General features: G+C 71.0%; 107 protein-coding genes (1 of these 107 only partly in view). 54 read left to right on the top strand and 53 right to left on the bottom strand.

Annotation, left to right across the window (positions count from 1 at the left end; genetic code table 11):
- The 4 genes from ABT004_RS00535 to ABT004_RS00520 form a co-directional block, all read right to left on the bottom strand.
- Window positions 1–73, bottom strand: partial view of a GntR family transcriptional regulator gene (locus ABT004_RS00535; protein WP_451187042.1) — the 5' end (the start) only. 728 nt of this gene lie to the left of the window's left edge; only the first 73 of its 801 coding nucleotides appear in the window; the start codon lies at window positions 71–73; the stop codon falls past the left edge of the window.
- 53 nt (window positions 74–126) lie between these two features.
- Complete coding sequence (locus ABT004_RS00530; RefSeq protein WP_351330365.1) at window positions 127–966, bottom strand: sulfite exporter TauE/SafE family protein; 840 nt, start codon at window positions 964–966, stop codon at window positions 127–129.
- Entirely contained in the window at window positions 963–2,402 is a 1,440-nt protein-coding gene (locus tag ABT004_RS00525) for an MBL fold metallo-hydrolase (RefSeq protein ID WP_351330363.1), read from the bottom strand. Before ABT004_RS00525 ends, ABT004_RS00530 begins: the two co-directional genes overlap by 4 nt.
- Window positions 2,403–2,472: 70 nt before the next feature.
- On the bottom strand, window positions 2,473–3,675 hold the full coding sequence (locus tag ABT004_RS00520; protein WP_351330361.1) for an NAD(P)/FAD-dependent oxidoreductase: 1,203 nt from the start codon (window positions 3,673–3,675) through the stop codon (window positions 2,473–2,475).
- Between the two features lie 251 nt (window positions 3,676–3,926).
- Between ABT004_RS00520 and ABT004_RS00515 the strand changes: the two genes are divergently transcribed.
- Together ABT004_RS00515 and ABT004_RS00510 are read left to right on the top strand one after the other, a co-directional pair.
- The gene (locus ABT004_RS00515; RefSeq protein WP_351330359.1) at window positions 3,927–4,313 is read left to right on the top strand and encodes a VOC family protein; all 387 of its coding nucleotides are present in this window, start codon (window positions 3,927–3,929) and stop codon (window positions 4,311–4,313) included.
- 138 nt (window positions 4,314–4,451) lie between these two features.
- Entirely contained in the window at window positions 4,452–5,831 is a 1,380-nt protein-coding gene (locus tag ABT004_RS00510) for a C1 family peptidase (RefSeq protein ID WP_351330357.1), read from the top strand.
- 25 nt (window positions 5,832–5,856) lie between these two features.
- Here the strand turns inward: ABT004_RS00510 and ABT004_RS00505 are convergent, their stop codons facing one another.
- Window positions 5,857–6,543 (bottom strand): hypothetical protein, encoded by a 687-nt coding sequence (locus ABT004_RS00505; protein ID WP_351330356.1) that lies wholly within the window; start codon window positions 6,541–6,543, stop codon window positions 5,857–5,859.
- Between the two features lie 98 nt (window positions 6,544–6,641).
- Between ABT004_RS00505 and ABT004_RS00500 the strand changes: the two genes are divergently transcribed.
- Window positions 6,642–7,181 carry a flavin reductase gene (locus ABT004_RS00500; protein WP_351330355.1) on the top strand — a complete coding sequence of 180 codons (540 nt, stop codon included), beginning with the start codon at window positions 6,642–6,644 and terminating at the stop codon, window positions 7,179–7,181.
- 25 nt (window positions 7,182–7,206) lie between these two features.
- On the opposite strand, the gene ABT004_RS00495 is transcribed toward ABT004_RS00500, so the two are convergent.
- Window positions 7,207–8,241: an AraC-like ligand-binding domain-containing protein gene (locus tag ABT004_RS00495; RefSeq protein ID WP_351330354.1), complete on the bottom strand. Its 1,035-nt coding sequence runs from the start codon at window positions 8,239–8,241 to the stop codon at window positions 7,207–7,209.
- Window positions 8,242–8,396: 155 nt separating this feature from the next.
- Here ABT004_RS00495 and ABT004_RS00490 point away from each other — a divergent pair, with 155 nt between their 5' ends.
- The 6 genes from ABT004_RS00490 (at window position 8,397) to ABT004_RS00465 (ending at window position 14,452) form a co-directional block, all read left to right on the top strand.
- Window positions 8,397–9,869: an APC family permease gene (locus tag ABT004_RS00490; RefSeq protein ID WP_351330353.1), complete on the top strand. Its 1,473-nt coding sequence runs from the start codon at window positions 8,397–8,399 to the stop codon at window positions 9,867–9,869.
- A complete protein-coding gene (locus tag ABT004_RS00485; protein WP_351330352.1) occupies window positions 9,866–10,495 on the top strand; it encodes a response regulator transcription factor in 630 nt (209 codons plus the stop codon). The genes ABT004_RS00490 and ABT004_RS00485 overlap by 4 nt, the downstream gene beginning before the upstream one ends.
- A gap of 9 nt (window positions 10,496–10,504) precedes the next feature.
- Window positions 10,505–12,007, top strand: coding sequence for a PAS domain-containing sensor histidine kinase (locus tag ABT004_RS00480; RefSeq protein WP_351330351.1), 1,503 nt, complete (start codon window positions 10,505–10,507; stop codon window positions 12,005–12,007).
- 125 nt (window positions 12,008–12,132) lie between these two features.
- Window positions 12,133–13,278, top strand: coding sequence for an acyl-CoA dehydrogenase family protein (locus tag ABT004_RS00475; RefSeq protein ID WP_351330349.1), 1,146 nt, complete (start codon window positions 12,133–12,135; stop codon window positions 13,276–13,278).
- A 56-nt stretch (window positions 13,279–13,334) separates the two neighbouring features.
- Window positions 13,335–13,697 carry a hypothetical protein gene (locus ABT004_RS00470; protein WP_351330348.1) on the top strand — a complete coding sequence of 121 codons (363 nt, stop codon included), beginning with the start codon at window positions 13,335–13,337 and terminating at the stop codon, window positions 13,695–13,697.
- The gene (locus ABT004_RS00465) at window positions 13,694–14,452 is read left to right on the top strand and encodes an SDR family NAD(P)-dependent oxidoreductase (protein WP_351330347.1); all 759 of its coding nucleotides are present in this window, start codon (window positions 13,694–13,696) and stop codon (window positions 14,450–14,452) included. Before ABT004_RS00470 ends, ABT004_RS00465 begins: the two co-directional genes overlap by 4 nt.
- A gap of 157 nt (window positions 14,453–14,609) precedes the next feature.
- Here ABT004_RS00465 and ABT004_RS00460 read toward each other — a convergent pair whose 3' ends face one another.
- Window positions 14,610–16,094, bottom strand: coding sequence for an aldehyde dehydrogenase (locus tag ABT004_RS00460; RefSeq protein ID WP_351330345.1), 1,485 nt, complete (start codon window positions 16,092–16,094; stop codon window positions 14,610–14,612).
- Between the two features lie 199 nt (window positions 16,095–16,293).
- On the opposite strand from ABT004_RS00460, the gene ABT004_RS00455 reads away from it, so the two are divergent.
- Window positions 16,294–18,237 (top strand): primary-amine oxidase, encoded by a 1,944-nt coding sequence (locus tag ABT004_RS00455; RefSeq protein WP_351330343.1) that lies wholly within the window; start codon window positions 16,294–16,296, stop codon window positions 18,235–18,237.
- 27 nt (window positions 18,238–18,264) lie between these two features.
- Here ABT004_RS00455 and ABT004_RS00450 read toward each other — a convergent pair whose 3' ends face one another.
- The 4 genes from ABT004_RS00450 to ABT004_RS00435 form a co-directional block, all read right to left on the bottom strand.
- Window positions 18,265–19,401: an NAD(P)/FAD-dependent oxidoreductase gene (locus ABT004_RS00450; protein WP_351330341.1), complete on the bottom strand. Its 1,137-nt coding sequence runs from the start codon at window positions 19,399–19,401 to the stop codon at window positions 18,265–18,267.
- A gap of 27 nt (window positions 19,402–19,428) precedes the next feature.
- A complete protein-coding gene (locus tag ABT004_RS00445) occupies window positions 19,429–19,626 on the bottom strand; it encodes a hypothetical protein (protein ID WP_351330339.1) in 198 nt (65 codons plus the stop codon).
- 104 nt (window positions 19,627–19,730) lie between these two features.
- Entirely contained in the window at window positions 19,731–20,507 is a 777-nt protein-coding gene (locus tag ABT004_RS00440) for a FadR/GntR family transcriptional regulator (protein WP_351330337.1), read from the bottom strand.
- Window positions 20,504–21,934 (bottom strand): amidase, encoded by a 1,431-nt coding sequence (locus tag ABT004_RS00435; protein ID WP_351330335.1) that lies wholly within the window; start codon window positions 21,932–21,934, stop codon window positions 20,504–20,506. The genes ABT004_RS00440 and ABT004_RS00435 overlap by 4 nt, the downstream gene beginning before the upstream one ends.
- Before the next feature lie 122 nt (window positions 21,935–22,056).
- Between ABT004_RS00435 and ABT004_RS00430 the strand changes: the two genes are divergently transcribed.
- From ABT004_RS00430 to ABT004_RS00400, 7 genes are read left to right on the top strand one after another with little or no spacing between them, the layout of a single operon-like run.
- Window positions 22,057–23,607, top strand: a complete 1,551-nt coding sequence (locus ABT004_RS00430; protein WP_351330334.1) for an ABC transporter substrate-binding protein — start codon at window positions 22,057–22,059, stop codon at window positions 23,605–23,607.
- Window positions 23,608–23,623: 16 nt separating this feature from the next.
- Window positions 23,624–24,571, top strand: coding sequence for an ABC transporter permease (locus tag ABT004_RS00425; protein WP_351330332.1), 948 nt, complete (start codon window positions 23,624–23,626; stop codon window positions 24,569–24,571).
- Entirely contained in the window at window positions 24,571–25,446 is an 876-nt protein-coding gene (locus tag ABT004_RS00420) for an ABC transporter permease (protein WP_351330330.1), read from the top strand. Before ABT004_RS00425 ends, ABT004_RS00420 begins: the two co-directional genes overlap by 1 nt.
- Window positions 25,443–26,483, top strand: a complete 1,041-nt coding sequence (locus ABT004_RS00415; RefSeq protein ID WP_351330328.1) for an ABC transporter ATP-binding protein — start codon at window positions 25,443–25,445, stop codon at window positions 26,481–26,483. The genes ABT004_RS00420 and ABT004_RS00415 overlap by 4 nt, the downstream gene beginning before the upstream one ends.
- Complete coding sequence (locus ABT004_RS00410) at window positions 26,476–27,324, top strand: ATP-binding cassette domain-containing protein (RefSeq protein ID WP_351330326.1); 849 nt, start codon at window positions 26,476–26,478, stop codon at window positions 27,322–27,324. The genes ABT004_RS00415 and ABT004_RS00410 overlap by 8 nt, the downstream gene beginning before the upstream one ends.
- Window positions 27,321–28,814: an aldehyde dehydrogenase family protein gene (locus ABT004_RS00405; RefSeq protein ID WP_351330324.1), complete on the top strand. Its 1,494-nt coding sequence runs from the start codon at window positions 27,321–27,323 to the stop codon at window positions 28,812–28,814. Before ABT004_RS00410 ends, ABT004_RS00405 begins: the two co-directional genes overlap by 4 nt.
- Window positions 28,815–28,818: 4 nt before the next feature.
- Complete coding sequence (locus ABT004_RS00400; RefSeq protein ID WP_351330322.1) at window positions 28,819–29,631, top strand: SDR family NAD(P)-dependent oxidoreductase; 813 nt, start codon at window positions 28,819–28,821, stop codon at window positions 29,629–29,631.
- An 8-nt stretch (window positions 29,632–29,639) separates the two neighbouring features.
- Here ABT004_RS00400 and ABT004_RS00395 read toward each other — a convergent pair whose 3' ends face one another.
- The 3 genes from ABT004_RS00395 to ABT004_RS00385 form a co-directional block, all read right to left on the bottom strand.
- Window positions 29,640–30,371 (bottom strand): class I SAM-dependent methyltransferase, encoded by a 732-nt coding sequence (locus ABT004_RS00395; RefSeq protein ID WP_351330320.1) that lies wholly within the window; start codon window positions 30,369–30,371, stop codon window positions 29,640–29,642.
- A 91-nt stretch (window positions 30,372–30,462) separates the two neighbouring features.
- A complete protein-coding gene (locus tag ABT004_RS00390; protein WP_351330318.1) occupies window positions 30,463–31,437 on the bottom strand; it encodes an ornithine cyclodeaminase family protein in 975 nt (324 codons plus the stop codon).
- 53 nt (window positions 31,438–31,490) lie between these two features.
- Window positions 31,491–32,249 carry a GbsR/MarR family transcriptional regulator gene (locus tag ABT004_RS00385; RefSeq protein WP_351330316.1) on the bottom strand — a complete coding sequence of 253 codons (759 nt, stop codon included), beginning with the start codon at window positions 32,247–32,249 and terminating at the stop codon, window positions 31,491–31,493.
- A 250-nt stretch (window positions 32,250–32,499) separates the two neighbouring features.
- Between ABT004_RS00385 and ABT004_RS00380 the strand changes: the two genes are divergently transcribed.
- On the top strand, window positions 32,500–33,171 hold the full coding sequence (locus ABT004_RS00380; RefSeq protein ID WP_351330314.1) for a DUF4097 family beta strand repeat-containing protein: 672 nt from the start codon (window positions 32,500–32,502) through the stop codon (window positions 33,169–33,171).
- Window positions 33,172–33,218: 47 nt separating this feature from the next.
- Window positions 33,219–34,037 carry an alpha/beta fold hydrolase gene (locus tag ABT004_RS00375; RefSeq protein WP_351330312.1) on the top strand — a complete coding sequence of 273 codons (819 nt, stop codon included), beginning with the start codon at window positions 33,219–33,221 and terminating at the stop codon, window positions 34,035–34,037.
- 41 nt (window positions 34,038–34,078) lie between these two features.
- Here the strand turns inward: ABT004_RS00375 and ABT004_RS00370 are convergent, their stop codons facing one another.
- From ABT004_RS00370 to ABT004_RS00330, 9 genes are all read right to left on the bottom strand, one after another.
- Entirely contained in the window at window positions 34,079–34,975 is an 897-nt protein-coding gene (locus ABT004_RS00370; RefSeq protein ID WP_351330310.1) for a hypothetical protein, read from the bottom strand.
- 89 nt (window positions 34,976–35,064) lie between these two features.
- Window positions 35,065–37,305, bottom strand: a complete 2,241-nt coding sequence (locus ABT004_RS00365) for a glycoside hydrolase family 3 N-terminal domain-containing protein (RefSeq protein ID WP_351330308.1) — start codon at window positions 37,303–37,305, stop codon at window positions 35,065–35,067.
- Between the two features lie 6 nt (window positions 37,306–37,311).
- Window positions 37,312–39,240, bottom strand: a complete 1,929-nt coding sequence (locus ABT004_RS00360; protein ID WP_351330306.1) for a cellulase family glycosylhydrolase — start codon at window positions 39,238–39,240, stop codon at window positions 37,312–37,314.
- Window positions 39,241–39,366: 126 nt separating this feature from the next.
- On the bottom strand, window positions 39,367–40,389 hold the full coding sequence (locus tag ABT004_RS00355; protein WP_451187698.1) for a LacI family DNA-binding transcriptional regulator: 1,023 nt from the start codon (window positions 40,387–40,389) through the stop codon (window positions 39,367–39,369).
- Between the two features lie 5 nt (window positions 40,390–40,394).
- Window positions 40,395–41,237, bottom strand: a complete 843-nt coding sequence (locus tag ABT004_RS00350; protein ID WP_351330302.1) for a carbohydrate ABC transporter permease — start codon at window positions 41,235–41,237, stop codon at window positions 40,395–40,397.
- A 27-nt stretch (window positions 41,238–41,264) separates the two neighbouring features.
- Window positions 41,265–42,203: a carbohydrate ABC transporter permease gene (locus ABT004_RS00345; protein WP_351330300.1), complete on the bottom strand. Its 939-nt coding sequence runs from the start codon at window positions 42,201–42,203 to the stop codon at window positions 41,265–41,267.
- A gap of 85 nt (window positions 42,204–42,288) precedes the next feature.
- A complete protein-coding gene (locus ABT004_RS00340; protein ID WP_351330298.1) occupies window positions 42,289–43,572 on the bottom strand; it encodes an ABC transporter substrate-binding protein in 1,284 nt (427 codons plus the stop codon).
- Between the two features lie 117 nt (window positions 43,573–43,689).
- Complete coding sequence (locus ABT004_RS00335; RefSeq protein WP_351330296.1) at window positions 43,690–44,217, bottom strand: GNAT family N-acetyltransferase; 528 nt, start codon at window positions 44,215–44,217, stop codon at window positions 43,690–43,692.
- 30 nt (window positions 44,218–44,247) lie between these two features.
- On the bottom strand, window positions 44,248–44,982 hold the full coding sequence (locus tag ABT004_RS00330; protein WP_351330294.1) for an SDR family oxidoreductase: 735 nt from the start codon (window positions 44,980–44,982) through the stop codon (window positions 44,248–44,250).
- A gap of 148 nt (window positions 44,983–45,130) precedes the next feature.
- Here ABT004_RS00330 and ABT004_RS00325 point away from each other — a divergent pair, with 148 nt between their 5' ends.
- Window positions 45,131–45,703 (top strand): TetR/AcrR family transcriptional regulator, encoded by a 573-nt coding sequence (locus ABT004_RS00325; RefSeq protein WP_351330292.1) that lies wholly within the window; start codon window positions 45,131–45,133, stop codon window positions 45,701–45,703.
- Window positions 45,704–45,752: 49 nt separating this feature from the next.
- On the opposite strand, the gene ABT004_RS00320 is transcribed toward ABT004_RS00325, so the two are convergent.
- Window positions 45,753–46,535: a GntR family transcriptional regulator gene (locus tag ABT004_RS00320; protein ID WP_351330290.1), complete on the bottom strand. Its 783-nt coding sequence runs from the start codon at window positions 46,533–46,535 to the stop codon at window positions 45,753–45,755.
- A gap of 107 nt (window positions 46,536–46,642) precedes the next feature.
- Here ABT004_RS00320 and ABT004_RS00315 point away from each other — a divergent pair, with 107 nt between their 5' ends.
- Genes ABT004_RS00315 through manD form a run of 4 tightly spaced genes read left to right on the top strand, consistent with a single transcriptional unit; the run spans window position 46,643 to window position 51,901 of the window.
- Window positions 46,643–47,995, top strand: a complete 1,353-nt coding sequence (locus ABT004_RS00315; protein ID WP_351330288.1) for an MFS transporter — start codon at window positions 46,643–46,645, stop codon at window positions 47,993–47,995.
- 30 nt (window positions 47,996–48,025) lie between these two features.
- Window positions 48,026–49,084 carry an NAD(P)-dependent alcohol dehydrogenase gene (locus ABT004_RS00310; protein WP_351330287.1) on the top strand — a complete coding sequence of 353 codons (1,059 nt, stop codon included), beginning with the start codon at window positions 48,026–48,028 and terminating at the stop codon, window positions 49,082–49,084.
- A complete protein-coding gene (locus tag ABT004_RS00305) occupies window positions 49,081–50,646 on the top strand; it encodes a mannitol dehydrogenase family protein (RefSeq protein ID WP_351330285.1) in 1,566 nt (521 codons plus the stop codon). Before ABT004_RS00310 ends, ABT004_RS00305 begins: the two co-directional genes overlap by 4 nt.
- A gap of 37 nt (window positions 50,647–50,683) precedes the next feature.
- Window positions 50,684–51,901, top strand: a complete 1,218-nt coding sequence (gene manD, locus ABT004_RS00300) for a D-mannonate dehydratase ManD (RefSeq protein WP_351330283.1) — start codon at window positions 50,684–50,686, stop codon at window positions 51,899–51,901.
- 1 nt (window position 51,902) lies between these two features.
- Here the strand turns inward: manD and ABT004_RS00295 are convergent, their stop codons facing one another.
- From ABT004_RS00295 to ABT004_RS00285, 3 genes are read right to left on the bottom strand one after another with little or no spacing between them, the layout of a single operon-like run.
- The gene (locus ABT004_RS00295; protein WP_351330281.1) at window positions 51,903–53,420 is read right to left on the bottom strand and encodes a 3-hydroxyacyl-CoA dehydrogenase; all 1,518 of its coding nucleotides are present in this window, start codon (window positions 53,418–53,420) and stop codon (window positions 51,903–51,905) included.
- Window positions 53,421–53,473: 53 nt separating this feature from the next.
- Window positions 53,474–54,259: a CoA-transferase subunit beta gene (locus ABT004_RS00290; RefSeq protein ID WP_351330279.1), complete on the bottom strand. Its 786-nt coding sequence runs from the start codon at window positions 54,257–54,259 to the stop codon at window positions 53,474–53,476.
- 29 nt (window positions 54,260–54,288) lie between these two features.
- Window positions 54,289–55,206, bottom strand: a complete 918-nt coding sequence (locus ABT004_RS00285) for a CoA transferase subunit A (RefSeq protein ID WP_351330638.1) — start codon at window positions 55,204–55,206, stop codon at window positions 54,289–54,291.
- Window positions 55,207–55,337: 131 nt separating this feature from the next.
- On the opposite strand from ABT004_RS00285, the gene ABT004_RS00280 reads away from it, so the two are divergent.
- From ABT004_RS00280 to ABT004_RS00265, 4 genes are all read left to right on the top strand, one after another.
- The gene (locus ABT004_RS00280; RefSeq protein WP_351330277.1) at window positions 55,338–56,252 is read left to right on the top strand and encodes a LysR family transcriptional regulator; all 915 of its coding nucleotides are present in this window, start codon (window positions 55,338–55,340) and stop codon (window positions 56,250–56,252) included.
- Window positions 56,253–56,366: 114 nt separating this feature from the next.
- Entirely contained in the window at window positions 56,367–57,605 is a 1,239-nt protein-coding gene (locus tag ABT004_RS00275) for an acetyl-CoA C-acetyltransferase (protein ID WP_351330275.1), read from the top strand.
- Window positions 57,606–57,699: 94 nt separating this feature from the next.
- Window positions 57,700–59,064, top strand: coding sequence for an MFS transporter (locus ABT004_RS00270; protein WP_351330274.1), 1,365 nt, complete (start codon window positions 57,700–57,702; stop codon window positions 59,062–59,064).
- Between the two features lie 2 nt (window positions 59,065–59,066).
- Window positions 59,067–59,525, top strand: a complete 459-nt coding sequence (locus ABT004_RS00265) for a MaoC family dehydratase (RefSeq protein ID WP_351330272.1) — start codon at window positions 59,067–59,069, stop codon at window positions 59,523–59,525.
- 596 nt (window positions 59,526–60,121) lie between these two features.
- Here ABT004_RS00265 and ABT004_RS00260 read toward each other — a convergent pair.
- Together ABT004_RS00260 and ABT004_RS00255 are read right to left on the bottom strand one after the other, a co-directional pair.
- Complete coding sequence (locus ABT004_RS00260) at window positions 60,122–61,918, bottom strand: ABC transporter permease/substrate binding protein (protein WP_351330271.1); 1,797 nt, start codon at window positions 61,916–61,918, stop codon at window positions 60,122–60,124.
- On the bottom strand, window positions 61,911–63,032 hold the full coding sequence (locus ABT004_RS00255; protein ID WP_351330270.1) for a quaternary amine ABC transporter ATP-binding protein: 1,122 nt from the start codon (window positions 63,030–63,032) through the stop codon (window positions 61,911–61,913). The genes ABT004_RS00260 and ABT004_RS00255 overlap by 8 nt, the downstream gene beginning before the upstream one ends.
- Before the next feature lie 259 nt (window positions 63,033–63,291).
- On the opposite strand from ABT004_RS00255, the gene ABT004_RS00250 reads away from it, so the two are divergent.
- Window positions 63,292–63,897 carry a CatB-related O-acetyltransferase gene (locus ABT004_RS00250; protein ID WP_351330637.1) on the top strand — a complete coding sequence of 202 codons (606 nt, stop codon included), beginning with the start codon at window positions 63,292–63,294 and terminating at the stop codon, window positions 63,895–63,897.
- A gap of 25 nt (window positions 63,898–63,922) precedes the next feature.
- Here ABT004_RS00250 and ABT004_RS00245 read toward each other — a convergent pair whose 3' ends face one another.
- The 3 genes from ABT004_RS00245 to ABT004_RS00235 form a co-directional block, all read right to left on the bottom strand.
- On the bottom strand, window positions 63,923–64,297 hold the full coding sequence (locus ABT004_RS00245) for a VOC family protein (RefSeq protein ID WP_351330268.1): 375 nt from the start codon (window positions 64,295–64,297) through the stop codon (window positions 63,923–63,925).
- A 99-nt stretch (window positions 64,298–64,396) separates the two neighbouring features.
- A complete protein-coding gene (locus ABT004_RS00240; RefSeq protein ID WP_351330266.1) occupies window positions 64,397–65,884 on the bottom strand; it encodes a purine-cytosine permease family protein in 1,488 nt (495 codons plus the stop codon).
- 40 nt (window positions 65,885–65,924) lie between these two features.
- Window positions 65,925–66,854, bottom strand: coding sequence for a flavin reductase (locus ABT004_RS00235; protein ID WP_351330264.1), 930 nt, complete (start codon window positions 66,852–66,854; stop codon window positions 65,925–65,927).
- 206 nt (window positions 66,855–67,060) lie between these two features.
- Here ABT004_RS00235 and ABT004_RS00230 point away from each other — a divergent pair, with 206 nt between their 5' ends.
- The 8 genes from ABT004_RS00230 (at window position 67,061) to ABT004_RS00195 (ending at window position 73,655) form a co-directional block, all read left to right on the top strand.
- Complete coding sequence (locus ABT004_RS00230) at window positions 67,061–67,702, top strand: amino acid synthesis family protein (protein WP_351330263.1); 642 nt, start codon at window positions 67,061–67,063, stop codon at window positions 67,700–67,702.
- Complete coding sequence (locus tag ABT004_RS00225) at window positions 67,699–68,250, top strand: amino acid synthesis family protein (RefSeq protein WP_351330261.1); 552 nt, start codon at window positions 67,699–67,701, stop codon at window positions 68,248–68,250. Before ABT004_RS00230 ends, ABT004_RS00225 begins: the two co-directional genes overlap by 4 nt.
- 131 nt (window positions 68,251–68,381) lie before the next feature.
- The gene (locus tag ABT004_RS00220; RefSeq protein ID WP_351330635.1) at window positions 68,382–69,188 is read left to right on the top strand and encodes an alpha/beta fold hydrolase; all 807 of its coding nucleotides are present in this window, start codon (window positions 68,382–68,384) and stop codon (window positions 69,186–69,188) included.
- Window positions 69,181–70,677 (top strand): aldehyde dehydrogenase, encoded by a 1,497-nt coding sequence (locus ABT004_RS00215; protein ID WP_351330259.1) that lies wholly within the window; start codon window positions 69,181–69,183, stop codon window positions 70,675–70,677. The genes ABT004_RS00220 and ABT004_RS00215 overlap by 8 nt, the downstream gene beginning before the upstream one ends.
- 7 nt (window positions 70,678–70,684) lie before the next feature.
- Complete coding sequence (locus ABT004_RS00210) at window positions 70,685–70,909, top strand: tautomerase family protein (protein WP_351330258.1); 225 nt, start codon at window positions 70,685–70,687, stop codon at window positions 70,907–70,909.
- Entirely contained in the window at window positions 70,906–71,952 is a 1,047-nt protein-coding gene (locus tag ABT004_RS00205) for an LLM class flavin-dependent oxidoreductase (RefSeq protein ID WP_351330256.1), read from the top strand. The genes ABT004_RS00210 and ABT004_RS00205 overlap by 4 nt, the downstream gene beginning before the upstream one ends.
- 100 nt (window positions 71,953–72,052) lie before the next feature.
- Window positions 72,053–72,715: a GntR family transcriptional regulator gene (locus ABT004_RS00200; protein ID WP_351330255.1), complete on the top strand. Its 663-nt coding sequence runs from the start codon at window positions 72,053–72,055 to the stop codon at window positions 72,713–72,715.
- Between the two features lie 76 nt (window positions 72,716–72,791).
- Window positions 72,792–73,655, top strand: coding sequence for a GNAT family N-acetyltransferase (locus ABT004_RS00195; RefSeq protein ID WP_351330253.1), 864 nt, complete (start codon window positions 72,792–72,794; stop codon window positions 73,653–73,655).
- Between the two features lie 4 nt (window positions 73,656–73,659).
- On the opposite strand, the gene ABT004_RS00190 is transcribed toward ABT004_RS00195, so the two are convergent.
- Complete coding sequence (locus ABT004_RS00190) at window positions 73,660–74,163, bottom strand: DinB family protein (RefSeq protein WP_351330251.1); 504 nt, start codon at window positions 74,161–74,163, stop codon at window positions 73,660–73,662.
- A 64-nt stretch (window positions 74,164–74,227) separates the two neighbouring features.
- Window positions 74,228–74,632, bottom strand: a complete 405-nt coding sequence (locus ABT004_RS00185) for a MerR family transcriptional regulator (RefSeq protein WP_351330249.1) — start codon at window positions 74,630–74,632, stop codon at window positions 74,228–74,230.
- 190 nt (window positions 74,633–74,822) lie between these two features.
- On the opposite strand from ABT004_RS00185, the gene ABT004_RS00180 reads away from it, so the two are divergent.
- Window positions 74,823–76,343 (top strand): SulP family inorganic anion transporter, encoded by a 1,521-nt coding sequence (locus tag ABT004_RS00180; RefSeq protein ID WP_351330248.1) that lies wholly within the window; start codon window positions 74,823–74,825, stop codon window positions 76,341–76,343.
- Window positions 76,344–76,450: 107 nt separating this feature from the next.
- A complete protein-coding gene (locus ABT004_RS00175) occupies window positions 76,451–76,882 on the top strand; it encodes a DUF3592 domain-containing protein (RefSeq protein WP_351330246.1) in 432 nt (143 codons plus the stop codon).
- 36 nt (window positions 76,883–76,918) lie between these two features.
- On the opposite strand, the gene ABT004_RS00170 is transcribed toward ABT004_RS00175, so the two are convergent.
- Genes ABT004_RS00170 through ABT004_RS00155 form a run of 4 tightly spaced genes read right to left on the bottom strand, consistent with a single transcriptional unit; the run spans window position 76,919 to window position 79,605 of the window.
- Window positions 76,919–77,311: a VOC family protein gene (locus ABT004_RS00170; protein WP_351330245.1), complete on the bottom strand. Its 393-nt coding sequence runs from the start codon at window positions 77,309–77,311 to the stop codon at window positions 76,919–76,921.
- Entirely contained in the window at window positions 77,308–77,616 is a 309-nt protein-coding gene (locus ABT004_RS00165; RefSeq protein WP_351330243.1) for an ArsR/SmtB family transcription factor, read from the bottom strand. The genes ABT004_RS00170 and ABT004_RS00165 overlap by 4 nt, the downstream gene beginning before the upstream one ends.
- 55 nt (window positions 77,617–77,671) lie before the next feature.
- Window positions 77,672–78,121, bottom strand: a complete 450-nt coding sequence (locus tag ABT004_RS00160) for a GlcG/HbpS family heme-binding protein (protein WP_351330241.1) — start codon at window positions 78,119–78,121, stop codon at window positions 77,672–77,674.
- Window positions 78,122–78,153: 32 nt separating this feature from the next.
- The gene (locus tag ABT004_RS00155) at window positions 78,154–79,605 is read right to left on the bottom strand and encodes an aldehyde dehydrogenase family protein (protein WP_351330239.1); all 1,452 of its coding nucleotides are present in this window, start codon (window positions 79,603–79,605) and stop codon (window positions 78,154–78,156) included.
- 127 nt (window positions 79,606–79,732) lie between these two features.
- On the opposite strand from ABT004_RS00155, the gene ABT004_RS00150 reads away from it, so the two are divergent.
- A complete protein-coding gene (locus ABT004_RS00150; RefSeq protein WP_351330237.1) occupies window positions 79,733–81,454 on the top strand; it encodes a PucR family transcriptional regulator in 1,722 nt (573 codons plus the stop codon).
- Here the strand turns inward: ABT004_RS00150 and ABT004_RS00145 are convergent.
- Window positions 81,372–82,796 carry an MFS transporter gene (locus ABT004_RS00145; RefSeq protein ID WP_351330236.1) on the bottom strand — a complete coding sequence of 475 codons (1,425 nt, stop codon included), beginning with the start codon at window positions 82,794–82,796 and terminating at the stop codon, window positions 81,372–81,374. The genes ABT004_RS00150 and ABT004_RS00145 overlap by 83 nt on opposite strands.
- Before the next feature lie 295 nt (window positions 82,797–83,091).
- Here ABT004_RS00145 and ABT004_RS00140 point away from each other — a divergent pair, with 295 nt between their 5' ends.
- From ABT004_RS00140 to ABT004_RS00120, 5 genes are all read left to right on the top strand, one after another.
- Window positions 83,092–84,645 (top strand): hypothetical protein, encoded by a 1,554-nt coding sequence (locus tag ABT004_RS00140; protein WP_351330235.1) that lies wholly within the window; start codon window positions 83,092–83,094, stop codon window positions 84,643–84,645.
- 127 nt (window positions 84,646–84,772) lie between these two features.
- A complete protein-coding gene (locus tag ABT004_RS00135) occupies window positions 84,773–85,495 on the top strand; it encodes an iron-containing redox enzyme family protein (protein WP_351330234.1) in 723 nt (240 codons plus the stop codon).
- Window positions 85,496–85,585: 90 nt separating this feature from the next.
- Window positions 85,586–85,930 carry a Rieske (2Fe-2S) protein gene (locus tag ABT004_RS00130; protein WP_351330233.1) on the top strand — a complete coding sequence of 115 codons (345 nt, stop codon included), beginning with the start codon at window positions 85,586–85,588 and terminating at the stop codon, window positions 85,928–85,930.
- Window positions 85,931–85,934: 4 nt separating this feature from the next.
- A complete protein-coding gene (locus tag ABT004_RS00125; protein WP_351330231.1) occupies window positions 85,935–87,545 on the top strand; it encodes an FAD-dependent oxidoreductase in 1,611 nt (536 codons plus the stop codon).
- Between the two features lie 179 nt (window positions 87,546–87,724).
- Window positions 87,725–89,914 carry a glycosyltransferase gene (locus tag ABT004_RS00120; RefSeq protein ID WP_351330229.1) on the top strand — a complete coding sequence of 730 codons (2,190 nt, stop codon included), beginning with the start codon at window positions 87,725–87,727 and terminating at the stop codon, window positions 89,912–89,914.
- A 24-nt stretch (window positions 89,915–89,938) separates the two neighbouring features.
- Here the strand turns inward: ABT004_RS00120 and ABT004_RS00115 are convergent, their stop codons facing one another.
- A complete protein-coding gene (locus ABT004_RS00115; protein ID WP_351330228.1) occupies window positions 89,939–91,162 on the bottom strand; it encodes an MFS transporter in 1,224 nt (407 codons plus the stop codon).
- Between the two features lie 54 nt (window positions 91,163–91,216).
- On the opposite strand from ABT004_RS00115, the gene ABT004_RS00110 reads away from it, so the two are divergent.
- The 4 genes from ABT004_RS00110 to ABT004_RS00095 all read left to right on the top strand — a co-directional run bounded on the left by ABT004_RS00110 (window position 91,217) and on the right by ABT004_RS00095 (window position 95,132).
- Window positions 91,217–92,017: an AraC family transcriptional regulator gene (locus ABT004_RS00110; protein WP_351330226.1), complete on the top strand. Its 801-nt coding sequence runs from the start codon at window positions 91,217–91,219 to the stop codon at window positions 92,015–92,017.
- Window positions 92,018–92,074: 57 nt separating this feature from the next.
- Window positions 92,075–92,836, top strand: a complete 762-nt coding sequence (locus ABT004_RS00105) for an IclR family transcriptional regulator (RefSeq protein ID WP_351330225.1) — start codon at window positions 92,075–92,077, stop codon at window positions 92,834–92,836.
- A gap of 96 nt (window positions 92,837–92,932) precedes the next feature.
- Window positions 92,933–93,874 carry a PDR/VanB family oxidoreductase gene (locus ABT004_RS00100; RefSeq protein WP_351330223.1) on the top strand — a complete coding sequence of 314 codons (942 nt, stop codon included), beginning with the start codon at window positions 92,933–92,935 and terminating at the stop codon, window positions 93,872–93,874.
- A gap of 40 nt (window positions 93,875–93,914) precedes the next feature.
- Window positions 93,915–95,132: a cytochrome P450 gene (locus tag ABT004_RS00095; RefSeq protein ID WP_351330221.1), complete on the top strand. Its 1,218-nt coding sequence runs from the start codon at window positions 93,915–93,917 to the stop codon at window positions 95,130–95,132.
- A gap of 22 nt (window positions 95,133–95,154) precedes the next feature.
- Here the strand turns inward: ABT004_RS00095 and mnhG are convergent, their stop codons facing one another.
- From mnhG to ABT004_RS00060, 7 genes are all read right to left on the bottom strand, one after another.
- Complete coding sequence (mnhG, locus tag ABT004_RS00090; RefSeq protein WP_351330219.1) at window positions 95,155–95,499, bottom strand: monovalent cation/H(+) antiporter subunit G; 345 nt, start codon at window positions 95,497–95,499, stop codon at window positions 95,155–95,157.
- Window positions 95,496–95,819: an MrpF/PhaF family protein gene (locus ABT004_RS00085; protein ID WP_351330217.1), complete on the bottom strand. Its 324-nt coding sequence runs from the start codon at window positions 95,817–95,819 to the stop codon at window positions 95,496–95,498. Before ABT004_RS00085 ends, mnhG begins: the two co-directional genes overlap by 4 nt.
- Entirely contained in the window at window positions 95,816–96,379 is a 564-nt protein-coding gene (locus ABT004_RS00080) for a Na+/H+ antiporter subunit E (RefSeq protein WP_351330215.1), read from the bottom strand. Before ABT004_RS00080 ends, ABT004_RS00085 begins: the two co-directional genes overlap by 4 nt.
- On the bottom strand, window positions 96,376–97,977 hold the full coding sequence (locus tag ABT004_RS00075; RefSeq protein WP_351330213.1) for a Na+/H+ antiporter subunit D: 1,602 nt from the start codon (window positions 97,975–97,977) through the stop codon (window positions 96,376–96,378). Before ABT004_RS00075 ends, ABT004_RS00080 begins: the two co-directional genes overlap by 4 nt.
- The gene (locus tag ABT004_RS00070; RefSeq protein ID WP_351330211.1) at window positions 97,974–98,567 is read right to left on the bottom strand and encodes a Na(+)/H(+) antiporter subunit C; all 594 of its coding nucleotides are present in this window, start codon (window positions 98,565–98,567) and stop codon (window positions 97,974–97,976) included. Before ABT004_RS00070 ends, ABT004_RS00075 begins: the two co-directional genes overlap by 4 nt.
- Window positions 98,564–101,458: a Na+/H+ antiporter subunit A gene (locus ABT004_RS00065; protein WP_351330209.1), complete on the bottom strand. Its 2,895-nt coding sequence runs from the start codon at window positions 101,456–101,458 to the stop codon at window positions 98,564–98,566. The genes ABT004_RS00070 and ABT004_RS00065 overlap by 4 nt, the downstream gene beginning before the upstream one ends.
- A gap of 65 nt (window positions 101,459–101,523) precedes the next feature.
- On the bottom strand, window positions 101,524–102,345 hold the full coding sequence (locus ABT004_RS00060; RefSeq protein ID WP_351330207.1) for an SDR family oxidoreductase: 822 nt from the start codon (window positions 102,343–102,345) through the stop codon (window positions 101,524–101,526).
- 48 nt (window positions 102,346–102,393) lie between these two features.
- Here ABT004_RS00060 and ABT004_RS00055 point away from each other — a divergent pair, with 48 nt between their 5' ends.
- Window positions 102,394–102,972, top strand: a complete 579-nt coding sequence (locus ABT004_RS00055) for a TetR family transcriptional regulator (protein WP_351330205.1) — start codon at window positions 102,394–102,396, stop codon at window positions 102,970–102,972.
- A gap of 40 nt (window positions 102,973–103,012) precedes the next feature.
- Here the strand turns inward: ABT004_RS00055 and ABT004_RS00050 are convergent, their stop codons facing one another.
- Entirely contained in the window at window positions 103,013–104,038 is a 1,026-nt protein-coding gene (locus tag ABT004_RS00050; protein WP_351330203.1) for an SMP-30/gluconolactonase/LRE family protein, read from the bottom strand.
- Between the two features lie 111 nt (window positions 104,039–104,149).
- The gene (locus ABT004_RS00045; protein WP_351330201.1) at window positions 104,150–105,205 is read right to left on the bottom strand and encodes an SDR family NAD(P)-dependent oxidoreductase; all 1,056 of its coding nucleotides are present in this window, start codon (window positions 105,203–105,205) and stop codon (window positions 104,150–104,152) included.
- A 181-nt stretch (window positions 105,206–105,386) separates the two neighbouring features.
- On the opposite strand from ABT004_RS00045, the gene ABT004_RS00040 reads away from it, so the two are divergent.
- Window positions 105,387–107,189 (top strand): flavin-containing monooxygenase, encoded by a 1,803-nt coding sequence (locus ABT004_RS00040; protein WP_351330199.1) that lies wholly within the window; start codon window positions 105,387–105,389, stop codon window positions 107,187–107,189.
- Between the two features lie 13 nt (window positions 107,190–107,202).
- On the opposite strand, the gene ABT004_RS00035 is transcribed toward ABT004_RS00040, so the two are convergent.
- The 3 genes from ABT004_RS00035 to ABT004_RS00025 all read right to left on the bottom strand — a co-directional run bounded on the left by ABT004_RS00035 (window position 107,203) and on the right by ABT004_RS00025 (window position 110,333).
- A complete protein-coding gene (locus tag ABT004_RS00035; protein ID WP_451187060.1) occupies window positions 107,203–108,009 on the bottom strand; it encodes an endonuclease/exonuclease/phosphatase family protein in 807 nt (268 codons plus the stop codon).
- An 85-nt stretch (window positions 108,010–108,094) separates the two neighbouring features.
- The gene (locus ABT004_RS00030) at window positions 108,095–108,949 is read right to left on the bottom strand and encodes a PaaX family transcriptional regulator (protein ID WP_351330195.1); all 855 of its coding nucleotides are present in this window, start codon (window positions 108,947–108,949) and stop codon (window positions 108,095–108,097) included.
- 52 nt (window positions 108,950–109,001) lie between these two features.
- Entirely contained in the window at window positions 109,002–110,333 is a 1,332-nt protein-coding gene (locus tag ABT004_RS00025; protein ID WP_351330193.1) for an MFS transporter, read from the bottom strand.
- Between the two features lie 188 nt (window positions 110,334–110,521).
- Between ABT004_RS00025 and ABT004_RS00020 the strand changes: the two genes are divergently transcribed.
- Window positions 110,522–110,977 (top strand): GNAT family N-acetyltransferase, encoded by a 456-nt coding sequence (locus ABT004_RS00020; protein ID WP_351330633.1) that lies wholly within the window; start codon window positions 110,522–110,524, stop codon window positions 110,975–110,977.
- A 26-nt stretch (window positions 110,978–111,003) separates the two neighbouring features.
- On the opposite strand, the gene ABT004_RS00015 is transcribed toward ABT004_RS00020, so the two are convergent.
- The gene (locus ABT004_RS00015; RefSeq protein ID WP_351330192.1) at window positions 111,004–112,179 is read right to left on the bottom strand and encodes an acyl-CoA dehydrogenase family protein; all 1,176 of its coding nucleotides are present in this window, start codon (window positions 112,177–112,179) and stop codon (window positions 111,004–111,006) included.
- 131 nt (window positions 112,180–112,310) lie between these two features.
- Between ABT004_RS00015 and ABT004_RS00010 the strand changes: the two genes are divergently transcribed.
- The gene (locus ABT004_RS00010; protein ID WP_351330190.1) at window positions 112,311–113,516 is read left to right on the top strand and encodes a CaiB/BaiF CoA transferase family protein; all 1,206 of its coding nucleotides are present in this window, start codon (window positions 112,311–112,313) and stop codon (window positions 113,514–113,516) included.
- Window positions 113,517–113,573: 57 nt separating this feature from the next.
- Window positions 113,574–114,230: a GntR family transcriptional regulator gene (locus ABT004_RS00005; protein ID WP_351330188.1), complete on the top strand. Its 657-nt coding sequence runs from the start codon at window positions 113,574–113,576 to the stop codon at window positions 114,228–114,230.
- Window positions 114,231–114,309: the final 79 nt, after the last annotated feature.

Raw genomic sequence — 114,309 nt, 5'->3', positions numbered from 1 at the left:
ACAGCGGCTTGCCCTTGGTCCGGGTGAGCGGACGAGGACCGGACTGCGAGCTGCTGGTGGGCACGGGATGCATGCTCGTCGATTTGAGGAGACGGTGCAAACCACCGGTCGAACTCCTGGCCGCGCTCACACGAACGCGTCCACCAGCATGAACGCCGCCGTCGCGAGCAGCAGGACCGCGAACGCGCGCTGCAACGCCGGTCCCGACAGCCTGGCCGCCAGCCGCCGCGCGTCCCACGCCCCGAGGATCGCGGCGCCGACGAAGGGGCCGAGCACGGCGGGGTCGATGGAGACACCCTCGGTCGTCATACGTGTGGTGAGGGACACCAGCGAGTTGAGGAGGGTGACGACGAGGCTGGTGCCGACGGCCGCCCGCATCGGCAGCCGCAGCACCGACACCAGTGTGGGCACGGCGAGGAACCCGCCGCCCACCCCAAGGAGACCGGTCACCGCACCGAGCCCGGCCCCGGCCCCGGCGGTCCGCACGGGCTCGGCCCGAGTGGTCGCCGATCGCTGTGCCTCTCGTACTTGTACGAGGCTGGGTGCGTGCCCGGCCGTCGCCGTCACCGGCGACCCGGTGTCCGGCGGCACCGCCTCACCACACGTGCGGGTGCCGCGCAGCATCACCGTGGCGGCCACCGCGGCCAGGATGGCGAACGCACCGGTCAGCAGGGACTGCGGCAGGCGGTGCGCGAGCATCGACGCCCCGATGGTGGGTACCGCGCCGACCGCCGCGAACAGGACGCCGGTCCGCCAGCGCACGGTGCCGGTGCCCATGTGCCGGGCGAGGGCGGTGGCCGAGGTGACGGCGACGATGAGCAGGCTGGTGGTGCCCGCGTCGGCGGGGTCCACGCCCAGGAGGTAGACGAGGGCCGGGACCGCGAGCACACCACCGCCGCCGCCGAGCCCGCCGAGCGCGAGGCCGACGACGGCGCCGCAGAGCACGGCGACGATCAGGACGTTCACGCGGGGACGCCGCCCCCACCGGCCGGGTGCTCGACCGGTCCGCGCCATCCGGCGAAGCCGCCGCGCAGGTCGTCGGCGTCGAAGCCGCGGGCCCGGAGCACGGAGGCGGCCACGGACGAGCGGTTGCCACTGGCGCACATCACGACGAGCGATTGATGCCGATGCGGCGCCAACTCGTCTATTCGCGCGACGAGTTCGGGCAGCGGGATGGTGCGGGCGCCGGGGACGGTGCCGGTGTCGTCGATCTCGCCGGAGGCGCGTACGTCCAGCACAGTGAAGGCCCTGGGGTTGTCGGCGAGGCGGGCGTCGAGGGCCTGTGCCTCCATGCGCGGCGTCGACGTCACGTGCTCGGCACTCAGGGCGTCGGCGGGCAGGGCGCCGACGACCCGGTCGTAGCCGATGCGGGCGAGCCGGTTGCGGGCCTCGCGCGCGGTGGCGGGGTCCCCGCACAGGACGAGGTCGGCCCCGGCCGGGAGCACCTCGCCGCATAGTTCTGCGAACCGGCCGCCGAGCGGGACGTTGACCGAGCCGGGAAGGTGCGCGGCGGCGTAGGCGTCCGGGTCGCGTGTGTCGAGGACGCTCGCGCCGTCGGCGACGGACTCCCGTACGGCGTCCGGGGTGAGCGTGGAGACGGGGGCGTCCTCGTCGAGCACCGGGCGGGCCTCGCGGTTGCGCTCGGACGTGAACGAGAAGTAGGCGGGCGCCGCGGCCTGGCCGGATGTCACGACCTCGACGAACGCGTCCTCGGGCATGTCGGCAAGGGCGTAGTTGGTGACGCGCTGGGTGCCGAGCGTGCAACTCAGCGCCGTCGACAGGTTCTTGCCGCAGGCAGATCCTGCCCCGTGCGCCGGGAAGACGCGGGTCGCGTCGGGGAGGGTGAGCAGGCGCTCGCGGGTGGAGCGGTAGAGGGCGCGGGCCATCTCCTCGGCGGACCGGCCGCGCGCGCTGAGCAGATCGGGGCGGCCGACGTCGCCGATGAACAGGGTGTCGCCGGTGAGGACGCCGTAGGGGACGGGGTCGGCCGCGTGCTCGCGTACGACGACGCAGACCGATTCCTGGGTGTGGCCCGGTGTGTGCAGGATCTCCAGGTCGACCTCCCCGAGGCGGAGGTGCCGGCCGTCGGCGAGGGGTTCGGTGTCGAAGTCGACGTCGGCTTCGGCGCCGTAGGAGATGGGGGCGCCGGTGCGCTCGGCCAGTTCCAGGTGGCCGGAGAGGAAGTCGGCGTGGACGTGGGTCTCGATGACGCGCTCGATGGTGAGGCCGTGGTGTGCGGCGGTGGTGAGGTACTCGTTGACATCACGCTGGGGGTCGACCACGACGGCGCGGCCGGTGGTGCGGTCGCCGATGAGGTACGAGGCGTGCGAGAGGCAGTCGAGGTAGAACTGCACGAATATCAGCGGTCCTGCGCCGTCGTGGGTGACGGGCTCCTGGGGCATGACGGACTCCTGGGTCACGAAGGTGCTCGGGGGAGGTGTGCGGGTTAGGCGTGTGGGTTAGGCGTGCGGGTCACGCGAGGCCGCGGAGCATGAGGTTCCAGTACAGGAACGGCAGACCGTGCCGCTTGAGGTACCACATGTCGGTGCGCTCGCGGACCGTGTCGATCAGCGGGATGGAGGGGGCGGGCCGCCCGCTGTAGTCGAACTCGGCGAGCAGCATCTTGTTGCGGGCCGTGGTCAGCGGGCACGAGGAGTAGCCGTTGTAGACGGCGAGCGGCTCCCGGCAGTGCATCGTGGCGAGCAGGTTCTCGACGACCACGGGCGCCTGTTTGCGAACGGCCGCGCCGGTCTTGGAGTTCGGCGAGGAGCCGGCGTCGCCGAGGGCCCAGATGTTGGGGTACCGGACGTGCCGCATCGTGTGCTGGTTGATCTCGACGTAGCCGGCCGGGTTCGCGGCGTCCGCGAGCGGGCTCCGCTTGATCCAGTCCGGGGCGCTCTGCGGCGGCACGAGATGGGCCATGTCGTACGGGAGGGTCGTCTTGTCGCCCGTGCCGAGGTCGCTGACGACGATCTCGCGGGCGTCGGGGCGGACCTCGGTGACCTCGCTGCCGTAGTGGACGTGGATGCCGTACCGGCGGGCCACGTCCTCCAGGACCCGCGCGAACTCCGGAACACCGAAGATGGTGTCCGTCGGGAGCACCAGGTGGATGTCCATCCGGTCGAGGACGCCCTCCCGGCGCCAGTGGTCGGCGGCGAGGTAGGCGATCTTCTGCGGGGCGCCGCCGCACTTGATGGCGCCGGGCGGCATGCCGAACACGGCGCTGCCCGATCGGGTCTCGCGGATGAAACGCCAGGTCGCGGGGGCGGTGTGCGGCAGGTAGTTGCTGGAGAGCCCGTTCTGGCCGAGTCCGGCGCCGAGGCCGGGCACGCCGTCCCAGTCCAGCTGGATGCCGGCGCAGACCACGAGGTGGTCGTAGTGCACGAAACCTCCGTCGTCCAGGCTCACCTCCTGGGCCTCGGGGTCGACGGCGACCGCGGCGCGCCGGATCCACCGGACGCCCTTCGGTAGCACGGACCGCTGCGGCCGGACGCTCTCCTTCAGCGGCGCCCGTCCGCCACCGACGAGCGTCCACAGCGGCTGGTAGTAGTGCCGCTCGCTCGGGTCGAGGACCGCGATGTCCCGCTCGCCGGCCCGCCGGAGCCGCGCCGCGACCGAGACACCGGCCGAGCCGCCGCCCACGATCACCGTCCGGTGGTGCTGCTTGGTCGCCAAGGAAATCCCTCCCGGTCATGCGCTGCGTAATGTACGTACATCTAGGCTAGGGCGTGCGCCCGCCGACGTACAAGTGACCGCGGGGGTTCCGGCGTAAGCTGTACGTACATTTAGGTGGTCCGTGCGACATGGCCGTCCATCGGGGCCGAGGTACTGGAGGACCGGTGACGCCGAACAGTCCTTGCCGACCGGTCGCTCCTCGGCTAGGCAGTGCATGACAGTGCAAGCGACCACGGACGGGGACCGTCATCATGCGAGTCAAAGCTCTCGATCACCTGGTGCTGAACGTCGCCGACGTCGACAAGTCGCTCGAGTTCTACGTCGGCCGGCTGGGGCTCGTGGCCGAGCGGGTGGAGGAGTGGCGGGACGGGAAGGTGTCGTTCCCGTCCGTACGGATCGACGGCAGTACGGTCATCGATCTGTTCGCCGCCGCGCGGACCGAGTCCAACGTCGATCACTTCTGTCTCGTCGTCGACCCGCTGGACTGGCAGGAGGTCGTCGACTCGGGGGAGTTCGACGTTCTTGAGGGGCCGGTGTCGCGCTGGGGAGCGCGGGGGCAGGCGCAGTCCGTGTACGTCAAGGATCCGGACGGGAACACCGTCGAACTCCGGTGGTATCCGCAGGACGTCGAGGGGTGAGTGTGGGATACACCGGCAGGGGCACCGGTCCGTTGACTGGCTAGAACGGCCGTGCGACTGTGAGAGCGCATTGCCCCTTTTAACCTGCCAAGGCCCCCGCGCGAGCACGGGCCGATTCGAGAATGGGAACCGGATACCGTGACGCTCGGCCATGCGCACACCTCTCAGTCCACCGACGCTCCAGCCGAGAGCGACCGCAGTCTCACTCCGGCACAACTCGAGGCCTACGAGAAGGACTTCGCCGCCCGCCCCGCGAACCGGCTGATGCAGAACGCCGTGACGCAGACGACGGTGGACGACATCGCCCTCGACCGGCGGATCGTCACCGCCATCGACCACTCGGTCTCGCACCACCTGGACGACTGGAAGGTCACCAACCAGAAGCGCAGCGGCCGCTGTTGGATGTTCGCCGGGCTCAACCTGCTGCGCGTCGGCGCCGCGGAGAAGCTCGGTGTGAAGGACTTCGAGTTCTCCCAGAACTACGTGCTGTGGTGGGACAAGTTCGAGCGCGCGAACCACTTCCTGGAGAGTGTCATCGACACCTCCGACCGCGACGTCGACGACCGTACGGTGGCACACCTGCTCGGTGACCCGATCAGTGACGGCGGGCAGTGGAACATGTTCGTGGCGCTGGTCGCCAAGCACGGCCTGGTGCCCAAGTCGGCGATGCCGGAGACCGAGAGCTCCTCGGCGACCGGGCCGATGAACCGGGCCCTGATGAGTCTGCTCCGGCAAGGTGCGCGCGATCTGCGCGCGGCGGCCGTTGAGGGTGTCGAGGCGCAGCGGGCCCGCAAGACGGAGGTGCTCGGCGCCGTCCACCGCGTGCTCAGCATCCATCTCGGCACGCCGCCGCAGACGTTCCTGTGGCAGTGGCGCGACAAGGACCAGGAGTTCCACCGCGACGGCTGGACGACACCCACCGAGTTCGCCGAGGCGTATGTGCAGATACCCCTCGACGAGTACGTGTGCCTCGTCCACGACCCGCGTGAGTCCAGCCCGGCCGGCCGCACCTTCACCGTCGAGCACCTGGGCAACATCGTCGAGGCCCCGCCCGTCGTCTACCTCAACGCGGACATCGACCTGCTCAAGCGGCTCACCATGGAGGCCGTCGTGGCCGGCGAGCCGGTCTGGTTCGGCTGCGACGTCGGCCAGCAGATGCGCGCCGACCTCGGCATCTGGGACGCCGCACTCTTCGACTACGAGGCCGTCTACGACGCGTCGTTCGCGCTCGACAAGGCGGACCGGCTCCTCCACCACGAGACGCAGATGACCCACGCGATGCTCTTCACCGGCGTCGACGTCGTGGACGGTGTGCCGCGCCGCTGGCGGGTCGAGAACAGCTGGGGCGAGGAGAAGGCCGACAAGGGCTTCTGGACCATGAACGACTCGTGGTTCGGCGAGCACGTCTTCGAGGTCGCCGTCCGCCGCTCCGCACTCCCGCCGGAGCTCTCCGCCGCCCTCGACGAGCCGCCGATCGTGCTGCCGACCTGGGATCCGATGGGCGCGCTCGCCGACTGACCGTCAACCGGTTGTCAACCGGCCCTCAGGGGAGCACCGGTGAGTCCGGGGGCATCACCACGGCGTCCAGGGCCTGATGCGCGAGGACCTGCTCCGCCGCCGTGGCGGAGCAGGCGATCCACGTCGCTGTGAGATCGGTGTCGCCGTGCACGAACCAGGAGCGGTCGGCGGGCCACCACAGGTCGGGTACGAGGGCGTTGGCCACCTCGGCGCCCTCCCCGACCTCACCGGCGACCACCATTGCCAGGGCGGTCACGGAGTCGACCGGGCCCTGGAACACGGCGTACCCGCGGTGGGGGAGTTCGAGGCGCGGCGCGTCCGCGATGTCGACGGCCGGCCGCACCCGCCACGATGAGATGCCCGTCCCGCTGGTGAGCACGGCCGTCACCGTGCCGTCGTCGAAGTATCCGCACCCCTCCCACACCCCGAAGCAGCAGTCGTCGGGTGTGGCCGTGCAACCTTTCAGGACCGACGCCAACGGCGCGGCCAGCGGACCCGGCAACGTACCCTCGCCCGGCCCGTCGTCGGTATCGGCATCGTCGTCCTCGTCGCATCCGGACGGATGCAGCACACGTACGTACCGCTCGTACCCGGCAGGCAGTAGCGAACCGATCATGCCGGCCGCGAAGTCCGGCAGGGCCTCGCGGACCCATGCGGCGGCCGTCAGGTCGTGGCAGAGCGTCAGCCCTGCGGGAAGCGAAGACATCGTCACCCGTGCAGTATGCGGCCACGAACATAGGGGAAATCCTTAAGCGCCGCGGAGGAAGTCTGGATATCGCGAGCCACCCGCCCCGCCCTACCGTGACAGCCATGACACCCGTGACACGCAGCGCAGCGGTGGGCCAACTCACCACGAACCAACGATCGTTCCGCGACGCGATGGCGAACCTCTCCGCAGGCGTCAACATCGTCACCACGGACGGACCGCGCGGTCGCGCCGGCATCACGGTGAGCGCGGCCTGCTCCGTCACCGACGAACCGCCCACCATGCTCGTCTGCATCAACCGGTCCAGCCGCAGCCACGACCTGTTCACGCAGAACGGGCGGGTCTGCGTCAACGTCCTCGGGCCCGACCACGCCGACGTCGCCAAGGCCTTCGCGGGTGGTGTGCCCGCCGAGGAACGCTTCGCGGCCTGCGGCGACGTATGGGACCACACACTCGCCGACGTACCGGTGCTCAAGGGCTCCGCCGCCTCGGTCGTCGGGCGAGTCACCGGCACCGCCGAGCAGGGTTCGCACACCGTGATGTTCATCGAGGCCGAGCGGGTGCTCGTCGGGGAGGACGGGGCGGGCGCGCTGGTCTACTTCCGTCGCCAGTTCCACTCGATCCCCGAGTCGCTGACCGCGTGACGGGCGCGCTCCGGCGCGCAGAGAGCTACCCGTCGGTGTCCGCGCCGACGCGGTCGTGAGGGACCCGCTCCGCGAGCGCCCGGCGACGGAAGTCGCGTGGCGTCTGGCCATACGCCGTCTTGAACACCCGGCTGAAGTGGCGTCCGTCAAGGAGACCCCAGCGTGCGGCGATCATGCCGATGGGCTGCCGGAGCGCCGCCGGGCTCGCGAGATCCCGCGCGCACCGCTCCAGGCGGCGCGTCCGGATCCAGCCCGCGACCGTCAGGTCCTCGGCGGCGAACAGCTTGAACAGATAGCGGCGGGAGATCCCGTGCGCCTCGGCGATCGAGTCCGGTGTGAGCCCCGGGTCCGGGAGGCGGCTGTCGATGTGCGCGCGGATCCGCAGCATCATCGCGTGCCCCGGCTCCGCCGGTGCCGCACGGTCGAGGCTCTCCGACAGCAGCGCCGTCATCAGCGACGCCGCCCCGTCGGCGAGGCCCGTCGCCGCGGGTCCCGCGCAGGTACGGGCCTGTTCGCCGAGCGAGCGCAGGAAGGGACCCACCACGGCCGCCACCCCGCTCTCCCCGGCCAGCCGGCGTGCCGTGAGACCGCGCACCGCCTCGGGCCGCACCGGCAGCATCGCCCGCGGCACCAGCATCAGCACGGTGCGGAAGGAGGTGTCGTAGCGGAACGCGTACGGGCGTGTGGTGTCGCAGATCGCGAGGTCACCGGGCCCCAACGCCCCGTACACGCCGTCCTGTTCGACGACACATGTGCCGGCGACCTGGAGCGCCACCTTGTAGTGGTCGACCTCACTCCGCGCCGTCAGCCGCTCGGTGCGCCGCACCCGCAGCGGCCCCGCGCTGATGGAGCCGAGCAGGAGCTGTCCCAGCGCGTCGCAGGTGGCCGTGGCGTGGAAGGCGTCCGCCGCGACGGGCCGGGTGTCGAGCCCGCCGAACACCTGCGACATCTCCCGCGCCCAGTGCTCGAAGCGGTCGCCCCGGGCGACGCCGTCGGTGGTCACGTACTCGGTGCTCGTGCACTCGGTGCTCACGGACTCGGGACTCACGTACGAAGGCATGCTGCGCTCCACCCGCCGGAGGACTTTCGATCAAGGTAGTCCGCGTATGCGTGCATGCAAAGGCGGTAACGGATGCACGCGCCCGCACTCCAGGACCGCCCGCCGCGCGCACAGTTCGTCCCGACCCCATCGAACTCCGGCCCCAGGGAGACCGCGTGATCGAGCAGCCCGCACGACCGGAAGCCGCACCGGAACCGCGCACCCGGCTGCGCAAGGGCGCCGTGGGCGTGGCCGGCATGGTGTTCTTCGTGCTGTCCGCGCAGGCGCCCCTGACCGGCGTCGCGGGGACCCTGCCCATCCCGCTCGGCCTCGGCAACGGCGGCGCGGCGCCCGCCGTCTACCTCGTGGTCGGCGTCATGGTCGCCCTGTTCGCCGTCGGGTTCATCGCGATGAGCCGGCACGTGACCGACGCGGGCGCCTTCTACGCGTACGTGTCCCGCGGCCTCGGCCGGCCGCTCGGCGTCGGCGCCTCGCAGGCGGCGATCCTCTGCTACAGCGCGACGCAGGCCGCGCTCTACGGCCTGTACGGCGTGGTGGCGCAAGGACTCGGACAGCGTTACCTCTCGCTCGACATGCCGTGGTGGGTGTGGACGCTCGCCACGATGCTCCTCGTGCACGCGCTCGGCTGTCTGAACATCGAGCTCGGCGCGCGGCTGCTCGCTGTGCTCGTCGTCGCCGAGACCTCGGTGCTGCTGCTGTTCGCCGGCCGTGAACTCCTCGGCGGGGGTGGCCCGCACGGCCTCGACATCGCCGGGTCGTTCGCCCCCTCCGCCTTCTTCACCGGCGCGCCCGGAGTGGCGCTGACCTTCGCCATCGGCTGCCTCCTCGGGTTCGAGTCGACCGCCCTGTACGCGAAGGAGGCACGGGACCCCGCGCGCACGGTGCCTCGGGCAACCTATGTGTCGGTCGCGGTGATCTCGCTGTTCTTCGCCTTCGTCTCCTGGATGATCGTGAGCTACTACGGCGCGGACCGCGTCCAGGGCGCCGCGCTCAGCGCGTTGAGGGAAGGCGATGCCACCTCCGTCGTCCTCACACCCCTCACGCAGACGCTGGGCGGCTGGGCCGGTGATGTCACGCAGGTCCTGCTGGCCAGTTCGCTGCTCGCGGGCGTCGTCGCCTTCCACAACGGGATCAACCGCTACTTCCACTCCCTCGGCCGGGCCGGGGTGCTGCCCCGCGCGCTCGCCCGCACCAACCGGCACGGGGCGCCGTATGCGGCGAGCCTGGCGCAGACGGCGCTCGCCGCGGTCCTCGTCGTGCCGTTCGCCGTCGCCGGGGCAGACCCGGTGCTCACGCTGCTGACCTGGGGCGGCGGCGTCAGCGTGCTCGCCCTCATGCTGCTGTACCTGCTCACCTCGATGTCCGTGATCGTGTTCTTCCGCAGAACCCGGCTCGATGAAAGGATCTGGCACACCGTGCTCGCTCCGCTGCTGGCGATCGCCCTGCTGTGCGGCGCGACGGTACTGGCGCTGCGCAACTTCACCACCCTGGTCTCCGCGTCCGGCGGCACGGCGCTGGTCCTGGAACTGACCGTGGTCGCGGTGTTCGCCGGGGGAGTGGTCCTCGGCCTGCTGCGGCCGGGCGGGGCGGAGCGGGCACGCACGTACGATGGAAGCGAGGAATCATGAGTGAACCGGCGCCCGACCTCGTCTACGTGCTCGACGACGACGAGCAACTGTGCCTCTCCCTGGCCTGGCTGCTGGAATCCGTGCACATCAAAACGGAGTGGTTCACCGACGCCGACACCTTCCTCGCCGCCTTCGACCCGGACCGCCCGGCCTGCCTCGTCCTCGACGTACGCATGCCGGGCATCGGCGGATTCCACGTACAGGAACTCCTCAACGCCCAGGGCGCGGCGCTGCCCATCGTCTTCGTGTCCGCGCACGGTGACATCCCCATGTCGGTGCGCGCTCTTCAGGCCGGAGCCGTCGACTTCCTGGAGAAGCCGTACGATCCCCAGCGGCTGCTCGACATCCTGCAAAAGGCCCTGCGGGTGGCGGGTGAGCGCTACGCGCGCCGCGCCGAGCAGCGTTCCTTGCGTGAGCGGATCACCCACCTCAGCCCGCGGGAACGCGAGATCCTGCGCCAGGTCGTCGAGGGCATCCCCAGCAAGGTGATCGCGCGGCAGCTCGGCATCAGCCTGAAGACGGTCGACGCCCACCGTGCGCGCATCCGCGAGAAGACGCACGCCGACACCCTCGGCGCCCTCATCGGCGACATGATGCGCTGCGGCCTGCGCCCCGAAGAGGTGTGACACACCCTGATGCCCGCCACCGCCGACCTCGCCTGCCCCGACCTGGCCCGCCTCTTCGAGGTCATCGACCACTGCGTCCTGGTGCACGACGCACACACCAAGGACATCCTGTGGGCCAACCCGGCCGCGCTCACCGCGTTCGGCTTCACCCTCGACGAGCTCAAGCCGCTCAAGGCCCCCGACATGAGTTCCAACGCGGCGCAGTACGCGCGGCACATCGGCGTCGCCTGGCTGCAACGGGCCGCCGACGAGGGCCGCAGCCGCATCGAGTGGTGCTACCGGTCGAAGTCCGGCAGTGACATCCTCAGCGAGGCGCTCGCCAAGCGTGTGGAACTCTCCACCGGCCCCGTCGTCATGGTGCAGTTCCGCGACATCGCCGAGGAGAAGGCCACCCGCCGCGACCTCACCCGCACCGAGGCCAGGCTCCAAGCGTTCCTGCGCAACCTCGACGAGGGCATCGTCGTGCTCGACGACGACGGCCGTATCGTCTTCGCGGGCGAATCGGCCGGCATCCTGCTCGACCGGGACCCCGACGACCTGCACGGCAGCGACTTCACCGAGTTCCTCGCCGCCGACTCCACCGCCGTCCTGCGCGACGTACTGAAGGACACCTCACGCGGCGGCCGGCCCACCGACGCCCGCTACCGCCTCGCGGTCGCCGACGACGCCGGCGGCGGACCCGAGCGCTGGTTCGCGGCGCGCAGCCAGTACATCGACATCGAGAACGACCTGCGGGGCCTGCTTCTCCTCTTCCACGACATCACCGACACGGTGCACACCGAGGAGGAACACCGGCGCGACGCCCAGTACCTCAACCACCTGGCGCGCTACAACGCCATGGGTGACATGGCGATGGCCATCGCCCATGAGGTCAGCCAACCCATCGCGGCCGCCCACAACTTCGTCGCGGGCGCACTCGGCCGCATCGACGACACCCCTGAGTCCGGCTCGCTGCGCTGGGGCCTCGACCACGCCACCCGCCAACTGGAGCGCGCCACCACGATCCTGTCGAGCCTGCGCGCCTACGTGGTGCGCCTGGAGGACGCGAAACGGTCCGTCGACGTCAACGACATCGTCGCCGACTGCGCCTACTTCGTGGACGTACGGGCCAGGGCGCACCAGGTCGCCGTGCGCTGGGAACGGGCGCCGGAGGACCTGCCCGTCAGCTGCGAGAAGGTGCTCATCGGGCAGGTCGTCATGAACCTCGCCTTCAACGCGCTTGAGGAGATGGCCCGTTGGCCCGACGAACCGGGTGAGGTCACCATCTGCACCCGCAGGAACGCCGACTGGGCCGAGGTCGAGGTGCGCGACACCGGCGGCGGCCTTCCGGCGTCCTCGGGCGGGCGGATCTTCGACGGAGTGTTCACCTCGAAGGGCAACGGACACGGCATCGGCCTCGCCCTGAGCCACCGCATCATCACCCGCCACGGCGGCGAGATCGAGGCGTTCCCGAACTCCCCGCACGGCACCGTCTTCCGGTTCAGACTGCCGCTGCGGGCCCCAGCGGCGTAAACGATCAGGGAAATCCCCTACGCTCCACCACCCATTCCCAATTGTTGGCTCACGGTGACCCGCATAGCGTGATGAGTGCATCGAGTTCGAGCGATCAACTCGCAGCCCAGGCAGGGGAATTACTCATGACACAGACGCTGGACCCGCCCTCGACCGCCACCGAAGCGGCCTTCGAGCACGTGCTTGACCTGGTGGCCGAGCGCAGGGCGGAATTCGAGACCGCGCGGCACGTACCACGCGACATGATCGCCGAATTCAAGAAGGCGGGCCTCTACCGCGCCAGTGCCCCCCGCCGATTCGGCGGCGAACCACTGCCACCGGCCGCGTTCCTGCGCCTGATCGAGCGGATCTCGCGGGTCGACGGGTCGGCCGGCTGGGTCGCGAGTTTCGGCTCCTCCCTGATCTATCTCGCGGCGCTGCCACTGGAGACCCAGGAGCGGCTGTACGCGGACGGGCCCGACGTCGCCTTCGCCGGCGGCCTCTTCCCCGTACAGGCCGCCGAACCCGTCGACGGCGGCTACCGGGTCTCGGGCCGCTGGAAGTTCGCGAGCGGCTGCAAGGGAGCCGACGCCCTCGGCGTCGGCATCAAGGTGGGCGAGGACCGGGCGGGCCGGCCGCGCACGGCGGTGCTGCGCCCCGAGGACGTCGAGATCGTCGAGAACTGGGACGTCATCGGGATGCGCGGCACCGGCAGCCACGACCTCGCCGTGGACGGCGTCGTCGTACCCGAGAAGTGGACCTTCGTCCGCGGCGGCGAGCCGACCGTCGACGAACCGCTCTACCGCTACCCGGCCGTGCCCTACGCCGCCCAAGTCCTCGCCGTCGTCGGCCTCGGCGTGGCGCGGGCCGCGCTCGACCAGGTCATCACGGAGGGCGGGCGCGCCAGTTACACCGGAGGCCCGGTCGCGGCCGACCGTGCCGCGTACCGGATCGCGGTGGGCCGCGCGGAGGCCCGGCTGCGTTCGGCCCGCGCGTTCTTCTACGAGATCACCGAAGAGGTGTGGGAGACCGTGCTGCGCGGCGACCCGGCCACCGACCACCAGGCGAGCCTGCTGCGCCTCGCCTCCACGGCCCTCGCGCAGGACTCCTTCGAGGTCGCCCGCAGCGCCTACCAACTCGCGGGCATCCGGGCCATCGCGGACGGCAGCCCGATGCAGCGCTGTCTGCGGGACGCCTCCGTGGTGCCGCAGCACGCGTTCTTGCAGGAGGGCCTGTACGACGGGGCGGGGGCGGTGCTCATGGGCGTCGACCCGTTCCCCGGCTATATCTGACCTTTGCTCACGAGAACCCCTACGGCATGAGAACCCCTAAGAAAGGTGTGACCCACATGTCCGCTTCCCCCCAGACACCTCTGCGGGTGCTGTTCTGCATCGGCGTCAACCAGAACTTCTTCGACCTGCCGACCGGGCAGGGCAAGGCGGTCTGGGACGGCTTCACCAGCATGCTGCGCCAACTGCACGAACTGCCGGGACTGAACGTCATCGGCACCATCGACGACGACCAGCACATGGTCGGTCCCTCCGGCTCCTGGCCCTGGACCAGCTATGTCCTCGCCGACGTCGTGGACCAGCCGACCGTCGCCGCGGCCTGCAACCTCTTCCGTACCGTGCAGGTCGGCGAGCACGGCCTGTGGCGGTACATGAAGATCGAGGCCCGCGTCGGCCGTCCGCTCCCGGACGTGACGAAGTGAGCCCCGAGGGCACGGGGGAGCGCGTGGTCCTGGTCACCGGCGCCGCCGGCGGCCTCGGCGGCTGCATCGCCGCACGCTTCTACGACCACGGATACCGGGTCGCCCTGACCGACCTGGACGAGGAGGCCGCGGTCAAGGCGGCGGCCGAACTCGACCCCACCGGCGAGAACGCCGTCGGCCTCGCCCTCGACGTCCGCGACAAGGACGCCTTCACCCGCGCCCGCGACCGGCTCGTCGAACGCTGGGGCGCGGTGCACGTCCTCGTGAACAACGCCGGGCACTCCAAGGTCGAGTCACTCATGGACATCACCCCGGAGAGCTTCGCCGCCGTGGTGGAGACCAACATGCACGGGACCTTCTTCGGCTGCCAGGTCTTTGGCTCGTACTTCGCCGAGCGAGGCTACGGACGCATCGTCAACCTCGGCTCGCTCGCGGGCCAGAACGGCGGCACGGCGACCGGGGCGCACTACGCGGCGTCCAAGGGCGGCGTCGCGACGCTCACCAAGGTGTTCGCCCGCGACCTCGGCCCGCGCGGCGTCACCGTCAACGCCGTCTCGCCGGGGCCGCAGGACCTGCCGGTGGTGCGGCGCACCGTGGACCCGGAGAAGCTCGCGCAGACCGAGGCGATGATCCCGGTGGGCCGCCTCGGCCGCCCGCAGTTCATCGCCGACATGGTCGTCCTGCTCTCCGCGGAGCACGCGGACACGGTGACGGGGGCGTGCTGGGACGCCAACGGGGGGCTGTTCATGCGGTGACCGCCCAGCCACCGGCCCGTGGCGGTGGGCCGCCCCCACGCCACGGGGCTCCGCCCCGGACCCCGCTCCTCAATTGCCGGAGGGGCTTGATATGGCTGGTCCGGTCCCCGCTCGGCGGTCGTCGGAGGGGTGGATATGGCTGCCCCGGACCCGCGCCTCAATCGCCGGCGGGGCTTGATTTGGCTCGGCTGGTGCCCACGCCATACACGCTCTGGAACCGCAGATACGCCGCGAGCCCCTCGGGCCCCAGCTCGCTGCCCAGGCCGCTCGTCTTCGTGCCGCCGAACGGGGCGACGGGGTCCGGGAGATAGCCGTTCACGCCGATCGTGCCGGTGTGCACGCGGTGGGCGACGGCCGTGCCGCGTTCCGGGTCGGCGGTCCATACGGTGCCGCCGAGTCCGAAGTCGGAGTCGTTGGCGATGCGGACGGCGTCCTCCTCGTCCTCGTAGGGGATGACGCACAGGACCGGGCCGAAGATCTCCTCGCGGGCGACGGTCCAGGAGTTGTCGACGTCGGCGAGGACGGTCGGCTCCAGGAACCAGCCGCGCCTCAGGCCGGCGGGGCGGCGGCCGCCCGTGGTGAGCCGGGCGCCCTCGGCGAGGCCCTTGGCCACGTACCCCTCGACCCGTTCGCGCTGTGCGGCGCTGACCAGAGGGCCGATCAGGGTCTCCGTGTCGAGGGCGTTGCCGACGGGCAGCGAGCGGGCCAGGTCGGTGACGAGGTCGACGACTTCGGCGTAGCGGCCGCGCGGGGCGAGGACGCGGGTGCTGAGGAAGCAGGTCTGGCCGTTGTTGGTGAGCGTCGCCGCGACGAGGTCCTGACCGATGGCCGCCGGGTCCAGTTCGGCGTCGTCGAGGACGATGCCGGCCGACTTGCCGCCCAACTCCAGTGTCACGGGCCGCAGCAGGCGACCGCAGGTCTCGCCGATGGCGCGGCCCGCGGCCGTCGAGCCGGTGAACGCGACCTTGTCCACGCCCGGATGCGCCACCAGGTGGGAGCCCGCCGTGCGCCCGCCCGGAACGATGTTGAGGACCCCGGCCGGCACCCCGGCGGCCTGCGCGGCCTCGGCGACCAGGAACGTGTCGAGCACCGTCTCCGGGGACGGCTTGAGCACCACCGTGCAGCCGGCCGCCATCGCGGGCGCGATCTTGAACATGGATAGGACCTGCGGATAGTTCCACGGCACGATCGCCGCCACGACCCCCACCGGCAGCCGGCGCACCTCCACCGAGCCGCCGAGCAGCCCGGTACGCACCTCGCTGAACGCGGTCTCGCGGGCCAGACCCGCGTAGTAGCGCAGCACCGCGCCGGGGTAGCCGACCTCCAGTTGCCGGGCGATGCTCACGGGCATCCCGTTCTGCGCGCTGACCAGCGTCGCGATGTCCTGCGCCCGCGCGTCCAGTTCCGCGGCGAACCGCTCCATCACCTCGGCGCGCCGCGCCGGATCCCAACTGGCCCAGCCTCCAAGGGAGTCGAAGGTGGTACGGGCGGCGTGCACCGCCGCGTCGACATCCGCCTCCACCGCCTCGGGAACCGACCCGAGCGGCAGCTCCGTGCTCGGGTCGACGGGCGTCAGGCGCCGCTCGGTGCTGGGGCGAACCCACGTTCCGCCGATGTAGAGGTGGTCATGGCGATGGTCCATGTGCGTACTCCGTAGGTCGCTCGGTGGACCGTTCCCGGCGGGGACGGCATGCTGCGACCCTGACCCTTCGCGCGCGGCGCGGGACACCACTGGGTGCACGCAATGGCGCCTACGCGTGCACGCGCTGCCGCTCCGGCGCGATTCCACCGGCCTACGTTCGCGGTGACACGGACGTACGGCAAAGCTTCGGGAGCGTCTCATGAGTGACCTGCACGATCACGATCCGCTCGCACCGGTGACCGCCGAGGAGATCCGGACTGCCCGGAACATCCTGAGCGCCGCGGGCCTGCTCGCCGACACGACCCGCTTCGCCTACCTAGGGCTCGAAGAGCCCGCGAAGGAAGCCCTGTTCGACGGCGGGGCCGGTACGTGCGACTGGCGCCGGGTGCGGGTCCTGCTCCAGGACACGGCCGGGGCGCCCGCCCACGACGTGGTGGTGTCCCTGGCGGACCGGCGCGTGGTGACGGACCGGCGGCTCGACCCGGTGAAGGACGGGCAACTGCCGGTGTTGGAAGAGGAGTTCGGCGCCGTCGAGGAGCTGCTCGCCAAGGACGAACGGTGGCTCGCAGCCCTGGAGGGCCGGGGCCTCGACGTCCGGAAGGTGCGGGTCGCACCCCTGTCCGCCGGTGCGTACACCGACGAGTACCCGCAGGAGAGCGGACGGCGCATCCTGCGCGGACTGGCCTTCGTGCAGGACCACGAGGCGGACCACGCCTGGGCGCACCCCGTCGACGGGCTCGTCGGCTACGTCGATGTCACCCACCGCACCGTCGACCAGGTCATCGACCTCGGACCCGTCCCCGTCCCCACCGGCTCGGGCAACTTCGACGACCTCGAGGTCGCGGGAGCGCCGCGCACCACCCAGCGCCCCATCGAGATCACCCAGCCGGAAGGCCCGAGCTTCGCCCTCGACGGCCACCGCCTGACGTGGGAGAACTGGTCGCTCGACATCGGCTTCGACGCCCGTGAGGGACTCGTCCTGCACCGTGTCGCCTTCGCCGACCGCGACACCGGCCGCACCCGCCCGATCGTGCACCGCGCCTCGATCGCGGAAATGGTCGTGCCCTACGCCGACCCGTCCCCGGTGCGCTCCTGGCAGAACTACTTCGACACCGGCGAGTACCTGATCGGTCGCTGCGCCAACTCCCTTGAACTGGGCTGCGACTGCGTCGGCGACATCACATACCTGGACGCCGTCATCGCCGACGAGCAGGGCGAACCGAGAACGCTGCGCAACGCGATCTGCCTGCACGAGGAGGACGACGGGATCCTCTGGAAACACACCGACCTGTGGGCGGGCTCGGCGGAGACCCGGCGCCAGCGCCGCATGGTGCTCTCCTTCTTCACCACCATCGGCAATTACGACTACGGCTTCTACTGGTACCTGTACCTCGACGGCACCATCGCCTTCGAGGCCAAGGCGACCGGTGTCGTCTTCACGGCCGCGTACGAGGGCGACGACCGGTTCCGGGCCGAGATCGCGCCGGGGCTCGGCGCCCCCTTCCACCAACACCTGTTCTGCGCACGCCTCGACATGGCCGTCGACGGGATCGCCAACCGCGTCGAGGAGGTCGACGCCGTCCGCGTACCGGTCGGCCCGGAGAACCGGCGCGGCAACGCCTTCACGCTGCGCCGCACCCCGCTGCTCACCGAGCGCGCGGCCCAGCGCGACGCCGACCCGGCCGCCGACCGCACATGGCATGTCACCAACCCGGAATCCCTCAACCAGCTGGGCCGGCCGGTCGGTTACGCACTGTTCCCGGAGGGGAAACCGACCCTGCTCGCCGATCCGGCGTCCTCGGTCGCCGCGCGCGCGGCCTTCGCCACGAGGCATCTCTGGGTGACCCGCTCCGACGCCGCCGAGCGCTATCCGGCGGGCGACTTCGTCAACCAGCACCCCGGCGGGGCGGGCCTGCCCGCGTACGCCGCGGCGGACCGCGACCTCGACGGCCGGCCCCTCACCCTGTGGCACACCTTCGGCCTCACCCACGCTCCGCGCCCCGAGGACTGGCCGATCATGCCGGTCGACCGCACGGGCTTCACACTCAAACCGTTCGGCTTCTTCGACCGCAATCCGACGCTGGACGTGCCGCGTTCGACGTCCGCGCACGGGGCGTGCGGGACGTCGGACTGTCATGAATGAGTAGCCGTGGAGGTGGGTGACCTTCCGCTAGCCGGGGAACCGCCCGGGCCGGAAGCCCGCGAGCAGCTCGTCGCTCCGCCCGCCGAGGATCTCCGAGGCGAGCAGCCGGCCGATGACCGGGCCGAGGGTGATGCCGCTGTGAGTGACGGCTTCGTAGTAGCCCGGCACGTCCGGCACGGCTCCCACGGAGGGGAATCCGTCGGCGGGGATGGGCCGGTTGACGACACGTGTCCGTGCGACGCGGGCGTTTCCGAGCGCGGGGACGACGCGCTGTGCGGACGCGTGGAGCAGCTGCCCGAGATCGTGCGGATCCGCGGGGCCCTCGTCCGCGGCGATAAGCGCGTCGATCTCGCGACTGTGGAGCACCACGGACGTGTTCCCGTCGGGGCGAATCTCGATGTGCGGTGTGTGCATGGCCCGGCGTACCGGCACCTCGGCGCACTCGATCCGTGTGACGGCGCCGGGCTCCCGGCGCATCGGCAGGTGACGTCCGACGAGCCCGGCGACGTGGGAGGCGTCGGGTCCTGCGGCGTTCACGACGGTGCCGACGTCCAGTGTGCTGCCATCGGAGAGGACAAGTGTCCTGACACTTCCGTCCGCCCCGGTGCCGATGTCCCGCACGGCGGCGCCGGCCCGTAGTTCCGCGCCCGCCGCGACGGCCTCCTCGACCAGCCGGCCGACGAGCCGCCGCCCCTGCACCCAGGCCTCGTCGGGGTAGAACAGCACGCGGGTTTCGTCGGGGAGGGCGAGCGCGGGCTCGAATCGGCGCCGCACCTCGGCCCCCGTACACGCCTCGACCCGATACCCCCACCTCCCCAGCAGCTCGGCCGTCTTCACGAGCTTTGCCTCCGCCGCGACACCGTCAGCCCAGCGCAGATGACCGGTGGGATGCCACCACGAGCCCGCCCCGATCACCCAGGCCAGCTCACGGTGCGCCGCGAGCCCCGCGACGTTCAGGTCGAAGTACGACCTGCTGACGGTCTTGTTGCTGGCATTGACCCACGAAAAGGACCAGTCGCTGACGCCTTCGCCGACCCGCCCGGCATCGAGCAGAACCACCCGCACACCGCGCCGCGCCAGATGCCACCCCACACAGGCCCCGAGCACCCCCACTCCGACAACTCCGACCCGCTCGGGCGGCTTCGTCCCGTACCCGATCCTCACGCAGGTCCCCCTTGCGGCACTTTGGGTCTACGAGAGGCCGGACGCCCCGCGGACTTCGTCCTGCCGTACCCATTGAGCGTCCTCGTCCGACGCGGAGTACGCAGGCAGAACCTTGACCCACAACTCGTCGCCGCGCTGCTCCCGCTCCTGCACCAGTCCGTCCACCCAACGCGCCATTCCGTAGTCGTCGCGCCCGGCACGAAACTCCAATCGCTCATCACTCATGACGCGAGGCTAGTGCCGAACGCCAGTGCTCGGTGGGGCCGTTCACCCATTCGATCCACCGGATCGGATACGTGACCCGGACCTGTCTGGGCCTGACACGGTGATCAGTCCTCCTCCCCGTCCACCAGCGCCAGCAACGGTGCCTGGTCCTCCTCCGGCACATACCCCGCGTAGTAGTCGTACAGCGTTCGGCGTGAGATGCGGGCCGCCGCGAGGCCGTCGTGGGTGCGGATGGCCTCCAGGACCTCCTGGTGGTGGCGGAGTGACGTGCGCATCAGGGCCTCGCGGTTGTCCGCGTGGGCGACCTTGTCGGCGATCAGGGTGCGGACCGCTCCGCGGACGACCTGGTTGGAGACCTCCAGCAGCGCGTTGCGGCTGGCCCGCGCCACCACCTCGTGGAACGCCACGTCCGCCGTGCTGAACTCCTCGTGGCCCGCGTCGATGGCGTGTGTCATCGCCGTCACCGTCTCCTCCATCGCGGACAGTTCGGCGTCCGTGCGCAGGTGTGCCGCGAGCTGGCCGGCCGAGCCGTCGAGGATCATGCGGAAGGAGATCAGCTCGGCCATCGAGATGTGCTCGAGGCGGGCCAGGCGGGTCATCTCCTTGGCCAGTCCGGCCGTCGTGAACGGCAGGATCTCCGGGCCGTGCGGGTCGCCGTGGCGGGAACGGATGAGACCACCGCTCTCCAGGACACGCAGCGCCTCGCGCACCGTGGGGCGGCTCGCGCCGAACTGCGTGACCAACTCACGTTCACTCGGCAGGCGTTGACCCGGCTTCAGATCCCCGGACGCGATCGCCTGCTCGATCTGCTCGACGATCCGCTGGTAGAGCCGTACCGGCGCCACCTGCTGAAACCGTGGCCCGCCGTCTGCCGACGTCACGGCGTCTCCTCCTGCTTGCCCTGAGGGGCCCGGTCGGGCCAGCGCGGTACGGCCTCGGCCGGACGGTTCCGCTCGTACCAGGCCGCCGCCTGGAGGACGCCCAGGTCGTCGAAGCGGCGCCCCGAGATCTGTACGCCGATGGGCCGACCGTCCGCCGTGAAGCCGCAGTTGACCGTCGCGGCGGGCTGGCCCGACATGTTGTACGGGGCCGTGAAGCCGATGTGCGACATCGTTTTGCCCGGTTCCATGAACGGCATCGGCTGCTCCGCCGCGAACGCTGCCACAGGCGCCACCGGCGAGAGCACGATGTCGTGGGGGAGCGTCGCCGCCACCGTCAGGGCCTGGATGCGCATGATCTGCTGGTAGCAGCGGAGCACCCGCGTGCCGGGCACGTCGGCGCCCTCGCGGCACCAGCCCATGATGTACGGATGGACGCGCAGCGCCGCCTCGGGGGAGAGCGCGCGGAGGTCGTTCCAGGAGCGCACCCGCCAGAACAGGTCCAGGTCGTCCAGGAGCTGCTGGGACATGAAGGGCTCCAGCGGTTCGACCGTCGCCCCCGCCGACTCGAAAGTGTCGGCCGCCCTGCGCACCGCCTCCACCACCTCCGGATCCCGCGGGCCTCCGCACCCCGCGTCCAGGTGCAGGCCGACCCGCAGCCCGCGCACCTCGCTCCGCGGCCGCGACCAGTCGATGTCCTGCGGCGGCAGGCTCGTCCAGTCGCGCGCGTCGGGCCTGCTCAGGACCCGCATGAACAGGGCCAGGTCCGCGACCGTGCGCGCCATCGGGCCCGCAGCCCGCCCCAAGTACGGTGTGTCCAGCGGGACTCGGCCGTCGCTCGGCTTGAGGGTGGCCAGGCCCAGCCACGTACCGGGAAGCCGGATCGAGCCGCCGATGTCCGAGCCGACGTGCAGCGGCCCGTACCCGCCCGCGGCCGCCGCGCCCGCCCCGGAGCTCGAACCGCCGGTCGTCCAGGCCGGGTTCCAGGGGCTGCGGGTGATGCCGTGCCGGCTGGAGACACCGGAGGAGAGCATGCCCCAGTCGGGCATGACGGTCGAGCCGAGGACCGATCCGCCCGATTCCAGGACCCGTGCGGTGATCGGCGCGTCCCGCTCGGGGACCACCGGCTCCACCCCCGCGTTGCCAGAAGGCATCGGGACACCTCTGCGGGCGATGTTCTCCTTGAGGGTCACCGGCACGCCGTCGATCGGCCCCAGCGGCTCACCGGCCGCCCAACGTGCCTCGCTCGCCGCTGCCGCCTTGCGGGACTCGGCGGGGTCCCGCACCCAGAACGCGTTCAACTCGCCCTCGCGCGCCTCGATCACCGACTGCACGGCGTCGTGCACCTCGACCGGAGACACCGTGCGATCCGCGAAGCGGGCGGTCATCTCGACGGCGGACATGGTGGCCAGGTTCCGTTCAGCGGACATCCGCACCCTCTCCCTCGTGCCGGTGGACAGGTACCACCCTCTTGACAGGTACCGCCTAAGTCGACACGGTACCTGTCAAGTGAGCTTACTGGTCAGGCCAGTTACGGCGGAAGGTGTCGTGCATGAGCAAGGACCGACGGCGCGGGCACCACGTCCGGACGGCCGCGCCCCTCCTGGCCTGCTGTCTTCTGCTCCTGGCCACGGCCTGCTCCGCCGGTTCCACCGCCGCCGGATCCCGCCCCGAGGGCCCCGGCGACTCCCTCGCGGTCGGTGTCACCGCCGAGCCCGCCAACCTCGACTTCACGAAGACCGACGGCGCCGCCATCCCGCAGGCGCTGCTCTACAACGTCTACGAGAACCTCGTGAAGCTCGACCAGCACGGCAAGATCAAGCCGTCGCTCGCGAGGTCGTGGGAGCTGTCGAAGGACCGCAGGACGTACACCTTCCACCTCACCAAGAACGCGAAGTTCAGCAACGGCGCCCCGTTCACCGCCGAGGACGCCAAGTTCTCCATCGAGCGCGTCGTCCCCAAGTGGACCGTGGCACTCAAGGCACAGATGAGCGTCGTCGACCGCGTACGGGCCGTCGCCCGCGACGAGTTGAAGGTGACGCTGAAGCGGCCCAGCAACGACTGGCTGTACCGGATGACCACCCGCACGGGCGCCATGTTCAGCCGCACCGGCGTCGACAAGCTCGCCACCGACCCGGTCGGCACCGGACCGTACGAGCTGAAAAGCTGGAACCGCGGCGACTCGATCACCCTCGCCCGCCGCCCGGACTACTGGGGCCGCGCACCGCACTTCGACACGGTCACGCTGAAGTACTTCAAGGACCCGACGGCGATGAACAACGCGCTGCTCACGGGCACCATCGATGTCATCGGCGCGATGCAGTCACCGGACTCCCTCTACCGCTTCGAGAACAACCCCAAGTACCGCGTCATCGAGGGTTCGACCAACGGCGAGGTGATGCTCTCGCTGAACAACGGTTCAGGGCCCATGAAGAGCAAGAAGGCCCGGCAGGCGGTCCGTTACGCCATCGACCACCGGGCCCTCGTCGACACCTGCTGGGGCGGACGAGGCAAGCTCATCGGCAGCATGGTGCCGCCCACCGACCCCTGGTACCAGGACCTCACCGACCAGTACCCGTACGACCGGGACAAGGCGCGCACGCTCCTCAAGGAATCGGGCGAGGCCGGGCGCACAGTACGGCTGCGAATTCCGACGCTGCCGTACGCCGCCGCCTGCGGCACCGTCGTCAAGAGTCAGCTCGAACAGGCCGGTTTCAAAGTCGAGTTGAGCCAGCTGGAGTTCCCCGCGGCCTGGCTGACCACCGTCTTCAAGAACGCCGACTACGACATGACGATCATGTCCCACGTCGAACCCCGTGACATGCCCGCCGTGTTCGGCGACAAGAAGTACTACACCCGCTACGACAACGCCGCGTTCCGCGAGCTGTTGGCGAAGGCGGACACCGGCAGCCAGAAGGAGCAGGCCGCCGCGATGCGCGCCGCCGCCCGGACGCTGTCGAAGGACGCCGCCGCGGACTGGCTGTTCCTGCTGCCGAACCTGATGGTGGCGGACGCGGACATCACAGGACTGCCGGTCAACAGTGTCACCGAATCCCTGGACCTCACCGGCCTGAGCCGGTCCGGCCGGACCGACCGGTCCTGAAAGGCGGCCCGAACCGATGATCGTCCGTCTGGTGCAGCGGATCGCGATCCTGCTGGCGAGCCTGTTCGTGAGCTCCGTCGTGGTGTTCGCGTTCATGGCGGTGCTGCCGGGAGACCCCGCGCGCGTCGCCCTCGGGACCGGGGCGTCCGACTCCGCGGTGTCCCAACTGCGCACACAGTTCGGCCTCGACCGCTCCCTCGTCGACCAGTACGTCAGCTGGCTGCACGACCTGGTCACCTTCGACCTCGGCAACTCCTACATCTCGCACACACCGATCGGCCCGCAGCTCGCCGACCGCCTCCTGGTCACCCTGTGGCTCGTCGGAACGGGCATGGTGATCGCCTGCATCGTGGCGGTGCCACTGGGCACGCTGATGGCGGTGCGGCACCGCAAACCGTCCGGACTCGTGCTGTCGGCGCTGTCCCAAGTGGGCGTCGCCGTACCGGCGTTCCTCGCGGGCATCCTCATGATCACCGTGTTCGCGGTGGGGCTCGGCTGGCTGCCGGCGAACGGCTGGACACCACCGGCCGACGATCCGGTGCTCTTCCTCAAGCAACTGCTGATGCCCGCGCTGTCACTGGGGTTGGTACAGGCCGCCGTCCTCACCCGCTACGTCCGCAGCTCCGTGCTCGACGTGCTGCGCGAGGACTACCTGCGCACCGCCCGCGCCAAAGGCCTGCGCCCGATGAAGGCACTGGTACGGCACGGGCTGCGCAACGCGGCCGTGCCGGTCGTCACCGTCCTGGCGCTGCAACTGGCGACACTCCTCGTCGGCGCCGTCGTCATTGAGCGCGCCTTCGTGATTCCGGGGCTCGGCAGTCTCCTGCTCGACAGCGTCGCCGGCCGGGACCTCATCGTCGTGCAGGACGTCGTCATGATCCTCGCGGCGGCGGTGCTGCTCGTGAACTTCCTCGTCGACCTGGCCTATGTGCTGATCGACCCCCGACTCAGGGTGCGTGGGTGATGGCTGCTTCGAATATCTCGAACATCTCGGACGGTGGTGTGTCGGTACGTCGCCGCCGCAGGCCCCTGCCCGGCTCCCTCCTTGTCGGCGGCATCGTCGTCGCGCTCGTGGTCGCGGTGGCCCTGCTGTCCTTCCTCTGGACGCCGCACGACCCGACGCTGGTCGACCCCGCCGTGCGGATGCAGGACCCGTCCGCCGAGTACTGGTTCGGCACCGACAAGTTCGGGCGTGATGTCTTCAGCCAGATCATGATCGGCTCGCGGACGACGCTCTACGTCGGCCTGGTCGCGGTCGGCGTCGCCGCAGTCGTCGGTGTCCCGCTGGGCATCCTCGCCGGGATGGGCTCGCGCCGGCTCGGCGAACTCCTCATGCGCGGCAACGACTTGATCCTCGCGTTCCCCGCCCTGCTGCTCGCCATCATGTTCGCCGCCGTATACGGAGCGGGGACGGGCGTCGCCATGGTCGCCATCGGCATCGCCTCCATCCCCGGCTTCGCCCGCCTGATCCGCGGCGGCACCCTCCAGGTCATGAGCACCGAGTACGTACTGGCCGCCCGCGCCGCCGGACGCAGACCGTTCGCCATCGCGCTGCGCCACGTACTGCCCAACGTCAGCAGCCTGATCATCGTGCAGGCCTCCGTCGGCTTCGCCATCGCCGTCCTCGCCGAGGCCGCGCTCTCCTTCCTCGGCTTCGGCACCCCGCCGCCCACCCCGTCCTGGGGCCGGATGCTCCAGGAGAGCCAGGAACTCCTCGCCGCCGCGCCCCGCCTCGCCGTCTTCCCCGGCCTCGCGATCGCGGTGGCCGTCCTCGGATTCAACCTGCTCGGCGACGGGCTGCGCGACCGCTTCGACCCCAAGGTGGAGGATCACCGATGAGCGCCGCTGCCGCGAGCGACGACGTACTGAGAGTCCACGGGCTCGACGTGACCACCGCAGGCGGCCAACCACTGGTCCAGGACGTCGAGTTCACCATCCGCTCCGGTGAACGCGTCGGCCTCATCGGCGAATCCGGCTCCGGCAAGTCCCTGACCTCGCTGAGCCTCATGGGACTGCTCCCCGAAGGGCTGCACGCCACTGGCTCGGTGCGGCTCGCCGGGGTCGACCACGACCTGGTCGGGGCGGACGAGGCGCGGATGTCCCGCGTACGGGGCAAGGACATGGCCATGGTGTTCCAGGAGCCCATGACCGCCCTGAACCCCACGATGCGGATCGGCCGGCAGATCGCCGAGGTGCTGCTCATCCACCGCACCCGGACCGACCGCGCCGCCGCGCACGCCGCGGCCGTGGAACTCCTCGACCAGGTGGGCCTGCCGGACCCGGCGGCCGCGGCGCGCGGCTACCCGCACCAGTTCTCCGGCGGCCAGCGCCAGCGCGTCGTTCTCGCCATCGCCCTCGCCAACGACCCCGCACTGCTGGTGTGCGACGAACCCACCACCGCGCTCGACGTCACCGTGCAGGCCCGCGTCCTCGACCTCATCGTGCGCGGGGTGAAGGACCGCGGCTCGGCGCTCCTGTTCATCACGCACGACCTGGCCGTGGTTGCCACTGCCTGCGAACGCGTCATGGTGATGTACGGCGGCCGGATCGTCGAATCCGGTCCCGTACGCGAGGTGTTCACACGCCCCAGACACCGGTACACCCAGGGCCTGATCGGCGCGTCCGACCTGACGGCCGTCGACGAGCGCGGCCGACTGGCCACCATCGCCGGTTCGGTGCCATCGGCCGGCGCCTTTCCCGAAGGATGCGTGTTCCGCAACCGGTGCACCAAGGCCACCGACCTGTGTGCGACCCGCCCCGCGTGGACCGCGACGGGCCCTGACGCGGGCTACGCGTGCTTCCACCCCGTGCCGAGAGGCCACGGCGGCGTACGGGACGCGGGCACCGCCGACCCCCAGGAGGCAGGACGTGGCTGAACAGCAGACAACCGGCGACGCCCTCCGCGTCACCGACGTCACCCGCGACTACCACCGACCGCGCGCTTCCCTGCGCACGCCCTCCCAGCCCGTGCACGCGCTGCGCGGCGTCAGCTTCTCCGTGCCGCGCGGCGGGCGCTTCGGCATCGTGGGGGAGTCGGGGTGCGGAAAGTCGACGCTGCTGCGCATCCTGGCGGGGCTCGACAAGCCGACGAGCGGGACCGTCGAGGTCGAAGGCCGTGACATCACGCGCCTCAAGGAACGGCGACTCCGCTTCGTCCGCGAGCGCCTCCAACTCGTCTTCCAGGACCCGATGAGCTCGCTCGACCCACGGATGAAGGTGGGCGACATCGTGGCGGAGCCACTCGTCGCGCAGGGCATCGGGAACCGCAAGGAGCGAGTGGCCGAACTCCTCGACTCCGTGGGCCTCGGCGCCGACGCCGCGCGCCGCTACCCGCACCAGTTCTCCGGCGGCCAGCGCCAGCGCATCTCCATCGCCCGCGCCCTGGCCCCGCGCCCGAACATCATCGTGGCCGACGAGCCGGTCAGCGCCTTGGACGTGTCCGTACGCGCGCAGGTCCTCAACCTCATCGCCGACCTCGTCGACGAGCTGAACCTCACCCTCGTCTTCGTCTCCCACGACCTGTCCGTCGTACGGCACGTGTGCGACAGCGTCGCCGTCATGCAGGCGGGCGAGATCGTCGAGAGCGGGCCGACCGAGGAGCTCTACGAGAACCCCCAACACCCGTACACCCGCAGGCTGATCGCCGCCGTGCCCACGCTGGAGAAGGCGCTGGCCGGAGTGACGGCGGCCGACCTCAATCAGGAGCGCCCCGCATGACCTCTCACCTAGAACCCGCGGGCGTGGAAGCCCTGTTGGCGGAGTTCCCCGACGGACTGCCCATCGGCGACACCTGGCTTCCGGCGCCCGCGAGCGAGGCCGTGCGCTTCCCGTACGACGGGTCGGTCATCGGCCGCGCGCCCGTCGGCGACACGGCGCTGGCCCGCCGGGCCCTTGACGAGGCGGTCGCGATCCGCACGCGCGTCGGCGCCCTGCCCTCGCACATCCGCAGCTCGGCCCTTCAGGCGACGCACGACGCGATCGCCGCCCGCCGCGCCGACTTCGAGCGCCTCCTCGTCCTGGAAACGGGAAAGCCCCTGGTCGACTGCCGGGTGGAAGTGGCCCGCACGCTCCTGACGCTGCGCACGTCCGCCGAGGAAGTGGCTCGGCTGCACGGCGAGACGGTGCCGCTCGACCTGCTGCCGTCGGGCGAGGGGCTGCTCGGCTTCTGGACGCGCAAGCCGATCGGCGTCGTCGTCGGCATCGCCGGGTTCAACTACCCGCTGCTCCTCGCCGCGCACAAGCTCGCACCGTCGTTCGCGGCCGGCTGCCCGGTCATCGCCAAGCCCGCCCCGCAGACGCCGCTGGCCACGCTGTGGCTGGTCCACCTGTTGCGCGAGGCACTGGCGGAGGCCGGGGCGCCACGGTCGGCGGTGCAACTGGTCACCGGAGGCCCGGAGGTGGGGGAGACACTCACCACGGACCGCCGCGTCGGCGCGGTCTCCTTCACCGGCTCCGCGGCCGTCGGCCACCGCATCGCGCGTGACGCCGCCCCCACCAAGACGCTCCTCGAACTCGGCTCCAATGCCGCCCTGTTGGTGGCTGCCGACGCCGACCTCGACGCCGCCGCGGACGCGGTCGTGCGCGGCGGCTATTACGCGTCCGGGCAGGCCTGCATCAGTGTGCAGCGGGTCATCGTGGAGGAGGCGGTGCGCGAGGAGTTCGTGGCGCTCCTGAAGCAACGCATCCCGGGGATCGCGACGGGCGACCCGAGGGACGCGGAGACACGTGTGTCGGCGCTGATCGACGAGGGCTCGACGAACCGTGTCCGTACGTGGGTCGAGGAGGCGGTGAAGTCGGGTGCGGTGCTCGCCGTGGGCGGTGACATCACGGATGGCGCAATGCGTCCTGTGCTCCTCCTGGACCCGGACCCTGCACTGCCCGTCTGGAGCGAGGAGGTCTTCGGCCCGGTGGTGTGCCTGCGCTCGGTCCCGGACATGGACGCGGCCTTCGCCCTGGCCAACGACTCGCGCTACGGGCTGCACGCGAGCGTCTACACCGCCTCCCTGGACACGGCGTTCGCCGCCGTGGAGCGCCTGGAGGCGGGCGGCGTGATCGTCAACGAGGTCCCCGGCTTCCGCTCCGACACCATGCCGTATGGCGGCGTGAAGGACTCGGGGGCGGGCCGCGAGGGGCCGAGGTTCGCGATCGACGAACTGACGGTGACCCGGATGGCAGTGATCCGCCCGACGACGAAGAAGGACTGGTGACACGGTGACGCCCCAGGACTCCCCGCAACCCCCGCAACCGACGCAACTGACCGACTACGCAAGCCTGTTCCGCCTCGACGGTCGCAAGGCGGTCGTGGTGGGCGGGGGCGGTGGCATCGGCCGCGAGAGTGCGCTGGCGCTGGCCGCGCACGGCGCGCAGGTGGTGTGCGCGGACCGCGACCTGAAGGCGGCCGAGGAGTCGGCGTCGCTGGCCCCCGGCATGTCGGCGTACGCGCTGGACGTACTCGATGTCGAAGCGGTCGGTCGCGCGGCCGAGGACCTCGACCCGGTCGACATCCTCGTCTTCACGGCCGCGACGAACGTCCGTAAACGCCTCCTCGACTACACGTCGGAGGAGTTCGACCGGGTCGTGTCCCTCAACCTGCGCGCCTCCTTCGACCTGGTGCGGGCGTTCGGCCGCGGCATGGAGGAGCGCGGCCGGGGCAGCATCATCGGCTTCAGCTCGATCCGCGCCGTGACGGTGGAACCTGGTCAGGGTGTGTACGCGGCGACCAAGGCGGGTCTCGTCCAGCTCGCGCGCACGGCGGCGGCCGAACTGGGCCCGTCCGGCGTGCGCGTGAACACCATCGCACCGGGCGTCGTGTCCACCCCACTGACTGCGCAGATCCGCGCTGTCCCGGAGTGGTCCGCCGCGTACGCCGACAAGAGCGCCCTGGGCCGCTGGTCCCGCCCCGACGAACTGGCGGGTGCTGTCGTCTACTTGGCCTCCGACGCGTCGTCCTTCGTGACAGGCAGCCAGCTGTTCGTGGACGGCGGCTGGACGGCGATCGACGGCCGGTACACACCACCGGGCTGAGTCGGTCCCTACAGCGGGCGCCGCGCCACGAAGACGAACTCCTTCCCCGGGCGGCCGGGCGCCTCACGGACGTCCGTCACCGCATAGCCGTGCGCGAGCAGGTCCCGCTCGACCTCCTCCCTGCCCCGGAAGCCCAGCGTCGAGTCCGAGGTCAGGGTCCGGCCGCCGTCCGAGGCGAACACGAAGGTCTGGCGGAAGGTCACCAACGGGCCGTCCACGTCGGTCAGTTGGATCCACGTCTCGACCGGCCCGACGCCGGGGATGTCCGTCACCTGACGGGTGTGGTCGAGGGTCCACTCCTCCCAGGCGCGGCGTGCCGGATCGCGGGTCTCGAAGACGAGGTGTCCGCCGGGGCGCAGGGCTTCGTAGGCGCCCCGCAATGTGCTCTGCCACGCCCATGGGTCGGCGATCGCCTGGGCGACGTTGGCCGTCATGGTGGCGAGGTCGACCCGGAGCGGCGGGAGGGTCGTGGCGTCGCCTTCGACCCACCGCACCCGCTCGCTGCCGGGCTTGCCACGGGCGACGTCCAGGGAGGCCGCGGCAGGGTCGACCCCGACGACCTCGATGCCGCGGGCGGCCAGGAGGAGCGCGAAGACCCCGGTGCCGCACCCGATGTCGAGCACCCGGCGCGCCTCGAAATCCTCCGCGATTCGGAGGTAGGCGTCGAGGTCGCCACGGTCGGGGTCGAGGAGGTCGTAGATCGCGGCGAGCCGGGGGTGTCCGAAGCATGCGTCAGCCATGGGGTCGACGGTAGGCGCGGCCGGGGTCGCTGTCTCGTCCATTACTCGGCTACTCGGCATTGCATGTGCGCGTGTCCCACGAGGTGTCGGCTCAGGGCGAGTTGAGTGCACGCACCGCCGCGTCCGCCACCACCGCGTCCTGCCAGGCCATCCCCGAACCCTTGAACAGCACGGGCCGGTCCGTGGCGTACGGCGACTCGTCGCGTACGACCCGTGCCATGGGGAGCAGCCGCGCGGCCGGCAGCACACCCTCCGCCACGGGGATCACGATGTCGCCGCACTCCCGCAGCGCCGTGTCCACGTCCTCCACGATCACCTGGGCGCGGGCCGTGAGGGCCGAGTCCACCTCGCGGGCGTCTGCGTCGTGCGAACCGACGGCCAGGATGACCGCGTCGTCGCCTAGGAGGGCCGAGTCGAAGAGCGGGGTGGGGGAGGGCGTCGCGCACACCACGAGATCGGCGCGCCGCACCCACGCCTCGGCGTCCGCCGTCGCCACCGCCCGGTCGTCCCCGACCAGCGCCGGATCCACCCGCGACGGGTCCCGTACGACGTAGGTCACGTCGTCCAGATCGGCGCCGACATCCCGCAACGTCCGTACGTGACCGGCCCCTTGAGGTCCCGCGCCGAACACCACGACCCGCCACCGCCGCCCCGGCCGGGTAAGCAGCGGCAATACCGCCGCCACCGACACGGCAGGCGTACGCAGTGTGGTCAGCGCCGCTCCGTCGACGACCGCGGCGGGTGCGTACGACGGCGGGCGGAAGACGAGATGGACGCCCTGGATACGGGGCAGGCCGCGGTCGGCGTTGGCGGGGACGGCCGAGATCGCCTTCACCCCGACACCGAACTCGGACGCGGACGGCATGGCGAGCAACTGGCCCTGACCATCCGGGAGTTCGAGGATCGAGCGGGGCGGTCCCGCGGCCGTCGGGTCGAGGTCGCCGAAGAGTGCCTCACGGATCGCCGCGACCGCCTCGCGGGGCGGCAGCAGCTTCGTCAGCTCGGCGGCGCCGATGTACTCGATCCTCGACGGCTGGTCGCTCTGCGTCTTGTCGGCCTTCTGCACCTGTGCTCCTCTTCGCGTGGGCGAGGACGGTTGATCACCGTATCGCCGGACGGTCAGTGGACCGGCCCCGCCGCGTCCGCGTCCGTGCCCGTGTTCTCTTCCGACTCCGACTCCGGCTTCGTGTGCAGGATTTCGCGCACCTGGTCGGCGGCGCGGAGGATGCTCTCGCTCATGAACTTGCTGAAGCGGGCGATGTTCTCGAGCCGCGCGGCGGCAGCGGAGTCGCGGCCGAGGATCCCGACGCCCTGCCGTGCGACCTCGGCGATCTGCGCGGTGCCGCGGGCGCTCGCGACCGACGACTGGTACCAGACGTCGTCGTCGACGAGATAGCGCTCGCGGCGTCCGGTGTCGCGCTCGCGCTTGATCAGGCCCTGTTCCTCGAGGAACGCCACCGACTTGGAGACGGAGGCCGGGCTGACGTCCAGGCGCCGCACCAGCTCGGACGCGGTGACGCCCCCCGCCTCGCTGGTGAACAGGCACGTCAGTACGCGCGCCGTCATCTTGGGCAGCCCCTGCCCCATGAGGAGGGTCGTGAACGTCTCCTCGTACGCGCGCACCGCCTCGTCGTCCCGCCCCGAAGAGCCCGCGGGCTCGCGCGGGGCGGCCTGCTTGCGGCGGTGGGCGCGGTGTTCGGTGGCGCGGTGCGCGAGGTCGGCGCGGTAGGAGTTGGGTCCGCCGTTGCGCATCACCTCGCGGGTGATGGTCGAGGTGGGGCGCTCCAGGCGGCGGGCGATCTCGGCGTAGGCGAGCCCGTCGGCGAGCCCGAGCGAGATCTGTTGCCGTTCCTGCTGGGTGAGTCGGCCTCCCGGCATCGCGAGCACCTCTTTGTCTGCTGTGTGGACCTGACGCGGGTCAGCGTAGCGTTCACCGCCATCCCGTTGCAACGGAATGGCGCGTTCTGTTGCGTTAGATCGCAACCCGTTGCAACGAAATATGCACAATGACCTGCGACTAAAGGATTAGAGTGCAACAAGTATGTTGATGGATCACGAAACGCAACGTAGCTTTTCACTCATCGGAAACAGCGAAACGGCGAAACGACGACAGCTCAAGGAGCACACAATGCAGAAGTTCGACACCCCCGCCGCCATCTCCGCCGTCCTGCGCCTCCCGGCCGGCCGAGTCCAGGTCATCGCCGCCGACCGCGCCGACACCACCGTCGATGTCCGCCCCGCCGACTCCTCGAAGAGCCGCGACGTGAAGGCCGCCGAGCAGACCACCGTCGAGTTCGCCGACGGTGTCCTGCGGGTCGCCGCCCCGGCCGAGAAGAACCAGCTCCTCGGCGCGTCCGGAGCCATCGAGGTGACGGTCCAACTGCCCGCCGGATCCGGCATCGAGACCATCTCGGCCGCCGTGGAGTTCCGCGGCGTCGGGCGGCTCGGCGAGCTCGCCTGCGAGGGCGCGCACGGCGCCGTGAAGATCGACGAGGCCGCGGGCGTGCGGCTGTCCTCCTACGCCGGTGATGTTACGGTCGGCCGGCTGACCGGTCCCGCCGACATCAAGGTGCAGAAGGGGGACATCCGCATCGCCGAGGCCACATCGGGCGCGCTCGAACTGAACACCCAGATGGGCAACGTGACGGTCGAAGCCGCCCATGGTGTCTCCGCCACCCTCGACGCGGGTACCGGCTACGGCCGGATCCACAACTCGCTGACGAACTCCGAGGGTGCCAAGTCCCAGCTCACCGTCCACGCGACCACCGGCCACGGGGACATCACCGCCCGCAGCCTGTGACACCACCCGACCCACCAACCCACCGATCCGTCGCACCAGGAGAAGCCATGACGAACCGCACCGCACCCTCGGCCGCCGCTCCGTGGACCGGCATGGTCCAGGTCGACGACACCGCCCTCGCCGTCACCGACTCCGGCGGCCCCGGCATCCCGGTCCTCTACCTCAACGGCCAGTTCGCCACGCAGGGTTACTGGCGCCGGGTCCTCGCCGACCTCGGCCCGCGGTGGCGGCACATCACCTACGACGAGCGGGCCCGCGGCAGGAAGTCGGGGACTTCGGCGGACTACTCCTTCGAGGCCGCCGTCCGTGACGTCGACGCAGTGCTCGCCGCCAGGGGGGTCGACCGGGCGCTCATCGTGGGCTGGTCCTACGGCGCGTACGTCGGCGCGCACTGGGCGAGCCGGAACCCGGAGCGCGCCATCGGCGCGGTCCTGGTCGACGGCGCGCAACCCTACGACTGGATGGACGAGGTGATGGAGGCGCGGGTCCGGAAGCTGTTCCGGCGCGTCGGTCGGCTCGCGCCACTGGTCCGACCGACGGGCCTGATCCCGCGGATGTCCGCCGCGCAGATGGCCGAGAGCAACATCGAACTCGGCAGGATCGGCGGCAAGAGCGAACTGGGCGCGGTGCTCGATGCCATCACTGTCCCTACGAGTTACGTGGTGGCTTCCGGCTCGTCCTTCGGCAGTCGCGGCGACGAGCAGGAGCGCATCCGTGCCGGTCTCGCCGAGGTGACCGCCCGCAACGCGCACATCGAGATCCACGCCAAGGTCGCCAGCAACCACGGGGCGATCCTGAAGAAGGACCACCAGGCCATCGCCGAGGCCGTCCGCAAGGTCGCGGCGCTGGACGCCGAGCGTCGGTGACACCCCCCCTACGGCGGCCCGGTTCCTCCGGGTCGCCGTACTCACGGGTTGAGTCCGTTCGTGCCCCGGTAGGGAACCGGCTTTCCGGAGTGCGCGTCGAGCAGGACACGCTCGCCCAGGGGTTTGCTCAGCCGCACCTCGACCCGCTCCAACTTCCCCTGCGAGGTGCAGTTCCGGTCGTCCTCCCGGCCGGTGACGGAGGCGGACAGCACGACGCTGCCGCGAGTCTCCAACACGTCCACCGCGGGCCCGTCGGCGCACACACCGTGCATGGCGACGACGGTCACCGCGCGCCCGTCGGCGGAGACCCGGAGCAGGCGGTCGAGCGGAAAGCCCGGCAGGTCGTGGGCCGCCTCGATCGGGGGCCGGGGGGTCTTCGACGGGACGGCGGCGGCCTGCTTCAGCGGGGAGGCGTACCCGGCGAGGGTGAAGACCCAGGCGGGAACCGATGCCGGACCGCGACTGGTGGACATCCTCATCCGACCCAACTCCACACGCTCGACCATGAGTTGTGGCACTCCATCGACACGCAGCCCCGCCGGACTCTCGTACGCCTCCTTCGCCCCCACCAGGGGCCGGGTGACGGACTCGCCGCCTGCCGCCGCCCAGGTCACCTTGCCGTCCTTCGCCCCGGCTCCGGGCAGCGTGCCGCGCACCTTGAAGTTCTGTCGCTCGTACGCCTGTTGGTCGGCGACGCCGCGCAGGCCGCCGCGCGGGAGCTGGACCGCCTCCCCGGTGGGGTGGTAGCCGGCCCGCCACGCCGCGGCCGCCGACGAGCCGTCCCAGGCGTCGGCCACCCGCCGGGCCCGCTCGGCGAGCGCGTCCCCGCCGCCCTCCGCCACCTTCCCGCTGCCGCAAGCGGCCGCGGCGACAAGCCCGATGGTGGACAGGACGCCCCCCGCCGTCAGCCTGCCGCGGCGAACCGCCCCGATGCGCATGTGACCTCCTGGACGACACCCGGGCCCTTGGCCGGCTCCGGTGCCCCTGTGACGCGCCAGAGCCGGAACGGGTTCACCGCCGAGGATGGTCAGACGGTCAGCGTCGCGGACCGCGTGGAGGCCGAGGAGGGCCCGGTCTCGATCTCGTACGTGCCCGGTTCCACGGCCAGGTCCAGGGAGCGGGTCACCGAGGCGAGGACCGTGTCGTCGAGGGCGAAGGTGACCGTGGCCTTCTCGCCCGGTGCCAGGTCCACGCGTTGGAAGCCGCGCAGTTCACGGACGCGGGGCCAGGACGTCGCGCCGTCGACCCGGCGCACGTACAGCTGCACCGTCTCGCGGACCGGCCGGGCCCCGGTGTTGGTGACCTCGACCTCGCACACCCCCTCGGAGACGCGTGGCGTGCCGAACTCGGTGGTGGTGTACGACAGTCCGTGGCCGAAGGGGTAGAGGGGTGTGCCGGGTTCGTCGACGTAGCCGCGGAAGCCGTGGTCCTTGGAGTTGTAGAAGACGGGGAGTTGGCCGGAGGAGCGGGGGACCGAGAGGGGGAGCCGTCCGCTGGGTTCGCAGGCGCCGAGGAGGACGTCCGCGACGGCTCGGCCGCCCCACGGGCCCGGGTACCACGCGCTCACCAACGCGCCTGCCCCGCCCGCGAGTTCGGGCACCGCGTGCGGTCGGCCCTGGATCAGCACCGCCACGCACGGTGTACCGGTCGCCGCCACCGCCGCGGCGAGCGCCCGCTGCCCGGCGCCGAGCCGGACGTCGGCGAGGTCGACGCCCTCGCCGCAGGTCATCTCCGTCGGGTTGCCGGTGGCGATGACCGCGGCGCCGTTGTCATCGAAGAGCGTGTCGTGTTCGCGTGCGCTGGAGCCGCCGAGCACGAGCACCGCGACATCGGACGCGGCGGCCAGCTCCACGGCCTCCGCGATCCCCGAACAGTCGTCGCCCACCAGGTCACAGCCGCGCGCATACGTCACATCCGCGCCGGTCTCCCGCAGCCCGGCGAGCACCGAGACACCGCTGTCCGGGCGCTGGGGTGATGTGTAGTCGCCGATCTGCTGCGGGATCGAGTCGGCGTTCGGGCCGATGACGGCGATGCGCTTCTTGTCGGACCCGAGGGGGAGCAGCGCCCCGTTGTTGTGCAGGAGTGTGATCGAGGCGCGCGCGATTCGTTCGCTCAACTCCTGTGTGTGGACCCCTTGTTCGGGCGACCCCTCGGTGGCGTAGGGGTGCTCGAAGAGACCGAGGCGGAACTTCAGTGTCAGGACGCGGGCCACCGCCGTGTCCAACACCGAGGTCGGGACGAGGCCGCGCTCCACCGCCGTCCCCAGCTCCGGGACCACCCCGTCCCACAGGCTCAGGTCCGTGCCCGCCGACAGCGCGAGCGCCGCCGCCGACGGCCGGTCGCCGGCCAGCCGCACCAGACGGTCGAGCGCGCAGCCGTCCGCCATCACCAGGCCCTCGAAGCCCCAGCGTTCGCGCAGCAACCCGGTGAGGAGGTCGTGCGAGGCCGCACACGGCAGGCCGTCGAACTCGTTGTACGCGGCCATCACGCCCGCCGCCCCTGCCCGCACGCCCGCGAGGGCCGCCGGGAGGTGGATCTCGTGCAGCTCGCGGGCGCCGATCTCGGTGGCGGCACTGTTCCGCCCGCCCACCGAACTCCCTTGCCCCGCAAAGTGCTTGAGCACGACGGCGGCCCGGTCCGCACCGAAAGTCCCACCCGCGCCCTGCATCCCCTCCACCAGTGCCGTGGTGAGCCGCGCCGCCAGGTACGGGTCCTCGCCGAAACACTCCTCCGCGCGGCCCCAGCGCGGGTCCCGCACCAGGTCGAGCGCGGAGACGAGCGCGACGTGCCCGCCACGGGCCCGCAGTTCGGCCGCCGCGGCTGCCGCCGCCTCCCGGTACAGGTCCGGGTCCCAGGTGGCGCCGACCGCCAGGTTCACCGGCAGCACGGTGCCGTCGAGCGCCTGGTGGCCGTGCGGCACCTCCTCCACCATCAGGACGGGGATGCCGAGTCGCGTGTGCTCGATGACATGTCGCTGCACCGCGTCGGCGACCCGCGCCCCGTCCGCCGCCGTGATGCCGTCGGCGAAGGTGACACCGGACCACGGATCGGCCCGCTGGAGTCCGTACAGCGCGCCCATCCCGTCGAACCGAGACACCTCCTCGCGGAAGGCGTCCGTGAGCCGGTGCCCCTCCGCCGTACGTTCGTACGCGTCCCAGCCGTACATCCGCTGGTTGACCTGGCCGACCTTCTCGGTCAGCGTCATCCGGCCGAGCAGGTCACACACCCGGTCGGCGACCGGCGCTCCCGCGTCCTGGTACAGCTCCATGGTGTGTCAGGCCTCCGTGTCCAGTTCGATGACCCGCACCCCGTACGGTGCGAGCGTCACCTCGTCGAGCGGCTTGCCGAGCCGGTCCGACGGACGCACCGTCAGCTCCTCCTCCGCCTGGCTGACCAGCCACAAGAACCGCCGCCCGTCCTCGTGTACGAGGGTGTCCGCGCTGACCAGCGGCGTGTCCACGGTCACCGGGCGAGCCGCGCCCGCGACATCGGCGAGCGCCGCGTACAGCCGGTGCGTCTGCTCCGGGTTCACCTGCGCCGAGCGTGCGGCCATGTGCTCCAGCGGGTACGTGGCGAGGATCGTCCGGCCCGCGCCGATCTCGTTGACGAGCAGCGCCGGACGGCCGTGCGCGTCCGTCGCGACGACCCGCGCACCGTCCGGGACGACCGGCAGCCACGCACGGCTGTCCTCGTTCCCCGCGACGGCGAAGCGCAACGTCTCACCGGCGCGCACATCACCGAAGTCCTCGGTGAACGTCATGGCCAGCTCGTCGTCCTCGATCGGCTCAGCCACCCCGTACGACAGCTGCATCTCGACCCCGAACAGGCCGTCCAGGTCGTGGAACCACGGCCCGCGCGTTCCCGGGTACTCGCCCGAGCAGAACGACAGGTACACCGTCGCCCCCGCGCGCGCCCGCTCCTCCAGACCGCGCCGCGTACGCGTCGTCAACTGCCGCGTGGACGGCAGCAGATACAGCTGTACGTCACCGTCCTCCGGTAGCCCGTCGACCTCGCGGACGAAGCCCACGGGGAGGTCGGCGCCGCGCGCGGCGACGTACCCCTGGTGCAGCGAGCCGAAGATCAGCGGCCGGTCGGCGGGACGGCTGTACGGGTAGCCCTTCTCCAGGAACGCCGGAACCACGAGCGCCGCACCGGCGTCCGTGCGGCGGCATCGCGGGAAGTCCACGGTCTTCAACACGTCGGCGAACGCGGCGAGTTCACGCAGCGGCTCCTTCGGGCGGCCCGCGCTGTCCGTGATCCCGAAGTGCATCTCGAACGGGTGGTGGTCGTACGGCGACTGCTCCCACAGGTCGTCGTAGTCCGTGTTGTTCCACGCCATCCAGCCGGTCGCGCCGCCGAGCAGCGAGTTGTGCAGGGTCTGCCGGTAGTAGACCCCCGCGTTGCGCGCGGAGACGGTGTCCGTGGACACGCCGAACTCCTCCAGAATCACCGGCTTCCCCGTGACCGCCGCCAGCTCGCACTCGAACGCGGCCCGGTAGTGCTGGCGCGGCCGGTCCGTGTCCGAGCGGTACACGTGCGGGCCGACGAAATCGACGTACTGGTCGGTGTCACGCAGCGAGAAGCCATTGTCCTTGCCGGTGACCTCGATGCCCCACGCGCCGTCGCCGAGCGACACCGGCTGCGTGGCCCCGGCCGCCACCACGGCCTGACACATGAACTGCGCCCACGCCGTCACCACGTCCGAGGCCGGCGGGTCGACCTGGTAGATCCGGCCGTACCCCGGCATCTCGTTGGTGATCAGCCAGCCGGTCACCGCCGGGTGGTCCTTGAACCGGCGTGTCATCTCACTCGCGAACCACGCCTGCCGGCCGACCATCCACACATCCTCGTACAGATCGCGGTTGCCGCGCCAGGCCGGGTCCCAGTTCTCGCCGGACATGTGGCCGACGATGAAGGTGGGGACGCTGCCCATGCCCAACTCGGTGTGTGCGTCGAGGAAGTCCCGGAAACGGTCGCAGAGTTCCTCGTCGATGCGGTGCGGCTCAGGGTGGAAGTCGGGCCAGTAGAAGAAGGAGCGCGTCATGTTCAGGCCGTGGCCGCGGAGGGCCCGGAGCTCCTCGCGCACGACGGCGGGGTCGTAGTTCCGCCACATGAGCGGACCGCCGGTACGGGACCAGTAGTTGGCACCGAGCCAGGGCAGGACGGCGGGGTGGTGGGACAGCTGGGCGCTGTGGCGACGCATGGTGCTCCAAACAGTGGTGCCGAGAATGATCTATCAAGCCCCGCTCTTGGACGAGAGCCAGCGGGGTCCGGGGCGGAGCCCCGAGTCCGCAACGCCGGTGCGGAAATCCAGTCGCTGCGGCATGACCTACGAGGCGGCAGGCCCGGTCGACTCGCGTACGACGAGCCGGGGGCTGTCCGCAAGGTCGGGCGCGGGCACACCCTCCTCGCCCACCTCCGCGAGCAGCACCCGCGCAGCCGCCGCACCCACCACGGTCACCCGCTGGTCGACGGTGGTCAGCCGTGGATGCAGCCAGCGACCGAGCGGCAGGTCGTCGTAGCCGATGACGGACAGGTCGCCCGGAACCGACAGGCCCGCGCGCTGGACGGCGCCGATGCCACACATGGCCATCGAGTCGTTGGCGTACACGATCGCGGTGGGCCGGGGGGAGAGGGCCAGCAGCCGCTCCGTCGCGGCGATCGCGGCCTCGGCGCCGAAGTCCGTGGGGATCACGGCGGCCGGGGCGAGCCCGGCCCTGGCGAGCACATCGGTGAGCACACCCTGCCGGAACCCGGAGTGGACCAGTTCCGGCGGCCCGGACACGTAGCCGATCCGCCGGTGACCGAGGTCGAGCAGATGCTCGACGGCCTCAGTGACACCGGTCTCCTGGTGGCTGAGCATCACCCCGTCAGGGCCGCCGAGCAGCACGAACGGCAGCCCCAGGCGCCGCAGTTGGGCCGGGCGCGGGTCGTCGATACGGCTCTCCGTGAGCACCGCACCGTCCACCCGCCCCTCGGCGGCCAGCCGCTCGTACAGCCGGCCCTCCTCGTCGACGTCCGCGACGAGGTGGAGCAGCAGACCGTAGCCGCGCGGCGCGAGTTCGCTCTCCAGACCGTTGATCAGCTCGCTGAAGTGCGGGTCCGTGCCCAGGACGTCGCTGGGGCGGCGCACCACGAGGGCGATGGTGTGGCTGCGGGAGCGGCGCAGGGCGCTCGCCGCCGCGTTCGGCGACCAGCCGAGGTTCGTGGCCGCGTCCTGGATGCGGCGGCGGGTCTGCTCGGAGATGCGGCCCGTGCCGTTGAACACCTTCGACACCGCGGCCGGTGACACCCCGGCCGCGGCCGCCACGTCCTTGATGGTGGGGCGCCTGCCCGGCGTCCGCTTTCCCAGCGCACTCACATCTTCACCGCGCCACTGACCAGAGCCGTCTGCATCCTCTTCTGAAGCACCGTGTACACGATCCACACCGGGACGAGGGTGAGCACGGTGCCCGCCGTCAGTACACCGTAGTCCGTGCCGGTCACCGACTTCAGTGTGGGCAGGGCGACTTGGATCGTTCGCAGGTCGGGGTCGGGGCCGATGAGGACGAGGGAGTACAGGTACTCGTTCCAGAAGCTCAGGAAGTTGAGGAGGAGCACCGTGGCGATGCCGGGCATGCACATCGGCGTATAGATGTGCCGCAGCACCGCGAAGGTCGAGGCACCGTCCATGCGTGCCGCCTCCTCCATCTCCTTCGGGATGGTCCGCATGAACTGCACCAGGATCACCACCGACAGCGGCAGCGCGGTCGCCGGGAGCAGCAGCACCATGAACGTACGGGTGTGGAAGAGGCCGGTGGCGGCCGCGAGCAGGAACGTGGGGAACAGGGCGGCGAACGTCGGGATCAGGAAGCCGAGCGAGAACACCTTCTCGATCACCGACGCCGCCCGGCCCTCGGAACGGGCGAGCGCGAACGCCGCCGGAACCGCGAGCCCGAGCGTCAACACCAGGGCCAGCACGGTCACGAGCGCCGAGTTCACCACCGCGGTGCCCAGGCCCGCGGTCCGGAACGCCGTCGTGAAGTTGTCGAGTCCGAACGAGGTCGGAGGTGCGAGGGGGTTGGCGAAGATCGCGTCATTGGACTTGAACGCGGAGGCGACGAAGTAGTACAGCGGCACCGCGAGCAGCACCGCGTACCCCCACACCAGGATGTGCGCGGGCCACCACGACCGGCCGAACTTCGCATGACTCTTGCTCATGGGATACAGCTCCGATCGGCTCAAGGCTCAGTGGCTGGCGCGGAAGACACGGCGGACGGACAGCAGGCCCACGAGCCCGGCCAGGAACAGGATCACGCCCACGGCCTGGCTGTATCCGAGGTCCGCCTCGATGAACGCCTTCTGGTAGACGAGGAAGGACAGCGTCGTCGACGAGGTGCCGGGGCCGCCCTGGGTGAGCAGCAGGACGTTCTGCGCGGAGCCGAACAGCGTCCACAGCAGCTGAAGCATCGTCACCACACCCACGTAGTCCCGCACGACCGGGAAGTGGATGCGCCACATCGTCCGCCAGTGCCCCGCCCCGTCCAACTGCGCGGCCTCGCCCAGGTCTTCGGGAACGCTGGACAGGCGCGCCGCGAACAGCACGGCGGTGAAACCGATGCCCGCCCAGACGTCCAGGGCGATCAGGCAGTACAGAGCCGTCGACGAACTGGCCAGCCAGGCATCGGTGAGGGAGCCGAGGCCCAGACCCGACAGGGCGCCGTTGAGCAGGCCGTCGGGGGAGAGGGCGGCGTAGAAGACCATCGCCTTGGCCGGCGTCGAGATCAGGCCGGGCACGAACAGCAGATACCGGATGACGCGATGGCCCGGCGGCTTCTGCGCCACGTAGTAGCCGACCATGTACGCGCACACGATCATCACCGGCAGCGCGATCACCAGCTGGACCGCCGTGTTGCGCACGGCCGCCCAGAAGGCCGGATCGGCGAAGACCGTACGGAAGTTGTCGAGGCCCGCGAAGGACACCGGCTGGAGCATGCCCGGCCAGTGCAGGGCCGCGATCACGAAGATCGCGACCATCGGGCCGACCATGAACAGCAGGTACCAGACGAGCGCGGGCAGCGCGAGGATCGTGCTGCCCCGGCCGCCTCGCTTGCGGCTGCTGCCGGGCTTTTCGGGGGTGGGGGTCCGGCCCGCGGGGACGCTGGGCCGAGGCGTTGTGATCGTCATCGGGGTCGACTTCCGTTCTGGACGTTCTCGACGTATCCGGCGCCATCGGTGTGCTGGGCGCTCTCGGTGTTCTCCACGGGCGGGCTCAGGTGGAGCGGTACGCGGATTCCAGCGCCGTGCGGATGGCGCGCGCGGAGGTGCCGGGGGTGAAAGCGGTCGAGGTCGCCTGGATCAGCGGCTGCGCGGCGACGGACGGGATGTACTGGTCCGGCAGCACCACCTGGCCGACGGAGTCGCCGAGTTGCTGAGCCTTCGCCACCAGCGGGAAGTTCGTGCTGAGCGCTTCGGTGACGACCGACATGTCACGGCCGCCCTCGGTGACGAACCGGTCGACGACCTCGGGCCGGTACATGAAGCGGATGAACCGTTCCACCGCCTTGATCTTCTTCACGCCGTTCGGGCTGATCCAGAAACCGGAGACGGTGTACGTGCGCAGGATGGTCGGCTTCTTCTGCGCGGCCCCGTCGGTGAGGGGGAAGCCACCGACCGAGGTGGTCTTGACAACGTTGTCGGGGACGCTGGCGAGGGCGGAGGACATCGCCGACTGCATGGCCGCGTGGCCGGTGTTGAACTGCGTCGTCATCGCGTCCGACGTGAGGCCCTGCGCTTTGTCGGCGAACACCCCGGCGTCGCGCAGATCCACGAAGTAGCCGATGCCCTCCTGTGCGCCGCGCGAGCCGCTGAAGTCACCGGTGCGGTACAGGTGCCGGGCCTCGGCGGGGGTGAGGAACGTCTGGATGATCTGGGCGAGCAGCTTCTGGCCCGTCCAGTCGTTGCCGCCCACCGTGAACGGGGTGATGCCCTTGCCGCGCAACTTCTTTGCGGCGGCGAAGAGTTCGTCGGAGGTGGTCGGCGGGGCGTCGACCCCGGCGCGCTCAAGGAGTGCGTGGTTGAAGGCGATCGGCCAGTTCGTCCCAATGTAGGGGAAGGCGCGTAGCCGGCCCTCGGTGTCGGTCCACTCGGTGACGGCCTTCGGGATGATCCGCTCGCGCAGCCCCCAGTCGTCGAGGTACCCGCCGACCGGAACGGTGGCGCCGACCTCGGTCCACGACAGCGTCTTGTCGTAGAGGTTGACCATCACGACGTCGGCCTCGGCGCGTGCGAGGCGCGAGGTCTCGTAGACCTGTCCGAGGTCGTCGCCGTTGATCAGGTTCTTCACGGTGATGTCCGGGTTTTCCTTGCGGAACTGGTTCACGACCGCGCGGAACGTGGGGGAGCCGGGGGCGTTCCCGCCCATCTGGCTGTGGATCACCAGGGTGTCGGGGTCCGAGCCGTAGGCGTCGAGCGCACCGCACGCACTGAGCGCAGGCACCGCCGCGAGACCCGCACCCAGAGCCATGAAGCCGCGTCGATTCATCGGTGAGCGCAAGGCGGGAGGCCTCCTGTCGCGTTGGTATATCGATATACCTTTGGGGTGCGAGCACCGTATGCAGGAAGCGGAGGGGGGTCAACCCCTTGGAGCGGTTGGGGTGTTACGGGGTGGGGCTCAGCGGGAGGCTCGAATGCCGAGCCATTGCTCGGCGTTCCAGGCCTCGAATCGCTCGACCTCGGTGAAGCCCAGCTTTGCCGCGAGTCGCATCGAGGCGGTGTTGGCGGACTGGGTGGTGAGCACCACCGGTTCGCCGGGAAGGGTGGCGGCGAGCCAGTCCAGTGCCGCCGTGCACGCTTCGGACGCGTACCCGAGCCCCCAGGCCCGCGGCAGGAACAGATAGCGGAGATCGGCCTTGCCGGCGGCGGCCGGGCGTTGGTGTCCCGGCGTCCTGCGGAGCAGGATCTGGCCGATCATCGTCTCGTCGAGTTCGACGACGAAGCTTCCCGGCCACCGTTCGGGCACCGCGGGCAATTCGCGTTCGAGTGCGACGCGCGACCGGGGGCCGCCGAGGTAGGTGTGCACCTCCGGCGAGGCGAGCAAGTCGATGAACGCGGCGCGGTCCCGGGTCTCGGACCCACGGAGCACGAGCCGCTCGGTCCTGATCGGCTCCGGCGGCCAGGCGGCGAGCCTCAGTTCGTCCATCGGCGCACGCCAACAGGAGGTCGGGAGGGACTACCCCTGGGCCGTGGGGCGGACCACGATGTCGCCGACGTCGACGTTGTCCGGTTGCTCGACGGCGAAGGCGATGGCGCGTGCGATGGCCTCCGGTGGGATGCCGATGTCGCCCATGGACGAGGTGAGTTGGTCCCGTACCTCGGGTGCGATGTGGTCGGTGAACTCCGTGCGGGTCATGCCCGGCGAGACCACCGTCACGCGCAGACCGGCCCCGGCCTCCTGGCGCAGGCCCTCGGAGAGGGTGCGGACCGCGTTCTTGGTGGCGGCGTACACCGCCTGCGTCGGGACGATGCGGAGTCCCGCGGTGGAGACGACGTTGACGAAGTGGCCCGTGCCCTGCTCCCGGAAGACCGGCAGCGCGGCCGCGATCCCGTACAGGACGCCCTTGAAGTTGACGTCGATCATGTTCTCCCAGTCCTCGACCCGCAGGTCGTCGAGCGGGGAGATCGGTCCGATCCCGGCGTTGCTGACGAGAGCGTCGATGCGGCCGAAGCGGCTGCGCGCCAACTCGACCAGCCCGGACACATCCTCACGCACCGTCACATCCGTGCGGATCCAGGTGACTTGGCCGCCGGACTTCTCGATGCGGTTCGCCAGGTCCTCCAGGCGTTCGGGGCGGCGGGCGCCGAGCACGACCTTCGCGCCGCGCTCGGCGAGCAGCAGCGCAGTGGCTTCACCGATGCCACTGCTGGCGCCGGTGATCGCCACGACTTTGCCTTCGATTCCTGACATGGGTGGCCCTTTCCGGGGAGTGGGAGTAGGTGTGGGTAGGCCAGAGCCGTGCCCCAGGGTGAAAGTGGGGGAGTCCCCACTTAGGCTGACGGTGTGACCATAAGTGGGGTAGCCTCCACTTAGCAAGTGGGCACGAAAGGGGCCGGCGATGGGCCGAGGTACCGAGCGGCCGCTGAGAGCGGACGCGCGACGCAACAGGGAGAAGATCCTGGCCGCCGCGGTGCGGGCATTCACCGAGGACGGCCTCGACGTGGGTCTCGAACGCATCGCCAAGGCCGCGGGCGTCGGCAGCGCGACTCTGTATCGGAACTTCCCGACCCGCGAGGACCTGATCGAAGCGGCCTACCGCAATGAGGTGGCCCGGCTCTGCGAGGCCGCCACCGAGCTGCTCGCGGCGCACCCGCCGTACGAGGCGCTGCGCGCGTGGACCCGCCGCTTCATGGACTACGCGAGCGCCAAGTACGGCATGGCCGACGCACTGCGCGCCATGGCCGCCGATGGCGGCAACCCGTACGGGCACAGCCGGGACATGATCGAGGCGTCCATCGCCGAGCTGATGGACGCCTGTACGTGCGCCGGGGCGATCCGCGACGACATCCCCACGAGCGACATCTTCGCCGCGCTCGCCGGCATCGCCCTCACCTCCGCCGGGCCCGGACAACGCGCCCAGGCCGAGCGGCTCCTCGACCTCACCCTGGACGGACTGAGGCGCACGGCCTGAGCGTTCAGGCGAATAAGGCGATTACGGCGGCTCAGGCGACTAAGGCCGCTTAGGCGCGCAGTCCGGGGTGGGCGCGGGGTCTGCTGGGCGCGGGCAACTCCCCGGATTCCACGAAGAGTTCGGGACGTTCGGCCTGGATCGTGCCGATGTCGTCGAACACGCCCTGAAGGTGGCTTCGCAGCGCCTGCTCGGCCCGCGCCGCGTCGCGCAGTTCCAGGGCGTCGACCACCGCCCGGTGCTCGTCGATGAGGTGCTCGATGCGGCGTGGCAGCGGCAGGCTCAGGCGGCGGGCGCGGTCGAGGTGTGCCTTGGCCGTGGTGACCGTGCGCCACAGTGTGCGGTGGCCGCTGGCCTCCATCAGACGGCGGTGGAAGGCCTCGTCCTGCTCGAAGAACAGGTCGTCGTCCGCCGCATCGAACGCGGCGCGCTGCGCGTCGAGGATCGCGCGCAGCGCCGCGATGTCCTGGTCGTCGGCCCGCTTCACCGCCTCGCGCAGCGCGGCCAGTTCGAGCGCCTCGCGCATGAACTGGGCCTCCAGTACGGCGTCGACGCTGATCCGTGAGACGAACGTACCGAGCTTCGGGAAGATGTCGACCAGCGACTCCTCGCCGAGCAGGATCAGCGCCTCGCGCACCGGGGTGCGGCTGACGTCGAGCTCCGCGGCGAGTTCGTTCTCCGACAGCGGGGCGCCCGGCAGCAGTTCGAGGGACGTGATGCGCGAGCGCAGCAGCGCGTGCACCCGTGCCCGGTTGGACTCCCTGGGTGTGGCCCGTGTCGCCTCCTCCGGCGTCCGCCGGGCCGTATTCCTGCTTCGTCGCTGCTCGTCCCGCATGTCGTCACCCTCTCACCTCAGCTGCGGAAATTCTTACATACAAGGCTTGTATGTAAGCAGCTGCACGGGTACAAAGTGACAGGTCCGCTTCCGACCGGAGGTCAACGATGACCAGCCACCCCGTCACCGACACCGAGGTGACGACGCCGTCCGGCACGACCCCGCCACCCCGTCCCCGCGGCCGAGGCAAGAACGTCCGCTGGGGCATCGCCGTGCTCTGTTTCGGCGGCCTCGCGGTCAACTACCTCGACCGCTCCACGCTCAGCGTCGCGCTGCCCACCATGTCCAAGGACCTGCACATCGGCCCCGAGACCCAGGGCTTCGTCCTCAGCGCGTTCTTCGTGACGTACGCGATCTGCCAGCTGCCCGCGGGCGCGCTGCTCGACAAGTACGGCGTGAAGCGGGTCTTCGCGCTCGGTGCGATCTGGTGGTCGGTGGCCACCATCGGCATGGGCCTGGTGCGCGGCGTCGGCTCGCTCATCGGGGCGCGGATGCTGCTCGGCGCGGGCGAGGCCGCCGGCTATCCGGCGCCCGCGAAGGCCGTCTCGCGCTGGTTCCCACGGCACGAGCGCACCCTCGCCAACAGCGTGTGGGACAACGGCGCCCGCGTCGGCACCGCCATCGCCCTGCCGCTCGTCACGATGCTGGTCTCGGTCTTCCACTGGCGGGCCGCCTTCGTCGTCTGCGGACTGCTCGGCTTCCTGTGGATCGTCGGCTGGTGGCGCCTCTACCACGAGCCCGCCGACCACCCGCGGCTCACGAGCGAAGAGCGCGAGTACATCGAGGCCGGTGGCGCCCGCATCGAGGAGACACCCGCCGAGAAGGACGGCGCGCCCAAGGTGCGCTGGCGCGACCTGTTCCGGTACCGGACGGTCTGGGGCATGATGCTGGGCTTCTTCTGCCTCAACTACGTCATCTACTTCTTCATCACGTGGTTCCCCAGCTACCTCGTCGACGAGCGCGGGTTCGACCTCCTCTCGCTCGGCTTCTTCGGCACCGTCCCCGGCCTCGTCGCCATCATGGGCTCACTGCTCGGCGGGTACACGGCCGACCGGCTCCTTCGCAAGGGTTGGTCCACCACCAAGGTCCGCAAGACCTGCCTGATCTCCGGCACGTTGTGCTCTTCCGTCATCGCGCTCGCCGTCGTCGTGCCCACCGCGTCCGGCGCGCTCGCGTTGCTCTCCCTGAGCTACGCCTCGCTGACCTTCGCCACCGCGTCCGTCGCCTCGCTGCCCGCCGACGTCGCGCCCACCGCCGGCCATGTCGCCTCCCTCGCGGGCATCCAGAACTTCGCCTCGAACGTCGCCGGCGCCCTCGGCCCGATCGTCACCGGCTTCCTCCTGGCGGCGTCCGGCGGCTCGTACCTGGTGCCGCTGCTCGTCTCCGGCGCCTTGTCGATCGTCGGCGCCCTCACGTATGCCTTCGTCATCAAGCGCGTCGAACCGCTGCCGGTCCGCTAGCCAGAGAGACCCCTACGAAAGGAGCGCCCCGTGGCCACCACCACGCACCGCGCCGCCGTGCTGCACGGGCCCAAGGACCTGCGCGTAGAGGACCGTCCGGTGCCCGAGCCGGGTGACGGCGAGGTGCTCGTCGCCGTCCGCGCCGTCGGCCTGTGCGGTTCCGATCTGCACTACTACGAGCACGGCGAGAACGGGCCCAACGTGCTGCGGCAGCCGACCGTCCTCGGCCACGAACCGGCCGGGTTCGTCGTCGGCCACGGCGCGGGCACGGAGGACCTGCCCCACGGCACACCTGTCGCGATCGAGCCGGCACACCCCTGCGGGCGCTGCGCCCTGTGCCGGGCCGGGCGCTACAACCTGTGCCCGAAGGGCACCTGCTTCGGCTCGCCGCCCACCAACGGTGCGCTGACCGAACTCGTCGCCGTACCAAGAGACTTCGTGCATCCGCTGCCCGAGGGCATGGACGTGAAGCTGGGCGCGCTCGTCGAACCGCTCGCGGTCGCCGTGCACGCGGTGCGCCGAGCCGGTATCGCTCCGGGTGAGCGGGTTCTGGTCACCGGTGCCGGGCCGATCGGTGTGCTCGTCGCTCAGGTCGCCGCCGCCAGTGGAGCGCTGGTGACGGTGTCCGACGTGGCCCCGGCCCGGCGCGAGTTCGCGGCCCGGCTCGGCGCCCGGACCGTCGACGCGGCCGAACTCACCCCCGACCCCGACCGGGCACACGCGCTCGCCGACCCGGACGGCTACGGCACCGTCCTGGACTGCTCGGGCGTCGGCCCCGCCCTGGTGTCCGGGATCCGCGCGCTGCGGCCCGGCGGCACCGCCGTCGTCGTCGGCAACCCGAACCGCCCCGAGACCGCGCTGCCGTTGGCCTGGATGCAGCGGCAGGAGATGTCCCTGGTCACCTCCTTCCGGTACGCAGCCGGAGACTTCGGGGCGGCGGTGCGGTTGGCCGGGGGCGGGCCTGTGCGGCTCGGGGAGCTGGTCACTGCGGAGTTTCCGTTGGAGCGGGCCGGTGAGGCGTTGCGCTCCGCGCTGGTCGACCGGACGCAGATGAAGGTGCTCGTCACGGTCGGCGGGGTGGGCGTGTGAGCGGGGTCGACCGGAGTGTGCTTCCGAGGCTGAGCCGGGCGTCCCTGGCCCGCTCAACCGCCGCGGGGGCCAGAAAGGATTGGGGCTCTGCCCCATACCCCGCGCCTCAATCGCAGGCAGGGCTTGATCTGGCCCCCGGCATCGTCCACCTCGGCCTCGGGAACTTCCACCGCGCCCATCAGGCCGTGTACACCGCCGACGCGTTGCGGCACACCGACGGGCCGTGGGGGATCACCGGTGTGGCCACCACACCCGGCACCCGGCCCCGGCCGGTGATCGAGGGCATGGCCGAACAGGACGGGCTCTACACCGTGCTCACCCTGCACCGCGGCGGTGCCGTCGCCGCGAGTGTGCCCGGTGTGCACCACCAGGGGCTGGTCGCCGACGGGCAGGGCGCGGACGTGGTCGCCGCCATCGGCGCCGCCACCACCCGCATCGTCTCCCTCACGGTCACGGAGAAGGGCTACACGTTCGGCGCCGACGGCCGCCTGGACCTCGACGACCCGCTCGTCCGCGCCGACCTGGTGGGCGGAGCCACCCCGCGTACCGCCATCGGCCTCATCGCGCGCGGACTGCAACAGCGCCAGCGCGCCGGCTCCCCGCCCGTGACGCTCCTCAGCTGCGACAACCTCATGGGCAACGGGCACCGACTCCGGTCGCTGCTCGACGAGTTCATCGCCGCGCTGCCCGCCGCCGAACGCGAGGACCTTCAGGCGTACGCCGACGGCCGCGTGTCGACGCCGAACGGCATGGTCGACCGGATCGCGCCCGCCACCACCGACGAGCACCGCGCCCTGGCCGCCCGCGCGTTCGGCGTCCGCGACACCGTGCCGGTGCCCGCGGAACCGTACAAACTGTGGGTCATGCAGGACGACTTCCGCGCGGGACGGCCCGCGTGGGAGCAGGCGGGCGCGGTGTTCACCGAGGACGTGGCGCCGTACGAGCTGATGAAGCTGCGCCTCCTCAATGGCGCGCACTCCCTGCTCGCCTACCTCGGACTGCTGCGCGGCCACCGTTCCATCGACCGGGCCGTGGACGATGAACTCCTCAGCCAAGTCGTCGAGTTCGCGATGCGTGAGGAGATCATGCCGACCGTCCCCGAACCCGTCGGCATGTCCGGTGCGGACTACATCGGCGAACTCCTCGACCGCTTCGCCAACCCGGCGCTCGGCCACCGCACCGCCCAGGTCGGCTCCGACGGCTCCCTGAAGATCCCCGTGCGCTGGGCCGGAACCCTCACCGAGGCACTGGCCGCCGGACGCGTGCCGCGCGTCCTCGCGCTCGGCTTCGCCGCGTACGTACGGGTCATCACGGCCGACGACGCGTACGACGAGCGGAGCCTCGGCACCGTCCACGACGGCGCCCGCGCCCGCCTCACCGAACTGGCATCCCGCGCGAGCGGCCCCGACGGAAAGGCCCGCCTGCTGCTCGCCGAAGGCGGTCTGTTGCCTCAAGAGGCGGCAGGGCACGGCGATTTCGCCGATACCGTCGCCGAGTTCGCCCGGATCCTGGACGCCCACGGAGCCGAAGCCGCGCTGCGGGCGGCCGCCACCCGCGACTGACACACCATCCCACGACGCCCGAGAGAACGGCACCCGCATGTCCTCCACCATCACGTCCGCCGAGGTCTTCGTCACCTGTCCCGGCCGCAACTACGTGACCCTGAAGATCACCACCTCCGACGGTGTCACCGGCATCGGCGACGCCACCCTCAACGGCCGCGAGCTGTCCGTCGCCTCCTACCTGCGCGACCACGTCTGCCCGACGCTCATCGGCCAGGACCCGGCCCGCATCGAGCACCTGTGGCAGTACATGTACAAGGGCGCCTACTGGCGGCGCGGGCCGGTCACCATGACCGCCATCGCCGCCGTCGACGTCGCCCTGTGGGACATCAAGGGCAAGGTCGCGAACCTGCCCGTCTACCAGCTGCTCGGCGGCGCGGCCCGCGACGGTGTCACCGTCTACGGCCACGCCAGCGGCAACACCATCCCCGAACTCCTCGACGACGTACGCCGGTTCAGGGACAAGGGCTTCCGCGCGGTCCGCGCCCAGGCAGCGGTGCCCGGCCTGGAGCGCGTCTACGGCATGCGCAGGGGTGATGGCGACACCTACGAGCCCGCCGACGGCAACCTGCCGACCGAGGAGGTCTGGGACACCGGCGCCTACCTGGACTTCGTTCCCGAGTACATGGCCGCCGTCCGCGAGGAGTTCGGCTACGGGTTCCACTTGCTGCACGACGTGCACCACCGGCTCTCCCCGATCGAGGCGGGCCGGCTCGGCAAGTCCCTTGAGCCGTACCGCATGTTCTGGATCGAGGACCCGACACCCGCCGAGGACCAGGAGGCCTTCCGCCTCATCCGGCAGCACACCACGACGCCGCTCGCGGTCGGCGAGATCTTCAACTCGATCTGGGACTGCCAGCACCTCATCAGCAACCGGCTGATCGACTACATCCGCGCCTCCGTCTCCCACGCGGGCGGCATCACACACCTGCGCCGGATCTTCTCGCTCGCGGAGCTGTACGGGGTGCGCTCCGGTTCGCACGGCGCGGGTGACCTCTCCCCGGCCTCGTTCGCCGCCGCGCTCCACCTCGACCTGTCGGTGCCGAACTTCGGCATGCAGGAGTACATGGCCCACCTCCCCGGCTACGAGGAGGTGTTCCACACGTCCTGGACCTTCGAGGACGGCCTGATGCACCCCGGCGACCGCCCCGGCATCGGCGTCGAGTTCGACGAGAAGGCCGCCGCGAGGTTCCCGTACGAGCGCAAATACCTGCCGGTGAACCGGCTGAAGGACGGCGGCGTGCACGACTGGTGAGTCAGTCGAGGCAGTCCTGCGGCGCGGTCCCCGCCGCCGTCAACGGCAGGCCCAGCTGGGCGCGTTCAGTGACCCAGCGGGTGGGGCGGTGGCGGGGATCGCCCGTGGTGGTGTGCAGGGCGCGTTGCAGGTCCAGCATGCGGGCGGCGCCGACCTGATCGCCCCGGGCCAGCGGTCCCGTGGGGTAGCCGAGGCCGAGCGTCACGGCGAGGTCGATGTCCGCGGGGGCGGCGAGCGAACGCTCGGCGATCGAGGCGGCGACCGACACCACGGAGGCGAGAAGGCGCTGCGCCACCGAACCGGCGGTGTCACGGACGAGCGTCACGTGGTGTTCGCCGCGCGCCAGCACCGCACGCGCGTCGCGTGCGGCGGCCGGGTCTGCCGCCGGAGTCACCGACAGCACCCGGCGGCCACTCGCCACGGACAGCGGGTCCACGCCGAACGTGCGCTCGGCGGGGAGTCCGTGGGCGGCGACCGCGTCGGCCACGGTGGTGCCCCAGACCGGGACCAGGACGAGAGCGTCGGCCGACGGCCGTTCACTTGTCTCGACGGTGGCCCCAGTGACGGTCAGGGCGTCCCGCAGCGCCGTGTCGTCGCCCGCCACGAACACGGGCCGGTCCGCGTTCCCCGTCACCGGCGCCTCCGCGACCGAGGACGGGGCCGGGGCATCGGGCCCGTACGCGTACCAGCCCTGTCCGGTCTTGCGGCCGAGCAGGCCCGCCGTCACCCGGTTTGGAGTGAGGTAGGACGGGCGGAGCCGGGGCTCGTGGCGGAAGCCCTGCCAGATCGAGTCGATGACCGCCGCCGTGACGTCGAGCCCGGTGAGGTCCATCAGCTCGAACGGGCCCATCCGCAGGCCCAGTACATCGCGGGCGACCCGGTCGATGTCCGCCGGTGTCGCCACCGACTCCTCAAGGAGTGCGAGCGCCTCGGTCACCAGGCCGCGACCGGCGTGGTTGACCAGGAATCCGGGAGTGTCGGACACCGTCACCGCGCGATGGCCGCAGCTCTCCACCAGCGCAGTGAGGGCGGGCGCGATCTCGGGGCGCGTCGCGGCGCCCGGCACCACCTCCACGATGCGCATCAGCGGCACGGGGTTGAAGAAGTGCAGGCCCGCGAGGCGCGTCGGGTCGTCGAGCGCCGCCGCGATCCGTGTCACCGACAGGGAGGACGTGTTGGTCGCGAAGACGGTGGTGGCCGGGAGCGCCTGCTCCAGCCTTCCGAAGACCTCGGCCTTCGTGTCCAGGTCCTCCCGTACCGCCTCGACCACCAACTCCACGTCGGGACCCGGCGCCCACGGGTCGTCCAGCGGGATCAGCCGTGCCACCGCAGCCGCGCTGTCCTCGGCGGACATCCGGCCCTTGGCGACCGCACGCTCCAGCATGGACCGCACGAAGTCGACGGCCTCCCGCACCGCCTCCGCCCGGACGTCTCCCAGCTCGACGGTGTGTCCGCCGCTCGCCGCCCACTGGGCGATGCCGCGGCCCATGGCTCCGGCGCCGACGATCCTGATACGCATGGCAGTTGTAGACCTTTCGTAGGTACGGAAGACGCGCCGACGGGAAGTGTGTGTCAGCGGAGATAGACCCGGCCAGGGTCGACATCCTCGCGCAGGAGCCGCAGCTCCGCCGCGCCCGGCGGCTCCACCGTACCGACACGGTCGGCCACTTGGAGGTCCCAGCCGGTCGCCTCCTTGACCTGCTCGACCGTGACACCGGGGTGGACGGCGGTGAGCCGCAGCTCCTCGCCGATGCCCTCGCGGGACAGGATGCCCAGCTCGGTGATGACACGCGTGACACCGACACCCAGCGGCCGGATGCCCTCCGCGAGTGCCCGGTCGGGGCCGGGTGTGGTGCAGAAGTCGAGGGTCTCGGTGAAGGAGCGTGGGTTGTGCCGGCGCATCACGACGAAGACCTCACGGGAGTTGGCCATCACCTCGACGCCGCCGCCGGAGCCCGGCAGCCGTACCGAGGGGCGCTCCCAGTCGCCGATGACCGAGGTGTTGAGGTTGCCCCAGCGGTCGATCTGCGCGGCGCCGAGGAAGCCGACGTCGATGTGTCCGCCCTGGAGCACGCAGCCGAACAGGGCCGGCATCGACAGCACCGCCTCCGCGCCCGAGATGAGCACGGCGTCCGCGATGGTCTCCGGGAGGTGCGAGGGGTGCGCGCCGCACACCCCGGACTCGTACACGACCTCGATCTGCGGGGCGACCGTCAGATGGGCCAGCTCGGTGGCGAGGGTGGGGAGGCCGATGCCGGCGAACACCGTGCGGCGGGCGGCCAGTTCACGTGAGGCGACGACGGAGAGCAGCTCCGAGGACGTGACCGATTCTGCGGTCTCGGGCGTGGCGGCAGTCATGGTGGTCAGATCCTTCTCGTGTGTCGCGCTCACAGTCGCTGTCCGTAGTTCACCGGTTCGCTGAGGGCCTCGCCGACCGCGAGGCCCGCCCAGAACTCCTCGCCCTGCTTGGCGACGTACTCGGCGTGGTCGGCCGTCCCGTACACCCACTCCGCCAGCCACTCCTGGAGGCGTTGCGGGTCCTTGCTGATGTGTGACCACGCGCGGTAGAAGGCGTTGTCGCGGTCGTAATAGCCTTGGGCGAACGACGGGTGCGCGCCGCGCGGGCACACCACGACGGCGTCCACGGCGTGCGCGGGGACGAGCGTGCGGTTGGGGTCCGAGCGGACCACGTCGTCCTCGACCAGCTCCTCGACGACGACGATCGCCTTGTCGGCCGCGTACACGGCCTCGGCCTGGACGCCGGTGAGACCCCACATCTGGGTGTTGCCCCGGCGGTCGGCGCGCTGCGCGTGGATGATCGTGACGTCCGGGTTCACGGGCGGGACGACGTAGATCTGCTCCTCCTCGCCGTCAGGGCCCGGATACGGCGAAGTCACCTTGCGCAGCGCGTCGTTGATGCCCGGCAGGTCGCTGCCGCCGTACGAGCGCAGGGGGTAGAACGGGAGCCGCTGGGAGCCGGCCAGGTAGCGGCAGATCATCCCGTAGTGGCTGTACTCCTCGAAGGCGAGCGGCGCCGGGTCCGCCCGCTCGACCCTGCGGCGCAGCTCACCGAGCGAACCCGCGGAGGAGTTGCCGACGAAGGAGGACACGAGGCGCGAGACGCAGCCCGCGGCGAGCATCTGGTCCACGACGATGTCCGCCGTCATTCGGACCACCGTGAGGTCCCTGCGGCCCTGCCGGATGATCTCGTGTCCGGCGGCGGTGGGGACGAGGTGGGTGAAGCCCTCGATGCCGACGGTGGCGCCGTCGTGCACGAAGGTGGCGATGGCCTCCTTCATCGACATGACCTTTGGTGACACGGTGCTCCTCGGTGAGTGCCTGGTGGTCGACCTACCGTCTCAGCGCCTATTGATTGCCGTCCAATACCAAATTAAGGTCTCACCAAGACCGCAGATTAATGAATGGGGGCGGGCTCGTGGAGCTGCGTCATCTCACCGCGTTCACGGCCGTCGCCGAGGAACTGCACTTCGGCCGGGCCGCCAAGCGGCTTCAGATGGCGCAGCCGCCGCTGAGTCAGCAGATCCGGCAGCTGGAGAAGGAGCTCGGCGTCCAGCTCTTCGAGCGCAATACCCGCTCCGTGCGCCTCACGAGTGCGGGGGAGTCCTTCCTTGAACCCGTACGGACCGTGCTCGACGACCTCGACACCGCCGTGCGGGCCGCGAAGGCGGCCGGGCGCGGGGAGTTCGGCCGGGTCACGATCGGGTTCGCGGGCGCCTCCAGCCACGAGACACTGCCGCGGCTCACCCGCGCTGTGCGGGCCGCGCACCCGGCCCTCGAACTGGTCATGAAGGGCCAGACGTACGCCAACGTCGCGCTCGACCGGGTCGCGGACGGCTCGCTCGACCTCGGCTTCGTGCGGCTCCCGGTGACACAGCCGGGCGTGGCCCACCGGGTCATCGACGAGGAGGAGCTGCTGTGCGCGCTGCCCTCCGACCACCACCTCGCCGCGCTCGACGAGATCCCCATCGGCATCCTCGCCGACGAGCCCTTCGTCTCCTTCCCCGCGAACGCCGGCTCCACGGTGCGCGACGCGATGGTCGAGACCTGCGAGGCCGCCGGGTTCAATCCGCGTGTGGTGCAGGAGGCCCCGGACTCGTACACGATCCTGGCGCTCGTCGCGGCGGGCGTCGGTGTCACGCTCACGGTGTCATCGGTCCGGCACATCCAGCAGACCGGGCTCGTCTACCGGTCCCTCGCGGGACCGCCCATCCGGCGCCAGGCGGCCCTTGCCTGGCGGGCCGACAACCCCTCCGCCGCGCTGCGTGCGGTGCTCGCGGTGTGCGAGGAGGCGCTGCCGACTCCCGGGAGTGCTGACGGGGATCGAGCGTAGGAGAGATTGAGACGCCATCCGTCTTGATGGATCGAAAACTTGGTATTGGACCGACTCAGCGGTCGGGTGCGATGGTCGGCTCACCTCCCTGAGCCGCCCGAAAGGTGTTCCGCTGTGCCTGAAGCCACGCACGACCAGGCCGATGTCGTCATCTGCGAACCGCTGCGCACCCCCATCGGGCGTTTCGGCGGGGCCTTCGCCCAGCAGACGCCCGCGGCCCTCGCGGCCCGCGTCATCGCCGAGCTCGTCGCCCGCACCGGAATCGACCCGGACCGGGTCGACGAGGTGATCCTCGGGCAGGCCTACCCCTCCTCCGACGCCCCGGCCATCGGCCGCGTCGCCGCCCTGGACGCCGGCCTTCCCGACTCCGTCACCGGCGTCCAGATCGACCGGCGCTGCGGCTCCGGACTTCAGGCCGTCCTCGACGCCGCCATGCAGATCAGGGCCGGGTTCAGCGAGGTCGTGATCGCGGGTGGCGTCGACGTGATGAGCGCCGCCCCGTACTACACGCACGAGGGCCGCTGGGGCATCAAGGGTCCTGGGCTTCAGCTCCACGACTCGCTGGCGCGCGGCCGGGTCACCGCGGGCGGCATCCACCACCCCGTGCCCGGCGGCATGATCGAGACCGCCGAGAACCTGCGCCGCGAGTACGCCATCAGCCGCGCGGACCAGGACGCCCTCGCCCTGCGCTCGCAGCAGCGTGCCGCGCGTGCCGTCGAGGAGGGCCGCTTCGACGCGGAGACCGTGCCCGTCACCGTACGGGGCCGCAAGGGCGACACCATCGTCAGCGCCGACGAACACCCGCGCCCGGACACCACCGCCGAGCAACTCGCCGCGCTGCGGCCCATCATGGGCAAGGCCGACGTGGAGGCCACCGTCACCGCGGGCAACGCCAGTGGTCAGAACGACGCGGCGGCCGCCTGCCTCGTCACCAGCGCCGCCACCGCCGAACGCCTCGGCCTCACCCCGCTGGTCCGCCTCGTCTCCTTCGCCCGCGCCGGTGTCCCTGCCGCGACCATGGGCATCGGCCCCGTCCCGGCCACCCGCGCCGCCCTGGAGCGCGCCGGACTCACCCTCGCCGACCTCGACCTGATCGAGGTCAACGAGGCGTTCGCCGCCCAAGTCCTCGCCTGCACCCGCGAGTTGGGCCTCGGCGAAAAGGACCACGAGCAGCGCATCAACGTCAACGGCTCCGGGGTCTCCCTCGGGCACCCCGTCGGCGCGACCGGTGTCCGCATCCTTGCCACGCTCGCCCGCGAGATGCAGCGCGGCGAGGCGCGGTACGGGCTGGAGACCATGTGCATCGGCGGGGGCCAGGGGCTCGCCGCGGTCTTCGAGCGCGTCCCCGCCTGACACACCTGAGTACGCCCACTCCCCACTCCCCACTCCCCAGAGCAGTCCCCACCCGTCCCCATCCGCTTGATCAACGACGTTCACGGAGCGACCCATGAGTGCGTCCACCGCCACCTCGCGTGCGGAGACCAGAACCGCCAACAGAGCGGGATTCGGTGCCTTCGTCGGCTCCACCATCGAGTGGTTCGACTTCTATATCTACGGCACCGCGGCGGCGCTCGCCTTCGACAAGGTGTTCTTCCCCGAACTGGACGGCGCCATCGGCACGTTGGTCGCCTTCGCCACCTTCTGGGTCGGCTTCCTCGCCCGCCCGATCGGCGGCATCGTCTTCGGTCACTTCGGCGACCGCCTGGGCCGCAAGAAGACGCTCGTCATCACGCTGCTGATGATGGGGATCTCCACCACCGCGATCGGCCTGCTGCCGAGCTACGCCTCCATCGGCGTCGCCGCGCCGATCCTGCTGGTCTGCATCCGCATGATCCAGGGCATCGGCCTCGGCGGCGAATGGGGCGGCTCCGTCCTCATCGCCTCCGAGAGCGCGCCCAAGGGCAAGTCGGTGCTGTACGGGGCGTTCGCCCAGCAGGGCTCGCCCGTCGGCAACACCCTGGCCACGCTGAGCTTCCTCGCCATCAGCCAGCTGCCCGACGAGTCCTTCATGTCCTGGGGGTGGCGCGTGCCGTTCCTCGCCTCCGCGGTCCTCGTCCTGGTGGGCCTGCTGGTCCGACTCAAGGTCGCCGAGTCCCCGGCCATGGCCAAGCTCATCGAGAAGAAGGAAGTCGTCAAGCTTCCGCTCACCGAGGTGCTGCGCAGCCACCCCGGCCTGATCGCCCTCGGTATCGGCGCCTGCACCATCGGCCTGTCCGCGACGTACTTCAAGTCGACGTTCGCCCTGTCGTGGGCCACCACGGAGCTCGACTTCGACCGCAGTACGTTCCTGACGATCATCCTCGTCGCCAACATCACGCAGGTCATCGTCCAGCCCTTCGGCGCCGTGCTCGCCACCAAGATGAAGAGCTGGTCCCGCGCCGTCACCGTCATGCTGGTGCCCGAACTGGTGCTGCTGCCGGTGATGTTCCTGCTCATCAGCACCAACAACTACGGCCTCGCGATGCTCGGCGTCGCCGTCGCCACCATCCCGCACTGCCTGTACTACGCGGCCCTCGCCGGCATGCTCGCCAGCCGTTTCCCCGCCCACCTGCGCTACACCGGCATCTCCCTGTGCTACCAGCTGTGCGGAACGATCCTCGGTGGCACGACCCCGATCGTCGGCCAGTTCCTGCTCAACCGGACGGGGTCGATCACCGCGGTCATCGCCTACGCCCTGTTCCAGGTCGCGTTGACGCTGGGCTGCATGCTGCTCCTGCTCAAGCGTCCCAACCATGACGAACTGGCTCTTGAAGCTCCGCTTGAGGACGAGAGCCGGCGGAGCCCTGCGACCGCAACCACGAACGGAGCCTGACCATGCCTCTGACGGTGCACGGCATCCCGGAGATCCTCGGCCTCGCCGGGCGCGACCTCGGGCACTCCGACTGGAAGGAGATCACCCAGGAGCTCATCGACGCGTACGCGTACGTCTCCGGGGACCACCAGTGGATCCACACCGACGTGGAGCGCGCGGCGGCCGGGCCGTACGGGCGGACCATCGCGCACGGCTACATGGTGCTCAGCTGGGGCATCCCGATGTTCGGCGAGCTGCTCCAGGTCAAGGGCGTGGGCCGGGCGCTCAACTACGGGGTCAACCGGGTCCGTTACCCGGCGCCCGTGCCCGTCGGCAGCCGCGTACGGCTGCATGCCGCCGTGACCTCGGTGACGGAGGTCGCGCGGGGCGGAGTGCAGATGACGCGGGCGTTCACGTTCGAACTGGAGGGCTCCGAGAAGCCGGCGTGCGTGGCGGAGTCGCTCACGCACTTCTACCCGTGAGCCCGACACGCCCAGCCCGTCCTACGCCACGGGGCTCCGCCCCGGACCCCGCTGGCTCTCGTTCGAACGGCGGGGCTTGATCTGCCCACCCGCTGCGGAGGCCCGATGCGAGCTTCCGCAACGGGTGCTTGATGTGCGCTCCCGCCCGCGTGGGCTCGATGTGAGCTTCCGCCGCGGGTGGTTGATGTGGGCTCCCGTCCGCGTGGGCTCGATGTGAGCTTCCGCCGCGGGTGGTTGATGTGGGCTCCCGTCCGCGTGGGCTCGATGTGAGCTTCCGCAGCGAGGGCTTGATGTGGGCTTCCACCCATAGGTGCTTGATATGAGCGCCCGCCCCCAGGGACTTGACGTGAGTTCCCCTCTTGGGGGCTTGACGTGAGTTTCCGTCGCGGGGACTTGATGTGGGCTTCCGCCCGCAGGGGCTTGACGTGAGCTTCCGCCCGCGGGGACTTGACCTGCGCTCCCGCCCCAGGGACTTGACGTGCGCTCCCGCCCCCCCCCAGGGGCTTGATGTTGCTCACCCGCCCGCAAGGGCGTGGTGTGCTCACCAGCTCCCAGGGGCTTGAGCAGCGGGGTCCGGGCGGCGGGGGCCCGGTGTGTTACTTCTTCAGTGGTGTCATCTTCTCTGCGAAGCCCGGGTGCTTCTTCAGCCAGGAGCGGACCGCGACCTGTTGCTGGCCCTTGTCGACCTTGTTGATCATGGACTCCAGGTCCATGAGCTGCTTCTCGCTCATCTTGAAGTTCTTCATCCAGCCGGCCACGCGCGGGTGGTCCTCGGAGAAGCCCTTGCGGCCGACGCCGCGCAGGTCGTCGCCCTTGCCCCAGGCGTGCTTGGGGTCCTTGAGGTTCTTCATGTCGAAGTCGGCGTAGGCCCAGTGCGGGGTCCAGAGGCTGACGACGATCGGCTTCTTCGCCGCGTACGCGCGCTTGAGTTCGGCGAGCATCGCGGGCGTGGAGCTGTCGACGACCTTGAACTTGGAGCGGAGGTCGTAGGCGGGCATGACCTGCTTCTTCAGGAGGGCCGTCAGGCCCGCGCTCGCCTCGATGCCCGTGATCTTTCCGCCGAACTCGCTCGCGTGGCCGTTCAGATCGGCGAGGGAGTCGACGTCCTTCATGTACGCGGGCACGGCCAGCTTGTTCTCCATCTTGCCCGTGTACCAGGTGCCCAGGGACTCGACGTCCTTGCCGTACTTCTTCCAGTACGGCGCGTGCGTGATCGGAAGCGAGGCGTCCGTCTGGAAGTCCACGTCGCCGCGGGACAGCGCCGTCCACAGCGGGCCGAGCTCGAACTGCTTGACCTGCACCTCGTAGCCGCGCCGCTCCAGGGCCTCCTTCCACAGGTACGTGGTGGCGGTCGCCTCGTCCCAGGGGATGTAGCCGATGGTGACCTTCTCGCCGCTGCCGACGCCGGACACCGTGGACTTCTCCGTGCCGCCGAAGGCGCCCAGGCCACCGGCGACGAGCGCGAGGACGACGACGCCGACCCCGGCGAAGGCGGGACGGGGACGGTGGTTCCAGAGCTGCCGACCGAAGCCGGTGGCTTGCCGCCGCTCGGCGAGGCGCCGGCCCAGCGGCGAGACCTGGGTGCCGAGCGCGCCGGTCATCCGGTCGAGGTAGACGGCGAGCAGCACGATCGCGATGCCGGCCTCCGCGCCGAGCCCCACGTTGAGCTGGCCGATGGCCTCGTTGACGTCCGCGCCGAGACCTTCCGCGCCGACCATGCCGGCGATCGCGGCCATGGAGAGCGACAGCATGATGACCTGGTTGACGCCGGTCATGACGGTGGGCAGCGCCAGCGGGAACTGCACACGCAGCAGCGTCTTGCGGGGCGTCGTGCCGAACGCCTCGGCGGCCTCGACCAGTTCGCGGTCGACCTGCCGGATGCCCAGCTCGGTCAGCCGGACGCCGGGTGCAAGGGCGAAGACCAGGGTGGCGACGATGCCGGCGGGCGCGCCACTGCCGAAGAACAGGATCGCCGGGATCAGGTAGATCATCGCCGGCATCGTCTGCATGAGGTCGAGGACCGGCCGCACCGTCGCGCTGACCCGCTCGGAGTGCGCGGCCCAGACACCGACCGGCACCGCGATCACGAGCGCCAGGATCGTGGCGACGAGCACGAGTGACAGTGTCATCATCGCGTGTTGCCACAGTCCGAGGGAGTCGATGAAGGCGAAGCCGACGAAGGAGAGGGCACCGGCGAGCAGTCCGCGCAGCCACCAGGCGCAGACGGCGAAGATGCCTGCGAGGAGCAGCGGTTGCGGGGCGTCGAGCACGGCGAGGATGCCGTCGTAGCAGCCGTCGAAGATGGACTTGAAGAAGTCGAACAGCCAGGCGGCGTTGTTCAGGAGCCAGTTGACCGCGGTGTTGACCCAGTCGCCGAAGGGAATTCTAGTCACGCGTGGTCACCTTGTTCTTGGCCGCCCCGTCTTGGGCGTCGTCCTGTTCACCGGTCGCGCCCTCGCCGAGCACGGCCAGTAGCCGCTGTTGGCTCACCACGCCGGTCAGTACCTCGTCCTCGACGACTGCGACGGGCTCCGCGGCCCGTTGCGCGATCGGAGTGAACAGGTCGGCGAGTGGTGTTTCGGGGCCGACGCGGGCGGATGCCTTCGCGAGCAGTGCGGCGTCGGTGAGGTCCGCGCGGCCCGAGCTCGCGCGCAGTGCGTCGGGGGACTCCATGACGGCGCCGGCGGTCAGCACGCGCGAACGGTCCACGTCCTGGATGAAGTTGGCGACGTAGTCGTCCGCCGGGCGGACCAGGATGTCCTCGGGCGTGCCGTTCTGCACGATGCGGCCGTCGCGCATGACGGCTATTCGATCGCCAAGGCGCATCGCCTCGTTGAGGTCGTGCGTGATGAAGACGATGGTCTTCTTGAGCTTCTTCTGCAGCACGAGCAGCTGGTCCTGCATGTCCCGCCGGATCAGCGGGTCAAGGGCGCTGAACGACTCGTCCATCAGCAGCAGTTCGGCGTCGGTGGCCAGCGCGCGGGCCAGCCCCACGCGCTGCTGCATCCCGCCGGAGAGCTCGTCGGGGAAGGACTGCTCCCAGCCCTTGAGGCCGGTCAGTTCGAGGGCCTCCGCGGCGCGCTGCTCGCGCTCCGCGCGCGGCACGCCCTGCACCGCGAGGCCGTAGCCCGCGTTCTCGAGCACACTGCGGTGCGGGAACAGCGCGAAGTGCTGGAAGACCATGCTGATCTTGTGGGAGCGGACCGACCGCAGCTCCTTGGCGGGCAGGGCGGTCAGGTCGTCGCCGTCGAACTTCACATGTCCCGAGGTCGGCTCCGACAGGCCGTTGAGCATGCGCAGCAGCGTCGACTTCCCGGAACCGGACAGACCCATGACGACGAAGATCTTGCCGGTCTCCACCGAGAAAGAGGCGTCGATCACGCCGGCGGTGGTCCCTTCGGACCGCAGCTCCTCGCGGTCGGCCCCGGCGCGGAGCCGCTCGACCGCCTCTTCCTGTCGACTGCCGAACACCTTGTACAGGTGCTCGGCCTCCAGCCTGACTGACACATCAACCTCGTTCTGTTCGACCTGCGAAATATTGCAGGATCAAGCAACGTCCGTCGGCCGTGGCGCCTGCCCCGCTTTACGCGGTGTAAACGGTGGGACTCCTCCCGGCCGGCCATGATCTGCTTCCGGCCCGAGTACGATCGGCGTCGTTCAAATGTCCTGTCAATGGGTGGTCGGCCGCTCGCGGCGGGCCCAGGAACCCGAGAAAGGCCGACCGGTGACACCGAGCGTTCCCGCCGACCCGACCGCGCTGCACCCGATGCCCGAGCAGCCGCGGGTCGTCCTCCTCAAGCCCCTGGTCACGTCGCCGCTCATCGAGGTCGGCGAGTTCTCGTACTACGACGACCCGGACGACCCGACCGCCTTCGAGACCCGCAACGTGCTGTACCACTACGGGCCGGAGAAGCTGGTCATCGGGAAGTTCTGCGCGCTGGGGGAGGGCGTGCGGTTCGTCATGAACGGGGCCAACCACCGTATGGACGGCCCCTCCACGTTCCCGTTCCCGATCATGGGCGGGTCCTGGGCCGAGCACTTCGACCTCATCACCGGGCTACCGGGGCGGGGCGACACCGTGGTCGGCAACGATGTGTGGTTCGGCTACGGCGCGATGGTGATGCCCGGCGTCCGTATCGGGCACGGGGCGGTGATCGCCTCGGGGGCCGTGGTCGTCGACGACGTACCCGACTATGGCATCGTCGGCGGCAACCCGGCCCGCGTCATCCGCCGCCGGTACAGCGACGCCGACATCGAGCGGCTGCTCCAAGTGGCTTGGTGGGACTGGCCGTTGGAGCACATCACCGCACACGTGCGGGACATCATGTCGGGGAGCGTCGGCGAACTGGAGCGGGCCGCGCCGACCGGGTGAACCGGGGCGGCGCGGCCCGCGTCGGTCAGTGCAGGCAGAGGCAGAAGGGGTGTCCCGCCGGGTCCGCGTAGACCCGCCAGTTGGTGTCCGGGCGGATCTGGTCCGTCCGCTCCAGGAGCGTCGCGCCGAGGGAGAGCACCCGCTTCTCGTCCGCTTCGAGGTCGTCCACGTCGAAGTCCAGGTGGACCTGTTGCGGTCGCTCCTGGCCCGGCCACTGCGGCGCCTTGTACCCGTCCACCCGCTGGCAGGCCAGGGGCGTCCCCTCGAACCCGACGACGTCGACCCAGTCGGGGTCGTCGGGGTCCACGACCACCCGGCCGCCGAGCAGCTCCGCGTAGAACTCGGCGAGCTGTACGGGGTCGGCACAGTCCAGTGCGACAGCCTGCAGTTTTCGAATCACTTCGGGCACTCCTCGCTCATCCGCCGCTTCTGCGACATCCTGCACGCGAAGTGTCGTACCCGCCACCGCGGCGGACATGCCCGCCGCGGTGGCATGCCGTCAGCCGCGACCGATCAAGTCCGGTGCCGGCTCCGCCAGTTGCTCGCCTGCGGCATCGGCGTCCGTGCCGGGCCCGGTGGTCGTAGCCGTGGCCGTGTCGGGGTTTTCGCCGCCCGTCCGTCGCCACAGCGGCTTCAGCCGGTACGTGAACAGGTACACGATCACCGCGACACCCGCGGCGACGAGCATGCTGAGGTCGCCGGCTCCCGGGTGGGCCGAGGCGAAGGCGCCGGTGTAGATGTTGGACACCCAGAAGGGCACGGAGGCCAGCACGCCGGCCGCCCAGGCCACCAGGCCCCAGTCGACGACCCTGGAGCGGTCGTAGAGCTCGGCGATCCTGCGGGGGTCGCCGCGCCCGCCCAGGTAGAAGTCGATCAGGAGCACCGCGGCGAACGGCGCGATGAAGTACGCGGTCAGGTTGAGGAAGACCTTGAACTTGTCCTCCGTGCCGGAAGCACCCCACAGGCTGATCCCGTAGGCGAGGACGCAGATCCCGGCCACCGCCTGGGTGCGGGTCACGGGGACCTTGAGGGTCTGGACGGAGATCGCGCCGCCGTAGACGTTGAGGAAGTTCTGGGCCAGCGCGGACAGGCCCACGGCGACGAGCGCGGGGACGGCGAACGGGCCCATCAGCTCGTGCAGGGCGGTGATGGTGTCCGAGCTGGAGGCGGAGGCGCCGACCACGACGCCCAGGATGCCGAGCCAGGCGATGGTGAGGAAGTTGCCGAGGGCGGTGTACCAGGTGGTCTGCCGGACGACCTTCGCGGTGTCGGGCAGGTAGCGCGAGTAGTCGGAGGCGAAGGGCATCCACGCCACGAGGAACGCCAGGAACCAGCCGCCGAGGGTGATCGAGCCGCCGGCCGCGCCGACGTAGCCGTCCGCGTGCGGGTTGGCCTCGAAGAGGCTGCCGCCGCGGACCACCGCCACGACCGTGATCAGCACGAACAGCGGGGTGAGGACGTACGTCAGCGCCCGCTGCAGGAAGTTGATCATGTTGTAGCCGAAGATGGCCACGACGAGCTCGACCGCGGTGAGCAGGAGGGCGCACAGCCAGTACGGCAGGTGGCTCAGCTCGGCGAAGGCCTTGCCGCCGAGGATGACCGTCACGGCCGCCCAGCCCACACCGGAGAACACGTTGATATAGGCGACGGGCACGAAGTTGCCGAAGAAGCCGAGCGGGCCGCGCGCCTGGATCTGCTGCGGCACGCCGAGGCGGACGCCCATGCGTGACATGACGGCCATCAGGACGGCGCCGACACCGGCGCCGACGACGATCGAACCGGCGGCGGTGGCGAAGCTGAGCCCGAAGTACGCGGCGCTGAAGCCGAGCAGGATGACCGGGAAGTTCAGCCCCGCGGCGAACCACACGAAGAACTGTGAACTCGGTTTACCGTGTCGTTCGCTGTCGGGGATGTGGTCGACGCCGAACGGCTCGACCTTGGTGACGGCGCTGCCGTAGACGGGCGGGCCCTGGGAATCATGGGTCATGGCGTGCTCCGGGGGACGGGGATGCGGGGGCGGACGCGAGTCACCACGGAAGAGGCGCCGTCTGCGAGATGTCGAAGAAGCCGCCACCGCTGTAGACGAGCGGGGCGAGGTCAGAATGGGTCGCCGACACTACACGTCCGGTGAAGACGGTGTGACTTCCGGCCTCCAGGCGCTCGCCGATCTCGACCTCCAGCTGGGCGGCGGAGCCGTCGAGCAGCGGGGCGCCGTGCTCGCCGGGCGCCCAGTCGAGGGTGGCGAACTTGTCGGTGCCCTTGCTCGCGAACACCTTCGCCACGTCGAGCTGGCCTGCCGCGAGGATGTTGATGCCGATGTGGGTGGCACGGTGCAGCGCGGGGTGTGTCGAGGAGCTGCGCTGGACACACACCAGGACCATCGGCGGGTCCAGCGAGATGCTGGAGAACGCGTTCACCGCGAGCCCCTTGGGCGTCCCGTCGTCGTCGGTGGTCACGACGGTGACACCGGTGATGAACTTGCGGTGCACCCCCTTGACCAGGTCGGCCTCGACGGCGGCCTCGTGCGCCGTCGTGATGATGCCGAGCGCCTCGAGGAGCTGCCGTGAGTCGAAGGTCACGGACTCCTCGGTGACGGTGTCACCGTCGAAGCGGGCGAACGTGGCGCCCGACACCTCGACGGGCCTGCCGGTGGGCGGCACACCCATGAACGTGTCGGTGTGCCGGCCCGAGCTGCGCCAGCGCACCGCCAGCCGGTCCCCGTCCACGACCAGGTCCTCGATCTCCGTCCGCAGATCGGGGAACGCCGCCCGCACCGCGCTGATGCTCTCCTTGAACCCGGCACGGTCCTGAGCGGTACCGGCCGGCCCGCGGCGGCGCACGTAGCCGGGGCTCAACACGGCGTCCAGGGCGTCGACTTCACCCCGGTTCCAGGCCGCGTCCCAGGCGGCGCGGAGGCGGGCGGGGCGGTCGGTGGTGTGTTCCAGGGTGAGTGACATGACGGCTCCATCGATCGGATCGGCCAGCTGTTGCATGGCAGATCTGTTGTATGGCAGTGGACCGTAGGAATCGGGCGTCCGCCGTGTCAATGGTTAGGGCGAAATTCGCCACCCCTCAGGCCGAATTATTGGAAAACGCTAGGTCAGGGATGCCTGTTTACTGACACCCCTTGACGGCTCCCCGGGGCACTCTTAGCCTCACTGCCATGGCACAGCAACAATCAGCAGGCCAACACCTGTGGGCCACGCCCACTCGAGGCAGACTGCGCAAGGTCGTCACCGTGGTGGACGAGGTCCTCCTGGAAGTCGGGCGGCCGGTCGCGACCCCCGTACGCCGCGTCGCCGCGGCCGCCGTGATCGAGAACCCCTGGGCCGGGCGCGGATTCGTCGCCGACCTGCAGCCCGAGGTGGAGGACATCGCGCCCGGCATCGGCCGCCTCCTCACCGACCGGCTGATCGGGACGCTGGGCGGTGTCGAGCACATCGAGGCGTTCGGCAAAGCGGCCGTCGTCGGGCTCGACGGGGAGATCGAGCACGGCGGGGCATTGATCCACACCCCGTACTTCGGCAATGTGCTGAGGGAGCTGACCGAGGGCACCTCGATCATCGTGTTCAGCGACGACCGGCTTGCGGCGGGCGAACCGCTGGCCGTACCGGTGTGGCACAAGACCGCCGCCGCCACCCGCTCCCACTACCAGACCGTCCAGATCCGGGTGCCGGACGCACCGCGCCCCGACGAGATCGTCGTCGTGGCCGCCGCCGCTTCGGGGCCGCGCCCCAACGCCCGTATCGGAGACCGCCGCCAGGACCCCGTGGTCCGCCTCGCCGACTTGGAGACCGCCCGATGAACCTCCGCAAGATCCTGACCTACGTCGAAGACATCCACGCCGAGGGAGGCCGCCCCGTCGACTCGGTGGCCCGCACCGCCGTGGTGCTCGCCGTGATCGAGAACCCGTGGGCGGGCCAGGGCTTCGTCACGGACCTGATGCCCGGCATCGACGAGGTGGCACCCCAGCTCGGCGAGCTGCTCGCACCGCGCGTCGTCGAGGCGCTCGGCGCGCCCGTCGAGGCGTACGGGAAGGCCGCCATCGTCGGCCTCGACGGCGAGGTCGAGCACGGCAGCGCGCTCATCCACACGCTGAAGTTCGGCGACCACTTCCGCAAGGCGGCGAACGCCACCACGCTGCTCCCGGCCGTGGAGAAGCGCGCGGTCGCCGGAGGTGTCTTCGACATCCCGCTGAAGCACATCACCGACGCCACCATCCGCTCGCACCACCAGAGCATCGAGGTACGGGTCCCGGACGGCCCGCGCGCCGACGAGATCGTCATCGGCCTCGCCGCCGCGGCCCAGGGCCGCCCGCAGGCCCGCCTCGCCCCGCTCGCCACCGAGCAGTAGGCACCGCCATGGACAAGCCGTCCCAAGGGGCTGTATCGGGTTCTGCTCTGGGCTCGCGGGGGCTGGTGCCTCCGTCTCCGGCGTTGTCGTCGGTCGACGACGCTCCGCGTCGCCTCCCTCCTCCGCCTTGGATCCGAAGGCACCAGCCCCCGCTCCCTGATCCAGATCAGAACCCGATACAGCCCCTCGTACTCCTGCACGGCGTCGGCCTCGACCGCACCATGTGGGAGCCCGTCACCGCCCTGCTGGCCGACCGCTTCACTGTCGTCGCGATCGACCTGCCGGGGCACGGCGCCCGGCCGCCCGTGCGTGGCGATGTCACCCTCGCCGAGCTCGCCGCCGGGGTCGCCGAGCATGTCCCGGCCGGCTCGCACCTGGTCGGGTTCTCGCTCGGCGCCCTGGTCGCCCAGCAACTGGCGCTGCACCGGCCGGAGTTGACGCGCACGCTCACCTCGGTGAGCTCGGTCTGCCGCCGCACCCCCGACGAGCGGGCGGCCGTCCGGGCGCGGCTGCGGGCCGCCGAGAAGGACTTCGAGGCGAGCGCCGCGGCGTCCATCGAGCGCTGGTACGCGGGCACCACCGTGCCGGACGAGGTCATCGACCGGACGCGGGCCACGCTGCGCGCCAACGACGTCGACTCCTTCCTCGGCTGCTACCGGGTGTTCGCGAACGCCGACGCCGAGCTCGGCCCGCGCCTCGGTGACATCACCGTCCCCGCGCTCGCCGTGACCGGCGAGAACGATCCGGGCTCCACCCCGGAGATGACACACCGGCTCGCCGCGGCCCTGCCCTCGTGCCGGGCCGTGATCGTGCCCGGGGCGCGGCACATGCTGCCCGTCGAGCGCCCGGAGGCGTTCGCCGAGACCCTCACGACATTCATCGCGCAGAGCGCACAGCCCATCGACGAGAGCGCACCTGGAGACACCGCACATGTCTGAGCCAACGACGCTCACGACCTGGAAGCACTTCATCGGCGGCAGGTGGGTCGAGCCCGCCGCCGGCGAGTACTTCGACAGCACCGACCCGGCCACCGGCCGCACCCTCTACCGCGCCGCCCGCGGCACCGCCGCCGACATCGACAAGGCCGTCGCCGCCGCGCGCGCCGCCTTCGAGGAACCGGCCTGGCGCGACCTCAACCAGACCAGGCGGGGGCACCTGCTGCGCCGCCTCGGCGAGCTGATCGCCGAGAACGCCGAGGAACTCGCCCTCATGGAGTCGCGGGACAACGGCAAGCTGCTGCGCGAGATGCGCGGCCAACTCGCCTCGCTGCCCGAGTACTTCCACTACTACGCGGGTCTCGCCGACAAGATCCACGGCGAGACCATCCCCACCTCCGACCGCGCCGTCCTCAACTACACGGCGCGCGAGCCCCTCGGCGTCGTCGGCGCGATCACCCCGTGGAACTCGCCGCTGACCCTGACCACCAGCAAGCTGGCACCCGCCCTGTGCGCGGGCAACACGGTGGTCGTCAAGCCCTCCGAGTACACCTCGGCCAGTGGCCTGCGCCTCGCCGAGCTGGCCCTGGAGGCCGGCTTCCCGCCCGGCGTCGTCAACGTCGTCACCGGGTACGGCGCCGAGGCCGGCGGGCCCCTCGTCGACCACCAGGACCTCGCCAAGATCTCCTTCACCGGCTCCACGGCGACCGGGTCGAAGATCGCCGCGTCGGCCGCGGGCCGCTTCATCGGCTCCACCCTCGAACTCGGCGGCAAGTCCCCGCAGATCGTCTTCGAGGACGCCGATGTGCCGAACGCCGCGATGGGTGTCATCGCCGGTGTCTTCGCCGCGGCCGGCCAGACCTGCATCGCCGGCAGCCGCGTCTTCGCGCACCGCTCCGTCTACGAGGAGCTGCTGGAACGGGTCTGCGAGCGCGCCAAGTCCATCCGGATCGGGGACCCCCTCGACGAGGCCACCGAACTCGGCCCGCTCGCCTTCGAGGCGCAGCGTGACAAGGTCGCCGCGTACGTCGATCTCGGCCGCGAGGAGGGCGCCCGGGTGCTGACCGGCGGCGCACCCACCGACGGCGGCACGGGCGGCTGTTTCTACGAGCCGACCGTCCTGGTCGACGTCGACAACGGCATGCGCGTCGTCCGCGAGGAGATCTTCGGTCCGGTCGTGGCGATCATGCCGTTCGACACCGAGGACGAGGTCGTCGGCCTCGCCAATGACACCCAGTACGGCCTCGCGGCCGGGATCTGGACCACCAACCTGTCCCGCGCCCACCGGGTCGCGGGCCGCCTCGACGCGGGCACGGTCTGGGTCAACACCTACCGGGCCATGTCCCCGATGTCCCCGCGCCAGGGCTTCAAGGTCAGCGGCGTCGGCGTCGAGCACGGCACCGAGACCATCAAGGAGTACACGCGGCTCAAGAGCGTATGGATCAACACGAGCGAGGAGCCCGTGGCCGATCCGTTCACGATGCGGAGCTGAGGCCGCCATGCCACAGATCACCGTCACGCTCGCCGAGGGCCGCACCCCCGAGCAGATCAGGACCCTGCAGCGCGAGGTCCACGAGGCCGTGCTGCGCTCGATCGACACACGGCCCGAGTACATCCGGGTCGTCGTCCACGAGGTCCCCGCCACGCACTGGGCCACCGGAGACACCACGATCGCCGAGCTGCGTGAGGCCACCCGCACCACCGTTCAAGAGGAGTTGTCATGAGGTTTTCGCTGTTCGTGCACATGGAGCGCTGGGACGAGAGCACCACCCACCGCGAACTCTTCGAGAACCTCACCGAGCTGACGCAGATGGCCGAGGCCGGCGGGTTCAGCACGGTGTGGGTCGGCGAGCACCACGCCATGGAGTACACGATCTCGCCCAGCCCGATGCCGATCCTGGCGCACCTCGCGGCGAAGACCGACACCATCCGGCTCGGCGCGGGCACCATCATCGCCCCTTTCTGGCACCCGATCCGGGCCGCGGGGGAGACCGCGCTGCTCGACGTGATCAGCAACGGCCGGGCCGAGGTCGGTCTCGCCCGCGGCGCGTACCAGATCGAGTTCGACCGCCTCGCGGACGGGCTCAAGGCCTCCGACGGCGGCAAGCACCTGCGTGAACTCGTCCCCGCCGTACGGGCGTTGTGGCAGGGTGACTATGCGCACGACGGTGAGATCTGGCAGTTCCCGACGGCGACCAGCGTGCCCAAGCCGGTGCAGCAGCCCACCCCGCCGATGTGGATCGCCGCCCGCGACCCCGCCTCGCACGACTTCGCCGTGGCGCAGGGCTGCAACGTCATGGTGACCCCGCTGATGAAGGGCGACGAGGAGGTGGCCGCGCTCAAGGAGAAGTTCGACACCGCCGTGGCCAACCACCCCGAGGTCGAGCGCCGCCCCGACATCATGGTGCTGCGACACACCCACGTACACGCCCCCGAGGACCCGGAGGGCTGGCGCCCGGCGGCCGAGGGCATCAACAAGTTCTACCGGACCTTCGACGCCTGGTTCGGCAACAAGAACGCCCCGGTCAACGGCTTCCTGGAGCCGAGCCCCGAGGAGAAGTTCGCCGAACGCCCCGAATTCGCGCCGGAGGCCCTGCGCAGGACCGCGATGATCGGCACGCCCGCCGAGGTGATCGAGCGGCTGCGCGGCTACGAGGAGCTGGGCGTCGACGAGTACAGCTTCTGGATCGACAACACGCTCTCGCACGAGGAGAAGCGCGAGTCGCTGAAGCTGTTCATCAAGGAGGTCGTGCCGGCCTTCGAGTAGGAGGCGCCACCACCACGGCATTGCCCGGACGCTTGCATGGCAATTCCGCGTACCTCTGTCAATTGACGCTACGCAACCCAGCAGACTAGGTTCCCGTGCCATGCAACAGACCAGCATGCAGGCGAAGGTCGCCGAAGAGCTGCGCCGGATGATCATCAGTGGAGAGCTGCCGCCACGCTCCAGCCTCTCCGAGATGACGCTGTCGCAGACCTTCGGCGTCAGCCGCACCCCGATCCGCGAGGCGCTCAAGCAGCTTCAGATCGAGGGGCTGGTGGAGGTGCGGCCGCGGGTCGGCACGTTCGTCGCCGTCCCCTCGCGCCGCGAGATCACCGAGCTCTTCCAGATGAAGGAACTCCTCGAAGGCGCGGCGGCCCGCCTCCTCGCCTTCCGCGGCAACGTCCCCGAGGTGGAACGGCTCGCCGCCAACATGAGCGCCGCCGACGACGCGGTGCGCGCCGGCGACCCGGAGCAGTACGAGAAGCTGGTGCACGACTTCCACGAGCTGATCATGGTCGGGGCCGACAACTCCAAGCTTGAGGCCCACTACCGCACCCTGATGAACCAGCTCGCCTACGCCCGCCTGGTGCGCACCTCCCTGTCCCAGCCGGGCCGCCTCACCGAGTCCGACCACGAGCACCACCGCGTACTCGACCTCATCCGCGCCAAGGACGGCGACGGCGCGGAGCGCGTGATGCGCGAACACGTGCGCCGCAGCCATCAGGCGCTCATGGCGGGGATGGACGACGACCGGTTCAAGGACTGACGAACGGTTCAGGGGGTGAGTGGGACCCCGCCGAAATGAGGTGCGGGCACCCGTGCGCGTGGTGTGTCATCGGCGCATGGACATCGAGTTGGGGACACCGGGCGTCGGCGGGCTGGGCGAGGTCGTCGACGTTCTACGGGGATGGCAGCACGACACCGCGCCGATGCAGCTGCACCCCGGCGACCTTGGCTGGTACTGGAGGAACGGCGCGGAGCGCACCGCCGCGAGCGTGCGGACCTGGCGGCGCGGCGGCCGCGTGGTTGCCGTCGGACTGCTCGACGGCCCCACCCTGCTGCGGCTGACCCTCGCGCCCGACACCCACCAAGACGTAGAGCTGGCACGGCAGTTGGTCACCGATATGGGCGACCCGAAGCGCGGGGTCCTGCCCGAGGGGCCGGCCGGCATCGAGGCTCCCCGTGGCGTTCTGCTGCACGACCTGCTGGCCGATGCCGACTGGCCCACCGGCGAGGCATGGACGCCGCTGTGCCGCGATCTCACCGAGCCGGTCCGACCCCCAGCCGTACGGATCGAGGTGGCGGGGCCCGACCGGGCGGACGCGTACGCCGCCGTGCACCGGGCGGCATTCGACGGGGCGACGTTCACCGGGGCGCGGTGGCACGCGATGGCGGCCGGGGCGCCGTACGCGCAGGCGCGGTGTCTGCTCGCGTACGACGACGAGGGCGCGGCGGTGGCGGAAGTGACGGTATGGTCCGCGGGCCCCGGCAGGCCGGGGCTGCTCGAACCCATGGGCGTCCACCGGGACCACCGCGGCCGGGGCCACGGGACGGCTATCTGCCTCGCCGCGGCGGCCACCCTCCGCGAACTCGGCGCGTCCAGCGCCCTCGTGGGCACACCGAGCGCCAACACCGCGGCGGTTGCCACCTACAAGGCGGCAGGCTTCCGACCGCGCCCCGAGGTCAGGGACCGCCACAGGCCCTAGGGTCCTAGTCGCCGGTCGCGCCGTCGGCCATCTCCCGCAGGATGTCGATGTGCCCGTTGTGGCGTGAGGTCTCCTCGACCATGTGCATCAGGATCCAGCCGAGGGTGACATGTGTGCCGTCCCTGATCGGTCGCTTCGCCGTCGCCAACAGGTCCGTTTCCGCGACCAGTTGACGGTATCGGGCGCTCTGCTCCTCGTACTCGGCGACGAGTTGGGGGACAGGGGTCTGCGCGCCGAGCCGCATCTCGCGGTCCGGGTCCTCGTCCGTCCACGGGCCCGCGTCCTCCTCGCCGAGGAAGATCACCTGGATCCAGTGGTACTCGACCCACCGGAGGTGGTTGATCAGGCCGCCCAGTGTCATGAGCGGGGAACCGGGCAGAGGTGCCGCGCCTCCGTGCTCGGGTGCGAGGTCGGCGCACTTGGCGACGGCCGTGGCGCGCGCGTAGTCGAGGAAGGTCGTGAGCATCGTGCGCTCGTCCCACGACGGCGGCATGTCGGTGCGTGTCATGGCGTGATCCTGGCACGGGGCGACAGGCCTCGACAGTAGATTTCGCCGCCGCGCGGCGACCCGGCTACGCCGTCCCGGTCCCGCCGAGCCGCTCCCGCAGCGTGCCCGCGAACTCCTCCGCGCGACCGAGCTGTTTGCGCAGGTCCGCGACGCGGTCGGCCGCCGCCTGCTCGAAGTGGCGTACCCGGTCGAGGAGTTGCTCGCGCTCGTCGCCCGCGGGTGACGGGGTCGCGTCGAGGCGGTCCGTGGCGTCGAGCAGGTCCCGCATCTGGTCGAGGGTGAAGCCGAGCGGCTTCATGCGGCGGATCACCATCAGGCGGGCCACGTCGTGCTCGGTGTAGAGGCGGAAGCCGCCCTGCGAGCGGGCGGACGGGATGACGAGGCCCGTCTCCTCGTAGTGCCGGATGGTGCGCAACGACAGCTCGGTCCGCGTGGCGACCTCGCCGATCTGCATGTGCTCGCTGCTCACGCGGCGCCCTTCTCCGTGTCTACGTGTCTACGTGGGTGGTGTCACCGAGGCCACACCCGGTGACGTCGATCTCTACCCTAACGTCAGGGTAGAGTTGCCGGTCGTCAGGGTCGGCCGTGCGCCACCCGCCCTTTTCGTACGCACAGGCCGCGCGACGCCGGTGTGCCCGACCACGACAGGTTACTTTCCCTTGGCCCCCTCCTCCGCCCCGTCCGTCCCGTCCCCGGCCGCCCGGCTGCGGCGCCTGCGCCGCCCCGACTGGTGGTCCGACCCGAAGGTGTGGCGCACCGAGATCCTGGCCGGGCTCGTGGTGGGGCTCGCGCTGATCCCCGAGGCGATCTCGTTCTCGGTCATCGCCGGGGTCGACCCGCAGATCGGTCTGTTCGCGGCGTTCACCATGGCGGTGACCATCTCCATCGTCGGTGGGCGGCGGGCCATGATCTCGGCGGCCACCGGGGCCGTCGCGCTGGTGATCGCGCCGCTCAACCGGGAGCACGGGTTCGGTTATCTCATCGCCGCGGTGATCCTGGCCGGTGTGTTCCAGATCGTCCTCGGCGCGCTCGGGGTGGCGAAGCTGATGCGGTTCGTGCCGCGCAGCGTGATGGTCGGCTTCGTCAACGCCCTCGCCATCATGATCTTCATGGCGCAGGTGCCCGAGATGACGGACGTGCCGTGGGCCGTCTATCCGCTGATCATCGGCGGGCTCGCGCTGATGGTGTTCTTCCCGAAGGTCACCAAGGTGGTCCCGGCGCCGCTGGTCTCCATCGTCATCCTGACCGTCATCACGGTCGCCGCGGGAATCGCCGTGCCGACCGTGGGGGACAAGGGCGAACTGCCGTCCTCGCTGCCGGTACCGGGCCTGCCCGACGTACCGTTCACGTTCGAGACCCTGAAGATCATCGCCCCGTACGCGCTCGCCATGGCGCTCGTCGGGCTGATGGAGTCCCTGATGACGGCGAAGCTGGTCGACGAGATCACCGACAGCCGCTCCTCCAAGACCCGCGAGTCGATCGGGCAGGGCATCGCCAACATCGTCACCGGCTTCTTCGGCGGCATGGGCGGCTGCGCCATGATCGGCCAGACGATGATCAACGTAAAGGTGTCAGGGGCCAGGACCCGCCTCTCCACGTTCCTCGCGGGCGTGTTCCTGATGGTGCTGTGCGTGGTCTTCGGGCCCGTCGTCTCCGAGATCCCGATGGGCGCCCTGGTCGCCGTCATGGTGATGGTGTGCTTCGCGACGTTCGACTGGCACTCCATCGCGCCGAAGACGCTGAAGCGGATGCCGGCCGGGGAGATCGTCGTGATGGTGCTGACCGTCGTGGTCGTGGTGGCCACCAGCAATCTCGCCATCGGCGTCGTCGTCGGTTCCATCACCGCGATGGTCATCTTCGCCCGGCGCGTCGCACACGTCGCGAACGTCACGTCGGTCACCGACCCCGACGGAGGTCAGGTCGTCTACTGGGTCACCGGCGAACTCTTCTTCGCATCCTCAAACGACCTGGTGACCCAGTTCGACTACGCCGGCGACCCCGACAAGATCGTCATCGACCTCTCCGCGACGCACGTCTGGGACGCCTCGTCGGTCGCCGCGCTCGACGCGATCGAGACCAAGTACGCGGAGCGCGGCAAGAGCGTCGAGATCATCGGCTTCAACCCGGACAGCGCGGCCCTGCACGGAAAGCTGAGCGGCGAGCTCACGGGCAGCAACTGAGGTTCGACGCGTTGCGATAGCGTCGCTCCCTTTCAGGCAAGGGAGAGTGGACGGTGCGGGTTCAGGTGCAGGGGCGGAACGTTCCGAGGTGGGTCCCGCTGGGAGTGATGGCGTTCGGCGGGGTGTTCGTGATCGTCGGGCTGATCCTGGCGTGGTCGTCGATCTCGCTGCTGCAGGACGCGCGGCGCACCGAGGGCACCGTGGTGGGCATCGAGTGGCGCGGCGGTGAAATCCGTACGTCCGGCAAATCCCGCCACCGCGACGAGCCCGCCGCGTACCCGGTGGTCGAGTTCGCCACGTCGGACGGCGTCCGCCGGACGTTCCACAGCTCGACGGGCTCCAACCCGCCCTCGTACGAGCAGGGGGAACATGTCGAGGTGCTGTACCGGGCCGATTCCCCGCAGGACGCGAAGATCAACGGGTTCCTGTCGCTGTGGCTGCTGCCGCTCATCTTCGGCGGTATCGGGCTGTTCATCACGGCTGTCGGCGCGGTGATCGCGATCGTCCGACGGCGGCTGCGGGCACAGCCGGCGCGGTGAGGGCGCCGGCCATGCCCGCGGTACGAGTCGCACCGGCTACTTGGGTTCCGTCGCGATCTGGATGAGGTTGCCGCAGGTGTCGTCGAGTACGGCGGTCGTGACCGGGCCCATTTCGAGGGGCTCCTGCGTGAAGTGCACGCCGAGCGCGGTCAGCCGCTCGTACTCGGCCCGCACATCGTCGACGGCGAACTGGGCGAGCGGGATGCCGTCCGCGATCAGCGCGTCCCGGTAGGGCTTGACGGCCGGGTGGCCCGAGGGCTCAAGCAGCAGCTCGGCGGCGTCGGGCTCCTCGGACGACACGACGGTCAGCCAGCGGACGCCCTCGCCCAGATCCACGTCGTGTTTCGTCTTGAAGCCGAGGATCTCGGTGTAGAAGTGCGCCGCCTTGGCCTGGTCGTCGACGAAGACGCTGGTCATGTGGATCTTCATAGGGTGCTCTCTTCCGGGTCCTGTGCAGGGGCTGCTGGCGTGAGCCACCGCTCCGATATCCGGCGCAGCGGTGCGGTGTTGAGGTCGTGGTACTTGTAACGGCCCTCCCGCCTGGCCTCGACGAGACCGGCCGCCTCCAGCACGGCGAGGTGCTGGGAGATGGCCTGCCTGGACAGGTTCAGCCGATGCTTCATGGTCAGCCGGGAGCAGATCTCGAACAGGGTCTGCCCCGACTTCAGCGTCAGCTCGTCGAGGATCGTGCGGCGGGTGGGGTCGGCCAGGGCTTTGAACAGGTCATCGGCCACGACGCCAGCATAGGCAAGTGCTCGCTTGCCTATCAACCGGAAGAGTTCGGACGGCTCACTGTCGGCGCACCGCCACCTTCTCCTCGAAAGCGGCGAGTGCCGCCGCCCCGACTGCCTTGTCCTGCTCCCCGTTGCCCCCGCTGACGCCCACGGCGCCGATGACCTGACCCTCGTACACGATCGGGAAGCCGCCGACGAACGCGGCGAAGCGGCCGGGGTGCATGTGCTGGATGCCGAAGGCCTCGTTGCCGGGGAGGGCGGGGCCCTTCGGCGTCTCGTTGAAGAGGTGGGTGGCCCGCTGGTGGCCCGCCGCCGTGAACGCCTTCGCGATGGCGATCTCCACGCCGGTGAGGCGGGCGCCGGTCATGCGGTGCAGGGCGATGGGGTGGGCGCCGTCGTCGGCGATGCAGATCGTCTGCTTGACGCCGACCCGCGCCGCCTCGGCCTCTGCGGCCTCCAGCATGATCAAGGCGTCTTCGAGGGTGAGGCGGTGGATGGTGTGCATGGGCTCTCCCTGCGGTGTCGTGTGGCGGTGTGTCAGCGGGCGAGGTCGTCGCAGTAGACCGTCTTGGTGTCCGTCACGAAGTCGAGGGCTCCGCGGCCGCCCTCGGGGAACGCGCCGGAGCTGGAGGCGCCCCAGCCGCCGAAGGGGGGTGCGACGCCGTTGCCGGTGGTGCGCTGGTTGACCTTGACGATGCCGTGCCGCGCCGCGCGTACGAAGCGGCCCGTCGTGCCCAGGTCGCGGGTGTGGACAGCGGTGACGAGGCGGTGGGCGTCGCCGTTGAGGGCGGCCAGGGCCTCGTCAGGACCGTCCACCGGGACGACGGACAGCAACGGGCCGAAGACCTCCGCGGTGTTCACGGGGTGGTCGGCAGGGACGTCGACGAGGAGGGTCGGCAGCAGCCAGTGCCCGGCCGGGTCCGCACCGGGGATCAGGCCGCCCTGCGCGAGCGCCCGTGCTCCCGCCGCGAGCGCCGAGTCCAGGAGCCCGGCGACCCGCTCCCGCTGGGCCGCCGTGGCCGCGGGCCCCATCGCCGCGGCCGGGTCGTCGCCGGGGCCGACGGTGAGCTCGGCGGTGCGTTGCGCCAGGAGTTCGGCGAACTCGGCCGCCACGGAACGGTCCACCAGGACGCGGTCCGTCGCCGTGCACACCTGCCCCGTGAGGCCGTAGGCGCCGGCCGCCACCTCGGTCGCCGCATGTGCCAGGTCGGCGTCGGCACAGACCAACGCCGCGTTGTGGCCGCCCAGTTCGAACTGCGCACGGACACCGGGGTGCACGGCGCGATGCAGCAGGGCGCCCGTCCGGTCCGAACCGGTGAAGCTGACGGCGCGGACCCCCGGTGCGCCGGCCAGCGCAGCCATCGCCTCCGGATCATCGCCCTGCACGACCCGCAGCGCCTCCTCGGGCACCCCGCCGCGATGGCAGGCCGCGGCGAGGCGGGCGCCGACGCCGGGTGTCACGGGCGACGGCTTGAAGACCACCGTGTTGCCCGCCGCGAGCGCCGGGGCGAGCTTGCGGGCCGCGAGCGACAGCGGGAAGTTCCACGGCGTGATCGCCACGACGACACCGAGCGGAACCCGCAGTGTCCAGGCCGAGACGCCTGAGGACTCGGCGGGGTACGTGGTGCCCTCGACCATGAACGCCAGCTGCGCCGCGAGCCTGAACTGCTCGACCGTCTTGGCGACTTCGCCGCGCGCGGCGCCGAGCGTCTTGCCCTCTTCGGCGCAGATCAGCGCGGCGATGCCCGCGGCGTCCTCGGCGAGCGCCGCCGCCGCGCCGTGCAGTGCCTCCGCACGGCGGCCCGCCGTCGCGGCGGCCCAGCCCGGGAAGGCGAGCCCGGCCGTGCGTACCGCTTCGGCCGCATCGGCCGCGCTCGAAGCGGGCACTTCGGTGACCTGTCGGTGCGGTGCGGCCGGGTCGAAGGATGTCACCACCGCCGATGAGCGGCGCTGGTGGGTGGTCTGGTGCGCAAGTAGCTTCTGAGTCAAGATGACCTCCACGTTCTCGTCGGCCCCGACCGCGTCATCGGCGTTTTCCCGTGCCCCCAGCATTCGTCGCGAAGGTGCCGGGCGGCTTCGTACATTCCGCACCTTCGCCGCAGGAGGATGTAGGCAGATGGCACACGAAGCAGCGAACAAAAGGGAGTTGACGGTCGAAAGGCTCCTCGCCGAGCCCGCCGTCGGAGGACGCCTGCTCGGCGGCAAGGCCGGTCTGCGGCAGGCGGTGACCTGGTGTCTTCCGCTGGCCGAGCTGCCGCCGGGGCCTGGCCCCGAGCGTCCCGCGGCGGGCGCGGACCTGGCCGGGATCGTGGTGTTCGCGCCGCTGGCCGAGCTGACCTGCGCGCCCGACTGCCGACGCCTGCTCGCCGGGCTCGCCGCACGCGGCGTCGCCGCCGTGCTCGTCCGCCCGCAGCCGCACGCGGAACCGGACTTCGGGCCGCTGATGCGGGCCGCGGACGCCACGGACCTGCCAATGGTGCGGCTCGCGCCCGAGGCCACGTACCACCACATCGGACGCCTTGTGGCGACGAAGACGATCGCGGCCAGCGCCCATGTGCTGGAGTACGGCGTGCGCGTGCACCGCACACTGGGCGAGGTGTTCGCGTCCGGCTCGGGCCTTCCCGCGCTCGCCCGGTCCATGGCCACGCTCGCAGGCACCTCGGTGCTCATCATGGACGAGGTGGGCCAACTCCTCGCCCGCGCCGAGCGGGCGCGGCCCGCCACGGACGCGCGGTGGCAGGAGCTCGCGGACGCCGTGCACACCGCGCACACCAAGCAGGGGCCACCCGCGGAATCGGCCCTGGGGCACGGTCATGCCACCGCCTGCGACCTCGACATGCCCTGGGGCGAGGAGCAGGTGCACGTCGTGACCGCCCCCGTGCGGGTGGCGGGCGAGCCGTACGGGACGGTGGTCGTCGTCGAGCCCGGTCCGGCGCCCGCCGCGCACGATCTCGCCCAGCACCGGGTGATCGTCGAGCAGAGCGCGCCCCTCGTCGCCTCCGAGATCCTGCGGCAGCGGTCGGTCGTGGAGGCGGAGGAACGCTCGCGCGACGACTTCCTCGACACCCTCGTGCACGGCCGCTTCACCGACGTGCACGAACTCGAGGCCAGGTCACGGCATTACCGCTTCGACACGGAGGCGGAGCACGCGGTGTTCGTCGCCTCGGTGCCGTACGCGGGTCCGGTCAGGGCGCAGTCGCTGCCGCGTTCGGTGGGTGCGCTGCGCGGCGGCCCCGGCTTCACCATGGCCGTGCTGATGGGTCAACTGCTCGTCGTGGTAGTGGAGTTCGGTACTGAGGCGGGCAAGGGGGCGCAGGCGCGGTTCGGGCGGCAGCTCCAGCGGCTCGTCTCCGAGCGCATGTCGAACGGCGTGCAGGTGACGTACGGGCGGGCCGCGCTCGGGGCGGCGGGCGTCGCGGCGAGCTACCGGGAGGCGCGGATCGCGCTTGAGCTGTCGGGGCGGGTGCGCGTGGCGGAGGTGTGCGGCTACGACGAGTTGCAGGTGTTCGCGGCGGTCGAGGCGGCGGCGAACTCCGCTCAGGGCAGGGAGTTCGCCCACGAGGTGCTCGAACCCCTGCGCCGTGCGGACGGACAGACCGGCAACCTGGAAGAGGTGGTGCTCGCCTACATCGCCGAGTCCGGCAACCTCAACGCGGCGGCCCGCCGCCTCCAACTGCACCGCAACACCATGCTGTACAAGATTGAGCGTGCATCGAGGGCCCTCGGCATGGACGTACGGGTGGCGGAGACCCAGTTCACGGTGTGGCTCGCCCATCGGATCGAGACGTTGAACGACTCGCTGCGGGTGCTGCAGGCGGAGCTGGCGCCGCCGGCGTAGCCACCTTCGCGCGCCTGCCCGTGTCCCGCCCGACCGAAGCCACCAGGACCCCCACCGCCGCGAACCCCGCGCATACCCCGAACACCCGGATCAGTCCGGCCGGTTGCGTCCCGAGGAGCGCCACGGACGCAGCCCCCAGCGACGTCGCGCCGAACCGGATCAGGCTGAACAGGCCGAGCCCCGCCCCCGTCCGCCCGGCCGCCGAACGCGAGGCACCCGTGGCCGCCGGGGTCTGCACGAACGCGATACCCGCCCCGGTCAGTACGAGCGCCGCCACCACGGGCCAGGCCCCCATGCCCGCCCCGGTCCCGACCGCGAGCAGCACCGCCCCCGTGAACAGCGCCACCAGACCCCACCGCATGACACCCCGGCCGCCGAACCTCTCCGTGCACCGCCCGGCCACCGGAGCCAGCGACGCCATCGCCAACGGGAGCGCCAGGACGGCCAAGCCGGTGCGGGACTGCGACATGCCCTGCGTCCCGACGAGGTACGCGGGAGTGGCAAGGAGCACCGCGCCGAGGACGAACATCTGCGCCGCCGCCGCGAACGACGAACGCACATACCGCAGTTCGGCCAGCTGGTGAGGGCGCAGGAAGGGTGCGGGCCGCCTGCGCTCGACCAGCAGGAAGGCCGTGAGTGCGAGCACTCCGGCAGCCGCCGCACCCCAGACCACGGGCGCACCGGCCCCCTGCGAGGGCAGCGCGGAGGCCGCGACGAGCAGCAGCGCCGCCCCGCATGTCAGCGTCAGCGCACCGGCCCCGTCCAGGCGCGGCCGTGTCCGAGAGCGGTCGTCGCGGGGAAGCAGCAGCAACCCGCCGGCCACGACGAGTACAGACAGCGGCACGATCTGCCAGAACACCGAACGCCAGCCCAGGAGTTCGGAGAGGAGGCCACCGGTCGTCGGGCCGAGCGCCTGCCCCGCCCCGTTCGCGGCTGCCCACAACGACAGCGCCCTGCCGCGCCGTTCCTCGCCGAGCACCTGCACGACGAGGACCATCACCACCGGCAGCACGGGCGCCGCGGACAGGCCCTGGAGCATGCGGAAGGCCACGAGCAGCGGCAGGTTCGGGGCGAGTGCCGCGCCCGCCGCGCCGAGGATCATCGACGCCATCGACGCGCACAGCACCCGCCGGTGCCCGAACCGGTCGCCGAGCCACCCGGACAGCGGCATCAGCGCCGCGAGGGTCACCGGGAACGCGGTCGCGACGAGCACACCCCGGCCGAGCGGCGCGTGCAGATCGGCCAGGATCGCCGTCATGGGGACATTGACCACGGTGTTCGCCATCGTCGTGGTCAACGTCGCGGTGAGCAGGGGAAGCAGACCGAGGCGGGTGGCGATCATGCCCGGAGTATGCGCGGAGCCACCCGTCGCGAGCCACGTGCAAGGAGCCCTCGATACCGGTGCGCTGCAGGGCACTTCGCACAAGCGTGGCCTCCCGCAACCTCCCTGTGCACGCCGCGAAATCCGCGGGAAACGGGACGTGTCACCGGCCCGCACACTGCACAAATAATGTCGCCCACAATGTGCATCGTCCCTCTGTGGCCTGGCGGCCGGGGTCGTCAGCATGCCCGTCAACCACCCGACAACCAACGGACTTCGGCCCCGCAACGCCGGGCGCCGGGTAGGGAGTGCGGACGTGGAACTCACTGCTGCGCACTGGACGTATCTCGCGGGGGTAGTAGTCATCATCGGCGTGATGATCGCGCGCCGGAACATCGTGGTGCCGGCCGTCCTCGCCACCTTCCTGACGGCCTGGGCCTACAGCGGCGACCTCATCAAGGGCCTCGCGTCGATCTTCACCGCGAGCCTGACGGCCGCCGGCCAGCTCTTCTCCATCTTCCTCATCATCGCCATCATCACGGCGCTGCTCGGCGGCCTGCGCGCGATGGGCGCCGAGCACCGCATGGTGCGGCCGTTCCGCGGGCTCATGCGGGGCGGCCGGGCGGCGTTCCTGACCATCGCCGCCGCCACGTACTTCATCAGTCTCTTCTTCTGGCCGACGCCCGCCGTGCCCCTCATCGGCGCGATCCTGCTGCCCGCCGCGATCCGGGCGGGGCTCCCCGCGATGACCGCGGGCGCGGTGATGGCCGTCGCGGGGCAGGGCATGGCGCTCTCCAGCGACTACGTCATCCAGGTCGCGCCGGGGCTCTCCGCCAAGGCCGCGGGGGTGGGCACCGGCGCGGTCGCGGACCGGGCGATGGTGCTCTCGCTGATCACCGGTGCGGTGGCGCTGACCTACCTGTACCTGCGCGGACGGCGCTCCTTCGGAGTGGCCAGCGACGAGCACGAACTGCGCTGGCTCGCCCAGAAGAACGGGCTCGACGAGGGGGCCGAGGTGCAGCTCGGCGGCTCGCCCGGGGCACGCGGCGTCGGCAAGGGAGCGGCCGCCGCGGCCGCGACCCGCGCCGCCACCGACTCGGACACCGCCACGCAGGTTCTCGAACCATCGCCAGAGGTGGCCGCGGCGCCGCCGAAGCCCGAACCGGTGCGCCGCTCCCGCCTGTTCGCCGTACTCGTCCCGGTCACCTTCGCCGCCATCGTCGGCTACATGCTCCTCGGCAAGTTCACGAACGTGGTCGGCGAAGTGCAGGGCGACGAGGCGGCCGGGCTCGTCGGCGGAGTCGCGATGCTGCTGCTGTTCGCGGCGGTCTTCAGCATCGACGGCAGCCACGGACTGACCACCGCCGCCTCCCACGTCGTGGACGGCCTGGTGTTCGCCTTCAAGGCGATGGGGGTCGTCGTGCCCATCGCGGGCTTCTTCTTCCTCGGGAACGCCGAGTTCATCTCGCAGATCACGGGCGTGCACGACGCCAAGCCCCCGGCGCTCCTCTTCGACCTGGTGGCCTCCGTCGACCAGCACATCCCCGACAACGGCTTCATGCTGTCCTTCGCCATCCTGATCATCGGCATGATCACGGGCCTGGAGGGCTCCGGTTTCGCGGGCCTTCCGCTGACCGGATCGCTCGCAGGGGCGCTCGGCCCGGCCGCGCACACCGACCCGGCGACCCTGGCCGCCGTCGGCCAGATGGGCTCGGTGTGGACCGGCGGCGGCACCCTCATCGCCTGGTCCTCGCTGCTCGCCGTCGCCGGCGTGGCACGGGTGCCCGTGCAGGAGCTCGTACGCCACTGCTTCCTGCCCGTGGTCTCGGGACTCGCGGCGGCGACGGCGCTCGCCACGGTGCTCTTCTGAACCGCACGGCCGGGCATCCGGCACTGTGCACAGACATCGCCGCGGGGCCTGTGCACAAACACCATCCACCCCTCAACTCGCCCCGCCTACTTTGGAGTCACCCGGAAAGCGGAAAGGACGCCGCAACATGACCGAGCTTCTCTCAAGGGACGAATTCCGCAGCGCTCTCGAAGACGCCATCAAGGGCCGTGAGGCCAAGAACGCCTCCTTCAGCAGGGCATGGGCGGACGGCGAACTCAAGCGGGAGCATTTCGCACGCTGGGCCGAGAACCACTATCACTACGTCGGCCCGTTCGCCGACTACCTCGGCTACATCTACGGAAACACCCCGGACGAATTCACCGGCGCCAAGGACTTCACCCTCCAGAACATGTACGAGGAGGAGATCGCGGACATCCGCCACACCGACCTCCTCATCCGCTTCGCCGAAGCGTGCGGCACCACGCGGGAGCGCGTCGAGGACCCGTCCAACATGAACGCGGTCACCCGCGGGCTCCAGTCCTGGTGCTACGCCGTGGCGATGCGCGAGCACTTCGTCGTCGCCACCGCCGCGCTCGTCGTCGGCCTCGAATCGCAGGTCCCCAGCATCTACAAGAAGCAGATCACTCCGCTGCGCGGCTCCTACGGATTCACCGAGGACGAGATCGAGTTCTTCGAACTCCACATCACTTCCGATGTCGTGCACGGCGAACGCGGGTACCAGATCGTGCTCGACCACGCCGACACCCCGCAATTGCAGCAGCGCTGCCTCCAATTCGTGCGCTGGGGCGCGGAGATGCGCTTCGCGTACACGAAGGCGCTGTACGACACGTATGTCAGCCCGGATCTGGAGCGGACCGCGGCCGCGTAGCGGAAGACCGAAACGGGGCGGCCCGCGCCGCCCCGTTTCACACCCCACAGACCTGCACCGAAAGAACGGGAAAGAACAGGGAGGGAGCCCATGTCCGACTGGGTGGACGTCGCCGAACTCGCCGATCTCAGCAGGCGCCGAAAGAAGCTCGTGACCGTCGGCGACACCCGTATCGCCCTCTTCCACGACGCCGGTGAGGTGTACGCCTTCGCCGACGCCTGCGTACACAAGGGCAAAGCCCTGTCCCGCGGCGCCGTCCTCGGCGGCCGCCTCATCTGCCCCGGCCACCAGTGGGCCTTCGACCTGCGCACCGGACGGGCGGACGACCGGGACGAGTGCCAGCCCGGGTATCCGGTGCGGGTCGAGGCCGGCCGGGTCCAGGTCGACGTGGAATCCCTCACCGCCGCCGCGGCGGCCCTGCCCGTACAGGAGTGAGCCCATGCCCGAGCAGCCCGAGAACCCCCGCAGCGTCGCCGTGGTCGGCGCGGGCCAGACCGCGGCGGTCGCGGCCCGCACCCTGCGCCGCCGCGGTTTCACCGGAACCATCACGCTGATCGGCGACGAACCGTACGCCCCGTACCAGCGCCCGCCGCTCAGCAAGGAACTCCTCGACGGCTCGCAGCAGCCCGGGGACGCCGCGCTGCTCTCCGACGACTGGTGCCGTGACAACGACATCGCGCTCCGCCTCGGCGCCGAGGCCCGCCGCATCGACACCGCGGCCCGCACCGTGGAACTCGCCGACGGCACCCGCGTCCCCGCCGACCGCGTGCTCCTCGCCACCGGGGCCCGCGCCCGACGGCTGCCGGGTGTCCCCGAGGACGACGAGCGGATCGTGCACCTGCGGGGCATGGCCGACGCGCTGCGCCTGCGCGAACTCCTGCGCCCCGGCGGGCGCGTGGTGATCGTCGGGGCCGGCTTCGTCGGCTCGGAGGTCGCCTCCACGGCGCTCGCCCGAGGAGTCACCCCGGTCGTCCTCGAACAGGCACAGGTGCCGCTCGCGGGCGTGCTGGGGCCCCGGCTCGGCGGATTCTGCGCGGATGTGCAGCGTACGAGCGGCGTCGAGCTGCACACCGGCGAGACCGTCGCCGCGGTACGTACGACACCGGACGCGGTCGTGGTCACCACGGCGAGCGGTCTCGAGGTGGCGGGCGACGCCGTGGTCATCGCGGTCGGCGCGGTCCCCAACACCGAGGTGGCCCGCGCCTCCGGCCTCTCCGTCTCCAACGGTGTCCTCGTCGACGAACACTGCCGCACCAGCGTGCCCGGTGTGTACGCGGCCGGGGACGTCGCCAACCACAAGCACCCCCTGTACGGGCGGTGGGTACGCGTCGAACACTTCGACAACGCCAACAAGCAGGCGATGGTCGCCGCGAAGAACATCCTCGGTCGCAGTGTCGTGTACGACGACCCGCACTGGTTCTGGTCCGACCAGTTCGGCCTCAATCTCCAGCACTGCGGGGATCCGCACGGCTGGGACCGCATGGTGGTCCGCGGTTCGCTCGACGAGCGCGATTTCATCGCCTTCTACCTGGTCGACGGAGCCCTTCGGGCGGCCTTCGCCGCCGAGCGCGGCGGCGACGTGTACGCGGCGAAGGAGCTCATCGCCGGCGGCGCGCGCCCCGACCCCGGCCTCCTCGTCGACGAGGACACAGACCTGATGGAACTCATGCAGGTCACGGCAGATGCGGAGCCGGTCGCCGACGCGGCCGGGACAGGGGGGGAACTGACGGTGGCGACGGAACTCGAATACGTGAAGGTGGCCCGCTCGGGTCAGGTCCCCGAAGGCGTCGTACGCCGCTTCTTCGTCGGCGACCTCGAACTCGCGGTGTCCCGCTTCGAAGGGGACGTCTACGTGAGCGCCAACTACTGCACCCACCTCGCCTGCCACCTGTCCGCCGGCAAGGTCACCGAGGACGGACTGCTCTGTTCCTGCCACGGCAGCGTCTTCGACTTCTCCACCGGGGAGCCGCTGTCACCCCCGGCGGTGAAGCCGATCAAGATCTACCCGGCCAGGGAGGAGAACGGCGAGATCTTCGTGGGCGGACTGTGAGCGGACGCCCCCTCAGATCCAGGTGTCCAAATGGCGGACACCCAACTGCCCGTGACCAGCCGAAACTTGGTGTGCGACACGACGCCCGGTGTCGCATATGCCCGTATTTGGGCATTTAATTTGACGGGAGACGTCAACCCGCGCGTCAGTCTCGGCACCACAGAACGGGCGTTCCACGGATGAAAATCGGCTTTCTGCTCTTCAATGCCTACGGAATCGGCGGCACCATCCGCTCCACGATGAACCTCGCGGGCGCGCTAGCCGAGGCGGGCCACGAAGTGGAGATCGCGTCGGTCGTGCGATCCAGGGAACACCCCGTATTGAAGCCGGCGCCCGGAGTGAGAATTCTTCCGCTCGTCGAGGCGCGGCGCGGCTCCGCGGCCTTCGACCCGGAGCACGATCCGGCGGCCTTCCCCTCGCGGCTCTATCTCCGCGCCGACGGCCCCTACGAGCACTCCAGCACCCTCACCGACAGACGCATCGTCGAGTGGCTGAACAGAACCGACGCCGACGTGATCGTGGGGACACGCCCCGGCATCAATGTGCTGCTCGCCGAGTACGGCCCCCGCGGCGCGCTGCGCATCGGGCAGGAACACCTGACGCACAGCATGCACAAGCCGGTCATCCAGTCGGCCCAGGACAAGGCGATCGCCGCCCTCGACGCCTTCACCACCGTTTCCTACGCCGACGCCGAGTGCTATCGCGAGGCCCTGCCCGGCATCGACACCGAGATCCGCTGCATCCCGAATGGGGTTCCTGTGCCGGATGTCGCCAAGTCGACCGGACGGAACAAGGTGGTCGTGGCGGCGGGTCGTCTCATTCCCGTGAAGAACTACTCCCTGCTCGTCGAGGCCTTCGGGCACGTCGTGGCCGAGCGCCCCGACTGGTCGCTGCGCCTCTACGGCCGGGGCCGGCTCGCGGGGCGGCTGCGTGAGCAGGTCATGGCGGCGGGTCTGAACAACCACGTACGGCTCATGGGGGCCGTCGCGCCCATCGAGCCGGAGTGGGCGAAGGGGTCCATCGCGGCGGTCTCCTCGAACGCCGAGTCCTTCGGCATGACCCTCGTCGAGGCCATGCACGCGGGCCTGCCGGTCGTCGCTACGGACTGTCCGTACGGGCCCGGCGAGATCATCGACGACGGACGCGACGGATTCCTGGTGCAGCCCGGCGACCCGAAGGCGTTCGCCGCCGCGCTGCTCGACCTGATCGAGGACGACGAGCGGCGGCACGCCATGGCGGAGGCGGCGCAGCAGAAGGCGCTGACCTTCACCCCGCGGACGGCGGCCGAACGGTTCGTCGCCCTGGTGTCCGAGCTGGGCGACCCCGGCGCCCTCGACCTGCCCGCGACTCCGGGACGCGTACGACGACCGGTGCGCAGCGTGATGCGCGAACGCGTCGGCACCGTCGCACGCCCCGTCCTGCGCGCGTCCCTGCGCAGCCCCGTCCTCGCCCCCGCCCTGCGCACGCTGATGCCCCGGCGCGCCAAGCGCCTCACCCGCGTCCCCGGCTTCCACCCCGTGGCCCGCACGACGGCCACGACCGAGGGGGACATCGTCGTCGACATCACCGGCGTACACACACCACGAGCCGCACTGCTCCTGCAGCAAGGCGATGACAAGCTGCGCCTCCCGTTGCACCCGGAGTCCGGATTTCTGCGCGCCCGCATCGGACGGGACCATGCGCTGGGCGAGGGGGAGTGGGCCGTGTCCGTGGAGCGCGCCGACGACGGCGTACGCCGCCGGGCCGACTCCCTGACGGTGGAGACCGCGGCACTGGTCGGCCGCACACCGGAGCTGGTCGGGGACCAGGTGACCTCCCGGATTCCGCGTACCACGGACACCGGACATCTCGCCGTACGGACCTGGGCCCGCGCCGCACACCTCGAGATCGGCACCGTGGACACGGGCGGGAGCGCCCTCATCGTGGAGGGCCGGATCGTCGGACGGCCGCTGGGCGACGACACCGTGGCGGTGGCGTCGCGACGCGGCGAGGACACCGCCTTCGAGTCGGCGGAGGTCGTGGTCTCCGGCGACCACGTGTGGTTCTCCGTGCCGCACGCCGACTTCGCCGAGCGGTGCCGGGCCGCCGGTGAGGACCGCGAGTTCTGGGACCTGCACCTGGTCGACCGCGGCGCCCGGATCCCCGTCGGCCGGATCGGCGGAGACGTGGCCCGGCGCAAGGCCACCGACCCGGTACCCCCGGCCTTCCACGAAGAGGCCGGGGAGCGGCAGGTGCGGATCGGTCCCTACTTCACCGCGAACAACAGCCTGGCCGTGACGGTCCGCGAGGTGACCCCGTCCTCGGAACCGCGGCGCGACGCGGTGGTCAGCGCCCAGGGCACGGAGGTCCGGCTCAGCGGGGTCAGGTAGCGGCGCCGCCCGGCAGCCGGTGGGTCAGGGCTTCGGCTCTGGCTCGCGCTGTTTGAGCACGGGTTGCTCACCGGCTGCCGCGCTCGCCCCCGTCGGCTCCGGCAGTGTCCGGAACAGCAGCCAGCTCAGCAGGGGCATGAGGATGAGCGGGGTCAGGGCGGTGCGCAGTGATGTCTGGTCGGCGACGGTGCCGATGAGGGGGCTCGCCAGGCCGCCGATGCTCACCGTGAGGCCGAGGGTGATGCCGCTCGCCGTGCCGACACGCGAGGGCAAGTAGTCCTGCCCGAGCGTGACTTGGAGCGAGAACGGGACGTACAGGCCGGCCGAGGTGAGCGCGAGGAAGACGTAGAGCGCCGGGCCCGGCACCCACACCACGCCCGCCGCCGCCGCGGCCGTCAGCAGGTAAGACCAGCGCGAGACGGTGACCCGGCCCCAGCGCCCCGCCAGCGCGCCGCCCAGGACACTGCCGACCGCGCCACCCACGTAGAGCACGAACAGGGCCACGGTGCCTGCCACTTTGCTGCCGCCCATGCGCTGCGTCGCGTACAGGGAGACGAAGGTGCTCAGGCCCGTGAACACGATGGAGCGGCACACCACCGCGAACGACAGGCGGACGAACGCCGGCACATCGTCCCTGGCGGGGGCCGACGTGGCGGCCGACGACGTGTTCCCGCGCCGTCCCAGCGCCCGCAGCACCGGCAGGCAGATCGCGGCGCCGGCCGCCGCGGGCAGCACCAGCAGGGGAGTGAAGCGCAGCCCGCCCGTGGCGACCGCGGCGGCGACCAGGAGCGGCGCCAGCGCGAAACCGACGTTGCCGCCGAGCGAGAACCAGGCCATCGCGCTGTGGCTGCCGCGGCTCGCGAGCCGGGCCACCCGCGCCGACTCCGGGTGGTAGGCGGCCACACCGATCCCGGACACGGCGACCACGGCGAGGGTCACCGCGTACGAATCGCTCACCCCGCTCAGCGCGATGCCCACGCCCGCGAGCAGCGTGCTCAGCGGCAGCAGCCACGGCATCGCCCTGCGGTCGGTGAGCAGTCCGAAGAGCGGCTGCGCCACCGACGAGAGCAGCGAGGCCGCGAGCACGATGCCGGACACGGCGGCGTAGCTGTAGGCGCGTTCGGCGACGAAGTACGGCACGAGCGAGGCGACGGCACCCTGGTAGACGTCCACGCACGCGTGCCCGATGGAGAGAAGGGGGATGGAGGCGTTGGGGATGTCGGAGGTGTTGGAGGTGTTCTTTCGCACCCGGTCATCGTCGCGACCTGCCGCGCTGTCCCGCTTCCGATAACCTGCCAGACAATGTCGAAGAACCGCCATGCCGCGCGACACGCTGACGGTCACACCGACCGACACACCGTTCGGCACACCCCGGTGGCCCCCACTCACACCAGGTACCTCGCGCACGGAGCCGAGATCGACGCCCACCGGCACGACGACCACCAGATCGCCTACGCCGGCCGGGGCGTCGTCGCCGTCACCACCGACGCCGGGTCCTGGGTCGCGCCGGGAACGCGCGCCCTGTGGGTACCCGCCGACACCGTGCACGCCCACCAGGCCCACGGCGACGTCGAACTGCACTTCGTGGGGCTGCCCGCGACCGAGAACCCGCTCGGCCTCGACACCCCGGCCGTGCTCGCCGTCGGCCCGCTGCTGCGCGAGCTGATCATCGAGTACGCGCGCACCGGTTCGCCGGACACCACAGACGTCGGCAGCCCCGAACGAGCGCGCCTGCGTGGGGTGTTGCTCGACCAGCTGAAGCTGACACCGCAGCAGCCGCTGCACCTTCCGACACCGACCACGCCGCTGCTGCGCGCCGTGTGCGACCTCCTGCACGCCGACCCGGCGGACCCTCGCACCCTGGCCGAACTGGGCCGGGAGGTCGGGGCGAGCGACCGCACGCTGTCCCGGCTCTTCCGCGGCGACCTCGGCATGACGTTCCCGCAGTGGCGCACCCAACTGCGCCTGCACCACGCGCTGATCCTGCTCGCCGACCGCACACCGGTCACGACCGTGGCGCATCTGTGCGGCTGGTCGTCGACGAGTGCGTTCATCGATGTGTTCCGCCGCGCGTTCGGACACACACCGGGTTCACACCAGTGACCAGGGCGGAGGTCGCGCGCCTCTTGACGTGTCCGTACGTACGCCGATGATGGCCGGGTGAGGACACAGAGCGGCGAATCGGTACTGTCCAGGGCCGTCCGGATCTTCGAGGCGTTCACGCCCGACGAACCGGCCCTGACCGTCTCGGCGATCGCGCGGCGCACCGGCCTGCACGTGGCCACGGCGTCGCGCCTGGTCGCGGAGCTGGTGTCGCACGGGGTCCTCGCCCGCGACGGCGACCGCCGGGTGCGGATCGGGCTTCGGATGTGGGAGCTGGTGACCCGCGCCTCGCCCGCGTTGTCGCTGCGGGACGCCGCGATGCCGTTCATGGAGGGCGTGCACGATGTGGTGGGCCACCACGTCCAGTTGGGCGTGCTCGACGGCGACGAGGTGCTGTTCCTGGAACGGCTGAGCGCGCCCGGTGGTGTCATCAACTACACGCGGATCGCGGGCCGGCTGGAGCTGAACGCCTCCTCCAGCGGCCTCGTGCTCCTTGCCCACGGCTCCGCCGAGCTGCGGGAGCGGGTGTGCGCCGAACCCCTCCACCGATACACCGCCAACACGCCGTGCACGGCCGCCGGGCTACGGGCCTTGCTCGCCGACATCCGCCGGCAGGGCTTCGCCTGCTGCCCCGGCTACGTCCACCCCGACGCGCTGGGCATCGCGGCGCCCGTGCGCGACGCCCACGGCGACGTGTGCGCCACCTTGTCCGTCATCGTGCCGAACGGGGAGGGTTCCGCGGCGATCGTGCCGGTGGTGCGGACCGCGGCGCGCGGCATCTCCCGTGCGCTGGCCGCGCGTTCGTCTCTCACTCATTGAGAAGGGCCTCGCGCCCGCCGCCCGCGGCCACACATCCTTCCTGTCAACCCAACGACGGGAGGCGACAGCGTGGTCGGAACTGGCGTGGTCACAGGCATGGAACCGATCGCCGAGGACGTCGTGTCCGTGACCCTCGCGCACCCGGACGGAGCCCGGCTCCCGGACTGGACGCCGGGCGCGCACATCGACCTGGTCCTCCCGGACGGCACGGTTCGCCAGTACTCCCTGTGCGGCGACCGCTGGGACGCGCGCACCTACCGCGTCGCCGTCCTGCGGGAACCGGACGGGCGGGGCGGGTCCGCGTACGTGCACGACCGGCTGAAGATGGGGGACCGGGTCGGGATCGGGGGCCCGCGCAACAACTTCCCGCTCGCACCGCTGGCACCGCTCACACCGCTCGCGGACTCGGGGGCGTACCTCTTCATCGCCGGAGGCATCGGCATCACCCCGCTCCTCCCGATGATCCACCAGGCCGAACTCCTCCGCCTGGAGTGGCAGTTGCTGTACGGCGGGCGGAACCGGCCCTCCATGGCCTTCCGCGAGGAACTCCTCGCGGCCCACGGCGGGCGCGTGCACGTCGTGCCGCAGGACGAGGAGGGGCTGCTCGACCTGGATGCGTGGCTGGGCGCGCCGCGGGCCGGTGTCAAGGTCTACTGCTGCGGGCCGCCTCCGCTGCTCGCCGCGGTGGAGGGGGCGTGTGCGGGCTGGGAACCGTACGCGTTGCGCACCGAGCGGTTCACCGCCGCCGAGCGCGGTGCGCCGGTCCGGGACACGGCCTTCGAGGTGGAGCTGCGGCGCAGCGCCCGGACCGTGCGCGTGGCCCCCGACGCGTCCGTGCTCCAGGCGGTGCGCGGGGCCGGGGCCGAGGTGGTGTCGTCCTGCGAGCAGGGCACGTGCGGGACGTGTCTGACGCCGGTCCTCGAAGGCGAGCCCGACCACATGGACTCCGTCCTCACGGACCACCAACGGGCCGCTGGTGACTGCATGTTGGTGTGCGTGTCCCGGTCCTGCGGGGACCGCCTCGTACTCGATCTCTGAGACCTCCGAGGGTCCAAGGACGCACGAAGGAGCATGCGACATGACCGAGGCACCCGCGCACGGCACCGCGACGCCGCCCACCAGCGACGTCGACCCGTTCGCCCACGAACACCTGCTCAACCCCGAACCCCTGCACCGGTCGCTGCGCGTGGCCGGACCGGTCGTGCATCTGACGCGCTACGACGTGCACGCCCTCGCCCGCTACGAGCAGGTGCACGCCGCGCTCGTCGACTGGCAGCGCTTCGAGTCGGGCTCCGGCGTGGGGCACGCCAACTTCCGCCACGAGGAACCATGGCGCAAACCCAGCGTCCTCCTGGAAGCGGATCCGCCCCTGCACGACGCACCCCGCCGGGTCCTGCGCGACATCCTGGCCCCGCCCGCCCTGCGTCGACTGCGGGACACGTGGTCCGCGGCGGCCGAGGAGCTGGTCGACCAAGTCCTCGCGCAGGGAACGGAGTTCGACGCCTTTACGGCGCTGGCGGAGGCCTTCCCCCTGCGCGTGTTCCCCGACGCCGTGGGGATCGGCCCCGACGGACGTGAGCACCTGCTGCCGTACGGGAACATGGCCTTCAACGCGTTCGGGCCGCGCAACGACCTCGTCGTCGCCGACGCGCACCGGGCCGCCGAACTCGGCTCGTGGGTGGGTGCCCAGTGTGCGCGCGAAGCCCTCACGGAGACCGGTTTCGGCGCCGACATCTGGGCGGCGGCCGACCGCGGCGACCTCACGCGCGAGCAGGCGCCCATGGTGGTGCGCTCGCTGCTCACCGCCGGTGTCGACACCACCGTGCACGGCCTCGCCGCCTGCCTCTACGCCTTCGCCACCTACCCCGAGGAGTGGCAACGACTGCGTAGGCGGCCGGAGTCGGCGCGTGTCGCCTTCGAGGAGGCGATCCGCTGGCAGTCGCCGGTGCAGACGTTCTTCCGTACCGCCACCACCGATGTCACCATCGCGGACAGCGTGATCCCCGAGGGCACGAAGATACTGATGTTCCTCGGCGCCGCGAACCACGATCCGGACCGCTGGGCCGACCCGGAACGCTTCGACCTCACCCGCGACCCCTCGGGGCACGTCGGCTTCGGAATGGGCCTGCACCAGTGCGTCGGCCAGCACGTCGCCCGCCTGGAGGCGGAGGCGCTCCTCACGGCGCTCGCCCGCAGGGTCGACTCGTTCGCGTTCACGGGCGAGCCCCGGCGGCACATCAACAACACCCTGCGGGGCTGGGAGTCGCTGCCCGTCCGCGTCCGTCTCGCGGGCTGAACGGGCTGACGGGCCGGAGGTGTCACTGGCGTGGCGCCGACGCCAGCTCGTCCCGCAGCAGCGCCACCTCGCCGACCTGACCTGTGCGATACGCGGCCCGCGCCACCAGGTGGGCCGCGACCGCGCTGGTCACGAGCTGGAAGAAGGCGACCAGGGCGAGCGTGCCCAGGTCGACGCCCGAGCGCAGGCGCAGCGCGACGCCCGCCACGAGCATCAGCATGCCGAGGGTCTGCGGATTGGTCGCGGCGTGGCTGCGGGTCAGTACGTCGGGCAGTCGGAGCATGCCGATGACACCGGTCAGGCAGACCGCGGCCCCGACGAACAAAAGAATGGATCCGGCGAGATCGGTGACGTCGTGCCAGTTCACGGGCGCTCCTTCTTGAGGGAGATGATGCCGGACCTCGGCCGGACGCCCGGCCGGTCGCGCGCCGCGATGAAGCGGGCGATGGCCACCGAACTCGTGAAGCCGAGGAAGGCGATCACCAGCATGATGGAGAGGTAGTAACTGGTGCGCGTGATGGCGGCGTTGACGCCGATCCCGGCGATGATGAGCACCGCCGCGATGTCGACGGACACGGCCCGGTCCAGCATCGAGGGGCCGCGCCAGATCCGCACCAGGAGCAGCGCGCCGGCCAGGACGATCAGCACCAGCGCGCCGTTGAGCAGGATGTCGTTGGCCATTTTCATGCGTCGGGCACCCTTTCTTCGGGAGCGGTGAGCCGGGCGATCTCCTCGCGTGTGCCGAAGGCCCGTACGACGAGGTTCTCCAGGCGCCGCACGTCCACGCGGGCCCGGTCCACCGCCCGCGGGTCGTCGGCGTGCACGACGTGCAGGAACAGCGTGGCGGTCGACCCGTTGACCTCCACGAGCGCGCCGCCCGGGACGCTGGACACGGCGACGGCGGTCGCCGCGATCATCAGGTCGGTGCGGCAGCGCAGCGGCACCGCGATCACGGCGGCAGGACCCGGCCTGCCGCGCAGCGTCTCCCAGGTCACGGTGACGGTGGACGAGGTCATGTCGTACAGGAGGTAGCCGGCGAGCCGGACGATGCCGACGGGCCGCAGGCGCAGATCGAGTTCGACGGCGGGCAGCGGGAAGACCAGGCACAGCAGGACCGCGACCACCACGCCGCTGATGACGTTGCCCCAGCTCAGGCCGGTCCACAGCAGCGTCCAGATCACCGTGAGCCAGGCGATCAGCGGCAGGTCGATGCGGCGCCAACGGCCGCGGGGGCTCGAGGAGTTCACTGGTTGAGCACCGCCTCCACGTAGGGCGTGCGGGAGAGGAGTTCGGCGGCCGAGCGGTCGGCGAGGCCGGTCAGCGGGGTGGCCAGGAGTGTGTAGGAGAGGCCGAGGACGACCGCGGCCGCCGTCGCCGCGGTCATGGTGCGGGGCACGCGCATCGTGGTGCGCACGCACACGGCGGTCGCGACCATGGTGTCGCCGCCGACGTCGCCGCTCTCCTCCGGAGCCGAGTCCGAATCGTCGCTCTCCTCCAACACGTCGTCCTCGGAGGGGGGCTGCTCGGGCGCCGCCCGCCAGAACACCAGGTTCCACACCTTCGCCATCACGTACAGCGTCAGCAGACTGGTCACGGCGGCCGCCGCGAGCAGGGTGTACGACCAGACCCCGCCGGCCGCCGCGCCCGCCCGCATCAGGCCCAGCTTGCCGAGGAACCCGGACAGGGGCGGGATCCCGGCGAGGTTCATGGCGGGCACGAACCAGAGCGCGGCGAGCAGCGGCGCGGAGCGCATCGTGCCGCCCAGGCGCGTCAACTCCGTTGTCCCGTACCGTTTTTCGAGCAGCCCCGCGGCCAGGAACAGGGTCGTCTGTACGGTGATGTGGTGCGCCGTGTAGACGATGGCGCCGCCGATGCCTCCCTTGGTGCCGAGCGCGAGCCCGTACAGCATGAAGCCGATGTGGCTGACGAGGGTGAAGGACAGCAGGCGCTTGAGGTCGGTCTGGGCGACCGCGCCGAGGATGCCGATGATCATCGAGGCGAAGGCCACCGCCATCAGTACGCCGGAGAGCCGGTTGCCGGGGAAGAACAGTGTGTCCGCGCGGATCATCGAGTACACGCCGACCTTGGTGAGCAGCCCGGCGAACACGGCCGTCACCGGCGCCGGGGCCGTCGGGTACGAGTCGGGCAGCCAGGCCGCGACGGGGAACGCCGCGGCCTTCACGCCGAACACCGTGAGCAGCAGCACCTCCGCCAACGTGCTGACTCCTTGAGGGAGTTCTGGCATGCGCTGGGCGAGTTGCGCGAAGTTCACGGTGCCCACCGCCGCGTAGGTCACGGCGATCCCGCACAGGAACACCAGGGACGAGACGAGGGAGACGACCACGTACGTCGACCCGGCCCGTACCCGTGGCTCCGTGGCGCCCACCGTGAGCAGCACGAAGCTCGCCATCAGCATGATCTCGAAGCCGACGTAGAGGTTCACGAGGTCGCCCGCCAGGAAGGTGAGGGACACACCGGCGACCAACACCAGATACGCCGGGTGGAAGACGGCGATCGGCGCCCGCTCCTCGCGGTCGGCCATGCCCTGGCTCATCGCGTAGATCAGGACGATGAAGGTGACGGCGCCTGACACCAGGAGCATCAGCGCGGCGAGCCGGTCGGCGACCAGGGTGACACCCAGCGGCGGCCCGAAGTCGCCGAGGTGCACCACGAGCGGGCCCGTGCGGTCGGCCTCGACGAGCAGGATGACATCGACGGCGACGACCGCCGCGAGCACCCCGGCGGTGATGAGCCGGTGCAGCCAGCGCAGCCGCGGTCCGATGAACAGGGTCAGTCCGCACACCACGAGGGGCAGTACGACGGGCAGCGGGACGAGGGAGTTCACCGGGTCTCCTCCGGGCGGGTCTCGGTGGGCTCGGCCGGGTCGGCGGCGGCCGCCTCGGGCGGGTCCGCGCCGAGGACGTCGTCCCACAGGTCGCCGCCCGCGTCCCGGGCGCGGGCCTGGTAGGCGCGGTTCGCGCGCAGCCTGCGGCGCTGCTCCCGCCGCTCCTCGCGCCAGGCGCTCGGGCCCTCCTCGCGATGGATCTCGCGCAGCTCGGCCCGCTCGGCGGAGATCTCCGCGCGCAGCACCACCCGGCGGTCCGCGACGTCGTCCGGCACGAAGTCCGAACCGGTCAACTGGCTGCTGCGGTACGCCATCGCGAGCACGAACGCCGTGGTGGCGAGGGTGATGACGACGGCGGTGAGGATGATGGCCTGCGGCAGCGGATCGGTCACCCCGGCCGCGTCGACGCCCGGGTACAGCAGCGGCGGAAATCCTGCCGTCCCCGTCGAGGCGAGGACGAAGAGATTGACGCCGTTGCCGCACACGATGATGCCGACGAGCACCCGGGTGAGGCTGCGGGTGTGGATGAGGATCCCGCCTGCGCTGGTCAGCACGACCGCGCAGACCAGCAGGGTGAGACTGACGGTCACGAGTTCTGCGCCTCCCCGGCGAGCGCGAGACTCGCCTTGTGCTCGGTCTGCTGGTCGATCTTCGAGCCGAGCGCCCGTACGACGTCCAGGACCACGCCGAGGACCAGCAGATACACCCCGAGGTCGAAGAGGACGGCGGTGCTCGCGTGCCAGTCGCCGATCAGCGGCAGGTGCCCGTGCCAGGTCCAGCCGTGCAGTACCGTGCCGTCGGCGAGCCCGCCGAGCGCGACCGACGTCGACAGGGTCAGGCCGAGCCCGGTGAAGAAGCCCGGGTGCACCGGCGCCGCCACCGCCAACTCGTGCCGCCCGCCCGCCAGATAACGGATCGTCAGGGCGATCCCGGCGACCAGACCGGCGACGAAGCCGCCGCCCGGCAGGTTCTCCGCGCACAGCAGCAGGTACACCGACAGCATCAGGATCGGGTGGAAGACGAGCCGGGCGACGACCTCGAAGACGACCGAGCGGTGTTCGGGCGCGAGGGTGTCACCGGCCACCAGCCAGCTGCGCTCGGGCGCGCCCTGCTGGTACTTGGCGGGCACCTTCAGCCGCGACGTGGCAAGGGACCATGCGGTCACCCCGCCAGGCAGCCGGGGCGGCGGCGCGGTCGCCCGGCCCTGGCGGCGGTGCACGTACAGCAGGCTCGTGACACCGAGGACGGCGACGGCGAGGACGGCCGACTCGCCCATGGTGTCCCAGGCCCGGAAGTCCACGAGGATCGTCGCGACGACGTCCTTGAGGCCGTGGTGCGCGGTCTCCTCGATCAACGCGGCGCCCGCGGGCTCGGCCGTGCGCGCGCCCGTCGCCAGCCACACCGCGCACGCCACCGCCACGCTGCTGCCGAGCGCGAGCAGCATGCTCACACCCCACCGCCAGGTCCGCTGCGTGTCGCCGAAGAACACCGGGAGGCGCCGCAGGACGAGGACGAGCACGACGGTCGACACCGTCTCCACGCCGAACTGCGTGAGCGCCAGATCGGGCGCGCCCTGAACGACGTACAGCAGCGCCGTGCCGTACCCGGTCAGGCCCGCGAGCACCGCCGCTTTCATGCGCCGCTGCACCACCAGACACATCAGGGCGCACGCACACGTCAGCGCACCGACCCCCGCCTGCATCGGGTGGTCCCACAGGCGCGGCGCGGGTGTGCCACCCCAGGGCCGGTCGGTGGCGAGGACCGCGACCAGCCCGACGAACATGACACCCAGGACCGTCGCCACGTACGAGGGCAGCGAGCCCTTCTGCACCGCGCCCGTGATCTGGAGCGCGGACCGTTCGAGGCCGAGCACGGTCCGGCCGAACACCTCGTCCGCCTTCGGCCAGGCGAACCGCCGCCCGAGCCGCACCACCGGCTCGCGCGCCAGGAACAGCGCCGCGCCGCCCGCCCACGCGAGCACGGACAGGGCGAGCGCCGACCCGAATCCGTGCCACAGCGCCAGGTGGTAGGGGTGCGCGGGGACCGGGTACTGCTTCGCGTACTGCTCGAAGAGGTGCGCCGGCCAGTCGATCCCCGGACCGAGCAGCAGACCGGCGAGGGCAAGGATCGCGGGCGGCGCGAGGAAGGTGACACCGACCCGGTGCACGGGGGTGTCGGCGACACCGGGCTTGCGCGCGAACGCACCCCACAGGAAACGCAGGGTGTACGCGGTGGTGAGTGCGGAGCCGACGACGATGCAGGCGAGCACCCACCGCTCGGCCACGGTGCCGTGCAGCAGCGCGTCGAACGCCGCCTCCTTCGCCGCGAACCCGAGCAGCGGCGGCAGAGCGGCCATCGACGCGCCCGCGAGGACGGCGACGCAGGCCACCCACGGCAGTCGTCTGCCCACCCCCGACAGGTGCCGCAGATCGCGGGTGCCGCTCGCGTGGTCGACGATCCCCGTCAGCAGGAACAGCGGCGCCTTGAACAGCGCGTGCCCGAGAAGCATCGCGATGGCCGCGAGCGCGGCGTTGTACGTCCCGTCACCCGCGAGCACCACCAGAAAGCCCAGCTGGCTGACGGTTCCGTAGGCGAGCACCAGCTTCAGGTCGTTGAGCCGCAGCGCGCGCCAGCCGCCGAGCAGCATCGTCACCGCGCCCAGGATCAGGACCACGGCACGCCACGGCGCGACATCCGCGAAGGCGGGGGCGAACCGCGCCACCAGATAGACACCCGCCTTCACCATCGCGGCGGCGTGCAGATAGGCGCTGACCGGGGTGGGCGCCGCCATCGCGTTCGGCAGCCACATGCTCAGCGGCCAGATCGCCGACTTGGCGAGCGCACCGCAAAGGATCAGGACGAGCGCCGTCGACAGCGTGCCGCTCGCGGCGGGCGACGACTGAAGGATGTGCGAAATCCGGTACGTACCCGCCAGGTGACCCAGCATCAGGAAGCCGACGAACATCGCGAGCCCGCCGACCGAGGTCACCGTCAGCGCCTGCAGCGCGCAGCGGCGGCTGGCGCGCTTCTCGCTGTCGTAGCCGATGAGCAGGAAGGACAGGACGGTGGTGAGTTCCCAGAACAGATAGAGGGTCATCAGGTCGTCGGCCAGGACGAGCCCGAGCATCGCCCCGGCGAACGCGAGGAGGCTGCCGCCGAACGAGCCCAACTGCCGGGCGCCGCCCTCGAAGTAGCGCACGCAGTACAGCAGCACGAACGTCCCGATGCCGGCCGCGAGCAGCACCATGACGAGCGACAGGGCGTCGAGCCGGAACGCGATCTCGACGTCGTAGTCCCTGATCCACCACCAGGCCTCATCGCTCGCCCTGCCACCGCTCACCTCGCCCCAGCGGGACAGCGCCCACCCGAGGGCGGCGGCGGGCGGCAGCGCGAGCAGCACGAACGCGCGGGATCCCACCCGGCGGATCAGCGGGGCAGCGCAGAGCGCGACGACGAAGTGTGCGAGGACCAGTGCGGTCATACACGATACATATCGGGTGAAAAGGCGTACGCCGGGTGGGGCGCGCCGAGGGAAGGCGGGATCGGCTACCGCGCTTGGTGTGTGGTGCGGGCCGCGACTGCCCCGCCGTCCACCAGGAGGTCGGTGCCGGTGATGAAGGAGGCGGCCGGGGAGAGGAGGAACGCTGTCGCCTCCGCGATGTCGTTCGGGGTGCCTGCGCGGCCCGTGCCCGAGCCCTCGATCATCGCGCGCATGTGGGAGCCCGACTCACCGGCCAGCTCGGCGCGGCCCATCCGCGTCGAGACGACCCCGGGGCTGACGGAGTTGACGCGGGCCCCGCGCGCGCCCCACGCGAGCGAAGCGGCCTGGACGCGCAGGTGGTTGGCGCGCTTGGCAAGGGCGTAGGCGGCGCCGGGGTCCGACAGGGCGTCGGGCCGCAGGAACGGCAGGTCGAGGAGATCGTCGGTGGGAGTGGAACGCAGCGCGGTCTCGACCTCGGGCGGCAGCGGCGCCATGTGCCCGGCCATGGACGCGATCACCACGCCCGCGCCGCCCGCCGCGACCACCCTGCCGAACTCCTCCAGGACGAGGGCCACGCCCAGCAGGTCCACGGCCAGCACCGCCGCCGTCGGCGCCTGCACCGGGGACAGGCCCGCGGTGTTCACGACCTGCGTGACGGGGCCGAGCGCCGCGCACTGCCCGGCGAGCGCCGCGACCGACGCCCGGTCCGAGACATCGACCCGCACCGGGGTGACCTCGTAGCCGTCCGCCGTCAGCTCGTCGACCGCCGCGGCCAGCAGCTCACCGTCGAAGTCCGCCGCGACGAGCCGCGCTCCGGAGCCCTGACGTCGGGCGATCTCCTTCCCCATGCCGCCGACACCGATGACGACCACTACAGGTTTGGACATGAACTTCCTCCTCGTTGATCGGGCATTGCACTGCATTACGCTGCCAACGTGACGAACCCCTCCGAGCCCGACCGGGCCCGCCCGGCCAACCAAGGCCGGCGGGTCGCCGCCCGCAATCGCGCCGCCCTCATCACCGCCGCCCGTGAGGTCTTCGCCGAGCAGGGACTGAACGCACCGCTGTCGACCGTCGCGCGCCGGGCCGGGGTCGGGCAGGGGAGTCTGTACCGGCACTTCGCCGACCGGGTGGCCCTGGCCACGGCGGTGCTCGACGAGAACGTGCGGCAGATCGAGACGGCCGCCGCCGAGCCGGACGCCACCCTCGAGTCCGTGCTCGGCGTCGTCACGTGGCACATCACCCGCTCCACCGCCTTCGTCGACCTGCTGCGCCTACGCGGTGGCGACGACCAGGGCCGGCAGCTGGCGGCGCGGGTGCGCGGCGTGCTCGGCGGGTGGGCGTCCGCCGGGCGCGGGCTTTCCGCCGACGAGTTGATGCTCGCCATCGCGATGGTCTCGGGCGCGGTCGCGGGCCCCACCCTCGCCGAGCGCGAGCGCCTGGCGCTCGCGGCCTGGGGGCTGCTCGGCGTCGAGGTGGGGCCGCTGCGGTCCGTCGAACTCGCGGTGAGCTAGGGTCTGTCGTTTGGGTCAGGCCGGACGACGGACCCAAGCGTCAGCCGCCGTTGGAGAGGCGGATTCCCTTGGCCAGCGCGTCGAACTTGTAGACGTAGCCGCCCTTGGGGCCGCTGACCGTCATGTAGGCCTCCTTGCCGCCCGGCTTGATCGCGACGTTCGTCGCCGACTGCAGGCCCTTGGCCTCCTTCGCGGGAACCTCCACCGTGCCGAGGCGCTCGCCGTACTTGCTGAAGACCGCCATGGCGGGGCGGCCGTGCAGCGCCTGGTAGAGGTTGCCCTCGGCGTCCACGGCGATCGAGTCGGTCTGCGCGAGGCCGCCGTCGACGTGGATGGCCTCGTGCCGCGTGGTCACCGCCGTCCTGTCGGCGTCGAGCAGCAGATACGAGATGGTGTCCTTGGCCAGCTCGCTGATCCACAGGCCCTTCTGCTCGGGGTCGAGCATCACGCCGTTGGGGTGCGCGAGCTTGTCCGCGAGGACCGTGGTCTTCTTGCCGTCGCGGTCGATGCGCACGATGCGGCCCTCGGCCTCGCCGGTCTTCATGCCGTGCAGATCGCTGACGTAGAGGTTGCCGTCGTCGTCGAACGCGATGTCGTCGGGGTTCATCGCGGAGCCGTCCACCTTGCCGGAGAAGAACGTCCGCCGGTCCGAGCCGTCCTGCGCGATGCTGATGACGTCACCCGTCTGGTACTCCGTCAGGTACACGCGGCCGTCGTGCGGGCTGATCTGCGCGGAGGTGTAGGCGCCCGTCTTGTCGGTGTAGACGCCTTTGTGGTCACCGGTCTTCACGTCGACGGAGAGCACCTTGGGCTCACCGGCCGGCGCGGTGACGTCGACGACGTACAGATCGCCGCTCTTGGTGAGCACCGGGCCCTCCAGCAGTGTCATGCCGGTGGCCTCGTGCGGATTGGTGGCGTGGGAGACCTGGGTGGCACGGATGGTGTGTTCCGCGCCGGAGGCGGCGGCAGGCCGTGCGTCCGAGGTACCGGCCTTCTCGGTGCCGCAGCCGGTGAGGGCGAGGATGCCGAGGGCGGCTGCTGCTGCCAAGGGGAGTCTGGTGGTCATGGGGGTGCACCTCTCTGTCGTCGTCCGGGTTGCGCCGCGCCGTGGTCGAGGTCGCGGGGCCCTGCCCCGGACCCCGCGCCTCAATCGCCGGCGGGGCTTGATCTGCGTGTCTCAGGCCACGGACCACCCCCCGTCCGACGGCAGCACCACCCCGTTGAGGTTCACCGCATCCGCGCTGAGCAGGAACGTGATGGACGCGGCCAGCTCCTCCGCCATCGCGAGCCCGGGGATCGCCACCCGCATCCTCGCGGCGCGCGCCGAACCGTAGGGCGCACCCGCCGGGACCTCGATGCCCGTGGCGACGGCGCCCGGCGCGACCGCGTTGACCTGCACACCCGTGCCCGAGTACTGGTACGCGGAGGACTTCGTCAGGCCCACGAGCGCATGCTTCGACGTCGTGTACGCGGCGCCGGCCGCCGAGCCGCGCAGCGCCGCCTCGGACACGATGTTCACGATCCGGCCGCGGCCCGCCGCGAGCATGCCCGGCACGACGGCACGCATCAGGAGCATCGGGCCGTCCACGTTGATGCGCATCACCCGCTCCCAGATCTTGTCGTCGACCTCGTGCACGGCGGCGTCGTTGTCCATCACGCCCGCGACGTTCGCGAGCGCCTCCACCCGGCCGCCCGCCGCGGCCAGGACTGCCTCGGCGGACGCGGGTTCGGTGATGTCCGCGGTGACGGGCACGACGGACTCGCCCAACTCGCTTGCCAGGTCGGCCAGTTTGTCGCCGGACACGTCGACGGCGACCACTCGCCCGCCCTCACGCACGACCCGCGAGGCGACCGCCTTGCCGATACCGGAGGCCGCGCCGGTGACGACGACGGTCTGCCCGGCGAAGCGGCCGGAGGTGATCTGCTCGGTCCACGGCTCGGGGGTCCCGATCTCGATGCCCGGCTCGGCGGTGGTGGCGGGCGCGGCCGGGGGAGCGGTGGGCAGGCCCTCGGGGATCTCACCGGTCTCGGCGGCGGTGACCAGCACATCCACCAGCTCCGCGGGGAACTTGCCGCCGGACATCTTCACGAGCTGCTCCAGGGGCAGAGCGAGCGCGGGGGCCAGGGCCTCCTCGCTCTGCCCCTGGGACGCCAGCATGCCGCGCAGGATCTGTCCTGCGGCCGGGTCGGCGAGCCAGTCGCGCAGCGGTGAGGCGGGGGTGAGGTTCGACATCGCGGGCCTTTCGCATCGTGGTGCCGGGGCAGGGCGGGGCCGCTCGCCGTGCGGCGGTCCGCACCGGACCCCTACCGGACAGTGTTGTCCGGTTGTTGGGTTACGGTACCCGTGACGGTGCGGAAGTCCCAGCGAGGGCACCCCCTGCGCCGCATGTCCCCCCACGAGAGGAAGCCGCCGCATGACCCTGCCGCAGTGCGACACGCCCCCCACCCCGCAGGAGACGGCGGAGCTCCGTGAGCTCTACCGCGTCGAACGCGAGCGCCGTGTCCGTCCCGACGGCGCGGCCCAATACCGCTCCACCACCGCCGAGTTCGGCTACTTCGCCGCCGACCCGTACGCGGGCGAGGTCCCCGAGCGCGAGCCGCTGCGCGACACCGTGGACGTCGCGGTCGTCGGCGGCGGGTTCGGCGGAATCCTGGCCGGCGCGCGGATGCGGCAACAGGGCCTGGAGAAGGTGCGGGTGATCGAGCAGGGCGGCGACTTCGGCGGCACCTGGTACTGGAACCGCTACCCCGGCATCCACTGCGACATCGAGTCGCACGTCTACCTGCCGATGCTGGACGAGACCGGCTACGTACCCGAGTGGAAGTACGCGCCGGGCGATGAGATCCGGCGGCACGCGGTACGCATTGCCGAACGCTTCGCCCTCTACGACGACGCCGTCTTCTCCACCTCCGTCACCGCCCTGGCCTGGGACGGCGGCGCACACCAGTGGGTGGTCACGACGGACAGGGGCGACGAGTTCCGCGCCACGTACGTCGTCACCGCGACCGGCACCCTCTCGGAGCCCAAGCTGCCAGGCATCCCCGGCATCGAGGACTTCAAGGGACACACCTTCCACACCTCGCGCTGGGACTACGGCTACACGGGCGGCGGCCCCGACGGCGGCATGACGGGCCTCGCCGACAAGCGGGTCGGCGTCGTCGGCACGGGAGCCACCGGCGTCCAGGCCATCCCGAAACTGGCCGAGGATGCCCGCAAGCTGTACGTCTTCCAGCGCACGCCCTCCGCCGTCGACGTGCGCGGGCAGCGCCGGATGACCTCGCAGGACGTCGGGGCCGACCGGCCCGGCTGGGCGGACGAGCGCCGCGAGAACTTCCTGCGGATCGTGTCCGGCGAGGACGCGGAGCGGGACCTGGTCGCGGACCGCTGGACCGAGTCGGCGGCCCTGCTCGAAAAGCTGCTGCCGAGCTTCCGTCGGGACGGCGAACCGGACTTCGAGGCCGCGTACGAGGCCGCCGACGACGCCACGATGAACCAGATCCGCGACCGGGTCGCCGCCGAGGTCACCGACCCCGCGACCGCCGAGGCCCTCAAGCCCTGGTACCGCTACGCCTGCAAGCGGCCCACGTTCTCCGACCTGTACCTGCCCGCCTTCAACCGCCGCAACGTCACGCTGGTTGACACCGCGGACACCCATGGCATCGAGCGCATGACGGAACGCGGCGTCGTCGTCGGCGGCGTCGAGTACGAGATCGACTGCCTGGTCTTCGCCACCGGGTTCTCGATCGGCGTCTCCGGTGTCACGTCGGGGAAGCTGCCGGTGACGGGCCGCGACGGCGTCCAACTCCTCGACGCGCTGGCCGAATTCGGGCCGCGCACCCTGCACGGATTCACCAGCGCCGGCTTCCCCAACCTGATTCAGTTGGGCCCGATGCAGAACGCCTCCAGCGTCAACTTCAGCCACATCCTGGACGAGCAGGCCGCTCACGCCGCGGCCCTCGTGGCGGCAGCCGAGAAGGCCGACGCCGTCCTGGAGCCGACCCCCGAGGCCGTCGACGCCTGGCGCGCGACCTGCGCCGAGGGCTCCCCGGACCACGAGTGGTTCCACGCCGAGTGCACCCCCGGCTACTACAACCGCGAGGGCCGGGGCCGCCCCAACGGCCCGAACTCCTACCCGCACGGCGCGGTCGCCTTCCACGAACTGCTGCGGCGGTGGCGGGAGGAGAGCGTGACGGAGGTGCTGCGCAAGAAGGGGTGACGGCCCCCGGCCCCTATGGCTTCAGGTCGGCGCGGAACGAGTGGTGGTCCGAGTACTCGCTGGCGTGCACCGCATGGCTTCGCGCGTCGAGGCCGCGCAGGAAGATGTAGTCGAACTTGCTGTACCAGTCCGTGGTCGTCGCACAGTTGGGGTCGGCCGCGGGGTGGCACCGGGGGTCCGCGTCCTTGGCCAGTGACCACATAGGAGCGAGTTCGGGAGCGTCCGGTACGGCGTTGAAGTCGCCCAGCACGATGGTGCGTTCGTGCCGGGCGACCGCCTTGGCGAAGAAGGCGACCTGCTTCTCGCGGAACGACTCCTGCTGCCGCTGCGCGAGATGGGTGTTGAAAACGCGGACGGGACGGCCGGCCACCGTGGCGGTGACGGCCAGATAGCCGCGGTCCTCGGAACCGCCGTCCGGATACTCGACGGTGACCGGGTCGGTCATCGGCGCCGCCGACAGGATCGCCTGGCCGTAGCCGCCCGGTTGCCACGGAGGCCCTCCGCAGCGGCCCCAATTGCGCAGCACCGAGCCGTACTCGACGTGGTAGGTCAGCCCGTAGAAGGTCCTCAGATGCGCGCGAATCTCCTCCACATCGCGTACGCAGGCCTCCTGCAGGCCGACGACCTGGGGCGCGTACGTCGCGATGTCAGCCGCTCTGCCGAGGTTCTGGCCGCTGCCGCAGGGATTGCAGATGTTCCACGTCATGACCCGGTCCGCCGCGATGTTCTGCGCGGCGCCCGGCGGCAGCGGGATCGGCTTCGCGACCACCGCGCCGCTGGGCGCGCTCGGGCCGATGAGCACCGCGCAGACAGCCGCCACGGCCACCACGCACCACCGCCTGCGCCGTCCGGACACCCGCGCCCCCGCTTCCTCGCCTCTTTGTCGTGGGTTGGTGATCCTGCCACTACCGCACGGCCGTGGTCTCCAACAGTTCGCGCGCCATCTCCTGTGCGGGCAACTGGGTCTGCTCGGCGATGCGGTGGAACGTCTCCTGGGCGGAGTGGGCCGGCCAGTCGGGCGGGAGGTGCCCGGCGGGGAGCCGGGGATCGGTGCGGATGGTGTCGAGCCACTCGCTGACCAGTCTGAGCCGGGTGCCGAGGGGGTCGGCCGGGGCCGCGTCTGCCGCGGTCCACCTGCTGTCGAAGGCGCGGTAGCGGGCCGCGATGCTCTCCAGGTCCCACGTGTCCCGGACCATCTGCGCGATGTCCGTGGTCACCCCCGCGGCCCCGTAGAAGATCTTCACGTGCTCGGCGAGCCCCAGCTCCGTGACCTCGGTGGACACGTCGACCTTCCCGGGCGCGATCCACAACCCGCTGTAGAGCGCGCCGAATCCGGACCAGGCGAGGCGGGAGCGCAGCTCGTGGCGCTGGCGCTTCCAGGAGTCGGGCAGCGAGAACGCGAGCAGGGTCCAGGAGCCGTCCCACTCGTCGTTGACGGCGCCCTGCTTCCAGATGCGCGTGCCGCCGTCCACCAGTACGCGCTCGGCCTGCGCCGTCAGGCCGAAGTGCATGCGCCGGCCCTCGCGTCTGCGGCGCAGCAGGCCCCGGTTGACCATCCGGGTCAGCGTGGACCGCACAGCCTGCTCGCCGACGCCGACGCGGCCGAGCACCTCGATGATGCTGCCCGAGTACACGTACAGGTCCCCCTCCTCCAGCACGTGGTTGCCGAAGAAGGCGAGCAGGAGCGACTGCGGGCGCGGCTGCGGGCCGTCCGCCGCGTCACTGATCAGGCTGGTCACGTCGTCATTGTCGTACGCCACGGTGGAAAGCGTACGGCCGCCCACCGACAATGCGGCGGGCGGCCGTACCGGCTCAACGGCCATCGGCGGGCAGCGCGGCGGCAGTGACGGTGGCGGAAGGATGTTGGACGGCATGGGAGAGAGCGCCCTTGCCGGTCTCGCGCACGAAGCAGACGGTCACCGCGGTGATCAGGGAACCGCCGCAGACCAGCAGGGCGATGGGGGTGCCGTTGCCGCTCCCCGCGACCAGGGTCCCGGCGATCACGGGGGAGAAGCCCGCGCCGATCAGAGTGGCGCCCTGGTATCCGAGCGAGGCACCGGTGTAGCGCACGCGCGTGCCGAACATCTCGCTGAACAGGGCGCCCAGCGGGCCGTACATGATCGACTGGGAGAGGCCGTGGCCCAGCACCACGGCGAGGATCAGCAGACCCGGCGACTTGGAGTCGACCAGCGCCAGTACGGGGAAGGCGAGCGCCGCGGAGAGCAGGGCGCCGGCGAGGACCACCGGGCGGCGGCCGACGCGGTCGGACAGGATCGAGGCGCACGGCAGCACGACGAGCGCGACCGACGAGGAGACCGTGAGCGCGGTCAGCGCCTGCGGCCGGGCGTAGCCGATATCGGTCGCGTACGAGATGAGGTAACTGGTCAGCAGGGACTGCGCGGTGAAGGCGCCGATGCCGACGCAGCAGGCGAGCAGGACGGGGCGCGGGCGGCGCAGCACATCGACAATGGGCAGCCGCGCGGTGGCGCGTTCCTCCTTCACCTCGGCAAACAGCGGACTCTCGACGACCTTCAGCCGTACGAAGAGGCCGACGCCGAGCAGCACCACGCTCAACAGGAACGGCACCCGCCAACCCCACGACAGGAACTCGTCCTTGGGCAGCGTCACCACGAGCCCGACGACGGTCGCGGAGATCAACGACCCGAGTGGCGCTCCCAGTTGCGTGAAACTGGACCACAGTCCGCGCCGCCGCGCCCCCGCGTGCTCGACCACCATCAGTGTGGCGCCGCCCCACTCGCCGCCGATGGCGATGCCCTGCACCACGCGTAGCGTGATCAGCAGCAGCGGCGCCCACACGCCGATGGTGTCGTACGTGGGCAGCAGCCCGATGACGAAACTGGCGCCGCCCATCAGGCCCATCGTGAGCAGCAGCATCGACTTCCGGCCGAGACGGTCCCCGAAGTGCCCGAACACGATCCCGCCGAGCGGGCGGGCCACGTACCCGGCGGCGAAGGTGCCGAACGCGGCGATGGTGCCGACGGCCGGGTCGGCGCCGGGGAAGAACAGCTCACCGAAGGCGACCGCGGCGACGGTCCCGTAGACGAGGAAGTCGTAGAACTCGACGGCGGTCCCGAGCAGACCGGACAGGGCAACCCGCCGTAGTTGTTTGGTGTGTTGGGACATCGCGGACTCCCTTGGGCAGGGGAAGGGTGCCCGCGAATGTATGCGCGAAGGTAGCTGCGGTCAATAAAGTGCACAACATGAGTGAGTCGCAGGGCCATTCCCCTGGGTGGGTTACCGTCTCGCGCGTGACCTCGACGCCCTCATCGCCCAGCCCCAGCCCCAGCGGCTTCGCCACTGACCGGCTGACCATGCTGCCCTTGCGCGTCGAGCATGCCGAGGAGATGGCGGAGGTGCTCTCCGACCCGGCTCTGCATGCCTTCATCGGCGGTGTGCCGGACACGGTCGAGGAACTGCGGGCGCGCTACTGGCGGATGCTCGCGGGCTCGCCCGACCCGGCCGTCACCTGGCTCAACTGGGTGGTCCAACTCCGGGGCGAGGAGCGCCTGGTGGGCACGGTGCAGGCGACCGTCGGCGGCGGGGCTGCGGAGATCGCGTGGGTCGTGGGCGCCCCGTGGCAGGGGCGCGGGATCGCCACCGAGGCCGCGCGGGGGCTCGTCGGGTGGCTCGGGGAGCGGGGTGTCGGGGCGCTCGTCGCCCACATCCACCCCGAGCACCACGCGTCCGCCGCCGTCGCCACCGCCTGCGGGCTGAAGCCCACGGACGAGTGGCAGGGCGGCGAAGTGGCGTGGCGGCTCAGCGGCTGATCGTGTTCAGTCGCCGGCGGTGGTGCTCAGCGGAAGGCCGGAAGCCCCGTCAGCGTCTTGCCGATGACCAGGGAGTGGACCTCGCTCGTACCCTCGTAGGTCAGCACCGACTCAAGGTTGTTGGCGTGCCGCATCACCGGGTATTCGAGGGTGATGCCGTTCGCGCCGAGGATGGTGCGGCACTCGCGGGCGATCTGGATGGCCTCGCGCACGTTGTTCAGCTTGCCGACGCTGATCTGCTCCGGCGTGCCTCGGCCCTCGTCCTTGAGCCGGCCGAGCCGCAGCGCGAGAAGCATGCCCTTGTCGAGTTCGAGCGCCATGTCGGCGAGCTTCTGCTGCGTCAGCTGGTACGAGGCCAGGGGGCGCTCGAAGACCGTGCGGTCACCGGCGTAGGAGATCGCCGCCTCCAGGCAGTCGCGGGCGGCGCCGAGCGCGCCGAACACGATGCCGAAGCGGGCTTCGTTGAGGCAGCCGAGCGGGCCGGAGAGGCCGCGCGCGTTCGGCAGCATGGCGTCGGCGGGCAGGCGTACGTCCTCCAGGACCAGCTCGCTGGTGACGCTGGCGCGCAGGGACAGCTTGCGCTTGATCTCCGGCGCGGAGAAGCCCGGCGTACCCGCCGGGACGAGGAAGCCGCGCACGCCCTCCTCGGTGCGGGCCCAGACGACGGCGATGTCCGCCACCGAACCGTTCGTGATCCACATCTTGGCGCCGTTGAGGACCCAGTCCTTGCCGTCGCGCTTGGCGTTCGTGCGCATCGATCCGGGGTCGGAGCCCGCGTCGGGCTCGGTGAGGCCGAAGCAGCCGATCTTCTCGCCCGCCGCCATGCCGGGCAGCCACTGCTGCTTCTGCTCCTCGGAGCCGTACTTCCAGATCGCGTACATCGCGAGCGAACCCTGCACGGAGACGAGGCTGCGCAGGCCGGAGTCGACGGCCTCCAGCTCCATGCACGCGAGGCCGTACGAGACGGCGCTGGTGCCCGCGCAGCCGTACCCCTCCAGGTGCATGCCGAGGACGCCGAGGCCGCCCAGTTCGCGGGCGAGCTCGCGGGCCGGGATGGAGCCGGCCTCGAACCACTCGGCGACCTTCGGGCGCAGCTCGCGCTCGCCCATGGTGCGCACGGTGTCGCGGATGGCGCGCTCCTCGTCGCTCAACATGCCGTCGATGTCGACGAGTTCGAAGGGGTGGAGGGGGGCTGCGGACATCGCGGACTCCTTGGCTGCGTGGCTGGTCGGCGCTAGGGTGGCGGATATCGGATTTTGGATCCAACTTTGATTTACGTCTCGGATCGTAGCCGCACGTCCACCGCTTGCCAAGGTTCCACAAGGAGAGCCGTATGCCGGTCACAAGGCCCCTCGCCCAGGGAGCCCTTTCAGGGCTCGTCGTCGCCGACTTCGGCCGGGTCCTCGCGGCCCCGTACCTCACGATGCTCCTCGCCGACCTCGGCGCCGAGGTCATCAAGGTCGAGCGCCCCGGTGTCGGCGACGAGACCCGCTCCTGGGGGCCGCCGTTCGCCGACGGCGAGGCCACCTACTTCCTCGGGGTCAACCGCAACAAGCGCTCCGTCGCCCTCGACCTGACCGGGGAGCCGGGCCGCGAGGCCGCCCGCGCCATCGCCGCGCGCGCCGACGTCCTCGTGGAGAACTTCCGGCCCGGCACGATGGACAGACTCGGCCTCGGCTACGAGGAGCTGAGCGCACTCAACCCCGGCCTCGTGTACTGCTCGGTGACCGGGTTCGGCACCGCCGAGGGCGCCGCGCTGCCCGGCTACGACCTGCTGGTGCAGGCCATGGGCGGCCTGATGAGCGTCACGGGGGAGCCGGGCGGCCAGGGCACCAAGGCCGGTGTAGCGCTCGTCGATGTCATCACGGGGATGCACGCGGGGCTCGGCGTGATGGCGGCGCTGCGCCACCGCGAGCGCACCGGCGAGGGGCAGAAGGTCGAGGTCTCCCTGCTCACCTCGCTGCTCTCCGCGCTCACCAACCAGGCCTCCGCGCATGTCGCCGGGGGAGTGGTGCCCCGCGCGATGGGCAACAAGCACCCGAGCATCGCCCCGTACGAGGTCCTCGACGCCAAGGACCGGCCGCTGGCGCTCGCCGTCGGCAACGATCGGCAATTCGGCGCGCTGTGCGCCGAGTTGGGGGTGCCCGCCCTCGCCGATGACCCGCGCTTCGCGAGCAACACCGCGCGCGTGGCCCACCGGGAGGAACTCCTGACGGAGCTCTCCGAGCGGCTTCGCGAGCGCGGCGCCGACGAGTGGTTCGAGACACTGACCGCCGTCGGAGTGCCCTGCGGCCCGATCAACGACCTCGGTGAGGCGTTCGCCTTCGCGGAACGGCTCGGCCTCGCCCCGCGCGTACACATCGACGACCCGAACCGCGAGGCACCCGCCGCGCAGGTCGCCCATCCCATCCGGCTGAGCGCCGCCCCGGCCGCGTACGTCACGGCTCCGCCCAGGCTCGGTGAGCACACCGAGCAGATCCTCGCCGAGCTGGGGCTTTCCGCCGCCGACGAGGTCGGCGATGTCAGTGCGGCTCCGTAGGATGGACGCCATTCACCACGTGCTGCCGACGCCCGGCAGAGAGGAAGAGGAGCCGCCATGACGACGCCCGTACCGAGGCGGCGGCCCCCCACGGCGCAGCAGTTCGTCCTGGAGGAGCTGCGCCGGGCCATCACCAGCGGAGAGATCAAGCCGGGCATGCCGATCCGGCAGGACGCCCTCGCCGAGCAGCTCGGCGTGAGCCGGGTGCCGCTGCGCGAGGCGCTCAAGACGCTGGAGGGCCAGTCCCTCGTCGTGCACCACGCGCACCGCGGCTACTTCGTGGCCGAGCTCTCCCTGGCCGAGCTGCGCGAGGTGTACCGCATCCGGGAGATCCTGGAGGCCGAGGCCGTACGCGAGGCGATGCGCGCCGGCGGCACCCTCCTCGACACCCTGGAGGAGGCCCAGGAGGAGGTGGAGGCGCAGGCCGCCGCGGCAGACGTGGCGGCGATGGCGGCCGCCAACCGCCGCTTCCACTTCGTCCTCTTCGAGGCGTCCGGCATGCACCGCCTGGTGCGCCTCATCGCGACCCTGTGGGACGCCACCGACGCCTACAGATCCCTCTACTACGCGGACTCGATGAGCCGCGAGCACGTCCTCGCCGAACACCGCGCGGTCCTCGACGCGCTGCGCGAGGGCCGCACGGAGGACGCCGTGGTGCTGCTCGACGGACACCGGGAGCACGCGGTGGCCGCGCTGGAGGGGCTGCTCGGCTGAGTGCACGACCAAACGGCCGGGGGGCGCGTAGGTACGGAAGTGGGGGGGGGGGGGTGGCGGGGGGCGCCGGCGCGCCGCG

It is taken from the genome of Streptomyces sp. NPDC002790 (assembly GCF_040295505.1).
GTDB lineage: Bacteria > Actinomycetota > Actinomycetes > Streptomycetales > Streptomycetaceae > Streptomyces.
Note: the sequence above shows the minus strand (reverse complement) of the source record. Positions and strands in the feature narration are given on the sequence as shown.

Coding starts and splice junctions, on each gene's coding strand:
- ABT004_RS00525 (WP_351330363.1), bottom strand. CDS start 2,402: ATGCCCCAGGAGCCCGTCACCCACGACGGCGCAGGACCGCTGATATTC.
- ABT004_RS00515 (WP_351330359.1), top strand. CDS start 3,927: ATGCGAGTCAAAGCTCTCGATCACCTGGTGCTGAACGTCGCCGACGTC.
- ABT004_RS00500 (WP_351330355.1), top strand. CDS start 6,642: ATGACACCCGTGACACGCAGCGCAGCGGTGGGCCAACTCACCACGAAC.
- ABT004_RS00495 (WP_351330354.1), bottom strand. CDS start 8,241: ATGCCTTCGTACGTGAGTCCCGAGTCCGTGAGCACCGAGTGCACGAGC.
- ABT004_RS00485 (WP_351330352.1), top strand. CDS start 9,866: ATGAGTGAACCGGCGCCCGACCTCGTCTACGTGCTCGACGACGACGAG.
- ABT004_RS00480 (WP_351330351.1), top strand. CDS start 10,505: ATGCCCGCCACCGCCGACCTCGCCTGCCCCGACCTGGCCCGCCTCTTC.
- ABT004_RS00475 (WP_351330349.1), top strand. CDS start 12,133: ATGACACAGACGCTGGACCCGCCCTCGACCGCCACCGAAGCGGCCTTC.
- ABT004_RS00470 (WP_351330348.1), top strand. CDS start 13,335: ATGTCCGCTTCCCCCCAGACACCTCTGCGGGTGCTGTTCTGCATCGGC.
- ABT004_RS00460 (WP_351330345.1), bottom strand. CDS start 16,094: ATGGACCATCGCCATGACCACCTCTACATCGGCGGAACGTGGGTTCGC.
- ABT004_RS00455 (WP_351330343.1), top strand. CDS start 16,294: ATGAGTGACCTGCACGATCACGATCCGCTCGCACCGGTGACCGCCGAG.
- ABT004_RS00445 (WP_351330339.1), bottom strand. CDS start 19,626: ATGAGTGATGAGCGATTGGAGTTTCGTGCCGGGCGCGACGACTACGGA.
- ABT004_RS00435 (WP_351330335.1), bottom strand. CDS start 21,934: ATGTCCGCTGAACGGAACCTGGCCACCATGTCCGCCGTCGAGATGACC.
- ABT004_RS00430 (WP_351330334.1), top strand. CDS start 22,057: ATGAGCAAGGACCGACGGCGCGGGCACCACGTCCGGACGGCCGCGCCC.
- ABT004_RS00425 (WP_351330332.1), top strand. CDS start 23,624: ATGATCGTCCGTCTGGTGCAGCGGATCGCGATCCTGCTGGCGAGCCTG.
- ABT004_RS00420 (WP_351330330.1), top strand. CDS start 24,571: ATGGCTGCTTCGAATATCTCGAACATCTCGGACGGTGGTGTGTCGGTA.
- ABT004_RS00415 (WP_351330328.1), top strand. CDS start 25,443: ATGAGCGCCGCTGCCGCGAGCGACGACGTACTGAGAGTCCACGGGCTC.
- ABT004_RS00405 (WP_351330324.1), top strand. CDS start 27,321: ATGACCTCTCACCTAGAACCCGCGGGCGTGGAAGCCCTGTTGGCGGAG.
- ABT004_RS00395 (WP_351330320.1), bottom strand. CDS start 30,371: ATGGCTGACGCATGCTTCGGACACCCCCGGCTCGCCGCGATCTACGAC.
- ABT004_RS00385 (WP_351330316.1), bottom strand. CDS start 32,249: ATGCCGGGAGGCCGACTCACCCAGCAGGAACGGCAACAGATCTCGCTC.
- ABT004_RS00380 (WP_351330314.1), top strand. CDS start 32,500: ATGCAGAAGTTCGACACCCCCGCCGCCATCTCCGCCGTCCTGCGCCTC.
- ABT004_RS00375 (WP_351330312.1), top strand. CDS start 33,219: ATGACGAACCGCACCGCACCCTCGGCCGCCGCTCCGTGGACCGGCATG.
- ABT004_RS00370 (WP_351330310.1), bottom strand. CDS start 34,975: ATGCGCATCGGGGCGGTTCGCCGCGGCAGGCTGACGGCGGGGGGCGTC.
- ABT004_RS00365 (WP_351330308.1), bottom strand. CDS start 37,305: ATGGAGCTGTACCAGGACGCGGGAGCGCCGGTCGCCGACCGGGTGTGT.
- ABT004_RS00360 (WP_351330306.1), bottom strand. CDS start 39,240: ATGCGTCGCCACAGCGCCCAGCTGTCCCACCACCCCGCCGTCCTGCCC.
- ABT004_RS00350 (WP_351330302.1), bottom strand. CDS start 41,237: ATGAGCAAGAGTCATGCGAAGTTCGGCCGGTCGTGGTGGCCCGCGCAC.
- ABT004_RS00345 (WP_351330300.1), bottom strand. CDS start 42,203: ATGACGATCACAACGCCTCGGCCCAGCGTCCCCGCGGGCCGGACCCCC.
- ABT004_RS00335 (WP_351330296.1), bottom strand. CDS start 44,217: ATGGACGAACTGAGGCTCGCCGCCTGGCCGCCGGAGCCGATCAGGACC.
- ABT004_RS00330 (WP_351330294.1), bottom strand. CDS start 44,982: ATGTCAGGAATCGAAGGCAAAGTCGTGGCGATCACCGGCGCCAGCAGT.
- ABT004_RS00325 (WP_351330292.1), top strand. CDS start 45,131: ATGGGCCGAGGTACCGAGCGGCCGCTGAGAGCGGACGCGCGACGCAAC.
- ABT004_RS00320 (WP_351330290.1), bottom strand. CDS start 46,535: ATGCGGGACGAGCAGCGACGAAGCAGGAATACGGCCCGGCGGACGCCG.
- ABT004_RS00315 (WP_351330288.1), top strand. CDS start 46,643: ATGACCAGCCACCCCGTCACCGACACCGAGGTGACGACGCCGTCCGGC.
- manD (WP_351330283.1), top strand. CDS start 50,684: ATGTCCTCCACCATCACGTCCGCCGAGGTCTTCGTCACCTGTCCCGGC.
- ABT004_RS00295 (WP_351330281.1), bottom strand. CDS start 53,420: ATGCGTATCAGGATCGTCGGCGCCGGAGCCATGGGCCGCGGCATCGCC.
- ABT004_RS00290 (WP_351330279.1), bottom strand. CDS start 54,259: ATGACTGCCGCCACGCCCGAGACCGCAGAATCGGTCACGTCCTCGGAG.
- ABT004_RS00285 (WP_351330638.1), bottom strand. CDS start 55,206: ATGTCGATGAAGGAGGCCATCGCCACCTTCGTGCACGACGGCGCCACC.
- ABT004_RS00270 (WP_351330274.1), top strand. CDS start 57,700: ATGAGTGCGTCCACCGCCACCTCGCGTGCGGAGACCAGAACCGCCAAC.
- ABT004_RS00265 (WP_351330272.1), top strand. CDS start 59,067: ATGCCTCTGACGGTGCACGGCATCCCGGAGATCCTCGGCCTCGCCGGG.
- ABT004_RS00250 (WP_351330637.1), top strand. CDS start 63,292: ATGCCCGAGCAGCCGCGGGTCGTCCTCCTCAAGCCCCTGGTCACGTCG.
- ABT004_RS00240 (WP_351330266.1), bottom strand. CDS start 65,884: ATGACCCATGATTCCCAGGGCCCGCCCGTCTACGGCAGCGCCGTCACC.
- ABT004_RS00235 (WP_351330264.1), bottom strand. CDS start 66,854: ATGTCACTCACCCTGGAACACACCACCGACCGCCCCGCCCGCCTCCGC.
- ABT004_RS00230 (WP_351330263.1), top strand. CDS start 67,061: ATGGCACAGCAACAATCAGCAGGCCAACACCTGTGGGCCACGCCCACT.
- ABT004_RS00225 (WP_351330261.1), top strand. CDS start 67,699: ATGAACCTCCGCAAGATCCTGACCTACGTCGAAGACATCCACGCCGAG.
- ABT004_RS00215 (WP_351330259.1), top strand. CDS start 69,181: ATGTCTGAGCCAACGACGCTCACGACCTGGAAGCACTTCATCGGCGGC.
- ABT004_RS00210 (WP_351330258.1), top strand. CDS start 70,685: ATGCCACAGATCACCGTCACGCTCGCCGAGGGCCGCACCCCCGAGCAG.
- ABT004_RS00205 (WP_351330256.1), top strand. CDS start 70,906: ATGAGGTTTTCGCTGTTCGTGCACATGGAGCGCTGGGACGAGAGCACC.
- ABT004_RS00200 (WP_351330255.1), top strand. CDS start 72,053: ATGCAACAGACCAGCATGCAGGCGAAGGTCGCCGAAGAGCTGCGCCGG.
- ABT004_RS00195 (WP_351330253.1), top strand. CDS start 72,792: ATGGACATCGAGTTGGGGACACCGGGCGTCGGCGGGCTGGGCGAGGTC.
- ABT004_RS00190 (WP_351330251.1), bottom strand. CDS start 74,163: ATGACACGCACCGACATGCCGCCGTCGTGGGACGAGCGCACGATGCTC.
- ABT004_RS00175 (WP_351330246.1), top strand. CDS start 76,451: ATGGCGTTCGGCGGGGTGTTCGTGATCGTCGGGCTGATCCTGGCGTGG.
- ABT004_RS00170 (WP_351330245.1), bottom strand. CDS start 77,311: ATGAAGATCCACATGACCAGCGTCTTCGTCGACGACCAGGCCAAGGCG.
- ABT004_RS00160 (WP_351330241.1), bottom strand. CDS start 78,121: ATGCACACCATCCACCGCCTCACCCTCGAAGACGCCTTGATCATGCTG.
- ABT004_RS00150 (WP_351330237.1), top strand. CDS start 79,733: ATGGCACACGAAGCAGCGAACAAAAGGGAGTTGACGGTCGAAAGGCTC.
- ABT004_RS00145 (WP_351330236.1), bottom strand. CDS start 82,796: ATGATCGCCACCCGCCTCGGTCTGCTTCCCCTGCTCACCGCGACGTTG.
- ABT004_RS00135 (WP_351330234.1), top strand. CDS start 84,773: ATGACCGAGCTTCTCTCAAGGGACGAATTCCGCAGCGCTCTCGAAGAC.
- ABT004_RS00130 (WP_351330233.1), top strand. CDS start 85,586: ATGTCCGACTGGGTGGACGTCGCCGAACTCGCCGATCTCAGCAGGCGC.
- ABT004_RS00125 (WP_351330231.1), top strand. CDS start 85,935: ATGCCCGAGCAGCCCGAGAACCCCCGCAGCGTCGCCGTGGTCGGCGCG.
- ABT004_RS00120 (WP_351330229.1), top strand. CDS start 87,725: ATGAAAATCGGCTTTCTGCTCTTCAATGCCTACGGAATCGGCGGCACC.
- ABT004_RS00110 (WP_351330226.1), top strand. CDS start 91,217: ATGTCGAAGAACCGCCATGCCGCGCGACACGCTGACGGTCACACCGAC.
- ABT004_RS00100 (WP_351330223.1), top strand. CDS start 92,933: ATGGAACCGATCGCCGAGGACGTCGTGTCCGTGACCCTCGCGCACCCG.
- ABT004_RS00095 (WP_351330221.1), top strand. CDS start 93,915: ATGACCGAGGCACCCGCGCACGGCACCGCGACGCCGCCCACCAGCGAC.
- ABT004_RS00085 (WP_351330217.1), bottom strand. CDS start 95,819: ATGAAAATGGCCAACGACATCCTGCTCAACGGCGCGCTGGTGCTGATC.
- ABT004_RS00065 (WP_351330209.1), bottom strand. CDS start 101,458: ATGACCGCACTGGTCCTCGCACACTTCGTCGTCGCGCTCTGCGCTGCC.
- ABT004_RS00060 (WP_351330207.1), bottom strand. CDS start 102,345: ATGTCCAAACCTGTAGTGGTCGTCATCGGTGTCGGCGGCATGGGGAAG.
- ABT004_RS00050 (WP_351330203.1), bottom strand. CDS start 104,038: ATGACCACCAGACTCCCCTTGGCAGCAGCAGCCGCCCTCGGCATCCTC.
- ABT004_RS00045 (WP_351330201.1), bottom strand. CDS start 105,205: ATGTCGAACCTCACCCCCGCCTCACCGCTGCGCGACTGGCTCGCCGAC.
- ABT004_RS00040 (WP_351330199.1), top strand. CDS start 105,387: ATGACCCTGCCGCAGTGCGACACGCCCCCCACCCCGCAGGAGACGGCG.
- ABT004_RS00025 (WP_351330193.1), bottom strand. CDS start 110,333: ATGTCCCAACACACCAAACAACTACGGCGGGTTGCCCTGTCCGGTCTG.
- ABT004_RS00020 (WP_351330633.1), top strand. CDS start 110,522: ATGCTGCCCTTGCGCGTCGAGCATGCCGAGGAGATGGCGGAGGTGCTC.
- ABT004_RS00015 (WP_351330192.1), bottom strand. CDS start 112,179: ATGTCCGCAGCCCCCCTCCACCCCTTCGAACTCGTCGACATCGACGGC.
- ABT004_RS00010 (WP_351330190.1), top strand. CDS start 112,311: ATGCCGGTCACAAGGCCCCTCGCCCAGGGAGCCCTTTCAGGGCTCGTC.
- ABT004_RS00005 (WP_351330188.1), top strand. CDS start 113,574: ATGACGACGCCCGTACCGAGGCGGCGGCCCCCCACGGCGCAGCAGTTC.